General features: G+C 31.9%; 111 protein-coding genes (1 of these 111 cut by a window edge). 46 read left to right on the forward strand and 65 right to left on the reverse strand.

The annotated features are described in order from the left end of the window. The first annotated feature begins 1,234 nt into the window (after positions 1 to 1,234). The 5 genes from HNQ03_RS03535 (at position 1,235) to HNQ03_RS03555 (ending at position 7,775) form a co-directional block, all read left to right on the forward strand. Positions 1,235 to 2,530, forward strand: a complete 1,296-nt coding sequence (locus HNQ03_RS03535; protein ID WP_173778279.1) for a TolC family protein — start codon at positions 1,235 to 1,237, stop codon at positions 2,528 to 2,530. Between the two features lie 131 nt (positions 2,531 to 2,661). Continuing rightward, on the forward strand, positions 2,662 to 3,738 hold the full coding sequence (locus tag HNQ03_RS03540; RefSeq protein WP_173778280.1) for an efflux RND transporter periplasmic adaptor subunit: 1,077 nt from the start codon (positions 2,662 to 2,664) through the stop codon (positions 3,736 to 3,738). A 103-nt stretch (positions 3,739 to 3,841) separates the two neighbouring features. Continuing rightward, the gene (locus HNQ03_RS03545) at positions 3,842 to 7,075 is read left to right on the forward strand and encodes an efflux RND transporter permease subunit (protein ID WP_173778281.1); all 3,234 of its coding nucleotides are present in this window, start codon (positions 3,842 to 3,844) and stop codon (positions 7,073 to 7,075) included. Between the two features lie 56 nt (positions 7,076 to 7,131). Then, the gene (locus tag HNQ03_RS03550) at positions 7,132 to 7,437 is read left to right on the forward strand and encodes a P-II family nitrogen regulator (RefSeq protein WP_173778282.1); all 306 of its coding nucleotides are present in this window, start codon (positions 7,132 to 7,134) and stop codon (positions 7,435 to 7,437) included. Between the two features lie 131 nt (positions 7,438 to 7,568). Beyond that, entirely contained in the window at positions 7,569 to 7,775 is a 207-nt protein-coding gene (locus tag HNQ03_RS03555; protein WP_173778283.1) for a YgaP family membrane protein, read from the forward strand. Positions 7,776 to 8,038: 263 nt separating this feature from the next. Here the strand turns inward: HNQ03_RS03555 and HNQ03_RS03560 are convergent, their stop codons facing one another. After that, the gene (locus HNQ03_RS03560) at positions 8,039 to 8,362 is read right to left on the reverse strand and encodes a GIY-YIG nuclease family protein (protein ID WP_173778284.1); all 324 of its coding nucleotides are present in this window, start codon (positions 8,360 to 8,362) and stop codon (positions 8,039 to 8,041) included. A gap of 342 nt (positions 8,363 to 8,704) precedes the next feature. Then, positions 8,705 to 9,295, reverse strand: coding sequence for a Tll0287-like domain-containing protein (locus HNQ03_RS03565; RefSeq protein ID WP_173778285.1), 591 nt, complete (start codon positions 9,293 to 9,295; stop codon positions 8,705 to 8,707). Between the two features lie 99 nt (positions 9,296 to 9,394). Between HNQ03_RS03565 and pnuC the strand changes: the two genes are divergently transcribed. Beyond that, a complete protein-coding gene (pnuC, locus tag HNQ03_RS03570; protein ID WP_173778286.1) occupies positions 9,395 to 10,069 on the forward strand; it encodes a nicotinamide riboside transporter PnuC in 675 nt (224 codons plus the stop codon). Positions 10,070 to 10,110: 41 nt separating this feature from the next. Here pnuC and HNQ03_RS03575 read toward each other — a convergent pair whose 3' ends face one another. Both HNQ03_RS03575 and HNQ03_RS03580 read right to left on the reverse strand, forming a co-directional pair. Continuing rightward, positions 10,111 to 10,674 (reverse strand): DUF6705 family protein, encoded by a 564-nt coding sequence (locus tag HNQ03_RS03575; RefSeq protein ID WP_173778287.1) that lies wholly within the window; start codon positions 10,672 to 10,674, stop codon positions 10,111 to 10,113. A gap of 40 nt (positions 10,675 to 10,714) precedes the next feature. Next, a complete protein-coding gene (locus HNQ03_RS03580) occupies positions 10,715 to 11,983 on the reverse strand; it encodes a hypothetical protein (protein ID WP_173778288.1) in 1,269 nt (422 codons plus the stop codon). A 127-nt stretch (positions 11,984 to 12,110) separates the two neighbouring features. On the opposite strand from HNQ03_RS03580, the gene HNQ03_RS03585 reads away from it, so the two are divergent. The 5 genes from HNQ03_RS03585 (at position 12,111) to HNQ03_RS03605 (ending at position 17,531) form a co-directional block, all read left to right on the forward strand. After that, the gene (locus HNQ03_RS03585) at positions 12,111 to 12,479 is read left to right on the forward strand and encodes a helix-turn-helix domain-containing protein (protein ID WP_173778289.1); all 369 of its coding nucleotides are present in this window, start codon (positions 12,111 to 12,113) and stop codon (positions 12,477 to 12,479) included. A 99-nt stretch (positions 12,480 to 12,578) separates the two neighbouring features. Further along, entirely contained in the window at positions 12,579 to 13,343 is a 765-nt protein-coding gene (gene dapF, locus HNQ03_RS03590; protein ID WP_173778290.1) for a diaminopimelate epimerase, read from the forward strand. 83 nt (positions 13,344 to 13,426) lie between these two features. Then, positions 13,427 to 14,461: an endolytic transglycosylase MltG gene (mltG, locus tag HNQ03_RS03595; protein ID WP_173778291.1), complete on the forward strand. Its 1,035-nt coding sequence runs from the start codon at positions 13,427 to 13,429 to the stop codon at positions 14,459 to 14,461. Positions 14,462 to 14,581: 120 nt separating this feature from the next. Then, complete coding sequence (locus HNQ03_RS03600; RefSeq protein WP_173778292.1) at positions 14,582 to 17,089, forward strand: TonB-dependent receptor domain-containing protein; 2,508 nt, start codon at positions 14,582 to 14,584, stop codon at positions 17,087 to 17,089. Positions 17,090 to 17,159: 70 nt separating this feature from the next. Further along, positions 17,160 to 17,531 (forward strand): diacylglycerol kinase family protein, encoded by a 372-nt coding sequence (locus HNQ03_RS03605; protein WP_173778293.1) that lies wholly within the window; start codon positions 17,160 to 17,162, stop codon positions 17,529 to 17,531. 276 nt (positions 17,532 to 17,807) lie between these two features. Here the strand turns inward: HNQ03_RS03605 and HNQ03_RS03610 are convergent, their stop codons facing one another. Then, positions 17,808 to 21,497 (reverse strand): phosphoribosylformylglycinamidine synthase, encoded by a 3,690-nt coding sequence (locus HNQ03_RS03610; protein ID WP_173778294.1) that lies wholly within the window; start codon positions 21,495 to 21,497, stop codon positions 17,808 to 17,810. Positions 21,498 to 21,756: 259 nt separating this feature from the next. Continuing rightward, positions 21,757 to 23,184 carry an adenylosuccinate lyase gene (gene purB, locus HNQ03_RS03615; protein WP_173778295.1) on the reverse strand — a complete coding sequence of 476 codons (1,428 nt, stop codon included), beginning with the start codon at positions 23,182 to 23,184 and terminating at the stop codon, positions 21,757 to 21,759. A gap of 250 nt (positions 23,185 to 23,434) precedes the next feature. Here purB and HNQ03_RS03620 point away from each other — a divergent pair, with 250 nt between their 5' ends. The 3 genes from HNQ03_RS03620 (at position 23,435) to HNQ03_RS03630 (ending at position 25,446) form a co-directional block, all read left to right on the forward strand. Then, a complete protein-coding gene (locus HNQ03_RS03620; RefSeq protein ID WP_173778296.1) occupies positions 23,435 to 24,121 on the forward strand; it encodes a DUF4197 family protein in 687 nt (228 codons plus the stop codon). A gap of 22 nt (positions 24,122 to 24,143) precedes the next feature. Continuing rightward, positions 24,144 to 24,470, forward strand: coding sequence for a DUF493 family protein (locus HNQ03_RS03625; RefSeq protein ID WP_173778297.1), 327 nt, complete (start codon positions 24,144 to 24,146; stop codon positions 24,468 to 24,470). Between the two features lie 79 nt (positions 24,471 to 24,549). After that, positions 24,550 to 25,446, forward strand: coding sequence for a TIGR01777 family oxidoreductase (locus HNQ03_RS03630; RefSeq protein WP_173778298.1), 897 nt, complete (start codon positions 24,550 to 24,552; stop codon positions 25,444 to 25,446). A gap of 4 nt (positions 25,447 to 25,450) precedes the next feature. Here the strand turns inward: HNQ03_RS03630 and HNQ03_RS03635 are convergent, their stop codons facing one another. From HNQ03_RS03635 to HNQ03_RS03650, 4 genes are all read right to left on the reverse strand, one after another. Beyond that, positions 25,451 to 25,795, reverse strand: coding sequence for an ArsC/Spx/MgsR family protein (locus tag HNQ03_RS03635; RefSeq protein ID WP_173778299.1), 345 nt, complete (start codon positions 25,793 to 25,795; stop codon positions 25,451 to 25,453). Positions 25,796 to 25,899: 104 nt separating this feature from the next. Further along, a complete protein-coding gene (locus HNQ03_RS03640; RefSeq protein ID WP_173778300.1) occupies positions 25,900 to 26,514 on the reverse strand; it encodes a deoxynucleoside kinase in 615 nt (204 codons plus the stop codon). A 3-nt stretch (positions 26,515 to 26,517) separates the two neighbouring features. Next, entirely contained in the window at positions 26,518 to 27,222 is a 705-nt protein-coding gene (locus HNQ03_RS03645; protein ID WP_317170343.1) for a hypothetical protein, read from the reverse strand. Positions 27,223 to 27,312: 90 nt separating this feature from the next. Beyond that, complete coding sequence (locus HNQ03_RS03650) at positions 27,313 to 28,335, reverse strand: glutaminyl-peptide cyclotransferase (protein WP_173778302.1); 1,023 nt, start codon at positions 28,333 to 28,335, stop codon at positions 27,313 to 27,315. A 149-nt stretch (positions 28,336 to 28,484) separates the two neighbouring features. On the opposite strand from HNQ03_RS03650, the gene HNQ03_RS03655 reads away from it, so the two are divergent. The 8 genes from HNQ03_RS03655 to HNQ03_RS03690 all read left to right on the forward strand — a co-directional run bounded on the left by HNQ03_RS03655 (position 28,485) and on the right by HNQ03_RS03690 (position 36,614). Continuing rightward, the gene (locus HNQ03_RS03655) at positions 28,485 to 29,075 is read left to right on the forward strand and encodes a Crp/Fnr family transcriptional regulator (RefSeq protein ID WP_173778303.1); all 591 of its coding nucleotides are present in this window, start codon (positions 28,485 to 28,487) and stop codon (positions 29,073 to 29,075) included. An 80-nt stretch (positions 29,076 to 29,155) separates the two neighbouring features. Continuing rightward, positions 29,156 to 29,770 carry a hypothetical protein gene (locus HNQ03_RS03660; RefSeq protein WP_194305152.1) on the forward strand — a complete coding sequence of 205 codons (615 nt, stop codon included), beginning with the start codon at positions 29,156 to 29,158 and terminating at the stop codon, positions 29,768 to 29,770. 81 nt (positions 29,771 to 29,851) lie between these two features. Continuing rightward, positions 29,852 to 30,409 carry a DUF6252 family protein gene (locus tag HNQ03_RS03665; RefSeq protein ID WP_173778304.1) on the forward strand — a complete coding sequence of 186 codons (558 nt, stop codon included), beginning with the start codon at positions 29,852 to 29,854 and terminating at the stop codon, positions 30,407 to 30,409. A gap of 208 nt (positions 30,410 to 30,617) precedes the next feature. After that, positions 30,618 to 31,277 carry a hypothetical protein gene (locus HNQ03_RS03670; RefSeq protein WP_173778305.1) on the forward strand — a complete coding sequence of 220 codons (660 nt, stop codon included), beginning with the start codon at positions 30,618 to 30,620 and terminating at the stop codon, positions 31,275 to 31,277. A 163-nt stretch (positions 31,278 to 31,440) separates the two neighbouring features. After that, a complete protein-coding gene (locus tag HNQ03_RS03675) occupies positions 31,441 to 32,118 on the forward strand; it encodes a hypothetical protein (protein ID WP_173778306.1) in 678 nt (225 codons plus the stop codon). Between the two features lie 90 nt (positions 32,119 to 32,208). Beyond that, positions 32,209 to 32,949 carry a hypothetical protein gene (locus HNQ03_RS03680; protein WP_173778307.1) on the forward strand — a complete coding sequence of 247 codons (741 nt, stop codon included), beginning with the start codon at positions 32,209 to 32,211 and terminating at the stop codon, positions 32,947 to 32,949. Next, positions 32,928 to 35,252 carry an esterase/lipase family protein gene (locus tag HNQ03_RS03685; RefSeq protein ID WP_173778308.1) on the forward strand — a complete coding sequence of 775 codons (2,325 nt, stop codon included), beginning with the start codon at positions 32,928 to 32,930 and terminating at the stop codon, positions 35,250 to 35,252. Before HNQ03_RS03680 ends, HNQ03_RS03685 begins: the two co-directional genes overlap by 22 nt. Positions 35,253 to 35,399: 147 nt before the next feature. After that, a complete protein-coding gene (locus tag HNQ03_RS03690) occupies positions 35,400 to 36,614 on the forward strand; it encodes an acetyl-CoA C-acyltransferase (RefSeq protein WP_173778309.1) in 1,215 nt (404 codons plus the stop codon). 82 nt (positions 36,615 to 36,696) lie between these two features. Here HNQ03_RS03690 and HNQ03_RS03695 read toward each other — a convergent pair whose 3' ends face one another. From HNQ03_RS03695 to HNQ03_RS03740, 10 genes are all read right to left on the reverse strand, one after another. Further along, a complete protein-coding gene (locus HNQ03_RS03695) occupies positions 36,697 to 37,371 on the reverse strand; it encodes a porin family protein (protein WP_173778310.1) in 675 nt (224 codons plus the stop codon). A gap of 13 nt (positions 37,372 to 37,384) precedes the next feature. After that, complete coding sequence (gene sucD / locus HNQ03_RS03700) at positions 37,385 to 38,257, reverse strand: succinate--CoA ligase subunit alpha (protein WP_173778311.1); 873 nt, start codon at positions 38,255 to 38,257, stop codon at positions 37,385 to 37,387. A gap of 195 nt (positions 38,258 to 38,452) precedes the next feature. Beyond that, the gene (locus tag HNQ03_RS03705; RefSeq protein WP_173778312.1) at positions 38,453 to 39,211 is read right to left on the reverse strand and encodes a GLPGLI family protein; all 759 of its coding nucleotides are present in this window, start codon (positions 39,209 to 39,211) and stop codon (positions 38,453 to 38,455) included. A gap of 156 nt (positions 39,212 to 39,367) precedes the next feature. Further along, complete coding sequence (locus HNQ03_RS03710; RefSeq protein WP_173778313.1) at positions 39,368 to 40,039, reverse strand: DUF6624 domain-containing protein; 672 nt, start codon at positions 40,037 to 40,039, stop codon at positions 39,368 to 39,370. A gap of 12 nt (positions 40,040 to 40,051) precedes the next feature. Further along, a complete protein-coding gene (locus tag HNQ03_RS03715) occupies positions 40,052 to 40,960 on the reverse strand; it encodes a UDP-3-O-(3-hydroxymyristoyl)glucosamine N-acyltransferase (protein WP_173778314.1) in 909 nt (302 codons plus the stop codon). Between the two features lie 70 nt (positions 40,961 to 41,030). Beyond that, positions 41,031 to 41,594, reverse strand: coding sequence for an elongation factor P (efp, locus tag HNQ03_RS03720; protein WP_173778315.1), 564 nt, complete (start codon positions 41,592 to 41,594; stop codon positions 41,031 to 41,033). A 48-nt stretch (positions 41,595 to 41,642) separates the two neighbouring features. Beyond that, positions 41,643 to 42,431, reverse strand: a complete 789-nt coding sequence (gene lpxA / locus HNQ03_RS03725; protein WP_173778316.1) for an acyl-ACP--UDP-N-acetylglucosamine O-acyltransferase — start codon at positions 42,429 to 42,431, stop codon at positions 41,643 to 41,645. Beyond that, positions 42,428 to 43,828 (reverse strand): bifunctional UDP-3-O-[3-hydroxymyristoyl] N-acetylglucosamine deacetylase/3-hydroxyacyl-ACP dehydratase, encoded by a 1,401-nt coding sequence (locus HNQ03_RS03730; RefSeq protein WP_173778317.1) that lies wholly within the window; start codon positions 43,826 to 43,828, stop codon positions 42,428 to 42,430. Before HNQ03_RS03730 ends, lpxA begins: the two co-directional genes overlap by 4 nt. Further along, positions 43,821 to 44,852, reverse strand: coding sequence for a UDP-3-O-(3-hydroxymyristoyl)glucosamine N-acyltransferase (lpxD, locus tag HNQ03_RS03735; RefSeq protein WP_173778418.1), 1,032 nt, complete (start codon positions 44,850 to 44,852; stop codon positions 43,821 to 43,823). The genes HNQ03_RS03730 and lpxD overlap by 8 nt, the downstream gene beginning before the upstream one ends. A 57-nt stretch (positions 44,853 to 44,909) precedes the next feature. Continuing rightward, on the reverse strand, positions 44,910 to 46,121 hold the full coding sequence (locus tag HNQ03_RS03740) for an HD domain-containing protein (protein WP_173778318.1): 1,212 nt from the start codon (positions 46,119 to 46,121) through the stop codon (positions 44,910 to 44,912). Positions 46,122 to 46,349: 228 nt separating this feature from the next. Between HNQ03_RS03740 and porX the strand changes: the two genes are divergently transcribed. Then, positions 46,350 to 47,897, forward strand: coding sequence for a T9SS response regulator signal transducer PorX (gene porX / locus HNQ03_RS03745; RefSeq protein WP_173778319.1), 1,548 nt, complete (start codon positions 46,350 to 46,352; stop codon positions 47,895 to 47,897). Between the two features lie 122 nt (positions 47,898 to 48,019). Here the strand turns inward: porX and HNQ03_RS16160 are convergent, their stop codons facing one another. Both HNQ03_RS16160 and HNQ03_RS03750 read right to left on the reverse strand, forming a co-directional pair. Then, positions 48,020 to 48,142, reverse strand: a complete 123-nt coding sequence (locus tag HNQ03_RS16160; RefSeq protein WP_262888540.1) for a hypothetical protein — start codon at positions 48,140 to 48,142, stop codon at positions 48,020 to 48,022. 120 nt (positions 48,143 to 48,262) lie between these two features. After that, complete coding sequence (locus tag HNQ03_RS03750) at positions 48,263 to 48,571, reverse strand: hypothetical protein (RefSeq protein WP_173778320.1); 309 nt, start codon at positions 48,569 to 48,571, stop codon at positions 48,263 to 48,265. Positions 48,572 to 48,699: 128 nt separating this feature from the next. Between HNQ03_RS03750 and HNQ03_RS03755 the strand changes: the two genes are divergently transcribed. Next, positions 48,700 to 49,464 (forward strand): exodeoxyribonuclease III, encoded by a 765-nt coding sequence (locus tag HNQ03_RS03755; protein WP_173778321.1) that lies wholly within the window; start codon positions 48,700 to 48,702, stop codon positions 49,462 to 49,464. A 238-nt stretch (positions 49,465 to 49,702) separates the two neighbouring features. On the opposite strand, the gene HNQ03_RS03760 is transcribed toward HNQ03_RS03755, so the two are convergent. The 28 genes from HNQ03_RS03760 to queG form a co-directional block, all read right to left on the reverse strand. Further along, a complete protein-coding gene (locus tag HNQ03_RS03760) occupies positions 49,703 to 50,071 on the reverse strand; it encodes a septal ring lytic transglycosylase RlpA family protein (protein ID WP_173778322.1) in 369 nt (122 codons plus the stop codon). A gap of 228 nt (positions 50,072 to 50,299) precedes the next feature. Further along, complete coding sequence (gene rimO, locus HNQ03_RS03765) at positions 50,300 to 51,607, reverse strand: 30S ribosomal protein S12 methylthiotransferase RimO (protein ID WP_173778323.1); 1,308 nt, start codon at positions 51,605 to 51,607, stop codon at positions 50,300 to 50,302. A gap of 43 nt (positions 51,608 to 51,650) precedes the next feature. After that, entirely contained in the window at positions 51,651 to 52,877 is a 1,227-nt protein-coding gene (locus HNQ03_RS03770) for a cation:proton antiporter (protein WP_173778324.1), read from the reverse strand. A gap of 49 nt (positions 52,878 to 52,926) precedes the next feature. Further along, positions 52,927 to 53,475: a dTDP-4-dehydrorhamnose 3,5-epimerase gene (gene rfbC, locus HNQ03_RS03775; RefSeq protein WP_173778325.1), complete on the reverse strand. Its 549-nt coding sequence runs from the start codon at positions 53,473 to 53,475 to the stop codon at positions 52,927 to 52,929. 29 nt (positions 53,476 to 53,504) lie between these two features. After that, on the reverse strand, positions 53,505 to 54,638 hold the full coding sequence (locus tag HNQ03_RS03780; protein WP_173778326.1) for a DegT/DnrJ/EryC1/StrS family aminotransferase: 1,134 nt from the start codon (positions 54,636 to 54,638) through the stop codon (positions 53,505 to 53,507). Next, complete coding sequence (locus HNQ03_RS03785; RefSeq protein WP_173778327.1) at positions 54,625 to 55,605, reverse strand: MraY family glycosyltransferase; 981 nt, start codon at positions 55,603 to 55,605, stop codon at positions 54,625 to 54,627. Before HNQ03_RS03785 ends, HNQ03_RS03780 begins: the two co-directional genes overlap by 14 nt. A gap of 2 nt (positions 55,606 to 55,607) precedes the next feature. Then, a complete protein-coding gene (locus HNQ03_RS03790) occupies positions 55,608 to 56,504 on the reverse strand; it encodes an NAD-dependent epimerase/dehydratase family protein (RefSeq protein ID WP_173778328.1) in 897 nt (298 codons plus the stop codon). Continuing rightward, positions 56,504 to 57,700, reverse strand: a complete 1,197-nt coding sequence (locus tag HNQ03_RS03795) for a glycosyltransferase family 4 protein (protein ID WP_226927423.1) — start codon at positions 57,698 to 57,700, stop codon at positions 56,504 to 56,506. Before HNQ03_RS03795 ends, HNQ03_RS03790 begins: the two co-directional genes overlap by 1 nt. A 2-nt stretch (positions 57,701 to 57,702) precedes the next feature. Beyond that, entirely contained in the window at positions 57,703 to 58,839 is a 1,137-nt protein-coding gene (gene wecB / locus HNQ03_RS03800; protein ID WP_173778330.1) for a non-hydrolyzing UDP-N-acetylglucosamine 2-epimerase, read from the reverse strand. Next, positions 58,787 to 60,016, reverse strand: a complete 1,230-nt coding sequence (locus HNQ03_RS03805; RefSeq protein ID WP_173778331.1) for an O-antigen ligase family protein — start codon at positions 60,014 to 60,016, stop codon at positions 58,787 to 58,789. Before HNQ03_RS03805 ends, wecB begins: the two co-directional genes overlap by 53 nt. Next, positions 60,017 to 61,135: a polysaccharide biosynthesis C-terminal domain-containing protein gene (locus HNQ03_RS03810; RefSeq protein WP_173778332.1), complete on the reverse strand. Its 1,119-nt coding sequence runs from the start codon at positions 61,133 to 61,135 to the stop codon at positions 60,017 to 60,019. A 15-nt stretch (positions 61,136 to 61,150) separates the two neighbouring features. After that, positions 61,151 to 61,567, reverse strand: a complete 417-nt coding sequence (locus HNQ03_RS03815) for a WxcM-like domain-containing protein (RefSeq protein WP_173778333.1) — start codon at positions 61,565 to 61,567, stop codon at positions 61,151 to 61,153. A gap of 77 nt (positions 61,568 to 61,644) precedes the next feature. Next, on the reverse strand, positions 61,645 to 62,679 hold the full coding sequence (locus HNQ03_RS03820) for a polysaccharide biosynthesis protein (protein WP_173778334.1): 1,035 nt from the start codon (positions 62,677 to 62,679) through the stop codon (positions 61,645 to 61,647). A 2-nt stretch (positions 62,680 to 62,681) separates the two neighbouring features. Beyond that, positions 62,682 to 64,502 (reverse strand): asparagine synthase (glutamine-hydrolyzing), encoded by a 1,821-nt coding sequence (gene asnB, locus HNQ03_RS03825; RefSeq protein ID WP_173778335.1) that lies wholly within the window; start codon positions 64,500 to 64,502, stop codon positions 62,682 to 62,684. A gap of 3 nt (positions 64,503 to 64,505) precedes the next feature. Then, the gene (locus tag HNQ03_RS03830) at positions 64,506 to 65,270 is read right to left on the reverse strand and encodes an AglZ/HisF2 family acetamidino modification protein (RefSeq protein WP_173778336.1); all 765 of its coding nucleotides are present in this window, start codon (positions 65,268 to 65,270) and stop codon (positions 64,506 to 64,508) included. Next, positions 65,264 to 65,881, reverse strand: a complete 618-nt coding sequence (hisH, locus tag HNQ03_RS03835; RefSeq protein ID WP_173778337.1) for an imidazole glycerol phosphate synthase subunit HisH — start codon at positions 65,879 to 65,881, stop codon at positions 65,264 to 65,266. Before hisH ends, HNQ03_RS03830 begins: the two co-directional genes overlap by 7 nt. Further along, positions 65,881 to 67,029 (reverse strand): N-acetyl sugar amidotransferase, encoded by a 1,149-nt coding sequence (locus tag HNQ03_RS03840; protein ID WP_173778338.1) that lies wholly within the window; start codon positions 67,027 to 67,029, stop codon positions 65,881 to 65,883. Before HNQ03_RS03840 ends, hisH begins: the two co-directional genes overlap by 1 nt. A gap of 83 nt (positions 67,030 to 67,112) precedes the next feature. Beyond that, on the reverse strand, positions 67,113 to 68,555 hold the full coding sequence (locus HNQ03_RS03845; RefSeq protein WP_173778339.1) for a right-handed parallel beta-helix repeat-containing protein: 1,443 nt from the start codon (positions 68,553 to 68,555) through the stop codon (positions 67,113 to 67,115). A gap of 45 nt (positions 68,556 to 68,600) precedes the next feature. Beyond that, a complete protein-coding gene (locus tag HNQ03_RS03850; RefSeq protein WP_173778340.1) occupies positions 68,601 to 69,812 on the reverse strand; it encodes a glycosyltransferase in 1,212 nt (403 codons plus the stop codon). A gap of 45 nt (positions 69,813 to 69,857) precedes the next feature. Then, entirely contained in the window at positions 69,858 to 70,469 is a 612-nt protein-coding gene (locus HNQ03_RS03855; RefSeq protein WP_226927424.1) for an FkbM family methyltransferase, read from the reverse strand. A gap of 126 nt (positions 70,470 to 70,595) precedes the next feature. Further along, entirely contained in the window at positions 70,596 to 71,768 is a 1,173-nt protein-coding gene (locus HNQ03_RS03860; RefSeq protein ID WP_173778342.1) for a glycosyltransferase family 4 protein, read from the reverse strand. A gap of 154 nt (positions 71,769 to 71,922) precedes the next feature. Continuing rightward, positions 71,923 to 73,236, reverse strand: a complete 1,314-nt coding sequence (locus HNQ03_RS03865) for a hypothetical protein (protein ID WP_173778343.1) — start codon at positions 73,234 to 73,236, stop codon at positions 71,923 to 71,925. Next, positions 73,229 to 74,494, reverse strand: a complete 1,266-nt coding sequence (locus HNQ03_RS03870) for a lipopolysaccharide biosynthesis protein (protein WP_173778344.1) — start codon at positions 74,492 to 74,494, stop codon at positions 73,229 to 73,231. The genes HNQ03_RS03865 and HNQ03_RS03870 overlap by 8 nt, the downstream gene beginning before the upstream one ends. Next, entirely contained in the window at positions 74,495 to 75,427 is a 933-nt protein-coding gene (locus tag HNQ03_RS03875) for a UDP-3-O-(3-hydroxymyristoyl)glucosamine N-acyltransferase (protein WP_173778345.1), read from the reverse strand. A gap of 3 nt (positions 75,428 to 75,430) precedes the next feature. Further along, positions 75,431 to 76,066 carry a PIG-L deacetylase family protein gene (locus HNQ03_RS03880; RefSeq protein ID WP_173778346.1) on the reverse strand — a complete coding sequence of 212 codons (636 nt, stop codon included), beginning with the start codon at positions 76,064 to 76,066 and terminating at the stop codon, positions 75,431 to 75,433. Next, positions 76,056 to 77,084, reverse strand: coding sequence for a Gfo/Idh/MocA family protein (locus HNQ03_RS03885; RefSeq protein WP_173778347.1), 1,029 nt, complete (start codon positions 77,082 to 77,084; stop codon positions 76,056 to 76,058). Before HNQ03_RS03885 ends, HNQ03_RS03880 begins: the two co-directional genes overlap by 11 nt. After that, a complete protein-coding gene (locus HNQ03_RS03890; RefSeq protein WP_173778348.1) occupies positions 77,084 to 77,659 on the reverse strand; it encodes an acyltransferase in 576 nt (191 codons plus the stop codon). The genes HNQ03_RS03885 and HNQ03_RS03890 overlap by 1 nt, the downstream gene beginning before the upstream one ends. Positions 77,660 to 77,794: 135 nt before the next feature. After that, a complete protein-coding gene (queG, locus tag HNQ03_RS03895) occupies positions 77,795 to 78,718 on the reverse strand; it encodes a tRNA epoxyqueuosine(34) reductase QueG (protein WP_382404987.1) in 924 nt (307 codons plus the stop codon). A gap of 210 nt (positions 78,719 to 78,928) precedes the next feature. Here queG and HNQ03_RS03900 point away from each other — a divergent pair, with 210 nt between their 5' ends. The 4 genes from HNQ03_RS03900 (at position 78,929) to HNQ03_RS03915 (ending at position 81,321) form a co-directional block, all read left to right on the forward strand. Next, the gene (locus HNQ03_RS03900) at positions 78,929 to 79,222 is read left to right on the forward strand and encodes a rhodanese-like domain-containing protein (RefSeq protein WP_173778350.1); all 294 of its coding nucleotides are present in this window, start codon (positions 78,929 to 78,931) and stop codon (positions 79,220 to 79,222) included. Between the two features lies 1 nt (position 79,223). Next, a complete protein-coding gene (locus HNQ03_RS03905; protein ID WP_173778351.1) occupies positions 79,224 to 79,739 on the forward strand; it encodes a methyltransferase family protein in 516 nt (171 codons plus the stop codon). 108 nt (positions 79,740 to 79,847) lie between these two features. Continuing rightward, positions 79,848 to 80,483, forward strand: coding sequence for a hypothetical protein (locus HNQ03_RS03910; protein ID WP_173778352.1), 636 nt, complete (start codon positions 79,848 to 79,850; stop codon positions 80,481 to 80,483). Positions 80,484 to 80,532: 49 nt separating this feature from the next. Further along, entirely contained in the window at positions 80,533 to 81,321 is a 789-nt protein-coding gene (locus tag HNQ03_RS03915; protein WP_173778353.1) for a tryptophan-rich sensory protein, read from the forward strand. Positions 81,322 to 81,749: 428 nt separating this feature from the next. Here HNQ03_RS03915 and HNQ03_RS03920 read toward each other — a convergent pair whose 3' ends face one another. From HNQ03_RS03920 to mutY, 5 genes are all read right to left on the reverse strand, one after another. Continuing rightward, positions 81,750 to 82,736, reverse strand: coding sequence for an NAD(P)H-dependent flavin oxidoreductase (locus HNQ03_RS03920; RefSeq protein ID WP_173778354.1), 987 nt, complete (start codon positions 82,734 to 82,736; stop codon positions 81,750 to 81,752). Between the two features lie 101 nt (positions 82,737 to 82,837). Continuing rightward, entirely contained in the window at positions 82,838 to 84,184 is a 1,347-nt protein-coding gene (locus HNQ03_RS03925) for a peptidylprolyl isomerase (RefSeq protein WP_173778355.1), read from the reverse strand. A 92-nt stretch (positions 84,185 to 84,276) separates the two neighbouring features. Continuing rightward, positions 84,277 to 85,197, reverse strand: a complete 921-nt coding sequence (locus HNQ03_RS03930) for a PfkB family carbohydrate kinase (protein WP_173778356.1) — start codon at positions 85,195 to 85,197, stop codon at positions 84,277 to 84,279. A gap of 24 nt (positions 85,198 to 85,221) precedes the next feature. After that, entirely contained in the window at positions 85,222 to 85,794 is a 573-nt protein-coding gene (gldD, locus tag HNQ03_RS03935) for a gliding motility lipoprotein GldD (protein ID WP_173778357.1), read from the reverse strand. Positions 85,795 to 85,840: 46 nt separating this feature from the next. After that, entirely contained in the window at positions 85,841 to 86,869 is a 1,029-nt protein-coding gene (mutY, locus tag HNQ03_RS03940) for an A/G-specific adenine glycosylase (protein ID WP_173778358.1), read from the reverse strand. Between the two features lie 46 nt (positions 86,870 to 86,915). Between mutY and HNQ03_RS03945 the strand changes: the two genes are divergently transcribed. The 10 genes from HNQ03_RS03945 to HNQ03_RS03990 all read left to right on the forward strand — a co-directional run bounded on the left by HNQ03_RS03945 (position 86,916) and on the right by HNQ03_RS03990 (position 96,039). Then, positions 86,916 to 87,203, forward strand: a complete 288-nt coding sequence (locus HNQ03_RS03945) for an HU family DNA-binding protein (RefSeq protein ID WP_173778359.1) — start codon at positions 86,916 to 86,918, stop codon at positions 87,201 to 87,203. 220 nt (positions 87,204 to 87,423) lie between these two features. Next, on the forward strand, positions 87,424 to 88,980 hold the full coding sequence (locus HNQ03_RS03950) for an Rne/Rng family ribonuclease (RefSeq protein WP_173778360.1): 1,557 nt from the start codon (positions 87,424 to 87,426) through the stop codon (positions 88,978 to 88,980). 164 nt (positions 88,981 to 89,144) lie between these two features. Further along, positions 89,145 to 89,774, forward strand: a complete 630-nt coding sequence (locus HNQ03_RS03955; protein ID WP_173778361.1) for an NUDIX hydrolase — start codon at positions 89,145 to 89,147, stop codon at positions 89,772 to 89,774. A gap of 26 nt (positions 89,775 to 89,800) precedes the next feature. Further along, on the forward strand, positions 89,801 to 90,601 hold the full coding sequence (locus HNQ03_RS03960; RefSeq protein WP_173778362.1) for a lysophospholipid acyltransferase family protein: 801 nt from the start codon (positions 89,801 to 89,803) through the stop codon (positions 90,599 to 90,601). 12 nt (positions 90,602 to 90,613) lie between these two features. Next, positions 90,614 to 91,153: a hypothetical protein gene (locus tag HNQ03_RS03965; protein ID WP_173778363.1), complete on the forward strand. Its 540-nt coding sequence runs from the start codon at positions 90,614 to 90,616 to the stop codon at positions 91,151 to 91,153. 192 nt (positions 91,154 to 91,345) lie between these two features. Beyond that, complete coding sequence (locus HNQ03_RS03970) at positions 91,346 to 92,533, forward strand: homogentisate 1,2-dioxygenase (RefSeq protein ID WP_173778364.1); 1,188 nt, start codon at positions 91,346 to 91,348, stop codon at positions 92,531 to 92,533. Positions 92,534 to 92,760: 227 nt separating this feature from the next. Continuing rightward, positions 92,761 to 93,345 (forward strand): Crp/Fnr family transcriptional regulator, encoded by a 585-nt coding sequence (locus tag HNQ03_RS03975; RefSeq protein WP_173778365.1) that lies wholly within the window; start codon positions 92,761 to 92,763, stop codon positions 93,343 to 93,345. Between the two features lie 55 nt (positions 93,346 to 93,400). After that, the gene (locus tag HNQ03_RS03980; protein ID WP_173778366.1) at positions 93,401 to 94,090 is read left to right on the forward strand and encodes a hypothetical protein; all 690 of its coding nucleotides are present in this window, start codon (positions 93,401 to 93,403) and stop codon (positions 94,088 to 94,090) included. A gap of 156 nt (positions 94,091 to 94,246) precedes the next feature. Continuing rightward, a complete protein-coding gene (locus HNQ03_RS03985; RefSeq protein WP_173778367.1) occupies positions 94,247 to 94,648 on the forward strand; it encodes a hypothetical protein in 402 nt (133 codons plus the stop codon). A 110-nt stretch (positions 94,649 to 94,758) separates the two neighbouring features. Beyond that, a complete protein-coding gene (locus HNQ03_RS03990) occupies positions 94,759 to 96,039 on the forward strand; it encodes an acetyl-CoA hydrolase/transferase family protein (protein WP_173778368.1) in 1,281 nt (426 codons plus the stop codon). Positions 96,040 to 96,358: 319 nt separating this feature from the next. On the opposite strand, the gene HNQ03_RS03995 is transcribed toward HNQ03_RS03990, so the two are convergent. Further along, positions 96,359 to 96,856, reverse strand: a complete 498-nt coding sequence (locus HNQ03_RS03995) for a DUF4920 domain-containing protein (protein WP_173778369.1) — start codon at positions 96,854 to 96,856, stop codon at positions 96,359 to 96,361. 123 nt (positions 96,857 to 96,979) lie between these two features. Here HNQ03_RS03995 and hppD point away from each other — a divergent pair, with 123 nt between their 5' ends. From hppD to HNQ03_RS04025, 6 genes are all read left to right on the forward strand, one after another. Next, entirely contained in the window at positions 96,980 to 98,110 is a 1,131-nt protein-coding gene (gene hppD, locus HNQ03_RS04000) for a 4-hydroxyphenylpyruvate dioxygenase (protein ID WP_173778370.1), read from the forward strand. Between the two features lie 145 nt (positions 98,111 to 98,255). After that, a complete protein-coding gene (locus tag HNQ03_RS04005; protein ID WP_173778371.1) occupies positions 98,256 to 98,735 on the forward strand; it encodes a hypothetical protein in 480 nt (159 codons plus the stop codon). Positions 98,736 to 98,918: 183 nt separating this feature from the next. Further along, positions 98,919 to 100,169 (forward strand): fumarylacetoacetase, encoded by a 1,251-nt coding sequence (gene fahA / locus HNQ03_RS04010; protein WP_173778372.1) that lies wholly within the window; start codon positions 98,919 to 98,921, stop codon positions 100,167 to 100,169. A 126-nt stretch (positions 100,170 to 100,295) separates the two neighbouring features. Further along, complete coding sequence (locus HNQ03_RS04015) at positions 100,296 to 100,733, forward strand: GxxExxY protein (RefSeq protein WP_173778373.1); 438 nt, start codon at positions 100,296 to 100,298, stop codon at positions 100,731 to 100,733. A 105-nt stretch (positions 100,734 to 100,838) separates the two neighbouring features. Next, entirely contained in the window at positions 100,839 to 101,666 is an 828-nt protein-coding gene (locus HNQ03_RS04020) for a flavin reductase family protein (RefSeq protein WP_173778374.1), read from the forward strand. Then, on the forward strand, positions 101,666 to 102,319 hold the full coding sequence (locus tag HNQ03_RS04025) for a hypothetical protein (RefSeq protein WP_173778375.1): 654 nt from the start codon (positions 101,666 to 101,668) through the stop codon (positions 102,317 to 102,319). The genes HNQ03_RS04020 and HNQ03_RS04025 overlap by 1 nt, the downstream gene beginning before the upstream one ends. Before the next feature lie 64 nt (positions 102,320 to 102,383). Here HNQ03_RS04025 and HNQ03_RS04030 read toward each other — a convergent pair whose 3' ends face one another. From HNQ03_RS04030 to HNQ03_RS04040, 3 genes are all read right to left on the reverse strand, one after another. Next, positions 102,384 to 103,220: an alpha/beta hydrolase family protein gene (locus tag HNQ03_RS04030; protein ID WP_173778376.1), complete on the reverse strand. Its 837-nt coding sequence runs from the start codon at positions 103,218 to 103,220 to the stop codon at positions 102,384 to 102,386. Positions 103,221 to 103,338: 118 nt separating this feature from the next. Continuing rightward, positions 103,339 to 105,441: a M13 family metallopeptidase gene (locus HNQ03_RS04035; protein ID WP_173778377.1), complete on the reverse strand. Its 2,103-nt coding sequence runs from the start codon at positions 105,439 to 105,441 to the stop codon at positions 103,339 to 103,341. A gap of 163 nt (positions 105,442 to 105,604) precedes the next feature. Next, positions 105,605 to 106,855, reverse strand: coding sequence for a CinA family nicotinamide mononucleotide deamidase-related protein (locus HNQ03_RS04040; RefSeq protein WP_173778378.1), 1,251 nt, complete (start codon positions 106,853 to 106,855; stop codon positions 105,605 to 105,607). Between the two features lie 147 nt (positions 106,856 to 107,002). On the opposite strand from HNQ03_RS04040, the gene HNQ03_RS04045 reads away from it, so the two are divergent. Beyond that, positions 107,003 to 107,224, forward strand: a complete 222-nt coding sequence (locus tag HNQ03_RS04045) for a hypothetical protein (RefSeq protein WP_173778379.1) — start codon at positions 107,003 to 107,005, stop codon at positions 107,222 to 107,224. A 74-nt stretch (positions 107,225 to 107,298) separates the two neighbouring features. On the opposite strand, the gene HNQ03_RS04050 is transcribed toward HNQ03_RS04045, so the two are convergent. Genes HNQ03_RS04050 through HNQ03_RS04075 form a run of 6 tightly spaced genes read right to left on the reverse strand, consistent with a single transcriptional unit; the run spans position 107,299 to position 114,755 of the window. Continuing rightward, positions 107,299 to 107,838, reverse strand: coding sequence for a lipocalin family protein (locus HNQ03_RS04050; protein ID WP_173778380.1), 540 nt, complete (start codon positions 107,836 to 107,838; stop codon positions 107,299 to 107,301). A gap of 10 nt (positions 107,839 to 107,848) precedes the next feature. Further along, on the reverse strand, positions 107,849 to 108,490 hold the full coding sequence (pdeM, locus tag HNQ03_RS04055; RefSeq protein WP_173778381.1) for a ligase-associated DNA damage response endonuclease PdeM: 642 nt from the start codon (positions 108,488 to 108,490) through the stop codon (positions 107,849 to 107,851). Continuing rightward, positions 108,487 to 110,949, reverse strand: a complete 2,463-nt coding sequence (locus HNQ03_RS04060; RefSeq protein ID WP_173778382.1) for a ligase-associated DNA damage response DEXH box helicase — start codon at positions 110,947 to 110,949, stop codon at positions 108,487 to 108,489. Before HNQ03_RS04060 ends, pdeM begins: the two co-directional genes overlap by 4 nt. Beyond that, the gene (locus HNQ03_RS04065; protein WP_173778383.1) at positions 110,950 to 112,530 is read right to left on the reverse strand and encodes an ATP-dependent DNA ligase; all 1,581 of its coding nucleotides are present in this window, start codon (positions 112,528 to 112,530) and stop codon (positions 110,950 to 110,952) included. Beyond that, positions 112,527 to 113,546, reverse strand: a complete 1,020-nt coding sequence (locus tag HNQ03_RS04070; protein ID WP_173778384.1) for a ligase-associated DNA damage response exonuclease — start codon at positions 113,544 to 113,546, stop codon at positions 112,527 to 112,529. Before HNQ03_RS04070 ends, HNQ03_RS04065 begins: the two co-directional genes overlap by 4 nt. Positions 113,547 to 113,549: 3 nt before the next feature. Further along, on the reverse strand, positions 113,550 to 114,755 hold the full coding sequence (locus HNQ03_RS04075) for an NAD(P)/FAD-dependent oxidoreductase (RefSeq protein ID WP_173778385.1): 1,206 nt from the start codon (positions 114,753 to 114,755) through the stop codon (positions 113,550 to 113,552). Positions 114,756 to 114,922: 167 nt separating this feature from the next. Between HNQ03_RS04075 and HNQ03_RS04080 the strand changes: the two genes are divergently transcribed. After that, on the forward strand, positions 114,923 to 115,343 hold the 5' portion of the coding sequence (locus HNQ03_RS04080; RefSeq protein WP_173778386.1) for a pyridoxamine 5'-phosphate oxidase family protein. 89 nt of this gene lie beyond the right edge of the window; 421 of the gene's 510 nt are visible here — the first part of the coding sequence; it begins with the start codon at positions 114,923 to 114,925; its stop codon lies off the right edge, out of view.

Here is a 115,343-nt window from a genome sequence, read left to right on the forward strand (position 1 = left end):
CTCGGATTTTTCGGGGGTTTGTTTTTTGCACAAACATTTTCCACTTTTTTAAGCTCACGGATTTCACAGATTTACACAGATTTTCTTGTCCGTAAATATGTTCATTCTAAAATTAAAGACTTATCCGTGAAAATCTGTGAAATCTGTGTGCAACAATTGAATGCTAATTTTTACTAAAGCCTCGGATTTTTTCGCGGTTTTGTATTTAGCACATATATTTTCCACTTTTTTTAACTCACGCATTTCACAGATTTACACACATTTTCTTGTCGGAAAAAAGGTTCATTCTAAAATTAAAAACTCATCCGTGAAAATCTGTGTAATCTGTGTGCAACAATTCAATGCTAATTTTTACTAAAGCCTCGGATTTTTTCGCGGTTTTGTATTTAGCACAAACATTTTCCACTTTTTTAAGCTCACGGATTTCACAGATTTACACAGATTTTCTTGTCCGTAAAAATGTTCATTCTAAAATTAAAGACTCATCCGTGAAAATCTGTGAAATCTGTGTGCAACAATTCATTGCTAATTTTTACTAAAGCCTGAAATTCTTTCGGGGTTTGTTTTTTGCACAAACATTTTCCACTTTTTTAAGCTCATGGATTTCACAGATTTACACAGATTTTCTTGTCCGTGAAAATGTTCATTATAAAATTAAAGACTCATCCGTGAAAATCTGTGAAATCTGTGTGCAACAATTCATTGCTAATTTTTACTAAAGCCTCAAATTCTTTCGGGGTTTGTTTTTTGCACAAACATTTTCCACTTTTTTAAGCTCATGGATTTCACAGATTTACACAGATTTTCTTGTCCGTAAAAATGTTCATTCTAAAATTAAAAACTCATCCGTGAAAATCTGTGAAATCCGTGTGCAAAAATTCAATGCTAATTTATACTAAAGCCTAGAATTTTTTCGGGGTTTTATTTTTTGCACAAACATTTTCCACTTTTTTAAGCTCATGGATTTCACAGATTTACACAGATTTTCTTGTCCGTAAAAATGTTCATCATAAAATTAAAAACTCATCCGTGAAAATCTGTGAAATCTGTGTGCAACAATTCCTTGTTAATTTCCAATATTAGTAGACTGTGTGATATTTGTTACTGTACAAGATTTCTTACCACCCTATTTTTGTCATCAAATTAAGAACTATGAAATCGCACGAAAGAGATTTGTTTTAAAACCAAATTGATAGCGATTGCAAGTGACCATTAAAAATATAAAAAATCACACATGAAAAAGATATTATTTCTACTCTTTATTTCTGCTAAATTTTTCGCTCAAGATACCATTCAAATTTCTAAAAAAGATTTAGAAACCAGAATTGAAGATCAAAACCTTTCTGTGAAATTAGCCAATGATGAAATAAATTCTGCACAAGCTGGTTTGCTTCAAACTCGCGCAATGTATTTGCCAAACGTAACTGCTTCTTACACAGGAACAACTACAAACAGTCCGTTAATGGCATTCGGAACAAAACTCAACCAATCTCGCATTACGATGATGGATTTTGATCCTTCAAGTTTAAATAATCCCGATAATATTTTCAATTTCGCCACAAAATTAGAAGTGCAGCAACCTATTTTTAATAAAGATGCTATTTATCAGAAAAAAGCAGGCGAAGTGAAAGTGGATGTTTTGAAAATTAAAGCAGAACGTACCAAAGAGTATCTTCAGTTTGATTTAAACAAAGCATATCTGCAATTACAAATGGCGTATAAAGTGGTAAAAGTTTTGGAAGAAGCAAAAAATACGACACTTGCCAACAAAAAAGTAATCGATAATTATTACAAAAACGGAATGATTCAAAAATCTGAAGTTTTGTACATGCAAGTGCGCGTTTCTGAAATTGAAAGTCAGATTCAATATGCAAAATCCAATGTGAGAAATGCTTCAGACTATGTTTATTTTTTACTAAATGAAGATTCTGCCAACAAAGTTTTCAAACCGATGGATGAATTTTCTTATCAGGAAAATTTTTTAGAGCAAAATCCAACTTTGAACGTCAACAGAAAAGATTTGCAAGCGTATGAAAAATCTTTAGACGCTTATGATTATATGATAAAATCTGCCGATGCGAAGTTTTTACCAAAATTAAATGCTTTCGGAAGTTTTGAATTAAATGATAATAAAGTCTATCAATTTGGTGGAAATGGCTATTTGGTTGGTGTTCAATTATCTTGGAATGTGTTTGATGGTTATAAAGCCAAAAGTGAAAAGGAAGTTTACAAAGCAGATTTATCAAAAGCGCAAACCGAAATTCAGCAATATCAAAAACAAAATCAGTTAGAACTCAACAAATCTTACCGACAAGTTTTAGATGCAGACAACAAAGTTTCTTTAACCAAATTATCTTGGGATCAAAGTGCAGAAGCGTACCGAATCCGAAAAAACAGATACGATCAAGGTTTGGAAAAATCATCAGATTTGCTTTCCGCAGAAACTCAAATGTCGCAAAAAGAATTAGAATACCAACAAGCGATTTTCGAATACAATTCTGCGTTGGAATACTTGAAATTTCTGAAATAAATGAGACAGGAGATTAAGAGATGTGAGAAAAGAGACAACACATAAATCTCTAAATCTCATAATCTGAAATCTCTAAGTCTCATGTCTCTAAGTCTCATGTCTCTTAATCTCAAATCTCAAAAATAATAATTATGAAAATATTAGTTTACTCTGTCCTTTTATTAGGATTATCCATGAGTTGTTCGTCTGAAGAAAAAGACGCAACGCTTTCTCAAAAACCGATTCAAGTAACAGTAAGTCAATCTGGTGCAAGTTCTGAAGGTGCTTACGCAAGTGCAAGTGGAAAATTGGTGGCGAAAAACACCGTAAATGTGAGCACAAGAATGATGGGCTACATCACAGGAATGAAAGCCGAAGTTGGACAAAACGTCAATGCTGGTCAATTGTTGGTAAGCATCAATTCTACCGATATTCAAGCAAAAGGTGGACAAGCAAATGCGCAAATTTCCCAAGCTCAAGCGAATTACAATATTTCTAAAAAAGATTACGATCGTTTCTCTAATTTATATAAAAGTCAAAGTGCTTCCCAAAAAGAATTGGATGATATGAGAGCGCGTTACGAAATGGCAAAAGCCGGTTTAGACGCAGCAAATGCAATGAAAAGCGAAGTAAATGCACAATATCGATACACCAATGTTACGGCACCAATTTCTGGAGTAATCACTGCAAAATATGCTGAACAAGGCGATATGGCAAGTCCAGGAATGCCACTTTTGACGATAGAATCACCTTCTTCTTTGCAAGCACAAGTTTTGATTTCCGAGCAAAATATTACCCAAATCACACAAGGAATGTCGGTGAAAATTACTTTGAAATCTACCAACCAAGAAGTTCCAGGAACGGTTGCAGAAATCAGTAAATCTTCTACAAATACTGGTGGACAATACATGGTGAAAGTAAATGTTGCAGGTAGCCAAAATTTATTACCGGGAATGTTTGTGAATATTCAATTTCCGTTTAAAAATGCTGGTAAAGTAAACCAGGATTTCCAGGAAGGCGTGATGATTCCTAAATCTGCTTTGGTAGAAAAAGGTCAATTGACTGGCGTTTATACCATCAGTTCAAACAATACAGCGATTCTAAGGTGGGTGAAAATTGGGAAAGATTTTGGCGACCAAGTTGAGATTTTATCTGGACTTACAGCAAAAGAAGCTTACATCGTTTCCGCAAACGGAAAACTTTTTAACGGAGCAAAAGTATCAAAATAATAAATTAATGTAACAGTGTAATAATTTAACAATATAGCAATCAAAAAGTACCAAAATTGGTAAACTGTTACATTGATAAATTGTTCCATTAAATAAAAATATTATGGAAAAAGGAATAGCAGGACGCATCGCCGAAGTCTTCATCAATTCAAAACTATCAATTCTATTGATGGTTGCGTTGATGGCGATTGGGATGTACAGTTCCACATTAATACCGAGAGAAGAAGAACCACAGATTATTGTTCCAATGGCCGATGTAATGGTGGGTTATCCCGGTGCAAATCCTACGGAAGTAGAAAATCGTGTGGTGAAACCTTTAGAAAAAATAATTTCAAACATCAAAGGTGTAGAGCACGTTCACAGTATGGCGATGAACGGAAAAGCGATGATTATCGTGCAATTTTTCGTTGGCGAAGATACCGAACGTTCTTACGTAAAACTCTACGATGAGTTGATGAAGAATAAAAATATTTTTCCCAAAGGCGTTTATGAACCTTTAGTTAAAACCCGATCAATAGACGATGTTCCGATGTTAGGTTTAACATTATGGAGCGATAAATACAGCGATTTTCAATTAAGACAAATCACCGAAGAACTTTCTTCGGAAGTCAAAAAAATTAAAGACGTTTCCCTAACCAACGTGATTGGCGGAAGAAGTAGACAATTAAAAGTGATTGTTGATAAAGATAAAATGGCAGAATCTAATGTAGATGCATTGGGAATTATGCAAATGATACAAGCCAGTAATGGAAGTTCTCAATCTGGAACTTTTGTAAGCAATGATGCCGAGTATTTGGTAACAACTGGTGAATTTTTGAGCACAGGAGAAGATGTTGGAAATCTAGTAATCGGCACTTCTCAAAATATGCCGGTTTATTTAAAACAAGTGGCAAAAATTGAAGATGGAGCCGCTACATCAACCAATTATTTGAATTTCGGATACGGAAATGCAACGGAAAAAGGCAAAAGCTTTTTATCAGAATATCCTGCGGTTACACTTTCTGTTTCTAAAGTAAAAGGTGCAGATGCAATGCATATTTCCGAAGAAATTTTAAATAAAGTGGAAGATTTAAAGAAAACTTTAATTCCAAATGATGTGCATGTAGAAGTGACAAGAAATTACGGTGAAACAGCTTCTCGTAAAGTTTCAGAATTGATGGGACATTTGGGAATTGCAATTATTGCGGTAACTATTTTGGTGATGCTTGCAATGGGATGGAGAGGCGGATTAGTCGTTTTCTTTTCCGTACCATTAACGTTTGCATTAACGCTTTTTGCGTATTATATGTTGGGTTATACTTTGAATAGAATTACGCTTTTCGCCCTGGTTTTCGTGGTGGGAATTGTCGTAGATGATAGTATTATTATTGCAGAAAATATGCATAGGCATTTCCACATGAAGAAGTTGCCGTTTAAGCAAGCCGCAATTTTCGCTATTAATGAAGTTGGAAATCCAACAATTTTGGCAACATTTACGGTAATTGCAGCAATTTTACCAATGGCATTTGTATCTGGAATGATGGGACCATATATGTCGCCAATGCCGATTGGTGCTTCAATTGCGATGTTACTTTCTCTTTTTGTGGCTTTAACGATTACGCCTTATTTGGGTTTCCATTTATTAAAGGTAAAAGACAGTGAGGAACATAAAGAAGTACAAGGTTTAGAAACTGGCTTCATTTATAAAATTTACAAAAAAGTTGAACAACCATTATTAGATAGCGGTAAAAAAAGATGGACAATGCTCGGAATTACGGGTGTTTTGTTAATGATTTCTATGTTTGCATTTGCAGCAAAATGGGTGGCCGTAAAAATGCTTCCATTTGATAATAAAAATGAAGTGCAAGTGGTGATTGATATGCCTGAAGGAACGACTTTAGAAAGAACTTCCGCCGTTACACAAGACATTGCACAATATCTGAAAACCGTTCCAGAAGTGGTGAATTATCAATCTTATGTTGGTTCTGCGTCGCCAATTACCTTTAATGGTTTGGTTCGTCATTACGATATGCGTGGAAGCAGCAATACTGCAGATATTCAGGTAAATCTTTTGCATAAAGAAGATCGAGATAGACAAAGTCATGATGTGGCAAAAGCGATGCGACCAGAAATTCACAAGATTGCAAAAAAATACGGTGCAAATGTAAAAATTGTGGAAGTTCCACCTGGACCACCAGTTTTATCAACCATTGTTGCCGAAGTTTATGGACCAGATTATGAAGAGCAAGTTCGGATTGCCGATGAAGTGCAGAAAATCCTCATCAATACAGATGATGTTGTAGATGTAGATTGGATGGTAGAATCGCCACAAACAGAATTTAAAATCGTAGCCGATAAAGAAAAAGCAATGTTGAACGGAGTTGCACCTCAACAAATTGTAGGAAACCTTACCTATTTATTGGGAGAACATTCTGTTGGGAATTTATTAGATCCAAAATCAAATGATGCAGTTGACATCGTTATGAAATTAAATAATGGTGAAAAAACCAGCATTTCTGATCTTACCGATTTAAAAGTGAAAGGACAAGCCGGAATGGTTCCAGTCGCTGATATTGTAAAAGTGCAACGAGAAACTTTAGAAAAATCTATTTACCGAAAAGACCAAAAACGAGTGGTTTACATTCTTGCAGATATGGCGGGAGGATTAGAAAGTCCGGCTTATGCAATTCTTGGAATGGATGAAAAATTGAAAAAAATAAAACTTCCTGCAGGATATAAATTAAACGAATTATACATGAATTCGCCAAAAGACGAATCCGATTACACCGTGAAATGGGACGGAGAATGGCAAATTACTTTGGAAGTTTTCCGAGATTTAGGAGTCGCATTTTTAGTGGTAATTCTTATTATTTATATGTTGATTGTAGGTTGGTTTCAAAACTTCAAAACGCCAATTATGATGATGATTCCGATACCACTTTCTTTGGTGGGAATTGTACTAGGACACTGGCTTTTAGGCGCTTTCTTCACCGCAACATCGTTTATCGGAATGATTGCTTTAGCCGGAATTATGGTGAGGAACTCGATACTTTTAATAGATTTTATAGAAATTCGATTAAAAGAAGGAGCACCCATAAAACGAGCAATCATCGAAGCTGGAGCAGTTAGAACCACACCAATTTTATTAACTACAGGAGCAGTTGTAATAGGTGCGATTGTAATTTTATTTGATCCTATTTTCCAAGGTTTGGCAATTTCACTGGTATTTGGAGCGATTGTTTCTACGCTTTTAACATTGATTGTAATTCCATTAATTTATTATATGTCTGAAAAAAATAATTGGTTACAAAACGAACCTGTAGAACCAGTTGTTATTGAAGAAAATCTTCAGGATTAATTAACTCATTTCTCTGCTGAAAAGTTTTTCGGCAGAGAATTTTAAAACATCACATTATGAAGTTATTACTTATCACCGCAATAAACGAATTTGAAAAAGAAGTGAAAGACATTCTTATAAAATCGGGAGCAAAATCTTTTACTTATGGAGATGTAAAAGGTTATAAAAACGGAACCGAAAATAATGTTGCAGATAATTGGTTTGCATCTTCTTACACAGAAATAGATTCACTCTTATTTACTGTTTTTTTACCAGCAGAAAATTTGGAAAACATCTTAAAAAAAATTGAAGAATTTAATACAGAACAAGAAACGCTCTCTAAAATTCATGTAGCAGTGCTTAATTTAGAACAGCAATTTTAGATTATAAAAAAAGAAAAATATGAAATCGCCATTAGCAAGTTTATCAAACTAACACCGATAAAGATCAGGAGATACCATGACTTGTCTCGGCAGTATGACGAGATGACCCTTAAAACAATAAACATATACATATGAAAACAAGAATAATACACGCATTTGCAGGAACCATGATTTTGGCAAGCATCTTATTAACCATTTACGTCAGCCAAAATTGGCTATGGCTAACTGGTTTTGTTGGTGTTAATTTACTACAATCCTCCATCACAAATTGGTGTTTGTTGGATACAATTTTAGTAAAAATGGGAGTTTCCAATGAAGGAAATTCTTGTGGAGTTTAAATTTTTACAAACTTTTGTAAAACCTTGTCAAGGTTATTAGTAGAAAATCCCTGCAATTAATTTTGCGGGGATTTTTTTTGCAACTTTTGTCACATCGTTTGTCATTCTGAAAGAATCTCAACGCAAAGACGTTTCCAGCGTGACAAACTGTGTGGTTATATACTGTTGCTATATCCGATTGACAAGCATTTTCGTCAATTTTTTTTGTCACATCCTTTTGTCATTCCGGAGGAATCTCTGCATTATTTTTTCACATCCTTTTGTCATTCTGAAACAATTTCAAAATGCCCATTCAAGAATTGAAAATCAGGATTAAAATTTTTAATTAATTCCAATTTCAATTCTCTTCGCAAATCTTTAATTTCTCTCTCTCTCTCAATAGCAAGTTGAATCCATCCAAAATGCTCGTAGTACACTAAAAATTCCACATTATAACGAGCCGTAAAACTTTTTGGATTCTTTTCTTCTCGATGTTCTTTCAACCTTCGCCTTATATCATTGGTAACACCAGTATATAAAACCGTTTTGTTTTTATTGGTTAAAATATAAACGTAAAAATCATAAATACCTTCTGTAAACTCAATCATAAAAGTATGTTTTCACGAAATTAACTAAATATGCGTGAAATAACAAGCATTTTTCAACTCTCTTCTTTTAAACACACTTTTTGTCATTCCGGTGGAATCTCTACATTATTTTTTCAAGTCCTTTTGTCATTCTGAAAGAATCTCAACGCAAAGACGCTTCCAGCGTGACAAACTGTGTGGTTGAATGTGTTTTGTCATGCGTATTTATTATTCAGTTTTTACGCATCATTTTGTCATTCTGAAAGAATCTCTATGCAAAGACGCTTCCAGCGTGACAAACTGTGTGTAAAAAAATAAACCGCCACAAAAATGCGACGGTCTATCCTAACAACTATAAATAAACTACTTCGTTTTAATGCTAATCAAACCACGGACTTCATTATCTTTGTAACCCGTTGCTAGATCTTTTGGATAAAGTTGAGCAATTTCCGCAACCACTTTTGGTTGAATGTTTTTCCCTGGTTCACCATGACATTGCAAACACATCGCATTCGTAAGCAATGGTTCGTAATAATGAGTTTCGGTACGAATTGGTTTTAAAATTTCACCTGCCAACAATTGTTTTTTGTAATTTTTAATCAATTTCAATTCTTCTGCATTGGCAATATTTTTCGGATTTCTCATCTTATCAGAAACTCTGGAAATGAATAAACCATGTTTATCCGACATTGATTTTGTTAATGGCATTGCTTCAATATTACAAAATTCTTCAGAAGACTCTACTCCACCTTTTGCAATTTGTGCAGTAATATTTTTTACTAAAAGTTTCTTCGTTTCTCCAGCAAAAATTTTCAAAGAATCTGTGCTTATTTCCTCCGATTTTTCTAAATTTTCGACTGCAATTTTATCGGTTGAAACTTCTGTTTTTACATCCGATTTTGAACATTGAATAGCAAATAATGCAATTGTGGCTATTAAAAAATTTTTCTTCATCGGTATTTATTTAATTCAAAAATACTTCATTTTTTCATTTTAGTTTGTGATTACAGTTACACAACGATTTTATTTCCCGAAAACCTTATCTTTACCCTCATGAATTTCTATGATCTCTTCCTAAAACCTTACGAATCTTACCAAACGTATCAGATAATTCTAGAAATTATCGCTTCTGCATTTGGAATTGCAAGTGTTTATTTTTCTGTCAAAAAAAATATTTGGGTATATCCTACAGGAATTATTTCCACAGTTTTATACGTTTATATTCTCTTTGCTTTTGGACTTTTGGGAGATATGATGATCAATTTTTATTATACCGTAATGAGTATTTATGGTTGGATTTTATGGTCCAAAAGTTCCGAAGATCACATTCATGTAGAAGTTTCTTGGACGAATAAAAAAGAATGGGCAATTGCTGGAATTTTATTTCTGATAAGTTTAATTTTGGTTACGATAGTTTATTATTTCAAACCATTCATAGACAATCAATTTTCTATGATCAATGTGGAATTGGGTTTATATCATTTAGATTGGGCAAATTGGCTGGATGTTTTCACCACCGCCATTTTTTTGGTCGGAATGTGGCTCATGGCAAAACGCAAAATAGAAAACTGGATTTTTTGGATTGTTGGAGATTTAATTGTAATACCGATGATGATTTACAAAGGTCTAGGCATCACATCTATTCAATTTTTTATATTCACAGCAATGGCCATTGTAGGATATCTGGAATGGAAACAGAGTTACGAGAAACCAAAGTTAAGAATTTAATATAAAATAAAATTCCCACTATTTCTAATGGGAATTTAATTTTATTGTTTTGTTAATACTAAATTAGTAGGTAACGCTTGTGGTATAGGAAGATTATTTACAACATAAGGACAATCAAGAGATAAGATATCATTATCTGGTGAATACTTCCATTGCAATTGGGTATTTGTTGAATTAACAATATTTATATAAATGTCGCCTGTGGTACATATATTTTGATCAATATACATCATAGCATATTGAGTAATAGGAACACTAAAAAATCGTAGACCCTCAATTTTCGTATTGTTATCAGGAAGATTTGTATTATCAAAAAGTACAGCAGTTTCGTCAGCATTTAAAACCTTAAATCTACCAATCAATATATCTTTGAAATAAATATGATTAATATTGTAACTTCTCTGTTTTTTAAAACGTTCTAAATAGATGTAAATAACTTTATTATCCCATGTTCCTTTCCACGTGCCAACATAGGGTAATAAATCATTATTAAGATCTTTTACATATCCATTATTCGGAACATCAGTATTTTTGGTAATAGGATAAATCTGAGCGCAGTTTAGAACTGCAAATAGCATCATAGATATTATTAATATTTTTTTCATTTTTTTATTTTAAAAATTAATTATTTTAGAAAATTATAAATTATTGACAAGGTATTGGTGTATTTAAATTATTATTTGCATCTAAACTTAATTTTTTAGTATCACCACTATTTTTATCTACACTATACAATTCTATCCCATCTATTCCAACCCTCTCTTTTAAAAATTTTAAAAAAGCTTTCTCTACTTTATCTTGATCAAAAGATTTATCTGCATTCTGAATTGCTCTCATTTCGTCTTTATACCATTTGTTCCACCATTCCATTGTTCCTGGTCCGGGATTTGTCCAACTTGCCGTTCCATTATACTTGATTATATAATTTCCTTGTGAAGTTACTACCATAGCATAAGCTTCTGCTAATTTAACCCTTATTATATGCATTGTAGCACACAAACTCAAAAATGTATCTAAATCTGCTGGTGAAAACATCTTTATGGTAGGATTTCCATCTGAATCAAAATTTTGATGTGTGTGAATAAAACCAAAAAAAAGACTTCCAGAAGGTGGGATGAGTTTTGTTGTACCAGAATAATTTGACATTGAGGTATAATGAGTTGATCCATTTTGAAAGAAAGCAGCATGTCCCATCTCGTGATTTAAACCAAATACATCAGGCTTATCCAAATTTGCTAGTTTGAGCGAGAAATCATAATCGGTTAACAATTCGTTAATTTTTACGCAAGGATTTGAATCGGGTGGATTTAATGAAAAATCACCTCCACTTCCACCGCAAATATTGAAAATTTCACAATTTCCGGTCGGTGGTAGTTCTATCTCAACTAAAGCTGCTGGCTCTTTTTCTTTTGGTGGCACAATAATTAAAACTTCCTCTATATTAGAATCTGGTCCAGAATAAGTACCCGTTTTATCCTTTTTCATTTTCTTAGAAAAAGTGTCAATAACACTTTTTACATCGTCATTTTTCACTAGAACGTGAAATCCTACTTCAGATAATTCTTTATTCACACTCGCCATTACAACTTCTACAACATTTTCATTTAGAACAACTGGAAACAGTACATAAACTTTACCATCATCATCAATAATTTCTTGCGATGCGAAACGAAAATCTACTTGCAAAATATTTTTATTAGAAAAATCCGGTGCATTTTCGGGATGTGCATCAAGATAAGAATAATATAAAGTCCTAAAAGCTTCTTGATAATGATTTCCCTTTCTAGATGTGTTGCTATTTGGATTATTAAAAATGCTGAAATAGCTTTGCTCTCCTTTTTCTTGCTCATAGATGGTATTATCTGTTCGGCAACTTTGGAATATCATTGTGGAGAACAAGCACAATAATAACATTTTAAAATAATTTTTTCTAATACACTAAATTTTGTTTAATTAATTTTGTAAATTAAATGTAAATAAAAAAGCAGACCTATTCGAATAAAGAATATTTTTAGTATATTTACGACTAAATATTACTTTTATGACTGATTTAGTAAGCGATAACATACGCACAAAAAGAGAAGAAATAGGATATAGCCAAGAAGATATGGCGCACAAATTGGATATAAACCAAGCTACCTATTCAAAATTAGAAAGAAATTCTACAAAATTAACTGTAGATAGATTGTTTCATATTGCAAAACTATTAAACACAGAAGTTGCAGATTTATTAGGATTAAAAACACAAACCATTTTTAACCAAAAAGAAAATGAAAATGCTTTTGGACAAATAGAACATTACTATCAAGAAAATAAAGAAATAACTGCAAAACTTGAAGAATCTTACGAAACTAGATTAAAAGAAAAAGATATAGAAATTGCTTTTTTAAAATCAATTATTAAAAAATAGAATTTATTTCAACACTTTTTAGCAAATCCTTAACATCAATTCACTGCCAAAATCATTATTTTTGCATTTCAAAAAAATTTAATTTTTAAATTATTTTTAATGGAATTTTACAAATACCAAGGAACAGGAAACGATTTTGTGATGATAGACAATCGTAATCTGCAATTCCCAAAAGATAAAAGCATCATAGAAAAATGTTGTGATAGACGTTTTGGAGTTGGTGGGGACGGTTTGATCTTACTAGAAAACCACGAAACTTTGGACTTCAAAATGGTTTACTATAATTCCGACGGTAGAGAAAGCAGCATGTGCGGAAATGGGGGACGTTGCATCATCGCGTTTGCTAATTTTTTAGAAATATTTGCCAATAAAACAAAATTTGAAGCCATCGATGGTTTGCACGAAGGCGAAATAAAAAACGGAATTGTCCGCTTGAAAATGTCTGACGTTTCTGAAATAAAAAACGTTGAAAATGATTTTGAACTAAATACAGGTTCACCACATTACATCCAACAAGTTTTAAATCTAGCAAATTTTGAAGTTTACAAAGAAGGAAATGCAATCAGAAATTCTGAATTGTATGAAAAAGAAGGCATCAATGTAAATTTTGTGGAGAAAATTTCTGAAAATGAAATCTTTGTAAGAACCTACGAACGTGGTGTAGAAGATGAAACTTTCAGTTGCGGAACTGGCGTTACAGCTGCAGCTTTGGTTCATTTTAATAAAGAAAATACAAGCTCTGTGAAGGTGAAAACTTTGGGAGGGAATTTGAAAATTTCTGCAGAAAAGCATGAAGATTCTTTTAAAAACATTTGGCTGGAAGGTCCGGCTGTACAAGTTTTTAAGGGAAAAATAAAATTGTAAAAAGTTTTAAATCGGAAGTTGGAAGAAAAACTTCGCACATCGCAATCCGGATATCAAATTTTGGATTTTTTAAATAATTATTTATGAAAAAAGGTTGCTCAATTGCTATTATCGTCATCGTATTATTTGCTATAATTGGCGGATTTTTTGGGTATAAATATTACAATACCTATTACCAAAACAATGTTGCGAAAGATGGTTTTGTCTTAATTCCGTCTGATGCTAAATTTTCACAAATTTTGGATTCCATAAGACCTTACGTGAAAGATGTAAGCTCGTTTGAAAAAGTGGCGATTGATAAAAATATGAACACTTTTTTTAAAGCGGGAAGATATAAATTTGCCAGAGGAACAGGTAATAAAGATCTTGTGAACATGATAAAAGCTGGAAATCAAACAGAAAATAGTTTCCGCATTGGCGATTTTTTTGATGTCTATCAAATGGTTGGTAAAGTAGCTTTGAAAACGGAAGCAGATTCTGTGAAGTTTGCAAAAGATTTGGATAGAATCGCAATTGGTAAAGGTTTTAAAAATGCAGAAGATCTAAAAAAATATTTTTTTATAGATACCTATAATTTCTTTTGGACGGTGACACCTGCAGAATTCTTCAAAAAATTTGAAGATCAATACAATGATTTTTGGACGGCGGATAGAATTGCTCTACAAAAAGAAAAAGGACTTTCTAGAGATCAAGTGCATGCTTTGGCATCGATAGTTTACAAAGAATCTGGCGGAAAACCAGACGAAATGAAAACCATTGCGGGTTTATACATGAATCGTTACAAAAAAGGTATGAAATTGCAAAGTGATCCTACAGTTATCTATGCCGTAAACAAGGCAAGCAATTTCACCACACCTATAAAAAGAGTGCTTTACAAACATTTGAGAGAACAATCCCCATATAATACGTATGCAAATTCAGGAATTCCTCCTGGTCCAATCTGCGTAACGGACAAAAATTCTGTAGATGCGGTTTTAAACTATGAAAGCAATGACTATATTTTCATGTGCGCCAACCCAAAAAAATTCGGCTTTCATAAGTTCACAAACTCTGCAGTAGAACATGAAAAAAATGCGAAAGAATATCAAGATTGGTTGAATTCTAAAAATATTAAATAAGACATTTTACTAATTTTTTAAAATAAGTTTAACATTTTACCATTTTCTGCGACATATAGATTTAACTTTTAGATAATATTTTAATCTAAATTTTTTATACAAAATTTAACTACTTCTTTTATGAATTCTCACATTATCCAAAAAAGTATTAAGAAACCTGCTGTTATTGCATTTCTACTTTTAGCATCATCTTTAGCATTCTCGCAAGAAAAATTACCTATTACCACAAAAATAGTAGATTCCCAAAATTTACCCGTTGCTTATGCTTCAATTTCTTTTAGTAATAGCGAAAGTATTACAAACAGTGATGCAGCTTTGAGTGATGAAGAAGGAAATATTACTTTATCCTTAATGCCTGGAAAATATACTATTACTATAGAAGCTTTTGATTTCAAAAAAGCTGTATTTACCAGAACCATTGAAAAACCTGGGGAAATAGAAAATTTTAAAATAGAATTCGCTAAATCTGAAAATTTAACACCAACTCAAAATATAGAAGGTGTTGTGATACAAGCTCAAAGTACAAAACCATATCGTGTAGAATTAGACAAAAAAGTCTACGATCCAAGTTCGGATTTAATTTCAAAAGGTGGAAATTTACAGGATGTTTTGGCAAATGTACCCTCCATTGCGGTAGATACAGATGGCACAGTTTCTATGCGTGGCAACTCCAATATAAGATTTTTGATAAACGGAAAACCTTCTGCTCTTCTTGGTATAGATAGTGGTGCAGATGCTTTACGTTCTATTCCTGCAGACCAGATAGATAGAATTGAAGTAATCACCAATCCTTCTTCTAAGTTTGAAGCAAGTGGATCTGCTGGTATTCTAAATATTATTTTAAAGAAAACGAAAGGTAGAGGTTTCAATGGAACAGTAACTGGAAATCTTGGTTACCTTCCACAAACATCTTTAAACGCAAACTTAAGTTGGAAAGTTAATAATTGGAATTATTTCGTCAATGGTGGTGGTGGTTACAACGAAAGAGAAAGCAAAAATACCAATGATGCTAAATATTTTGATAGCAACAATTCAATCACTGGATACACGGAACAGGACAGTAAAAATACAAATAAAAACGATTCTTATAATGTTAATACTGGTTTTAATGTAGACATTACAGATAAGACTTCCATCAATGCAAGTGGTTTGCTGCGTACTTTTGAAAGTGAAAGTTTTTCCAATGTGAATTACAAAACATTAGATGCTTCCAAAAACTTACTCGATAATTCTAGAAGATATACTGTAGGAAATGGAGACAATTTCACGTGGCAAGTAGATGCTGGTTTGGATCATAAATTTGATGACAAAGGGCAAATTCTTACTGCATCCATCAGTTTACAGCAAAGTGATAATAAAAACAACTCTTTGGTAGAAGAATCTTCGAATAATATTTTTATTTTAAATAATAATATCAATCAAAATACCATCAATAAAACTTTGGTTGGTAAAGTAGATTATGAACTTCCAATTGGAGAAAAATCTAAAGTAGAAGCTGGCTATAGAATAGATCAAAATACGAATGATTATGATTATAAGGTTACAGAATCTTTTGATCAAGTTAATTTTAATGTATTAAATGATTTCACCAGCAAAACTATTTACAAAGAAAGAACACAAGCAGCTTATGCTCAATTTAAAAGTAAAACAGGGAAAGTTGGGTATCAACTTGGTTTGCGTGCAGAAAATTCTAATATCACTGTAGATTTTAATAATTTAAGTGGTACCAATTCAGACATTAAGAAAAATTACACAGGATTATTTCCAAGTGTATTTTTGAGTTATGATGTTGGTGAAAATGATGACAATCAACTATTGTTAAATTATTCCAGACGTATCAACAGACCAAGATCTTATTTCTTAATTCCATTTTCTTCATTTAGTGATAATAGAAATCAGTTTTTTGGAAATCCTGATTTAAATCCAGAATATACCAACTCTTTTGAACTTGGATATGCTATACAAAAGAAAAAATTCACCATCAACCCTACTTTATACTACAAAAGAACAGTGGGCGAAACACAATTTGTCGTAACAAGGGAAAATCTTACGTCAGATAATTTTGTAACAAGACCGTACAATATTGGCGCAGAAACGCAATATGGGTTAGATTTAAACTTCACCGCAGATATTTTGCCTTGGTACAAAGTATTGGGTAGCATGGAATTGTTTGGCTACAAGGTAGAAGGTATGTTTGATGATCCCGCATTGGTTTCTACACCAATAGATTTCTCTGGAGATGGTTTTTCTTCAAGATTAAGGTTGACAAATACTTTCAAAATAGATAAAACTTTCAACATGCAGTTGCAAGGTTTCTATAGTGGTGGCGAAAAAACGGCTTTCCAAGATAGAAAAGGTTTGTACACAATTAATTTTGGAGCAAGCAAAACGGTTTTGAATGGAGATGGTACCATTACTTTCAACATCCAAGATATCTTCAATACTAGAGCTAGAACCGTCACATCCTTTGGAGATGGCTTTGAAAGAGAATCTTACAACCAATGGAATCCGCGCCAAGTTTCTTTAGGTTTCAGTTATAGATTTAAACAAGGTGAAAAAGTAACACAGAAAAAAGCTAAAAGAGATATCAATAATAATGGTGGTGGAGATGAAGAACCACCAATGTAAAATTTAAAATGCCAAAAGTTTTGAACAAAAAAACTTAAATTTGTAATAGATTCTATTTTAAAATCTTAAAATGAAAAATTTACAGAAACAAAATTTTTTTAAAACTTTTGAAAATGCATTTACAGGTATATTTTTAGTAATAAAAAAAGAGCGAAATTTTCAGATTGAAATTTTCGCTCTTTTTGTAAATATATTTCTCATTTACTATTTTGAATTAAATGCTGCAGAAACTTCAATTATATTGATAGTTTGCTTCGTAGTTTTGGTAGCAGAAATGCTAAATACCGCCCTAGAAAAAATGGCAGATTTTGTAGAACCCAATTTCAACTCAAAAATTGGAATTATAAAAGATATTGCAGCAGGAGCAGTTTTGATGGCTGCGATTGGTGCGGTAATAATTGGAATAATTATTTATCAACATTATATTATGGAATTCTTCTAATTTTAAGATGAATTTCGCAGATTTTAAAAAAATAATAAATTTATATCTATGTCCGTTTTTGGTAATATCGTTACTAAATTAACACATTATTGTCATTCCGTAGGAATCTCAACGCTTTATTTAAACGGACGCTAGATTCCTACGGAATGACAAAAAACTGCATAAAAAGTTTTTTAAAATAAATTACGGGTATACATTTAGATCTATTTTTAATAGAAAAATATGCTCAATCTGCAAAATCTGCAAGAGATATATTAATTAAGACTTCAAAAAAATCTATTTAAAGTACTCCACTCCATTTTTGAAAATATTGTGGTAATTCGCATCAGGAATATTTTTAAATAAACCTTCTGCAAACCTTTCTGGATGAGACATTCTTCCGAAAATTTTTCCACTTTCACTGGTAATTCCTTCAATTCCAAACAAAGACTGATTTGGATTAAATGGCATTCCATGAGCAATATTTCCCTCAAAATCTACATATTGAGTAGCAATTTGTCCTTTATTTAATAAATCTTGCAACACCGATATTTCAGCAACAAATCTGCCTTCTCCATGAGAAATTGGAACGGTAAAAGTTTGTCCTTTCGTACCTTTCAACCAAGGACTGTCATCGTTTAGAACTTTCACATTTACCATTTGAGAAATGTGTCTTCCGACGGAATTGTGTGCTAAAGTTGGTGCATTTTCATTTAAATCCATGATTTTTCCAAAAGGCAACAAACCAGATTTTACCAAAGCTTGAAATCCGTTGCAAATACCGAGAATCATTCCATCTTTTTCTAAAAATTGATGAACAGCTTCTTTCATTTTTGCATTTTTCAACACGTTTACAATAAATTTTGCAGAACCATCTGGTTCATCTCCCGCAGAAAATCCACCAGAAAAAACGAGTATTTGAGATTGGTTAATTTCAGAAACCCAAGCATCAATACTTTCATTCATTGCAGAATTATCTATATTAATGAAGGGCAAACTTTTCACCAAAGCTCCTTCTTTTCGGAAAGCGTTTTGTGTTTCGTATTCACAATTTGTCCCTGGAAAAATAGGCGCAAAAACCTTTGCTTGCGCAATTTTATGAGATTTTATCTGAATATTTTTATTAGAAAATAAATTTTCATTTTGCTCCAATTCTACCACTACTTTTTCTGGTTCTATGGTTGGAAATAAATTTTCAAACGTTTGAATATTGGCATTTAATAATTCTTCAATATCAAATTTTTGATCTATGATTGTTAAGGATTTTTCTTCCGTAGTTTTACCTATATATCTTAATAATTCAAAATCTAATTTTTCTGAAGATTCTATTAGCAAACTTCCCACTTCTTTAGCAAAAACATCTGCTCTATCAATGCAAACTTCCGCTCCAACTCTATTACCAAAAGTCATTTTTGCGAGTGCAATTGCAACACCACCTTCTTTTATAGTTTTAGCAGAAATGATTTTTTTTGTTTGAATATTTTCATGAATGAAATCGAAAACTGAAATTAATCGATCAAAATTTGGCAATCCATTCTCGGAAATTTCATTTTTAAAATGATAAATAAAGTTGCCAGCTTTTTTAAATTCTGGGGAAATTACATTAGATTTTTCGCCGTTTGCACAAGCAAAAGAAATTAAAGTTGGCGGCACATTGATGTCTAAATATGTTCCACTCATAGAATCTTTTCCGCCAATTGCGGCCAAACCAAGCTTTATTTGCGCATCATAAGCTCCTAAAAGTGCAGCCAAAGGTTTACCCCATTTTTGCGGATTATCACCCAATTTTTCAAAATACTCTTGAAAACTCAAACGTATATTTCTAAAGTTTCCACCCATTGCTACAATTTTGGCAACGCTTTCTACAACTGCTAAATTGGCTCCAATCATTGGATTTTGTTCAGAAATTTCGGCATCAAAACCCCAAGATGCAAAACTTGCAGTTTCTATTTTTTCGGCATTTAAAATTGGCAATGTTTGCACAGAACCTTCCATCAAAGTTTGTTGGTATTTCCCGCCAAAAGGCATTGCAACGGTAGTTCCACCAACAGATGCATCAAACATTTCTACCAAACCTTTTTGAGAAGCTACATTTTTTGAAGCTAAAATTTCCAGAAAATTTTCTTTATTAAATTCTACATTTTCTAAGCTAATTTTTGCTAAATCATCTACAATTACGTCTTGCGTTTTTTTGCAACCATTGGTTTCCAAAAAGGCTCTGCTTAAATCTACTATTTTATCGCCTTTCCAGAAAATTTGCATTCTTCCAGAGTCTGTAACTTTTGCAATCTGCACGGCTACAATATTTTCTTCCTGGCAAAACTGAATAAATTTTTCTTTATCTTTTGCTTCTATCACAACAGCCATTCGCTCTTGAGATTCAGAAATAGCGAGTTCGGTTCCGTTTAATCCTTCATATTTCTTTGGTAAAACATCCAAATTTATTTCTAAAGAATCTGCAATTTCTCCAATCGCTACAGAAACTCCACCTGCGCCAAAATCGTTGGATTTTTTAATTAATCTCGTAACTTCTGGATTTCTAAATAGTCGTTGAATTTTTCTTTCCTCAACTGCATTTCCTTTTTGAACTTCTGTAGAAAGCGTTTCTATAGAGGTTTCGTCTTGTTCTTTGGAACTTCCAGTTGCACCTCCTACTCCATCTCTTCCGGTTGCGCCACCCAAAATGATCACGACATCTCCATTTTCTGGTTGCTCTCTTTTCACCCAAGATTTTGGAACTGCACCTGCAACAAAACCAACTTCCATGCGTTTTGCTTTGTAACCTTCATGGTAAATTTCGCTGACCATTGTTGTCGCCAAACCAATTTGATTTCCATAAGATGAAAATCCGTTTGCAGCTTGTTTTGTAATCGTTTTTTGCGGTAATTTTCCGGGTAAAGTTTCAGAAATATTTTCTAAAACATTGGCTGCTCCAGATAAACGCATCGCTTGAAATACAAAAGCACGACCAGACAAAGGATCTCGAATTGCGCCACCCAAACACGTGGAAGCGCCACCAAAAGGTTCTATTTCTGTAGGATGATTGTGGGTTTCATTTTTAAACAATAAATAATACGGTTCTTTTTTACCGTCAAATTCTGCTTCTATTTCGATAGTACAAGCGTTGATTTCATCGGAAATTACCAAATTATCCAACTTACCAGTTTTGTGGAAATATTTTGCAGCAACGGTAGCAAGATCCATCAAAGAAATTGGCTTTTCCGTTCTACCAAGGAATTTTCTTTTTTCTAAATAATCATTGAAAAGGGTTTCTAAAGTTTCTTTAAATTGACCATCAAATTGAATATCAGTTAGTTCCGTTTCAAAAGTGGTGTGTCTGCAATGATCGCTCCAATAGGTATCGAGAACTTTTAATTCTGTTTCGGTAGGATTTCTATTTTCTGTTTTAAAATAACTTTGAATAAATTCTAAATCGTCTAAACCAAAAGAAAAACCGTGATTCAAATAAAATTTCTCTAATTCACTCGAATTTAGCGAATTAAAATCTTCATAAACAATGACAGGTTTCGGTTGATTTTCATTTGGAATTTCTAAAACATCAAGATTTTTAACCTGACTTTCTACTTTATTAATTAAAATCTTCTTGATTTCTCCAATCTGATTTTCGGTTGCATTTTCTATCTCAATTAATTTTCCACTGCGCACTTTTGCGTCGCTTTTTCCAGTAAGTAAAGCAATGCATTGTTCTGCAGAATCTGCTCTTTGATCAAACTGACCTGGCAAAAATTCCATAGCAAAATGAGATTTTTGAGTAGGATTTGCCTCATGCACAATATCTACCACCGGATCTGCGAAAGTATTTTTTACAACTTCTTCAAAGTGATTTTCATCCAGATTGAAAACATCGTAAATATTAAATACTTTCACAGATTTCAATTCAGGAAATAATTCTTGAATTTGCTTTAAAACTTTAGCACTTTCTACATCAAATAGTGCTTTTTTCTCTACGAAAATTCTTTTGTTCATCGTTTATTTTTAATAAACTTTGTCAAAGATTTTAACTTTGACAAAGTGGAAATACATATATTATTACTCAAATTGGAAAAAAGCGAAACTTTGCAGCCCGACTTGAGTGAAGCTCTTTTTTATTGGTGGCTGAGCTTGTCGAAGTCAACAATAAAAAAAGCGGGAACGGAAGGCGGAAATGTCTGCCGTAAAAAATAAAATTTACATTCAACGAAGTTAAATGTCTGCCCAAATTATTCAAATTTTTAAAATAATAATTTTAAACCTTCAAATCAGATTTCAAACCCAGCAAATCTTTGTATTTATCCAAAATTGGTTGCACTTCATCTCTCAAAAATTCTTTAGTTTGAATTGGTGCAAAACCGATGAAGTTTTTAGGATTTAGTACTTCTTTCAATTTAGATTTATCTAATTTTAAAGTATCATCACTCATTATTCTTTCTAATAAATCGTTTTCTTTGCCTTCCATTTTCACCTTTTTACTGGCTTCCATAGAATGTACACGAATAATTTCATGGATTTCCTGACGATCTCCACCAGCTTTCACTTCTTCCATGATGATGTATTCTGTTGCCATAAAAGGCAATTCTTCCATGATGTGTTTGTGAATTCTGTTTTCATAGACCACCAAACCAGACATTACATTATCCCAAATAAGCAAAATTGCATCAACTGCCAAAAAACTTTGTGGAATAGCCAATCTTTTGTTGGCAGAATCGTCTAAAGTACGCTCAAACCATTGTGTAGCAGCAACTAGCGCGGAACTTGAAGAAAGCGACATCACAAATTTGGATAAGGCACCAATTCTTTCGCTTCGCATTGGATTTCTTTTATAAGCCATTGCAGAAGATCCGATTTGAGATTTTTCAAAAGGTTCTTCTATTTCTTTTAAATTTTGAAGAAGGCGAATATCATTAGAAAATTTGTGAGCAGATTGGGCAATATTGGATAAAAGTGCCATTACTTTTGCATCTATTTTCCGATCATACGTTTGTCCAGAAACGCCGAAAACTTTATCAAAACCAAATCTTTTAGAAAGTTCTTTATCTAAAGTTTTTACTTTACTGTAATCTCCATCAAATAATTCTAGGAAACTTGCTGCAGTTCCTGTAGTTCCTTTCACACCGCGAAAACGCAGCGTTTCTAGGAAAAAATCTAATTCTTCTATATCTAAAACCAAAGATTGCAACCAAAGTGTGGCGCGTTTTCCTACGGTTGTAAGTTGTGCTGGTTGATAATGCGTGAAACCAAGCGTTGGTAGATCTTTGTATTCATTGGCGAAATCTGATAATTTTTGAATAACATTCACCAGTTTTGCTCTCAAAATTTCCAGACCATCGCGTATTTGGATTAAATCTGTATTATCACCAACAAATGCGGAAGTTGCACCCAAATGAATGATGGATTTTGCGTCTGGCGCTACATCTCCGTATGCATGAACATGTGCCATAACATCATGACGGAATTTTTTTTCGTATTCGGCGGCTTTTTCGTAATCTATGTTTTCTGCTTGCTCTTTTAGTTGAGCAATTTGCGCTTCTGTAATATTTAAACCCAAATCTTTTTGAATTTCTGCGAGAGCAATCCATAATTTTCGCCAATTTCTAAATTTATGATCTGGCGAAAAATTGTAGAGCATTTCTTTACTAGAATAGCGCTCTTCTAAAGGATTTTTGTAAGTATTCATATAGAAAATTCAATAATTTGATACAAAAATAAGGCTTTTAAACGTAAATTGAAAGTTGCATGAGGAGAAGATTTTAATATAAAAGAAAGTAATTAATTTTATTAAAAATCTACGCAGAAAATACCAAAGTTACCGGCAAAAATTCCTAAATTGTACTCCTTGTTTTTTAATTTAGAAAAAACAATTTTATTTGGCTTAATATTTGAAAACTTGCTAAAGTTTTGTAAATTAAAAACATAAAAATCTACTTATGAAAAAATATATTATTTCTGCAGCTATCATCTTAAGTTCTGGTGCATTTGTACTTTCTACAACACAGTCTTGTACTGCATTGGCAACATCAAGTGTTGGTATTTCAATTATTAAAAATGTTCTCTTGGGTGGCATCAATAAAGCCACAAATATCTATGGTGACAAAAATGCTTTTCTAGGAAATGATCTAATAGAACAAGCAATGCCCTCTCAGTTGAGAGAAATTAATACTATTTTAGCTAAAATTTCGCCAAGTTTATTGGCCAAAGAGAAAGATTTTCTTGCCGAAGCTGCCGCTTATACGGTTAATACTTCTTCGCCAATTTTGCAAAATGCTGTAAATTCTTTAAACGCAGATGATGTAACAAGAATTATGCAAGGTGAAAAAGGTATGGGAACTCAAATATTGAGAGAGAAAAGCTATGACGCACTCGTTGCCGCTATAAAACCGAAAGTTGATGAAAAGCTTAATCAATTTGGTATCGTAAATTCTATAAATACTGCTTTGCAAGGAAGTAATTTGCTTGGGAGTTTGCTGGGAAATTCTGGTACAAAAAGTGTAGCAAGCAATGATTTAAGTACACTTGCAGCCGAACAATTGGTGACTGGCCTTTTTAGAATTGTTCAAAAACACGAAGTAGACAATTATGATAGTATCTATAAAATGATACCTACAAGTAAATAATTTAATTTTTAAAGTAATAAAAATGATAGAAGAATTTGAGGATGATTGCATCAACGAAAAATCTGAAGAACAAACGCAGAAAGATTTTTATGCATCTTTGGAAGAAAAACTGACTACAAATCATAATTTCCCGGAAGATTATCTTTTTAAATTTATATTCCCAAACAACCAGAAAAAAATGATGCAATTGTTTCAGGTTTTTGATGACTTGAAATATACCATAAGCACTAGAGAAAGCAAAAATGGGAAATATATTTCTGCAAGTATTCTAGCTTTTGTATTGGATGCCAACCAAATAACAGACATCTACAAAAAATCTGGTGTGATTGAAGGTATTATTATGCTTTAGATATTTACCAACACAAAAAGAAAAATTTTAAATTTAATAATTGTCATTTTCTTGGCTAAATGCTTAAAACAAACCTGAAATGAATATTTTAATAACTGGCGGAACTGGATTGATAGGATCAGCATTAGTGAAAAAACTTCGTGCGGAAAAACATGAGGTTCGTGTAGTATCTAGAAACAAAACCAGTGACAAAAATTCTTTTGTTTGGAACATAGAAAAAAATGAAATTGACGAAAAAGCTTTCGAGAATTTAGATGGAATCATCCATCTTGCTGGTGCATCCATTGGTGAAAACTGGACAGAAGATTACAAAAAAATATTATACAGCAGTAGAATTGATAGCGCAAATCTATTATTGAAAACTTGCAAAAATTTAAATACGAAACTAAATTTTTTCATTTCTGCTTCTGGCGTCAATTATTATGGAACATTCACTTCTGATCAAATATTAACGGAAAACGATGGTATTATTCACCAAGATTTTCTTGCGAAGTTGAGCGAAGATTGGGAAAACGCGGCCTACGAATTTTCTAATGTTGCAGATAGAATTGTTTGCGTGAGAACGGCAATGGTTCTTGCAAAAAATGGTGGCAGCTTCCCAATGCTGAAAAAAGTGGTGGATTTTAATATTGGATCTGCAGTTGGTAGCGGAAAACAATGGATGAACTGGATACATATAGATGATCTTGTAAATATGTATGCTTATTTTGTAGAAAATTCTGCTGCAAATGGGAATTATAACGCTGTTGCAGATGAGATTGAAACAAATAAAGCTTTTATGAGAACTTTGGCAAAAAAATCTAATAAATTCTTTTTGCCCATCGCCGCACCAGGTTTTGTGTTAAAAATAGTTTTTGGAGAAATGTCTTCCATTATTTTGGAAGGAACAAGAGCATCCAACGAAAAAATAAAATCTGAAGGTTTTAAATTTAGATTTCCAAAATTGGAAAGTGCGTTACAAGAATTATTGAAATAATAATTTAATCTATAAAAAAACGTACATTTTCTACAGGTCTGCAAACCATTGCCAAATTGCCTTTTACCAATATTGGCCGCTGCATTAATTGTGGATTATGCAGTATAACATCAAAGACTTCTTCCTCAGTTTGCTCAGAATATTTGTATTTTGTGCTGTATTCAGGGTCGAAATACCTTACAATTTCTTTAGCAGTCTTGCCCAATTTTTTAAGAATGGTTTTTAATTCTACCTCAGAAAGTGGATTTTTGATGATGTCTAGAATTTCGAATTGCACGCCATTTTCATCCAAATATTCTAAGATAGCTCTCGATTTTGAACAAGTATCATTATGTAAGACTTTAATCATTAGAAATAAAATTGATGATTGATAGTTGACGATTGATTTTAAAAATCTTAGGTAAATCTACTTTAAAAAACAAAGATAAAATTATATCTTTTCTTAGAAAATTTCTAAAATAATCCGTTTAATTCGGCATCAATTTTTTCTAAAATTAAACCAAAATCTTCGGGTTTGTCTACAAAATCCAAATTATCAACTTCAATGATCAGCAGTTTACCTTCTTGATAATTTTCTATCCATTTTTCGTATTTTTCGTTCAATTTAGAAAGATAATCTATAGAAATACTGGCTTCGTAATCTCGGCCTCTTTTGTAAATTTTCTTTACTAAGTTGGGAACGTCAGATTTTAAATAAATAAGTAAATCTGGTGCAGAAACGAAGTCTTTCATCAAATTGAAAACGGAAAGATAATTATTGTAATCTCTTTCTGTAAGAAGATTCATATCGTTTAAGTTTTCTGCAAATATGTGGGCATCTTCATAAATGGTTCTATCTTGAATCACATTTTTTCCACTTTCACGAATTTCTTTTACTTGTCTAAATCTACTTCCTAAAAAATAAATTTGCAAAGCAAAACTCCATTTGTTCATATCTGAATAAAAATCTTCTAGATAAGGATTGTGATCCACATCTTCGAACTGTGCTTCCCAATTGTAATGCTTGGATAGCATTGTAGTAAGTGTTGTTTTTCCGGCTCCAATATTTCCTGTGATGGCAATGTGCATACTTTAATCTGTAATAATTTCGGTTTCTTTTAGAATGGGGTAAAGATAAATTTTATTGCCATTCACTTCAAAATATGTGCTATTGTTTTTATCCACAATTCTAGCATTTTCTTTATCAAAAATAATTTTATCCCTAAATTCTGCATTAAATTTTATAATGGATTTTGTACCAATCAACAGAATTTCGTCATTTTCTCTGCGTAATCTCACACCGTTGTCTGTTGGAAAAGCATTCAGTTTTTCACCCTTAAAATTGTATACTGTAAATGCTTTATTGGATAAGATATAGATTTTTTCTTTGTAGACAATCATATCTTTCACATTTTCTACATCAAAATACATTTGATACGCTTGCAAAATATTGTCTTGTCGGAATCTGTATTGCAGCAAGCGTTTTGTACTTTCATCCAGCAACCAAATTTGCTGTTGATCTTCTACGTATGCCATTTTTATGAAACCAAACCTTCTTAAATCTACGCTTTGAATTTCTACTAAATTGGCATCTACTAATTTTATTTCTTGCGCATTTTCAGAAAAAAGTATAATATTTAATGGGTTTTGGATATCTTGAATTTTAAAAGGCAAAGTCAATCTCATTTGTCCCAATTGCTTGCCAAGAGAATCGTATTTTGAAAAATTAAAATCTTTATTTTTATACAAATACAGATTCCCATAATCGTCTGCGAAGAAATTTTTTGCTTCTTTCACTTTTAAACTATCGAAAACTAATATTTTCTGCGCAGAAATTGTACAGATAAAAAAAGTGAAAATTAGGGTTAAAAACTTCAAATTTTCTGGTTAATTTATTTTTACTTCATAAATTTTTGACCAAAGTTTGCCCGTAACAAGCATATTATCTCCTTTGAATGCGATACCATTCAGCACATCGTTTGTAGCATCTTTGGTATTTTTACTAGCCAAATCTGTAAAATCGAATTTGCCAACAACTTCTCCATTTTTAGGATTTATTTTTAAGATAATTGGTTTTTGCCAAACGTTTGCATAGATGAAACCATCGTGAAATTCTAGTTCGTTCAATTGATCGTAAGCCGAAGAATTTCCTGCTACAGAAATATATCTTATCAATTTTGATGGATCTTTCGTATCTAAGAAATACAGATTTTTAGTACCATCAGAAAGGATTAAATCTTTTCCGTTATACGTTAAACCCCAACCTTCACCTATCATATTGTTGTAAGGAAATTCGCTTAAAAGTTTTAAGGAATTTTTGTCATAAATAAATCCTTTTTTATTTCTCCAGGTTAATTGATAAATTTTATCTCCCACTATTGCAGCTCCTTCCGAAAAAATATCATCTGCTTGCTTACTTTCTGCTATAGGATTTGTAGTACCAAGATTGTATTTTATCAATCTAGATTCGCCAGTTTGGCCATCACTTTCGTAGATGGTGTTTCCTTCTAATTGAAAACCTTGCACAAAATTTTTCGGATCATGTGGATATTCTGCTACGATTTCAAATTTAAGATCTGCTTCGGGATTTTTTGCAAAAACATTGATGGTTGCATCTTGATTTAGCGTCGTTCCATCTTTTTTCTTGATGATAAATGTAACTGCATTATCTCCAAGAGTATAGAATTCATCGTCTATTTTTAATGATGATGTTTCTTTGTCTCCAAAGCTAACGCTGATAGATTCTGCATTTTTCGTAACATCTTCGGGTATTTTCAGTTCATCACCGAAATGATAACCTGTAGATTCCATTTCTGTATTGTAGGAATTGAGGCTGTTCAAAATTTCTTTGTCTTTATTACAAGAAATCATCAAAACAGAAAATAGGAATAACAAAACTAACTTTTTCATCAATAAAAATTTTGTCAAATTTACTGAAAAAAGAAATAGTACATTTGAAAATCATTTTTAAATTTTTGATAAAAAACATTGATATGCAAAACGAACTTTTTTCTTTTCAAAGGTATTTTGATAAAAGAAAAAATAATAAATATTAAATCATGAGTATTGATAAAATTTTCAAGAAGGTTGCGATTGAATTGCCCCAAAGTGATAAAAATCTAATACAAAAATATTTTACATTTTCTAAATACCGTAGAAATGATATTTTAATTAATGATAAGGAAGATTGCAGCAAAATGTACTTCATATATAAAGGTGCACTCAGGATTTTCTATTTTACTATAAATGGTTTAGAATGCACAAGAAAATTTGGACTGGAAGGCGAATTTTGTACAAATCTTATTTCGTTTACAAGGCAAAATAAGAATGTAGAAAATATAGAATGTTTAGAAGATTGCCTACTTTATTACATTACAAGAGAAAATTTTTATTTAATACTTTCTCAATCGCCCAATCTCACGCATTTATATTCTAAAATTTTAGAGAAAACAGTGAAATTTAATATTGATCGGTTTCAATTTATGACGACATTAAATGAAAAGCAACGCGTAATAAAATGCCTACAAGAATTTTCTGAAATAAATAGGCGTGTAAAAGATAAAACCATCGCAACCTACTTAAATGTAACGCCGCAATACTTTTCTAAAATTAAGGCTGAATATTTTAAAAATAAAAAAACTTCTCCATAGAAGTTTTTTTTGGTTCATTTCTTAATCATAATTAAGTTTTTTACGTAAAGTCTTATCTATTTTTACAAAAAAGTAAAATTATGAGAAAGTATTTTGTTCTATTTTTAGTTTTGAATGCAAGTTTAATTTTTTCGCAACAAAACAAAACACCAATTATCTATGCTGAGTCTATTTTTGGATACGGCGGAAAAATAGGAGGAGATTCTGGTTTTCTTATTGGTGGTGAAGCAAATTATCAAAACAAAAACAATCTTTTTTCTGCAAGATACATCAATAATGCACAAATAAATATTGGTCTTGTGCAATTAGCGTTGATAATTCCTTTTCCTGTAACAAAAGAAAAAAATAATATGCAAGAATATGCTTTATTATATGGAAAACGTTGGGTTGTAAACGGACATTCTTTTAGCGTTTTAGGTGGTATTTCAATCGTACAAAATCAGCAAATCATTTTTTTAGAACAAAACCAAAAAATTGACAATAAAGAAAACTTCATAGGTTTCCCTTTCGAAGCAAATTTTAGTTTATTTAAAAGTAAAAAAGCACCTTTTAGAGTGCTTTATGGCTTAATTCCAATTGGCAAACCCACCACTTTTGGCAGAAGTTTTGGGATAAAACTTGTTGGCAATATTTCTAAAAAATCATACGTAGGTTTAGGTTTCGTGTATGGTTTGGGTATTCACAAAGAATATTAAACAGTCTTCATTTCTTAATCATGATTAAGTTTTTATCCAAAAACTACAGGTAATGTTACTGAATAATTAAAACAAAATATTATGAAAAATCTAATCACATTAATTTTCTGTGCTTTTTTAACCTTAAACTGCAGCAGAAACTCTGGAACAGATGATACTGGACAACAAGACCAACTACCTGCTGCTACGCAAATTGGTGCAAATACTGCTGGTTGCTTAGTAAATGGAAAAGTACTTTTGCCAAGAGGACAAAAAATACAAAGTGGACCTGTATTGGCATCGCAATATCAATTTTTAAATGGTGGATTTCATTTCGGATTAAATATTCAAGATAATTCCAATAATATTTTAAAAAGTGTAGGAATTGGGTCGGATAATCTAAATTTTGAAGTAGGTAAAACATATGTTTTAGAAGAAAATTTAAATAATAATACTCAAATAAAAGCATATGCACATTATGTTAACTACGATATTGGATATTACAAAACTTCAAATAATGTTTTAGGGGAAATTAAAATCACAAATTTAAACACAAATAATAACATTATTTCTGGAACTTTTTGGTATGATGCAGTTAATGCAAACGGTGAAAAAGTAGAAATAAGAGAGGGTAGATTTGATGTACACTATGCACCTTAAATTAATATTATTATGCTATACAATTCCTATTACTAAAAGGAAGACGATTGGCGTCGCCTTCCCAAATAATTCAAAAGCAAACAACTCTAATTATTTAACTTTTAAAAATTCAAATTTATGAAAAATTTCAACAAAATACTTTTTTGCTGCTGTCTATTTTTTTTTAAAAACCACGTATTACATTTATCTACCATTTAAACAAAATATTATGAAACTACAAAACCCAAAATTCTTTGATTTTAAATTTAAATTGATGAATAAAAATGTACTCCTTATTCTTTTCTTTGTAACGGTTCTTGTGCAATGCGCACGAAGTTCCGAAGATAGCACCCAAGATGCGTACAATCCACAATTACCTGCAATTACAACAACGGGTGCGAACACATTTGGTTGCAAAATTAATGGTGTTGTGATGGTGCCAAGAAACTCTATTGGTTATATTCCACCGGGAAGTAATCATTATCCTATAATTGTTGCAGGTAGTTCTAATAATGAATATCTTTATATTCAAGCCGCCGATAAAAGAGAAACTAAACGAGGTGGAGTATTTATTTATTTGCAAAATTTATCTGCAAACAACTATTTTCAAACTGGCGAATATGAGATTTATGACGGAATTTCACCAAGTTTTTTAAATGACAATTATAATAATTATATATATATCACTGCTTTTAAAGATGGAGTTGTTAATAATTACAAATCTATTGCTGGAACTGGAAAAATAGTACTGCTTAAAAATGATAATGCCATTCTTTCCGGAACTTTTTTTTGCAAAGCAAGAAATGTTCAGAACCCAAATGATATCATAGATATAACAGATGGGAGGTTTGATTTTGGAAACACTATAAATAGTACAAACTTTCCTTAAAATAAAAGGACCAACTGCAATTGCTCCCAAATTAAATAGCAATCTAATCAAAAATTTAAACCATTTAATATTACAAAATTATGAAAATAATCTCTTTTTCTTTTAATGAATGTTTTTACCAAAAATACATTATACTTTTATCTAACTTTTAACCAAAAATATTATGAAACTACAAACCCCAAAATTCTTTGATTTTAAATTTAAATTGATGAATAAAAATCTACTGCTACTTCTTTTATGTGTAACGGTTCTTGTGCAATGCGCACGAAGTTCCGAAGAAAGCACCCAAGATGTGTACAACCCGCAATTACCTGCAATTACAACAACGGGTGCGAATACCTTTGGTTGCAAAATAAATGGTGTTGTGATGGTGCCTAGAAACTCTATTGGTTATATTCCACCGGGAAGTAATCATTATCCATGCCATTATGCAAATGAAAATAATAACTATCCATTTGAAATTCTTTCTGCTTATGATTTAAGAGAATCTAAAAGAGGTGGAGCATATATTTATTTGCAAGGAGTACCAAATTATAATACTCCCATTCCAATAGGAGATTATCCTATTTTTAATGGAATAATTCCTCAAAATCCAGATTTCAATGATAATTATAAAACATACATTCTTTTCGTCTTCTATGATGCACAGGGAATAGGTCATAATTATGTTTCAATAGAAAATACTGGATACATAAATGTCATAAAAAGCGACGCCCAAATTCTTTCAGCAACATTTAGTTGCAAAGCAAAAAATGTTAGCAATGCTAACGAAATTATTACAATTACTGACGGAAGATTTGATATTAATAAAAATACAATTGGGATTACAAATTTTAATTAATTTCCCTTAAAATAAAAGGAGCAACTGTAATTGCTCCCAAATTAAATAGCAATCTAATCAAAAATTTAAACCATTTAATATTACAAAATTATGAAAAATTATGTTTCTATTCTTATGCTATTTTGTGCACCATTCTTATTTGCACAAAATTTCAATTGGGACACTGCGTTATCCCAAATCTACGTTCCAACCTCTGGCTTTTCTCCACAAAAAGTTTTGCTAGATAAGGCGCCAATGTTTGCAGATCTGTATAATTTTAATTATCCGGAACACAACATCAGCAACGCAGATCATTTTCAACAATCGCTATCAGAATTGTATACTGCATCAAGCAACCAATATTTTGCAAACCCTACTACGTTGCCCAAATTCGAGCAAGTGATTGGTACTGCAACAGAAATACCCATAGGTATTTTATCTACGAAAACTAGTTATTTAAACTATGATGACGAAAATAACAATAATGGAAATTTAAGACTTGTAAATGGTGTATTTTCCGCAATTAATAATATAAATCCAAAATTTATAGAGAAAGATCTGTTGGTAGTATCAACGCTATTTCCTGCTTTTACTAGCGGTACCAACAATTTTACTTTCAAAATAGATACAAATCAATTTTATCAATATGGAAATACCATCCAAAAATTGGAAGCGAATTTTGGAGATGGTGTTTGGCATTTATTGGTGAATAATTACGTTGTACAGCCAGCAGTTTCTGTAAATTTGAATATTACCAGTGTAGAAAAAAAAACAATTAATTATAGGGCTGTTTTGCAAAATGGCAGTACAATAAATACTCCTCTACCATTTTGCTTTCCAAGAAAATTGTAGATATAGGTTCAACTACTAAAGGTGGCGTATGTGGGATATCTCCATTACGCAAACACCGCTCTACGATAGCAGATGCAACTGGAATATATGGAGAAGTAGAATACAAAATATTCTATGGCAATCAAAATACTTCTTGTAGTGCTAGAAAGCCAATAATAATAGTAGATGGCTTTGATCCGGACGATAGTAGACGTATTTCCTTCGCAGATTGTCAGAATGATGCGAGATGTGTCGATGCAAATCCAAATTTAACAGAGGGTAATTATTTATCAATTGAAAGACTAATGAGATACAATAATGGAACAACTAACCAACCTTCTTTAATTGAAGATTTAAACCAAGAAAATTTCGATGTCATTTTAGTAAACTTTCCGTATTATAATAAAATTGAAAACAATCCAAATTCTGAACAAATATGCGCTGGAGCAGATGATATTTTTAGAAATGGTAAAACATTCGCTTCCTTCATTCAAAAAATAAATACAGATCTGCAATCTGTAGGAAGTACAGAAAAATTGGTAGTTGTAGGTCCGAGTATGGGTGGTCTTATTACAAGATATGCTTTGTCTTATTTAGAAAAGCAAGGTATAAATCATAATACAAAACTGTGGGTTTCTATGGATAGTCCGCACAAAGGTGCCAATATACCACTTGCTGTGCAGCAAGATATCTGGTTCTTTGGTAAAAAACTAAAACAGTTGAAAGCAAATCTGCAATTCGATAATACATTGCATTCGAAAGCCGCCGAACAGATGTTGATTGATATTATAGATTTTAATGGGTCGCCAACCAAAAATGTTAAAAACGATGCATTTCAAAGTGAAATGAACGCTAATGGTGTTTCTGGTTCCTCTGGCTTTCCTGTATCGTTTGGTATAAAAAATATAGCAATAGCAAATGGCTCACTTGCAGGAATATTGAATGTACAACCAAAAGAAAACTTTTTACATATTGCTGCAAGTGCTAAAATAAGACTTTTCGGAATAAGAGTTGGTAGAAAGAGAATTTTTAATTTAAATAATTTTTACATGCCAAATTTTGGAAGTAGCACTGTTTTAACTCAACTTCAAGGCAGAAACCCAGATGAAAATGTGGGTGATACATCTTATAGCACTACAATAAATTCATGGTGGAATGCAAATGGCAGTATGGATGCTGTTCCTGGTGGATCAACGAATTCTTCCAATGATTTAAAAGATATAGTGAATGGAAGTTTAAATAATCAAAATGCATTTACATTTCCTATTCCTGGTATCTATTGGTTAACAACTGATAGTAATTTAATAATAGATAATATAGTTCCTACTAATCAAACTTCTATTTTAAGTCCGCAATCGTTTATACCAACCCATTCTTCTTTAAGTACAACTGGTTTTTCAAATTGGTATCAGCCAATAAATAAAAACATTGTTTGTTCTGGACAAACACCATTTAATAGTTTTTTTGGTGAAGGAGTAAATATGGAACATGTAACATTTTCTAATAATATGGTGACATGGTTGAAAAATAATATTGTGAATGGTTTGCAATCTCCTTGGTTTCCAATTGAAGATTCTGCACTATCTGGCGCCGATATAATTTGTGAAAATTCTACAAGCACCTACAGTTTTTCAGATATTTGTAAACTTCCAAGTGGTGCAAATTGGACATTGAATAATAATTTTGCTCAAATTGTTTCATCCACTGCTTCAAGTGTAACACTTAAAGGTCTTTTAAATGGTGGTATTACACTGACGGCTACATTTCAAAACGGACAAACATTAACAAAAAAAATCTGGATTGGTAAACCAAAAGTATATGTAAGTCAGGATCTTGTAGATTACGTGCATGCAACCTTAAAAAGTGAAGACCCAAATGTAACCTTGGCAGAACAAGGTGTAAATCCTACTGATGTAATTTGGAGAAGATTGTCTAATAATCTAACACAAATAGGTTACAAATATTTCTTCCCTACATTTACCAATCCCATTCCTGTAGAAGTGAAGGCTACCAATCTTTGTGGTACTACTACCTTGCAATATACAATAGAATACGAATCTCCTTGTGGAGAGTATAAAATAGCGAAATATACTGGAGAAGCTACTTATAAATTTGTAGATCCTTGCCCACCAGAACAGAATAGAATATCGAATGATGGTGGAAGTGAAAATAAAATCATTGAAATATCGGATATTTATGGCAGAGTAGTATTAAGAACAAATAAAGATATTTTTGATATTTCTAAACAACCAATTGGTACGTACTACGTAAGAGTAATCAAAAATGGAAAAATAATACATACCCAAACATTACTAAAGAATTAAATAAATGAAAAAATAATGCATAAACATAACCAATAAATAGGCTATAATTCATAAACGAGTAGAAATTTCTACTCGTTTATTATGAAAACTAAATTTTAAAAAATTAAATAAAAATTAAATTCGTATTTTTGATTCATAAGAAAATTTATGAAAGAAGCATTTATAATAGACGGAACCAGATCTGCAATCGGGAATTTTAAAGGGAGTTTGGCTGCCGTGAGAACAGATGATTTGATGGCAAGCGTTATTAAAAATTTAATAAAGAAAAATCCAGAATTACCTTTAAATAAAATAGATGATGTCATCATTGGTTGTGCCAATCAAGCAGGAGAAGACAATAGAAACGTGGCAAGAATGGCTTCGCTTTTGGCTGGTTTGCCATGGGAAGTTCCAGGAGAAACGGTGAACAGACTTTGTGCATCTGGAATGTCGGCAATTGTGCAAGCATACAGAGCAATAAAATCTGGTGAAGGAGATTTATTTATTTCTGGCGGTGTAGAAGGTATGAGCAGAGCGCCTTATGTAATTTCTAAAACCTCATCGGCTTTTGGTACAGATTCTAAAATGTATGATAGCAGTTTTGGGTGGAGATTCATCAACCCAGAAATGGCAAAATTATACGGAACAGAAGCCATGGGAAATACGGCAGAAAATTTGGCTCAATTGTATAAAATTAGCAGAGAAGAACAAGATGAATTTGCTTATCAATCTCAAATGAAAGCTAGCGCTGCACAAAATAGGGGAAGATTTGCGGAAGAAATTTCTGAAATTTCCATTCCTCAAAGAAAAAAAGATGATTTAATAATTAAAATAGACGAATTTATAAGACCAGAGACCACACTAGAAGTTTTGGCAAAATTGCGTCCCGCTTTTTTAAAGGAAAATGGAAGCGTAACCGCCGGAAATTCTTCTGGATTGAATGATGGTGCAGCTGCAGTTTTGATAGCTTCTAATGATGGCTTGAAAAATTATAATTTGAAACCATTGGTAAGAATTGTCAGTTCTGCAGTGGTAGGTGTAGAACCAAGAATAATGGGAATTGGTCCTGTAGAAGCTAGTCAATTAGCTTTAAAAAGAGCCGGACTTTCTTGGAATGATATAGATGTGATAGAATTGAATGAAGCTTTTGCCGCGCAAAGTATTGCTTGTTTGAAGGAATTAAAAATAGAAAATAATGATCCTCGGGTAAACATCAATGGCGGTGCAATTGCTCTTGGACATCCACTGGGAATGTCTGGTACAAGAATTACGTATTCTGCAGCTTTAGAACTTCAAAGAACTGGAAAAAGATATGCGTTGGCAACGATGTGTATTGGAGTTGGACAAGGCTACGCGATTATTTTGGAGAATATGAATTTCTAAAATTTTCACCTCATATTTAATTATTAAAACAAGAAAAAGCGGTAAAAATTTTACCGCTTATTTCTATATAATTACAAAAAATTTATTCAAAGATGTAAGCAAGACCTATGCTTACTACATGTTCTGTTTTCTTTTTGCTGATATTTGGATCTGTTCCTGGTTCGTTTCTAAGACCTTTGTAGATGTCAGAAAGTCCCATATCGTATTTTAAAGCTAATTCTAATTGTCTTTTGTAGCTATAACCTAATCCAAATCCGAGCGCGAAATTAAAACTACTTGCTTTTCCGTTCACGTTTCCTGTACCTGGAATATCCAAACCTTCTTCTGTGTAGTAAGGTTTAGATGGATCTGTAACTTTTTGATCAATTAAAAAATTAAATCTTGGTCCTGCCATTGCAAAAAATTCTGATTCTGCTTCAGAAAAATATCCTTTGAAATAAACTGGAACACTAACGTAAGAATTAGAATAAATTGCATCGTAACCAGGAGTTCCTTTTGCGTCTTTATCTTTTCCCGTTTCTCCAGCTCCATAAAAAACAACCTCTGGTTGTATATAGAATTGGTTATTTTTATCTACAGGAATTAATGCTAAACCACCCGCTTGAAATCCGTAAATAGGACCAGATGGATTGTGTGCATTTCTTACTCTAGAATAGTTACCACCAATGGTTACACCATATCTTGTGCTGCTTAAATCTACTTGCGCAAAAGAAAATGTGGAAACCAGAACTAAACTTGCTAATATAAATTTTTTCATCGTATGTGTTTTTTTATGCTAAAATTTTGGCAACAGTAACGCCAATATCTGCAGGAGAATCTACTACATGTATTCCGTTTTCTCTCATGATTGCCATTTTTGCTTGTGCCGTATCTTCATCTCCACCTACAATTGCACCTGCATGTCCCATTGTTCTACCTTTTGGCGCGGTTTGTCCTGCGATAAAACCAACAACTGGTTTAGTAGATCCAGATTCTTTGTACCATCTTGCAGCTTCTGCTTCTAGATTTCCGCCGATTTCTCCGATCATTACTACTGCTTCCGTTTCTGGATCGTTGATGAATAATTCTAATGCTTCTTTGGTAGTGGTTCCGATGATAGGATCTCCACCAATACCGATAGCTGTAGAAACTCCAAAACCAGCTTTCACAACTTGATCAGCAGCTTCATAAGTTAAAGTTCCAGATTTTGAAACAATACCGATTTTTCCTTTTTTGAAAACGAAACCTGGCATGATACCAATTTTTGCTTCGTCTGAAGTGATGATTCCTGGACAGTTTGGCCCAATCAATCTGCTTTTTCTTGTCGCTAAGTATGCTTTTACTTTTACCATATCAGCAACTGGAATTCCTTCTGTAATACAAACGATAACTGCAATTCCTGCTTCTGCAGCTTCCATTATTGCATCTGCAGCAAAAGCTGGTGGTACAAAAATAATACTTACATTGGCACCTGCTTTTTCTACAGATTCTGCCACTGTATTAAAAACTGGTTTACCCAAATGCTCAGAACCACCTTTTCCTGGGGTAACACCACCAATTACTTGTGTTCCGTACTCAATCATTTGTCCTGCGTGAAAGGTACCTTCGTTTCCGGTAAAACCTTGTACTACTACTTTAGAATCTTTGTTTACTAATACTGACATGTAATTTATTTTTTTTAAATGAATTTTTACAAATTTACAAATTTTGTTTTTAATATGCTCCTTTTGCAAAATTAAAAAACGACCAATATTTGATCGTCTTTATCTTTTTTCGAAAGTCTATAAAAAATTTAATTGTAGCAAAAGTATTATACTAAATTAAATAATAAATATTTTATGAATTTATAATTTGTATATTCACTCCCATTCATATTTTGTCTCTACTCCAAATCTATTACTGGGCACTATAGATGTTCTAGTAGAACCCATCGGTGTAACTTTTTGAAGCTTCTTTTGAAATTTTGCACCATCTTCATCTTTCAAATTCACGAAATCTTTCATTTGGATTTTATTGTATTGATTTAGCTTTGGTTTAAAATTTATCTGCTCTTTATTATCTAAATCTACTGATTCTACTTTCCATAAATCATAATCTTTGCCTTCAACTCTTACATCTAAAATTAAACCTGGCAGTCCAAAAAATTTATATGGTCCAGAAGAATATGGAATTTCTTTTGAAAAATATGCAATTATCTTAGAACCTCTAAAAACAGCTTCAGCTTTATAACATAAAAAACCAGCAAATGTTTTTGAATTTTTATAATCAATTTTCCAGTTTGGTCGTGGCACGTTTTGATCATAAACAAAATAAGTATTTTCACCGATAATATCAAGATAAACAAAATCCTTTTGAGTTATAATATTTAAATCTGATATAAAATACAATGCTTTTGATTCTAAATTTGCAGATCCATTAGGATTTAAATTATTAGAATTTCTAGAATTAGAAATTAAAGAATCTTGAATTGAAATGACGTTCCCTTTTTTATTTATATATAAATTTTCGTAAATAGTAACAATTGGTGATCTTACATATTTATATTTAACTTTTATCTGCTGTGCATTTAAAATAATTGAAGAGAAAATAAAAATTATAAAAGCTAATATTAATTTCATATTAATTTAATTTAAAAACTGAAAGTAATTCAGCTAAGAATTCCTTTCAGTGTTACAAAAATAGTTATATTAAAATAAAATTTACCATTTGAAATGGTAAATTAGTTAATCTTCATAAATGAATTTGGTTTTTTTTAAAAAAAGTAATGAAAAATCTTATTCAAACACTTTTGGTTCTGTAATTCCTTGTTTTATAAAAAATTCTTTATTCATTTCAAAATGTCGTATTGTCATCTCATTATGATACTCTTTAAAAGTTGGCAAACCATATTCTAACCTCAATTTGTCGATATTCAAACTATCTGACAATCCAATTTTAGGAATAGCTTGACCACTTTCATTATACGTGAGTTGAGTGCCAAACCTTTGTTTTTTGTTTTTATTAGTAGCTACCCTATCTTCCAACAAGGCATAATGACTTTTTTCAGCGTTATTTTTCTTAATTTCTTTTTCTAAAACTTTCAAAATTTTCTTTTGAAATGGTACGTCATTATCAGCATGTTGAATACTTATCCAAAATTTATACGAATTTTCTTCTCCAACTTGTTCAAAACCTAGATAACCATATTTATTATAAAGATTTTTTACTCGTATCTGGTTATCTAAACCAACACTATCTCTTTTATCTTCAAATAATTTCCAAGCTTCATCAGAACCATATTTTGCAATCCAATCTTTTGGTGGGATTCCAGCATATTTTTGATCAATCGCTTCAATGTAATTTAATTCTGAAATTATATTTTTCCTATCCGAATTTGAAATTTTATGTACTGAATTGCAACTAGATATAAATAAATATAGAAAAATTAAAAGATAATATTTATTCATTGCTAAATTTGCTTAGTCTTTTAACAATCTTCTAATTTTGGCTTCTTTTTTCAAATATTCTTTGAATTCTTCAGCTAAAAGTCCGAAATAAGTTCCCTTTTTTAGATCTTTATTCACACCGGTTTTGCCCAAAAGTACAGTTCCTTTTTCTACACGAACTCCAGAAGCCATCCCAACTTGTCCCCAAACGGTAACCTCATCTTCGATGATACAACATCCTGCGATACCAACGAGGGAAGCAATCAAAACTTTTTTACCGATGATGGTATCATGACCGATTTGTATTTGATTATCCAAAATAGAACCTTGGCCGATAATGGTAGAATCTGTAACACCACGATCGATCGTGCAATTACAACCTATTTCTACATTATTCTCGATGATCACATTTCCGACAGATTTTAGTTTGTCGAAGTTTCCATCTAATTTTCTGTAATAAAATGCATCGCCGCCGAGAACAGTTCCGCTTTGGATAAGCACATTATCACCGATTACTGTTTTATCACCAATGACAACATTAGGCAAAATCTGACAGTTTTTTCCAATTACCACATCATTTCCCACAACTACACTTGGATGAATAAAGGTGTTCTCCCCTACTTCTACATTGTGCAATTCTTTGGTGAAATTCCAAATTTTCGTGAAATGCGTATTGATAAAATTAAAATCCCGAAAAGGATCGTCTGAAATTAAAAGTGCTTTTCCCTCTGGGCAATCTACTTTTTTGTCTATTAAAATAATAGTTGCGTCAGAATTTAGGGCTTTGTCGTAATATTTTGGGTGATTTACGAAAACAATTTCTCCAGCTTTTACGCGGTGAATTTCGTTGGTTCCTAGAACTTCAAAATTTTCTGCACCAACCATTTCTGCGTTGATTAATTTTGAAATAGCCTGAAGCGTTTGTGGTTGGTTGAAGGTCATATTTTTGTTTGTTAGTTGATGGTTGTCGGTTGATAGTTTGCACCGATAACCATCAACTAGAAACTGATAACTACTTTACTCTTTCCAAGTAACTTCCGTCTTCTGTGTTTACTTTTATTTTGTCTCCAGCTTCGATGAACAATGGAACATTTACAATTGCGCCAGTTTCCAAAGTAGCTCTTTTCAAAGCATTTGTAGCAGTGTTTCCTTTTACGCCTGGATCTGCTTCTATTATTTCTAGATAAACTGTTGGTGGAATTTCTGCAGAAAGTGGAGATTCATCTTCTTCTTTTAAAATGATCGTTACTTCTTCTCCTGCTTTCATAAATTGAGAATTTTCAATCATTTCCTTACCAATGTAAAGTTGAGAGAAATCGTCGTTATTCATAAAGTGGAAACCATTTTCATCATCATATAAATATTGAAATTTACGGGTGATTACTTTTACTTCGTCTATTTTGTTACCTGCAGAAAAGGTGTTTTCTAGAACTTTTCCGTTGGTTACACTTCTTAATTTTGTACGTACAAATGCAGGACCTTTACCTGGTTTTACGTGCATAAATTCTATTACTTTGAAAATATCGTTGTTAAATTCAATACAAAGTCCTTTTTTAATATCTCCGCTTGTTGCCATTTTTATTTTTTATAATTGATGATTGATTATGTTTGATTGATTCTAAATTTATTCCTTTCCAGTTCCGTAACCTTTTACGATTCCGCGTGGCGAATTTTTTATAAATTCTAATATTTCGTCTCTTTCCGCAGTTGGAAGCATTTCTCTCTCAATATAAATTGAAGCTTGGGAAACGTTCATTTTCATTTGAAAAATAGCGCGATAGATTTTTTGAATTTCGAATATTTTTTCACTACTAAATCCTCTTCTTCTTAATCCTACAGAATTGATACCTGCGTAAGAAATAGGCGCTCTACCTACTTTTACGTAGGGTGGAATATCTTTTCTAATGAGTGATCCTCCAGAAATCATGGCGTGTTTTCCTATTTTTCCAAATTGTTGAATGGCAGAAAGTCCTCCCATTATCGCGTAATCACCAATTTCTACGTGACCAGCAATTCCACAACCATTTGCGATGATTACATTATTACCAATCGTACAATCATGTGCAATATGAGAAGTTGCCATTATCAAACATTCTGACCCAACTTTTGTAAAGCCAAGTGCTTTTGTTCCACGATTCACGGTTACACATTCTCTTAAAGTGGTACCATCTCCGATGATGGTTTGCGTATCTTCTCCATCAAATTTAAGATCTTGAGGCACGGCAGAAATAACAGTCCCTGGAAAAACTCTACAATTTTTGCCGATTCTGGCTCCATCCATGATGGTTACGTTTGGTCCAATCCAAGTTCCTGTTCCTATTTCTACATCACCAGCAATTGTGGTGAAGGGTTCGATAATCACATTTTTACCAATTTTGGCACGTTTGTCTACTGCAGCTAATTGGTGTATCATTCCGCAGTTTTTCTCTTTGCAACTTGTGCCATTAATTCTGCTTCCACTACCACACTATCTCCTACAAAACCATAACCTTGCATGTGTACAATTCCTCTACGGATCGGTTGGAGAAGATCAATTTTAAATATTAAAGTATCTCCAGGAATTACCTTTTGTTTGAATTTAACCTTATCTATTTTTATAAAATAAGTAGAATAATTTTCTGGATCTGGAACACTTGCCAAAACCAAAATTCCTGCAGCTTGTGCCATAGATTCTATTTGTAAAACCCCAGGCATTACAGGTTCTAATGGAAAATGACCCACGAAAAATGGCTCGTTCATAGATACATTCTTCAATCCAACTACATGACTATCAGATAATTCTAAAATTTTATCTATTAATAAAAATGGTGGACGATGTGGAAGTAATCTCATTATACCATTGATGTCGAAAACGGGTTCTTTCGTTAGATCAAAATCTGGTACATTCTTCTTTTTTTGCAGTTTCCAGTGGCGGTTCAATTTTTTTGCAAATTGTGTATTTACAAGATGGCCTGGTTTATTTGCAATTACTTTACCTTTTAATTTTACACCAACTAAAGCTAAATCTCCAATCACATCTAAAAGTTTGTGACGAGCAGCTTCATTAGGAAAATTTAAAGTTAAATTATCCAAAATACCATTTGGACGGATAGAAAGATCGTCTTTGCCAAATGCTTTTTTAAGTTTTTCAACTGTTTCTGGCGTTAAATCTTTGTCTACATAAACGATTGCATTAGAAATATCTCCGCCTTTTATCAACCCTGCATCTAGCAGCATTTCCAACTCATGTAAGAAACTGAATGTTCTAGCTGAAGCGATTTCTTCCTTAAAATCTGACAAACATTTTAATGTAGCATTTTGAGTTCCCAATACTTTTGTACCGAAATCTACCATTGTTGTAACTTCGTAGGTATCTGAAGGTATAATGGTTATCTCTGAACCTGTTGCAGGATCTGAATAGCTCAAAACATCTTTTATAACCAAATATTCTATTGGTTTATCTTGTTCTTCTATACCTGCTTTTTCTATTGCTTCTACAAAAAATTTAGAAGAACCATCTAATATTGGTGGTTCCGCATTATTCATTTCTATATAAGCGTTATCTATACCGCAACCAACTAAGGCAGCAAGTAAATGCTCGCATGTATGAATTTTTACCCCTAGTTTTTCTAGTGTAGTTCCTCTATCTGTGGTTGTTACGTAATTAACATCTGCCTCTACTTGCGGATGCCCTTCTAGATCTGTACGCACAAAAACGAAACCGGTTCCAGTTTTTGCAGGTTTTAATGTTACGTGCACTTCTCGTCCTGTGTGCAAACCAATGCCAGAAAGTGAAACTTCCTCTTTTATTGTTTTTTGAAGATCAGACATCTGTATTGTTTTTATTATTTTTTTCTATTGCGCTCAATCTTTTCACAATTTGTGTAAGATTTCTAAAATGCACATAATTTCTTCTAAAGTCTCCTGCACTTATTGCGGGAGATCCATATAGTATTTCTTTATCTGCCACATCACGGATGATGCCACTTTGTGCTTGTACCATTACTTTATTGCCAATATTAATGTGGCCCACAATTCCAACTTGTCCGCCAATCATATTCCAGTCTCCCAATGTAGTAGAACCTGCAATACCAGCTTGCGCAGCTATCACATTGTTTTGTCCCAATTTTACGTTGTGTGCAATCTGTATTAAATTGTCTATTTTAGTACCTTTTCCAATTATTGTAGAACCTAAAGTTCCCCTATCAATGGTACAATTAGAACCAATTTCTACATCATCTTCTATGATAACATTTCCCAATTGTGGAATTTTTTGGTATCCATCTTTTGTAGGTTGAAATCCAAAACCATCACTACCAATCACAGAATTTGCATGTATGATGCAATTATCGCCTATTATGCAGTAATCGTAAATTTTAACCCCACTATTGATGATGCAATTTTTACCAATTTTTACATTTTTGCCAATGTAAGCTTGTGGATAGATTTGAGAATCGTCCCCAATTTTACAATTTTCAGAAATATAAGAAAATGCTCCTAAATAGATATTTTCTCCAAGATCTGAGGTTTCATGGCTGAAAGATGGTTGTTCTATTCCCGTTTTTTTGCTTTGCAATTTTTCATACAAATTCATCAAAACTTGGAAAGAGAGATATGCATCTTCAACAACAATAATTGTAGATTTATAAGATTCTTCAGTAATTAATTTTTTGGATACGATTAATACAGAACAATCTGAACTTTGCAGATATTCTGAAAACCTATCTTGGGCAATAAAGGAAAGAAATCCTTTTTGTCCACTTTCTATTGGCGAAACTCCAGTGATGGTGGCGTCTGGATTTCCAAGTATTTCGCCGTCGATAAACCCTGAAATTTGGGAAGCAGTAAATTCCATATAATGCAAAGATAAAAAAATCCACAAAATGTGGCGTTTTATTACGATAAATATAATCTAAATTTCTCTAGAAAATGATAAAATGTATTTTTTATTGCTGGTAGAAATCCCAGAAGATACTATTTGATTGGTAGATAAATGTAAAAAAACAATGCTTCCATCCTTATGCAAAAGCTTTATAGGTTGAATATCCTTGCTATAAGGCAACAATTCTCTAGAAATTTCATTCACTAAAATTTCGCCATTATCTATTTTAAAATATTTGTTTGTAGATTCTATTTTTTCTTGAATAAAATCTGCATTAAATGGCTCTGATGAAATAATGGTCTTCGGAAATTTACGTTGAATAATGCATTTACAATAATATGATAGCGCCAAATCTTCGCTCTTTTGCCATAATTTTATTGCTTGCAAAATATCATTATCATCCATTTCTGTAAATCTGGCAATATCTTCTGCACTTGCTTTTGTAGAATTATTCGGGTATAGAAAATATTTTAAATTTTCTGAACACGGCAAATTTTCTCCACCTAAAACCAATTCTTTGGCTCTTTCTAAAATTTTTATTAATAGAAATTCTGCAATGGCTGCCGTTTTGTGATAATATACTTGCCAATACATGAACATCCTTGCGGTGAGGTAATTTTCTATGGAATAAATGCCTTTTGCATCTATCACCAATTCATCTTCTGCAACATTCATCATGGATATAATTCTTTGCGTATTCACATTACCTTCCGAAACTCCTGTGTAGAAGCTATCGCGTTTTAGATAATCCAAACGATCTACATCCAATTGACTAGAAATTAATTGATTAAAGAATTTCCGATGGTAATTTCCCTGAAACATTTCTATTGCAACAGTCAATTCTCCTTGAAATTCTTCATTCAATTGATTCATTAATAATAAGGATAGCTTTTCGTGGTGCCAATCTTCCATCAGCATATTTTCCAAAGCGTGGGAAAATGGACCATGCCCAATATCGTGAAGCAAAATTGCCAAAAGAGCAGATTTTTCTTCTACTTTAGAAATTTCTACTCCTTTCAATTTTAAAGTTTCTAGCGCTGTGAACATCAAATGCATCGCGCCCAAAGCATGATGAAAGCGCGTATGTGTTGCCCCAGGAAATATTAAATTCAATAAGCCTGTTTGTGAAATTCTCCTCAATCTCTGAAAATAAGGATGCTCTATCACATCAAACAAAATTTCGTAGGGAATTTTTATAAAACCGTGAACAGGATCATTGATGATTTTTAGTTTGTTTTGCATCTATTATATATTGATTGGCAAATTTAATTAAATAATAATTCAGAGATCATTTCAAATTTTCGATATTGTTATATAATTTAATTTTTATTTTATGATGTTTGAGTATTTATCATTTAAATAAAAGGTTTTAACTAACATTTAACTTTAAAATAGGACTTATTGGGAATTTAAAACCAAGAAATGGTTGTATTTTTGATAACATATTTAAATAATAATTAATATAAAACTATGGCTAGAAAAATTTTATGGATAGATGATGAAGTAGATTTGCTGAAGCCGCATATCGTTTTTCTAGAGAACAAAGGATATTCTGTAAAACCAATTAACAATGTAAATGAAGCATTGGAAATTTTGGATTATGAAAAGTTTGAATTGGTGCTTTTAGATGAAAATATGCCCGGAATTTCCGGATTGGAGGCCATTCCAATGATTAAAGATAAAGATAGTTCTTTAAAAATAGTGATGGTAACCAAAAGTGAGGAAGAAAGCATCATGGAGGAAGCCATTGGTTCCCAGATTAGCGATTATATACTAAAACCTGTAAATCCAAATCAAATTTTACTTTCTTTAAAAAAGAACCTGCAAGAAGATGATCTTGTGGAAGCAAAAACAATACAAGGCTATCAATCGGATTTTAGAAACCTTTCTTTAGAGCTTTCTTACCTTCGAACTTATGAAGATTGGGCAGAATATTATAAGAAAATACTGAATTGGGAAATAAAATTTGACAAAGTTTTTGACAATGAATTTTCGGATCTTTTGCAATCTCAAAAAGAAGAAGCAAATATTCAATTTGCAAAATTTATAGAAAAAAATTACGAAGATTGGTTGAATGGAAACGCTGAGAAACCAATGATGAGCCACACACTCTTCAAAGATGTGGTGAAAAAAGAGGTGGAAAATGAAAAAGTTTTGCTTCTGATGGTAGATAATTTGCGCTATGACCAATGGAAAGTGATAGAACCACTGTTTACCAAATATTACAATAAAGTTTCTGAAGACTATTACTACAGTATACTTCCAACTGCAACGCAATATGCAAGAAATTCATTTTTTGCTGGACTTTTGCCTTCAGAAATTGAGAAAAGATTTCCCGACAAGTGGCATAATGATAATGAAGAAGGCAACAAAAATGAGCACGAAGGTTTCTTTTTAGCAGATCAAATGCAGCGTCTAGGTTTGTCTGATAAGACTATCAAATATTTGAAAATTCTAAATTCTGATTATGAAAAGAAGATTCTGGATGAATTTAATCAATATAAAAACATCGATCTTTTGGTGATTGTTTACAATTTTATAGATATTCTTTCCCATGCGAAAACGGATAATAACATCGTTAATCAATTGATCAGAGACGATAAAACCTTTAGATCTTTAACTTCTAATTGGTTTGAGAATTCTTCTTTAATAAAGATTATAAAATTGGCGGCAGAAAATGGATTTAAATTAGTTTTAACCACAGATCACGGAACTATTTATGTAAAAAAACCGAGCAAAGTGATTGGAGATAGAGAAACATCTACCAACATTCGCTACAAGACGGGAAAAAGTTTGACGTATGAAGATAAAGATGTTTGGGCGATTGATAAACCTGAAAAAATCTATTTACCAAAATCCAATTTGAGTAGCAAGTATATTTTCGCAAAGAATAATACCTTCCTTGCATATCCAAAAAATTACAATCATTATGTTAATTATTATAAAGAAACCTACCAACATGGAGGAATTTCTTTAGAAGAATGCATCATCCCAATTTGTGTTTTAGAACCCAAATAATTTTTTTTATAGTTTATTTATTTTTTGGGTTCATTGCGGAAGTAATTTTTATTACTTCCGTTTTTTTATATAAAAAACCCTCCAAAAATGTTTTTGAAGGGTTATAAATTATAAAAATTGCTTTATTTTATAAGTAACGACTCTTTCTTTTGTAAAAGAGGTACGATCAATCTTGTGATCATCGGTTTATCGTCTTTCAAATCGGGATCATCTTTGCTATCATTCCAGTTGGTTACTAATTGCACTTCGCCTTTTTGGTTAAGGACAATGTATTTAGACATGTCATCAATATTTTGGAATTTTGAAGGAGTAATATTTTTTAGAAAATCTTTATATTTTTTAGATTTTCCTCCCTTATCTAAATCCTAAATAACTAAAATTTTTGCATCTGGAAAGGTTTCCAAAACCATGTCTCTCGCTTCTTCTGTAAATCGATGATTTTCTTTATCAACCAACAACACATAATGATCAACATTATAATATTTCTTAATTAAAAAAAAATTTGGTATATGATAGATACAAGGTACACACCAACTAGCAAATGTAAATAAAATTGTATTAGGCTGTTCAGAATTTTTGGCAAGACATTTAACATCTTCAGATGTTACAGAATATATTCCATCGTAGAAAGATTTATTTATTTTGCACTTTTCTATAGGAGTTTGTGAATGCATTTTTGCAAAGCAAAATATACATACTAGAATAAAAAATGGAAATTTTTTTATATTATTTTTACTTGAAGAACAGCTACTTTAAATTTAAAATAACTATTTTTAATCTTGTAAATATAATAAAATAAACAATGAAAATCATCACCTACAACGTCAACGGAATTCGTGCCGCATTTACCAAAGATTTTCTCGGTTGGCTGCAAGTGGCAAATCCAGATGTGATCTGCATACAGGAAAGCAAAGCTGGGACAGATCAAATAGATATAGAAAGTTTAGAAAAATTGGGCTATTTCAGCACATGGCATTCTGCACAGAAAAAGGGATACAGCGGAGTTGGTATTGCTTCTAAAATTGCCCCAAAACACATAGAAATTGGTTGTGGCATAGAAAGATATGATTTTGAAGGCAGAATAATGCGTGCAGATTTTGAAAATTTTTCTGTGCTATCTGTCTATGTTCCGTCTGCTTCTAATATAGATAGGCTAGAATTTAAAATGGAATTTTGCGAAGATTTTTTGCTCTACATTCAAAATTTAAAAGAGAAAATACCCAATTTAATTATCTGCGGAGATTTTAATATTTGCCACGAAGAAATTGACATTCACAATCCGAAAATGAAAAACGTTTCTGGTTTTTTACCGATGGAAAGAGATTGGATGACGAGATTTTTAGGAGAATGCAAGCTGACAGACACATTTCGATATTTGCACCCAGAAAAACAGCAATTTTCTTGGTGGAGTTACAGAGCAGGAAGCCGAGCGAAAAATTTAGGTTGGAGATTAGATTATCATTTTGTGACAGAAGCTATCAAAAATAAAATGACGAGAACTGTAATTCTAAATGAAGCTGTGCATTCCGATCATTGTCCTGTGATGATGGAATTTGAGAATGATTGATAAGTGAATATTTATCTTTGAAAAATGATGTTTCAACTTTTTTACAGTAATTGAGCTGTTTCTTTGCTCTATTTTCTAGTATCAGAGTTTTACTACAATTAATAAATTTCTATAGCAATAGATGCTAATTTTATTTAAAGTTGAGATAAGATTCTTTACCAAAATCCTATTTGCACCATAAAAAAACCGTCCTGATTTTACATCAGGACGGTTTTAATTTTAATTTTAAATTTTGTGCTTAGTTCAAAATTTGATATTCAATAGGCATTGTTCCTCTGTCTAAATTTCCTATTTCATCAAAGGCTGCTTTTGTAAGGTCTAACGCTCTTGAAGAATGAAAAGGTCCTCTATCATTAATTTCTACTATTACGCTTTTATCGTTTCTTAAATTAGTAACGCGAACTCTTGTTCCAAAAGGTAAAGATCTATGTGCGGCAGTTAAATCTGAATTATTAAAAATTTCGCCGCTTGCTGTTTTTCTTCCATTAAATTTGTCATGGTAATAAGATGCTATCGTTGTTAAAGTTTCGTTTTCACTATTTGCAAATGAAGAAATACCTAAAGTGGAAATCAACATTATTAAAATTAGCGTACATTTTTTTATCATATCTATAATTTTTTGACGGGGCAAATGTATTACGATATTGAATTATACACTATTGAATTAGTTAAATACTGTTAAATTACTGTTAACAAAATATTAATTCTTTTCGAATGCGCCTATTCAAAGGCTTTTCAAGATAGTGTTAAAGTGTGTTAAAAAAAGTTTACTAACGTTAATTTTATTAACTTTAAAATTGTTAATTAATCAGAAAACGCCTTTCTACAAAGGTTTTTAAGCATTTACAAGTTCTCCAAATAAATCAAACTCTTCTGCGGAAGTAATCAAAACATCTGCAAATTCACCAATAGAGATATAGGTATTTTCTGCGGGAACCAAAACGGTATTGTCAACATCTGGAGAATCAAACTCTGTTCTACCAACAAAATAATTGCCTTCTTTTCTATCAAATATACATTTGAAAGTCTTTCCTATCTTTTCTTGGTTTTTTTCCCAAGATATTTGAGATTGCAATTCCATTATTTCTTCTACTCTCGCTTCTTTCACTTCTTGCGGCACATCATCTTCTAAAACATAGGCAGTAGTATTCTCTTCATGAGAATAAGTGAAACAACCCAATCTATCAAATCTTTGCGTACGAACCCATTCTTTCATTTCTTGAAATTTCTCTTCAGTTTCTCCTGGAAATCCGCAAATAAGCGTAGTTCTAATCGCCATATCTGGCACTTTTATGCGAAATTTATCTAAAAGTGCATTCGTTTTCTCGAAAGTTGTACCACGTTTCATGGCTTTCAATAGTTCTGTATTGATGTGTTGAAGTGGAATATCTATATAGTTACAGATTTTTGGTTCGGTGCGAATAATATCCAAAACATCTTCTGGAAAACCACTTGGGAAAGCATAATGCAAACGAATCCATTCTATGCCCTCAATTTTCACTAAAGCTAAAAGCAATTCTCCAAGTGCTCTCTTTTTGTATAAATCTAAACCGTAGTAAGTAAGATCTTGTGCAATTAATATCAACTCTTTTGTACCTTTTGCGGCCAATTTTTGAGCTTCTATTATTAAATTTTCTATAGGTGTAGAAATATTTTTACCACGCATCAAAGGTATTGCACAAAAGGAACAAGGTCTATCACAACCTTCTGCAATTTTTAAATAAGCATAATGTTTTGGTGTGGTGATCATTCTTTCACCTACCAACTCGTGCTTATAATCTGCACCAAGATGTTTTAATAATAAAGGAAGATCTCTTGTCCCAAAATATTGATCTACATCTGGAATTTCTCGCAACAAATCTGGTTTGTATCTCTCAGAAAGACAACCAGTAACGAAAACTTTCTCTACTTCACCTCTATTTTTTGCTTCTACAAATTCTAGAATCGTATTGATGGATTCTTCTTTAGCATTATCTATAAATCCGCAGGTATTGATCACGACGATATCTCCTTTATCTTCGTGTACTACTTCCTTTCCGTTGGCTTGCAATTGCCCCATTAATACTTCAGAATCGTATACATTTTTGGAGCAACCTAATGTAACGATGTTTATTTTTTTATTTCCAGTGGATTTTGTACGCATATCTTTTTTTCAGACTGCAAATTTAGTGAGAATATATTGGAAACTATGCTTCCGCTATTTCTTTGTTTACTTTTTCGTTTTTCGATGGCTTATCTCCTTCGTTTTTTTTGTCTTTTTTGGTAAACATAAGCCCAAACATCATGATTAATGTAGTCATTAAAATAACTTGCAAAAGTATGGTTTGGTTGAAAATTGGTAATAACTGATCAGAAGTAATGCTGAGATACAAAAGGATGGTTATCAATCCGCGTGGTGCAATGTAGAGAAAAGTTTTTATATCTAATTTCATCAATTTCAAGAATGCAATTCTTATTACAAAAATTGTGAGTACTATTGCTCCAGACCAGATGAGATAATCTGTGTTGAAGATTTCTGCAGTATCCATCACGTATCCAAAAAGCAGGAAAAACAGCGATCGAATAACGAATGTTGCTTCTATCACCACCTCTTTAAAATGAAAGACCTCCCGATTCATTTTCGTGAATTTTATATTTTTGAAATATTTAAAATTCCGGAATTCATCTATATTTCCTAAAATTAAACCAAATAATAAAATGAAAATCAGCGATGGAAGATGATAAACTTTTGCAATCTCATAGATTAAAATACAAATAATAATGATGGGACCATACTTTATATGATGATCTATTTTACCTAAAAGCAGTGCCAAAAGTAAGGATGCAATTAATGAAATAACGATCATCAAGAGCAATTGCCAAAGAAACGTGAGACCGCCGCCAAAAGTAATGACGGTACCAAAAGTGGCGAAATTAAATAAAATAACCCCAAAAATATCTGAAAAACTACTTTCGTAGGTTACAAATTCTTTTTTACTCGCAGAAAGATTGATGGCACTTGGTATTGCAATTGCGCTAGAAATAACGGCAAATGGCACCACATTGATAAGACTTTCTTTAAAATTAAATCCCCATTCATATTTTAAATAGAGGGCAAAACCTACTGCCATTATAAGCAAAGGAGCAAAAGCCATCAACGAAGATTTGCGTACAATTCTCATCTTAGATTTATTGAGTTCTAATTCTAAAGCACCTTCTAAGACGATTAAAATCAGCCCAATTGTCCCTAAAAGTGGCAAAATTGGAAATAAATCTGGTATGACAAAATCAAACAAACCACTTACTTGTTGCACAACCCAACCTACTGCCAATAATAAAATTACGGAAGGGATTTTGGTGAAATTTGTAGTGATATCAAAAAAGTAAGAAATCAATAACAGCACACAAATGCTTATTATAACGGCTGCAACCATATTACAAATATATTGATTTTAAATTTAGCATCAAAAATGCAGAAATATCTTAGCTATATTTGTTTTCTTTGAAGAAAGGAAGTATTTGATCTTTATCAGAAACAATGATTTTATCTTCTGGTAATTTCCAATCTATTTTCAGATCTTCATCATTATACATAATCCCAGATTCTGATGCTTTGTTGTAATAATTATCACATTTATAAGCGAAAATTGCAGTTTCTGAAATCACAGAAAAGCCATGTCCAAAACCTCGTGGAACGTACAATTGCAATTTATTTTCGGCGGTTAATTCTATCCCGAACCATTTGCCAAAGCTTGGAGAATCTTTCCTTAAATCCACAGCAACATCCCAAACTTTGCCTTCTAAACAAGAAACCAATTTGGCTTGTGCATTATCACCTTTTTGCAAATGAATTCCACGCAAAACGCCATAGCTGGATTTTGAAATATTATCTTGCACGAAATGTCCTTGAATTCCAGTAATCTCCTCAAATTTTTGTTGATTGTATTTTTCGTAGAAATACCCGCGTTCGTCTTCAAAAACGGTAGGTTCTATGATGTAGCAATCTTTAAGCGGCGTTTTTTGTAATTTCATAATATGAACAATCTTTCTTTTGCGATTTTTTATTTTCTTAAATTATCAACAACTTTCTTTATTCTATCTAAATCTTCTATTGATAAATTGGAACCAGATGGCAAACAAAGTCCATTTTCGAATAAATTTTCTGCAACATCTGTTCCGTAGTAAGGTGCGTCTGCAAAAACGGGTTGTATGTGCATTGGTTTCCACAATGGTCGCGATTCTATATTATCTTCCAAAAATTTTAATCTTAAATCTTCTCGAGAAAATCCAGCAACACTTTCATCTACTAAAATTGCAGAAAGCCAATGATTAGAATAGAAATTTTCGTTTGGCTCGGAAAAAACAGAAATCCCTGCAAAATCTTTAAATAAATCCACATAAAAGTCGTGATTGGCTCTTCTTTGCAGGATTCTTTGTGGCAAAACTTCCATTTGTCCACAACCAATACCCGCAGAAATATTGCTCATTCTGTAGTTATAGCCTATCTCGGAATGTTGATAGTGAGGTGCATCATCTCTAGCTTGTGTAGCAAGAAATATTGCTTTTTCTTTCTGTTTATTATTCTTACAAACCAAAGCACCGCCACCAGAAGTGGTAATAATTTTATTTCCGTTGAAACTTAAGATACCAAAATCTCCAAATGTTCCACATTTTTTATTTTTGTAGGTACTTCCGAGAGCATCCGCTGCATCTTCTATCAATGGAATTTCAAATTTCTGTGCTATTTTTTGAATTTCATCTATGTCGCAAGGCATACCATAACCATGAACTGTGATGATGGCTTTTGGTTTTTTGCCTAATTTTATTCTGTCTAAGATTGCATTTTCTAAAAATACAGGACACATATTCCAAGTATCTTTTTCGCTATCTACAAAAATAGGAATTGCTCCTAAATATTTAATAACATTTGCGCTCGCCACGAAAGTGAAAGTTTGGCAAATAACCTCATCTCCAGCTTTTACACCACTCAATATTAAGCTCAAGTGCAAAGCAGCAGTACCAGAATTTAAGGCGCAAATATTTTGATGATTTATAAATTTTTCAATTTCCTGCTCAAAATATTCCGTGTTTTTTCCACCAGGTGCAATACAATTATCAGAAATAGCTTTTTCAATATAAGATAATTCTGAGCCTTGAAGATGAGGAGAAGAAAGAAATATTTTAGGAAGTTTCAATTTGCTTTTTAATTTTAAGTTTTAAAAATAGGTAAAAAAAAGAACTTGCAGGAACAATTAGCATTAAAGTGTAAAAATCATTCAAGTTCATTGCAATTATGGCAAAACTGATGATAATTTGACATATTGAATATCCCAAACTTACCAAACGATGATCTACTTTTAAATCATTTGCAAACAGTTGATATAAATGATGACGATGAGCTTCAAAAATATTTTCTTTTAGCTTTAATCTTTGGATAATGGTGAAAATAACTTCTATACCATAAACTGTCAAAAACAAAATCCATTTTATCTCCCTTGTTTCTAGCATTAACAAACCTAATAATGCCAAAACCCAAAATGCAATTGCCATACTTCCAATATCTCCAAGGAAGCATTTTGCTTTTTTCCGAAAATTAAAAAAAAGAAATACCAAAGCCGCAAGCATTGGATAAATAATGAAATCTACATCAGTAAACATTATAACATATTGATTTACATACCAAAGTGACCCTAAAACCACCAAAGTATAAATACCAGACATTCCATTAATGCCATCCATGAAATTGTAAGCATTTAGGGTTCCGATAATCATTATATAGCAAATAGGAATTGCCCAAAATGGTAAAAGTTGAAAAATATTTAGAAAATACAGCAACAATGAAACGGAAATAAAATGAAAAATCAATCTTATTTTGCTCGATAAATCCATCATATCATCAATAAAACTGATGGTACAGATAGTAAGCAAACCAATCCCAAAAATGAAATAGTTTTCTACATCCATTAATAATTCAGCATGATAAATTTGAAATCCTAAAAACATTAAAAAAGCAATCGGGAAGATAATACCGCCACCACGCAAAGTAATTTCCGTATGCGCACTTCTATGGTTTGGTTTGTCAATGATATTGTATTTGTCGGCTATTTTGAAATAGACGAGCATTGCAATAAAAAGTACAACCGTGGTTATAATATAAATCATTATTAAATTTCTAAATTTTGTAAAACATGAGTAGGCTGAAAATTTAATTCATCTCTAATTTTTTTATTTGAAAAAGTAAGTGACGTGGTTATTTTTAATAACTTAGTTGAATTGATAGGAAACCAAGAACCGAGTATATCACCGACATTAGCGACTATTTGTATGAAAAATAAAGGAATATTAATAGGTGTTTTCTTTCCCAGTTTTGAAGATATAGTTTTAGAAATCTCATAAAAATCTGGATTTTCATCCGCAGAAACATTAAAAATTCCGCCATTTTTGCCAATTCCTTTTTCAATAATCTGCACGAAATCTGCAGCTAAAATTATACTTTTTTTTGCTTTTCCTCCTGCAATATTTGCATATCTACCATTTTTTATAGCCTTAGTCATATCACCCAAATTTCCTGGTGCATTTTTACCAGCAATAAGAGAAGGCCTTAAAATGTAAAGCACGACATTATGTTTTTGGCACCACTTTATCAAAAATTCTTCTGCCAAAATCTTACTTTTTGCATAGGGAGTATTACCCTTTAGTTGTTCATTTTCTGCAAGTAAATCTCCAGTCTCTGCTCCGTAAACAGCAACGGTACTGATGAAAAAGAAGTATTTTGGGAGTATCATTTTTTCAATTGCCTCGCAGATATTTTTTGTTCCTTGCAAATTGACGGCAAAAAAATCTTCATTTTCCTGCTGATTGCTGGGTATAATATGTGCTTTTCCTGCAGCGTGAAAAATTATATCAAACGATCTTTGAAAATTTGGAATTTCTGTACCTATATTCAAATTGTAATCGCAATCTTTTTGACCCAAAGTGCTTACTTCAAAATTTCTGCTTTGCAGAATTGGAATGGTGTTTCTACCCAAAAAGCCTTTTGCTCCTGTAAATAATAAAGTCATTAAATTGCAATTAAAAATTTATTGATAATAAGATTTTCAGAAAAATTGGCAGAAGCTAAATTTCTCGCATTTTTGCTTTTTATAGTAAGATTTTCTATAAATTCTTCACCAATTTGATTGAAAAATTGAATTATTTCACCTGAATTATATGGCTCAAAATGATATCCAATATCATATTCCTTTATTAACAAAGCTATCTCACTATTAGAATCTCCGAAATAGAGGATAGGTTTACCAGCTGCAAGCAAATTGTATAACTTTGATGGAACTCCCAGACCAAACATTCCATCTGCTAAAGTAATAATAGCAACATCTGCGCTGTTTAGAATTTCATTTTGCTCTTGCCTTTGATAAGAATCTGCAAAAAATATATTCTTCATTTTTTGCTTTGTTACAAAAGCCATCATTTCATTTTTTACTGCGCCATCACCTACAAATTGAAAGACAATCTTATTATTATTTACTTGCATCACATTCTCCAACAATCCCATTAAACCTTGGACTCTGCCAATATTTCCTGCATATTGGAATGCAACCTTATGTAAAAGTGGTGCATCTGATTGCAAAACAGATTCTTTATTTTTAGGAAATATATTTTCAGTATCTCCCCAATTTTCTATAATTGTTATTTGTGTTTTACTTTTCCATTTGTTAATTTTTCCCTGCATAACAGCCTTCATATCTCGTCCTAATACAATCAATTGGTCGGATGAAGCATAAGACCAATCAAAGAAATATTTAATTAGTTTATATGTAAATGCATCTTTAGATGGGAAAATTTTTGCTGGGATTCCGTTTTCTGGAAAAACATCATGTACCAAGATTACAAAATCAAATTTCTTAATCTTTTTAGCAACAGCAACCATAAAAATAAGAAATACAGGATTTGTTACTATAAATACTTTATCGGTGCTCTTACAATTAAAAAGAAGTTTGAAAAATATTTTAAAACTAAACCAAATTGAGACTAGCGCTCTTTTTTTTAAATTGGCTTTGCTATTTTCTCCAGATATTAGCCTTTCCACTTGTACTCTTCCATCCAACACAAAATAATTCTGCTCTGCAGCTAGTGCAGTTGCACAAAGCACTTTTGTTTCATACTTATCGCATAATTTATTTGCAATTTTTGTCAATATAAACGATGTGGAAGTTTCATCCGGATAAAAAAGTTCCGTGGCAATCCAAAGTTTTTTCATCATTAAAATTTACTCCAAACTACTCTGTTCACATAATCTGTATAACTCAAGATTATTCTCACCACTTTTTCCGAAACATTGGGCATAGAATAATCTGCAACTTGACGATAATTTCTTTCTGCACCAATTTTTTGTTGCTGCAGCTGCGCTAATCCTTGCAAGATTCTTTCTGGTGAAAGTCCTACCATCATTACACTTGCTTCTTCCATTGCTTCTGGTCTTTCATGTGCTTGTCTTATATTCAAAGCGCGGAAATTTAAGATAGAAGATTCTTCGGATATAGTTCCAGAATCTGAAAGTACTGCATAACTTCGCATTTGCAAAGCATTGTAATCATGAAAACCGAGAGGTTTTAAGAGTTGAATATTTTCATGCAGTTTCACATTCATTTTCTCCATCATATTTCTAGTTCTTGGATGCGTAGAAATGATGACAGGAAACTGATATTCTTCGGCAATGGTGTTCAAACTTTCCATCAAGCCTAAAAAATTCTTTTCAGAACTGATGTTTTCTTCGCGGTGTGCAGAAACTATAAAGTATTTTCCTTCCTCTAAATTTAATCTTGAAAGTACGTCAGATTTTTTGATTTGAGGTAAATAATGATTTAAAACTTCAAACATTGGCGAACCAGTTTTGATGATTCTATCTGCAGGCAGACCTTCTCTTAAGAGATATTCTCTCGCGATATCGCTGTAAGTAAGATTTACATCTGAAGTATGATCTACTATTTTTCGGTTGGTTTCTTCGGGAACTCGCTGATCAAAACATCTGTTTCCTGCTTCCATGTGGAAAATTGGGATTTGTCTTTTTTTCGCCGGAATTGCACAAAGGCAAGAATTGGTATCTCCTAACACTAAAAAAGCATCGGGTTGCAACTCTTCCAAAAGTGGATCTATTTTAATTAAAATAGTACCGATGGTTTCCGTAGCAGTTTTGCCAGCTGCTTCTAGAAAATAGTCTGGTTTTCGCAATCCTAAATCTTCAAAAAATATTTGATTCAGTTCGTAATCGTAATTTTGCCCAGTGTGAACAATGATATGTTCGATGGATTTTGATGCATCTAGCGCATCTAAAACACGGGATAATCTAATTATTTCTGGACGGGTTCCTACTACCGTCATTACTTTCATTTTCTTCATTTGCATTGCTTATACTAATACCAATTATGATGCTGCTAAAGTACAAAAATTCTGGCACGGAATAAAGCGTAAAAGAGGTACAAACCAAAACAAAATATTGAAGAAAAAGTGTAAAAAATAAAATGTAATACAGATTTGTATTTTTTCTGGAGTAAATTTTCAAATTTCGTACAACAGGAATAAATTTTATGCAATATAAAACAAAACCAAAAATTCCGGTAGCCATCAAAAGCTCTAATACAATGTTATGCGGATACATACCATCCTCAAAATGAGTTCTACCACCAAGTATTGGATTGGATTTGAAAATACCAATCGCAGTTTCAAATAGCGGTGTGCGCAAACTATTATCTCCTTCGAATAGCCAAAGATAAGTTCTATCAATAAACATTAAATGAAAATCATCACTTTTTCCAAATATGTAAATTATAATAACGGAAAGTAATAATAAAATTAAAAATAAAGCAATCAGTTTATAATTTTTTTTAAGAATTAATAAATATGGAATTACAACCATTATTGCTAAAAATGGACTTCTAGCACCTGCAATCATAATAGTAACGATACCTAAAATCAAACCAAAATATAACAAGTAAGTAGAAATTTCTTTAGGTTTGAAAAATAGAAAAAATATAGATAGCAAAGCCAAAGTAGTTCCTAGATGACCGTAAGAAATATAATACATACTGAAAATATACCTTATTTGAATCCCATAAGGTGTAACCGCGGCATAAATTAAGTTTAGCATCAACATCGTAGTTAAGACATAGAAAAAACCTTTCGCTACCAGAGAAAAATTTATTTTTTTGTAATCAATAAATAATAAAGCAACCGAAGGAACCAATGCAATAACAATAATTCTAATATAAATTTCCGATATTTGAAGATGAAAAACCTCATCATACAAGTCATTTGTGAAGCTGATATAGCTCTTCAATAAATAGAAAAGCCAGAAAAATACAACTGATAAAACTGCAATGTTTTTAAATTTACTGATCGAAAAATTCTTGTAAATAATAAAAATTGAAAATCCGAAAATTAAAAATCTAAAGGGAACAGAAAAGATTCTACTCTCTTCTATTTGAAATGGTATCGCAAATGCACTAAAAAAAGTGTATCCTACTACAATTAATAGGATAAACCACTCTTCTATATTTAATTTTCTAATTATCTCCATCTATACAACTTCAAAATAGGTATCAGGATTTGCAGCGTCGAAAGGCTCATTGATCCAAAAGTGGGTTAAAAGTTCTTCTTCGCCAATGTTTTTAATATTATGGGTAAACCATATCGGCATATCTACATACGAAGGTTCATCTCCGTTTAGTTCGAAATTAAAAATTTCTTTTGTTCCAATTTTTCTTAATTGAATGAGTGCTTTCCCTTTAATTACGGTAAATCTTTCAATTTTTCTGGTATGATAATGATTTCCTCTCGTAATTCCTGGTACTGTGGTAGAAAAGGATGCTTGTCCGCCAATTCCCAGTCGTATTATTTCCACAAATGCTCCCCTTTCATCTATATTTTTTACCAATTGTACAGGATAATGCTTTTCAAAATCAAAATAACAGCGAAAAGTATTGAATAACTGATAATCAAAACTGGATTTCAATTCTGGAATTTCACCATTATCAAAATATAAATTTTTAAAATTTTCTAATTTATTTAAAACTTCAGATACTTTTGTAGATGTTGTGGATGGAACAAAATATTGCTCCTGGGTTTCCCCGATTTTTATTTGATGGATGATTTCCGCCACTAATTCTCCAACGTATATAAGATTTACATCTCCATCATTATCAATAGTTGGAATTTCGCCGTGTGTTAATTTATAACAGAAAGTAGCGATAAAAGAATTATAATTTGGTTTGCCAAATGGCCCGAAAACATTCGGTATAACTAATCCTGTGAAAGTTCCGTTGTTATTTTTTGCCCAATTGGCCAGTAATTCTCTGCCATCTTTTTTAGATTTTCCGTAGAGATTGTCTTTTCCCTCTTGTGAAGAAGAAGAGAATAAAACGTGCGCTTTGGATTTTGTTCTTTCTAAGGATGCAACTAAATCTTTAACCAAATTGATATTCTGGTCATAAATTTCTTGCGGATCTGGATTTCTATTTACGGCTGCAAGATGCACTATTACGTCGCAATTTTTTACGAAATTATCTAAGGATTCTTTACCTTCAAAAAAATGATTTTCAAAATCTACACGTTGAAATTCTTCCGGATTTAATCCTAATGTATTGTATAAATGTTTCCCCACGAAACCATTTTGCCCCGTTATTCCTATATTTATCATTTCTTTTTCTCTTTTTTATCCAACAAAATAATCATTGGCAAATCTATATTCATCTTCAATTTCATTCAATTCAAAATTTGAGAAAAGCAATAATTTAGATTTCTCTTCCAATGCTTGTATTGAAGATATAAAACCTTGAGGAACATGTAAAATATCAAAAGTGTGTGAACTTAGAATAAATTCAATTGGCTTTAAATCTTTACTCGGTGTCTCCCAATGATCTATTTCTATTAATTTAATTTTAAAACTTCCCTCAATTGCAGAAAACCATCTTTGCTCAATTTTATGACCTTGCCATGCACGAACAAAATTTACAGAATTATTTTCGATAGTATAAACTCTCTTAATTTCAGACATATTAAAGTCATTATTAAAAGTCAATGTACCACGAGAATCTGTGTGATTGCTTCCTGCTATTATTTTTGGCTGCACTGGTTTTTATTTTATCTGAAATTTTCTACATTTGAAATCATCGAAATTATGAATTTTTATTTTCTATGTCCTAACTTTTATATTAAATATTCTTGAACGTCTTCTCCAAGAATTTCTTTTCTTATCAAGGGTAAAGTTGAAATTAACTTTTTCAAACCTTCTATACCTTCTTGATCAGCATTGTGAGAATGGTAATCTTCAATTTTAGAAATATCTTTTTCTCCTTCAGAAAAATATTTCGCGTAATTCAAATCTCTATTATCTGCGGCAACTCTATAGAAATCTCCCATATCTTCGGCATTCAGCATTTCTTCGCGGGTGCAAAGCGTTTCATATAATTTTTCGCCGTGTCTGGTTCCTATTATTTTTATAGGCACTTCTTTGTTAGAAAGTTCCATCAAGGCTTTTGCTAAATCGCCAATTGTACCTGCAGGTGCTTTGTTCACAAATAAATCTCCAGGATTTCCGTTTTCAAAAGCAAACAATACCAAATCTACAGCATCGTCTAAAGACATAAAAAAGCGGGACATATTGGGATCTGTAATCGTGATTTCTTCCCCTTTTTTAATTTGGTTTAGAAATAATGGAATTACAGAACCTCTAGAAGCCATTACATTACCGTATCTGGTAAGACAAACGGTGGTTTCTGATAAATTTCTAGATTCTGCAACGGCAACTTTTTCCATCATCGCTTTAGAAATTCCCATTGCGTTGATAGGATATGCTGCTTTGTCTGTGCTGAGGCAAATTACTTTTTGCACTTTATTGTAAGCTGCAGCACGAATTACGTTTTGCGTACCTTCTACATTCGTTTTCACGGCTTGCATTGGGAAAAATTCACAAGAAGGAACTTGTTTCAAAGCAGCGGCATGAAAAACATAATCCACACCTCTAGTTGCAGGTTCTACGCTTGTAAAATCTCGCACATCACCGATGTAATATTTAATTTTATTGTCTCTATAGAGATTTCGCATATCGTCTTGCTTCTTCTCATCACGAGAAAAAATACGAATTTCTTTAAAATGATCTGTTTTCAGAAATCTGTTTAAAACTGCAGTTCCGAAAGAACCAGTTCCGCCAGTGATTAAAAGTACTTTATCTTTAATTTTCATAATTAATTTGTGTCTGTTTTTGAAATTTTCATTTCAAATATTTCTTCCCAGATGGCAATATTATATAATTTCCACTGCATTTCTCTATTTTTAATATTGCTTATTTTTTTTGAAAATAATTCTTGTATGATTTTTGAATCATTGATTTTTTCATATATTTTTTCCGAAATTGGCCACCATTCATCTGTTGGAGCTTCAAATCCAATTTTTCTTTTTCTCCATGTGATTTCATCTGGAAGTTTACCTACCATGTTTTTACGCAGAATAAATTTAGACCAACCTTCTTTTATTTTAAAATTATTATTAATAGATAAACAGGTTTCTACAAATTTATAATCTAAAAATGGCAATCTTGTTTCTATACCATAAGCCATGGCATTTTTGTCTTCAAAACGGAGCAATTCTGGTATTTGCGCGCTAAATACTTCTAATTTTTGCATTTTGAAAATTTTCGAATAAGAATTTGTCAATTTTTTCATTAAAGAAAAATCGATTAACTTTCTATATTTAGGTTTCAAAATTCTTCCTCTAAATTTGATGCGTAATTTTCTTACCAAAAATACACTAAAATATAGATATGTAAGCAGGCCTTCTACAAAAGAAATCCCATAATGGCTCTTAATTTTTGATAAAAATTTAATATTTTTAAAAAGAGAATGATTTCTTAAATAAGCTGCAGTATATCTACTATATCCAAGTAATATTTCATCTGCACCTTGACCATCTAATAATACTTTTACTCCAGTTTTTTTTGTTTCGCTCATCAAAAAATTCTGCATATATATGGAAAGACCACCAAATGGTTCTTCTTGCGAAATAATTACTTTTAAAATATTGTTTTCAAACTCTTCCGTTGTAGGATAAATAATGTGATTGGTTAAATCTAGATGACTGGAAACTAATTTGCAGTAGTAACTTTCATCGTTATTTTTATTTTTTGATCCAACTGAAATTACCTCAAATTTACTTTTTTCTTCTTCTCCAAGAATTTCTGAAGCTAGAGTGGCAATATAAGAACTATCTAAACCACCGCTTAAAGCAGAACCATTTTTGACGTCAGATCTTAATCGAAGTTCTACAGATCTTTCCATTTCTTTCTGGAATAGAGCGGAAGATTCTTCAAAATTTAATTTAGAAATAACTGCATTGAATTCTATATCGTAATATCTTACAATTTTGAAGGTGTTATTAGACAGATCATAAATTAAATTATGAGAGCCGAGAAGTTTTTTTATCCCATCAAAAAAAGTCTCGTCCGTTTGTTCGGTAAGATTTACAGTGATGAATTGAAGTATCACTTGCACATTGAGCTCTGTAACTTTTTCAATTTCTAATATTGGCTTTATTTCTGACGCGAATACAAATTTTGTAGCATCAGAATAGTAGTAAAAAGGTTTGATCCCGAAGCGATCTCGAGAACAGAATATACAATTTTTTATCTCATCGTGGATTGCAAAAGCCCACATTCCATTAAATTTCTCAACGCATTTCTCACCCCAATAATCGTAAGCAGCCAATAAAACTTCGGTGTCTGAAGTAGTGGTAAATTGATACCCTGCATTTTCTAATTCAAATTTTATTTCTATATAATTATAGATAGCGCCATTAAAAGTGAGTACTTTATTTCTGTAATGAAAAGGTTGATTGGAAGCATCACTCAAATCTAAAATCGACAATCTCCTATGCCCAAAACCCACATTATCTTTTACGAAAAATCCTTCTGCATCGGGACCTCTGTGTGACATTTTATCTGTCATTTTTTTCAGAAATTCCTGCTGAACGAGATCGTTATTTTTATAAATAATACCAGCAATTCCACACATAGGCTACTTTTGTCTCAATTCTTCTTTTTCCGAAAAGCCAGGATAATTAATTAAAACACCCTTTAGTTTCCCTTTATATACGAAAAGACTTCCTGCAGCTGCTCCGATGATACCAAATTTAGAAATTAGATCTTTTACATCTTGCAAAGTACCTGCTCCTCCACTTGCTGTTAGTGGTAATGTAGTAGAATTTCTAGCTTTTTCCATCAATGCAAGATCATAACCTTTCATTTCGCCATCTGCATCAATATTGTTGATTACAATTTCGCCTGCTCCTAAATCTTGAAATTGTTTTATCAGGTCAAAAGGATTTTTACCAGTACTTTTCTTACCATTATGGGTGTAAACTTCATAGCCACCAAATAATTTTTTCTTTACGTCTAATACAATTACAACACTTTGACTACCCACCATATCAGAAATTTCTTTCACTACGGATGGATTATTAATCGCTCCAAAACTTAAGGCAATTTTTTCTACACCCAAAGAAAATATTTCTTGAGCTTGCTTTGCAGTGGTAATTCCACCTCCATAGCAAAGCGGCATTCTGCATTCTTCTGCCCAGTTTTTTATCATTTTAAGATCTGGAACTCTGCCTTCTGCAGTTGCGTCTATATCCAAAATCATTAATTCGTCTGCTTCTTTCTCGTTAAAAATACGGACCGCATTCATTGGATCGCCAAGATAACGGCTTTCTTTAAATTTGGTAGTTTTCACCAAACCTTTTCCTCTTACCAACAAACACGGAATTAATCTTGGCCTTAACATAATTCTGCGAAATTTTTTAGTAATTGAATTCCAAAATGGTGGCTTTTTTCTGGATGAAATTGTGCGCCATAAATATTATTTTTATTCACCGCACATGTAAATTCTAAACCATAATCTGCTTTTGCGATGATATTTGTTTCATCATGACATTTAAAATAATAACTGTGTAGAAAATAGAAACGTGCTTCGTTGGAAAGATCTTTCAAAAGTGGATTTTCTTTGCTCGTGTAAACATCATTCCAGCCCATGTGTGGAAGTGGCAATAAGGCAGAACTTTGTTTTTGATCAAATTTTATTACGTCTGCATCAATCCAACCAAGACCTTTTAATGAGCCTTCATCGCTTTTGGCAGCCATCATTTGCATTCCAACACAAACTCCTAAAACGGGAATTTTTTCGTTTATTACTAAATTATTTACTGCGTCTCGCATTCCAGAATCTGAAAAACGTTGCATTGCATAATCAAAATGACCAACTCCTGGAAGTATCAATTTTTTTGCACCAGCAAGTTCTGCTTCCGTAGTTGCAGTATTTGCTTCAATATTTAGTTGATTAAAAATATTGAGAAAAGCGCTGATGTTTCCTACACCATAATCTATAATCGTCACCATTATTTAAATGCTCTTTTTTCCAGTCCTAAAAGTTGCATCACTTTTGTGCCCAATTGGATCAGATTATTATTGTTTTTATAATCGTTGAAAGTTTTATTTTCTCCCTCAAAATATGTTTGAAGTTCTTCTGGTGTGAAATCTAATTTTTTTGCCACATATACGAATTCTTTTTTCAATTCATCTTCTGGAAGTTCTGGTGTAGAAACTCTTTCCAAAGCATCTTCTCTGGTCATTTGTCCGGTAAGAACTAAACTTGAAAGGTGGTTTTTTCTTTTATCAAAACCAAATTTTCTTGGCAACCAATACGCTTCATACCATCTTGTGAAACGAGATTCATGATGTTTGTGCTTGTATCTTTGCCATCCATAGGTATTTTCTAAAATCTGTTGAGATTCTTCTTTCAAAAATTTTACGTGATCTAATGGTTTTACCACACGAACACCATTTAATAATCTGTATTGAATTTTATACTTGAAGATATCACAAGTTGGAAAAGTTTTTAGCTTGATTTCTCCAAATTTTTTGTGAATATCGTTTACATATTTCATATCGGTTTGATAATATGCTCCCCAATGTAGTGGTTCTCTTACACATTCTGTGGAAAAATTGCCACCTGTAAGGATGTACTTTATTTTATTTCTCGCGCAATAATTATACAGTGAAGAGAAGAAAACTAAATCTTGTGGTGTATCTATATCTGGAACTTGAGATTTGATAAAAGATCTTTGCAGATCTTTCATTTCTTCCCAATTGATGACGTCTGTATAAAGATCAAGATCTAAACCATCTACCAAAGACATGATGTTGCTGGTAGAAACATCTGAATTCCAACCTGCATCTACATGGTACAAAAGTGGACGTAAACCCCATTTGGTAACGGCAAGATGCACGAGATAAGAACTATCTAAACCACCGGAAATACCAATTATACAATCATGATCTTTGCCTTTACCTTCGGCTTTTATCTTGTCTATTGTTTTCTGCATTTCTTTTTCGCCTTCTTCATTTGGATGCCAATTTGGCAATATATTATCATAGTAATTTGCACAGTAATCACAAACACCATTTTCGTCGAATACGATGGTTTTATCTGTAGAATCCATGATGCAGTTTTTGCAAACTTGCACAGGATTGGTTGCATTTGTCATTTATATAAATTTTTGCAAAGGTATTAATTTATAAAGAAAAATGAGTAGTAAAATATTAACAGTTTCAGCTTTTAAAAATGATTTTATCTTAAAGTTCTATTGGATTTAACTTTTAAATTTCTTCCCAAACCACCTCGAAAATTGACTAATTCTTGTATAGGTTTTGTATTACCAGAAACCTCATTGTTTGTAAAGGTTATATTTTTCATTATGTTTCCTTTGTAGTTTTTAGACTTGTCTGGTGAAGTGCTATTAAAATACAAGATTTCTTGATTTGAATTTATTTTGTTGTTTGTAATGCTGATGTTATTTCCTGTGTCTATGTTTTTGTATTTCTCATCTCTCAATTGTTCTTTAATGTAAGCTAAAGAAGAATTTTCAAAATATCCTCGGAAAACAACGCCACCAATATTAGAAAAAGTATTATTATATACTTCTACATCATTTACATTTATTAAATATAAACCTGATCTTCTAGTATTAAAGATTTCATTATTATAAAATTTTGAGCCAAAACTATAATCGCTTACAATACCATACATGTAGGAACCATTGATTACATTGTCATAAACTTTTGCTCCGGGAGATAAACTGAGTGAAATCGCACCTGCTCCTAGAGTTTCAGATTCATTGTTATTCCTTAATACATTTGAAACTTTATTTCCACTTACTTGTGCGTTTGTAGCCGTCATCAGATAAATTCCCATGCCACGAACCGTTTTAATCGCATTTATCTCGCCTACGTTTTTGATTGTATTATCTATTACTTTTAAGCTATCTAGTGTATTTCCCACCACTTTGCTTTCATAAGCCAAAATACCGTAAGACAAAACATTAGAAATAGTGTTATTCCGAATAATATTATGATTACCATGACCTAAAATAGCGATACCAATATTCAATTGATTGTTTCCGTCAATGATATTATTTTCTATAATATTATTATCATGGCTATAATTTTCTCCAGAATAGCCCAACATAATGGCAGACTGATCTCCTCCTAATGTATTTGGAGAAGCAGGTTTTGAGAAATTGTTATTTGAAATCAAATTGTTACTGCTAGATTTTCCATTTGAAGTTGGATAAAGTAGAATATTGTTGCCGCCTAATTCTTGAAAAGTATTATTAATTATTTTAGCATAACTCGCACCATTTAGTAATATTCCATATCCGTTGTAGAAATCTGCAGAAGGTTTACCATTTCCTTTTATGGTTGCGTTTTTTATAGTAAAATAATCATGTGCTACAATAATACCAGATTTTCCATTATCTGTAAAGTTGAGAACTGCTCCTTTTTCAAAGTTTAAAAATGTATTATTTCTGCTCGTAAATAGTCTTTCGTTCAATAAATAATTGCCTTTATTTACAGTTATTTTTAAAACACTGCCTTTTTTTTCATTTAATGCTTGTTGAAAAATCTGTAGAAAATTTGCGTTGGATTTTGGAAAAATATTGACTCTTATTGTGTCTTGTGCGTTTGAAAAATTAGATAATATTACGAATAATAAAAGATAAAAGTATTTCATAAATTTTTGCTTTGTTTACTGATAAAAACAAAAGTTGTTCCATTACTATTTTTTTAAAATGGTTTCGTAAAGTTTTATATATTCTTTAAACTTCAGCTTTTTATCAAAATATTTTTCTGCTCTATTTCTGCAGTTTTTGGTGTAAGATTCTTTCGTATTATGATTTATTATCATAACGCTTTCAATTATACCATCTAAACTTCCTTTTTCTACTACACAACCTGTGCTTTCATTTATAGCTTCTGGAGAACCTCCAGTTCTAAATGTAATAACAGGAGTTCCGCAAGCCAGAGCTTCAAGATTTGTAGTTGGAAATGTATCTTCTAATGTAGGATTTAAGAAAACATCTGCTGCTGAATATAATTCCGCCAATTCTTGCACATTGGAAGTTCTTTCTAAACCTATAATATTTTTTGGTAATTTAATAATTTGATCTTTATCTAAACCTACCAATAAAATTTGATAATCATCAGAAATTTTTTCAGATAAATCTATAAAATAGTTTAATCCCTTTCTTTTGTCCCATGGATTTGCAACTCCTAAAATAACAAATTTATTCTGTAAATTATACTTTTCTTTTGTAGAAGTAGTATTTTGAATGCTAAATTGCTCAATATCAATTCCGTTTTGTATAACTTCTATTTTATTATTTTTAAGAAAAGATTTCTCTACTTCACATCCAAGCCATTTAGAAACGGGAACAATTGTCAAATTTTCTACAGAATTAAATAGTCTTTTTTTATCATTAAAATTTTTAAAGGAATTGTCTTTTCCAAAACTTTTTGGATATTCATTTATTTGTGGACATTTTTCACATTGAGTTTGCCATTTTTGGCAATCTACCAAATCGTAATAGGCACAATGTCCTGTAAAAGACCAGCAATCATGAAAAGTCCAGACTACTGGAATTTTTGATTTTGATAAATACTTAAAAAGAATTTCTATATTAATATAGTATCCATGCAAATGCTGTAATTGAATAATATCTGGCTTAATTTCTTTTATTTTTTCTACCAATTTTGCTGTTGCATTTTTGGACGCAAAACCATGACGATCTGCAAATCTTGAATATAAAACATGCTTAATCAATTCAAACTTATTACTTATTTGAATTGTTTTAGATTTACTTGGCAAATTTTCTCTACCAAATGCAATATAACTTTCCCAACCTCTCTCGATTATCTGTTCGCCAATTTGTTCTGCAATTCTACCAACTGAACCAATATTGACCTCACTACTAATTTGAAAAATTTTCATTAATTTTTTTTTCAATTCATTTATTAGATTTATCTATCAACAAATTTATTTTTTTATATCAATCTTTATAAAAGACAATTCCTCATAACTTTTTGAGATTGCAAATAACTCATATCCATATTTTTTTAATTTTAATATCAGATCCTCTGTTTTCTTTTTGCCATCCTCAAAAAATCTTTCGTGAATTTCTACACAGATCTGATGTATGTTCACCGGTGCATTCAGAATGCTATCCAAAATAGAATATTCTGAACCTTCTATATCCATTTTCAAAATTTCAATTTTTTTATGTCCTAATTCTGTAGCAATATCTGCTAAAGTTTTCATATTAACTTCTACTGTTTTCTGCTCATCTACATTCATTTGATTGATGGCGCTTCCCGAAACATAAGCATCATTTTTTGGTAGTAGAAAATTTACTTTTCCTGTAACTTTATCAATTCCGAAAGGTGCAAATTTGAATTCTTCGGGATTCGTTCTACCATTAACCCATTTTATTGATTTTGGAGTGGGATCAAAAGCGAAAACTTGGCAGCCAAATTCTGAAATGAGACCCTCGTCGAAAGTGATGTCTTCACCAACTCCAAAAGAATAGATGATAGAATCTTTATTTACAAATTCATGTGCAACAAAGAAACCACCATATTCGTTACCCAACCACTTATGGTTTTGCTTTTTATTAATTTTTAATTTATATATTTTACCGAAAAATATGTTATACTTTATTTTTAAATTTTGAATCAATTTTCTTACCATTTAGTTTTTCTATTTTAATGTAAATTTTCAAATATCATTTGACAAAACTTGTAGTGTTCTTTCACAAATTATTTTGTAATCTAAATGTTTTGCAGCACTATTTTTTGCACCTTCTTTCATCTTTGATAATAATACAGGGTCATTTTTCAAAGTTAAAATATGCTTTCCAAAGTTTTCTTCCAAAATATCTTCGGTTTTAATAGTGATCATATTTTCATAAAAATTTAAATATTCTGGTTGTTGACCACCTAAATCGCCAACTATTAGCGGTAAATGCATTCCAATCGCTTGTTGCCATAGAACAGATTGGCTTGCAGGAAATATCGCAACATCTGCAATGGTCATGTATTCCAATGCACGATCATTATCAATCCATCCAAGAAAATGAACATTGGATTTTTTTACAATATTAAAAAGTTCTTCTTCATAATCTTTAAATTGCTCAGCTGCTTTACCAAATACGATCAAATGTATATTTGTATCATTTATTTTTTCTACAGCCTTTATTAAAATTTCCGTTTTTTTAATCGGATCAAATTTTCCTCCAGTAATAATTACAAAATCGTTTTCATGAATTTTTAGGGAATTTTTAAGAGCTTCTGTATCTGTATTTTTTTGAATTTCAAGACATTTTTCGTAGTCACAACCAAGTGGAAGCATTTTCATTTTAGATAATGGCACATTATATACCTCATGCAAAAAAACTGTACTTGCAGGAACTACAGGAAATATCTCAGAAATGTATTTTTTATACCAATTAAAAAATGGCTTTCTAATAAGTTTATGCAAAATATTTAAAGAAATCCAATTTTTTGCAGAATTTGTGTAGTCTGCATGGTAATCCATTATTATCTTGCAGTTTCTATTTATTTTTACATATTGAACTGCTTCTTTTAAATTTAAATGGATATCATGAATATATATTAAATCTGGTCTTTCTTTTTCTAAAATTTCAAAAACTCCTGCATGTTTTTTTAATTTATGCAAAATATTTATGCTATAAGGTAACTTATAAATTTTTGCACCAAATTCATATACTACAGATTTTAATTTTTTTGAATCATTATTATCTTGTACATAATCAAAAACAGAGTCGTATGTAGAGGCAATCACAATTACTTTGTGCCCTAATTTTCTATAATATTTTGTAAGAAGATTCTCTTGATAGGTTTCATCTAACCCATAAAAATCTTGTAACATTATTATTTTTTTACTTCCCATTTAAAATATAATTTATTTAAAAAAACAAATGATATTAAGCCTCAAAATTGAATTTAATATTACTATTTTGAATTTTATCTGTTTTTATTGTATAATTAACTATGAAAAAAAATTAATTAAATACTAAATTTTCTCACAAATTATCTGTATTATTCTCATTAATCATAATATATTTATTATTTTGTGTTGAATTTAACATTAAAAAACCGAAAACTAAAAAACCACCTCCTGTAACAAGTGAAGAAAATAGGGAAGCATTAAGCAAAGCTAAACTGTACGGAATTAATATTAATATTAAAAATAATTTATTGTAATTAACTGTAATTGTATTAAAAATTACAAATAAGAAAAATAATAAAACTGAAGAAAATAATATTCCAAAATCTCCTAAAGCGGCAATTCCGTCCGTTGCCCAAAAATTAGCATTGGTATTTGCATCATTCCAGTAAAAATTTCCCACGACCTCTCCTAAAGTTTTATCATACGGATATCCATTAGTGATAGCGTTTACAACATTAATATGAGTATAATAAGTTATGGGATTTGTTTCGAAAAAGTCATGATAAAATTTTGTAAGATAGCCCCCATTTCCTACAGTTCGCATCCAGAGCAACGATGTAAATTCACTAAAACCAGTAAATAAGGTCGTCACTAAAACTACACTTAACACAATGCCAATGCTTAAAAATGCATAATTAAGTGACCGTTTTTTTAAAAACCAAAAAATTGCTAAAAATATAAGTGGAAATAATAAAACACTTTTCGCCGCGGTTGCCATATAAATTATAATAGCAGAAATTGTAGCAACAATAAAATATAATTTCTTTTTAGCAAATAAAGAATAACTCAAACAAATTGGTATTAATACATTGTGAAGCCAAACCGACAAATACCCTGTAAATACATCTGCACCTAATTGTTCATTAGAAGATCGGTGCTCATAAACATGATCAAACCCAACAAATTCTAAATTATCTCTGTAAACAAATGCTACATAAAGTGTTAAAAAACCACAAGCAAAAAGTACAAATTTAAAAACATCAAAGTCTCCTGGTAATCTGAATTTAATTTTAAGAACAAATTTATCTGCTTTGAAAAGTATAATCATACTTAATACAAACAAAAATTGTAGATAAGATACATATAAAGCAGAACCTTCTAGATTGAAAAAGAATGTAAGTATAATGGGAACATAAAGCAGATAGTATATAAAAATACTTAAAAAAGACGATATTCTATTGAAACCATTGTAAAATAACAAGGGTAATATGCAAAAGAAAAAAGACAATATAAAAAATGGCAAGTTTTCTCTTCTTCCTTCAATAATAAGGAAACCTGCATAATCAAACCATCCATTTAAAAATTCTATATATCCGTTATAAAAAACCGCAGAATAGACTAATCCGATTAGTAAAAAAAGAATTTTATGTTTGTACTTTCTATACATGTTCGGAATATTTAAAAGAAAAATACAAAAATATTAAATTGAAAATAATAGAAAATCCTGTGAAAAACATTAGTGATACAATCGCGCTATTCCAAAAATAAAAACCGCAATACAAACCTAGTGCCCCAAATATAGCATTTAAAAATTGAAGTCTCGCAAATTGTTTTTTCTTCTCTCGTATATAAAATACAGAATTTAAGGGAGATGCCACAAATTCAAAAAATAATAGAATAGATAGTATTCTTGCATATACTCCTGCTGTAAACCATTCTTCGCCAAAGAAAAATGAAAAAAGCATGGGCGAAAGTAAAAAAACAAGCAAATAAATAGGAAAAGACATCAAAATCAACTTTTTAAAAGTAGATTTATATAAATCTTTGCAATTTCCTTTACTTCTAATTTCATCAATTGCGTCATTTCTAAAAACATTACCAATAGCATTAGTTATAACAATATTGGGAATTCTTATCATTCTACTTGCCATAGAATAAAACCCTAAAACGGTTGTACTAAAAAAATGTTCAAAAGATATTGGGATTATTTGTTGACTCGCTGTTAAGGATAAATCTGAAACCGTCATGTATTTAGGAAAGGAAATAAATTCTCTCCCAATTTCCTTAACTTGTTGTAAAGAAAAAATTTGGTTTTCTTTTACGTACTCCTTTAAAAAATAGAAAATAGAAAATAAAATACCTAAAATTAAAGATAAAATTAAACCTGATTCTATTTTTAAAAAACCAAAAACGATACTGCAAACTGCTGTAATGATCACTTGAAAAGCATTAACAAGTGTTATCTTCTTATAATTTTTCTTCCTTTGATACCAATATCCAAGTCCGGAATAGAGTGCTATAAAAAATATGTAAAGTGGCGCAAGATAAATCCACCAATGATTGAGCAATTCAAAATGGGTTTGAAGTTGCAGAATTTCTTTAGAAATGAAAATTAAAATAAAATAAGCAATTGCAGAAATAAAACCGATGCCAAATATAAGTTGAATGATTTTTCTTCCATCTACATCTTTTGTTGGTAATGGTACTGCAAGTTCATATCTTCCAGTAGAAATAACGGCAAATATAACTACATAACTTGTGAATAAAGATAACAAACCAAAAGATTCTACAGTATAAAGTCTAGTTAGCAAAGGAGAGGATGCTATTACAACCAATTGACTTATAATAGTTCCACTTGCCAAAGTAGCTACATTTTTAAAAAAAACATTGGTTTTGGCTCTCTCAAAAATATTAAATAAAGACAATTACTTAAACAATTTTTCGTTCATTATTTTCTTTTTGCCCAATGCAATAGAAATTTCTTCTGCTGGACTTCCTATTACGGTTTCGCCATCGTTAACATCTTTTACAACTACTGCTGATAATCCAATGGTAACATTATTTCCAATCTTTTTTTGATTAAGGATGGAAGCAGAAGGTGCAACCCAAGTATTTTCGCCAATTTTTACACTACCTGCAACCATTGCATTGGCAATGATCAAACTATTTTTGCCAATTTCTACACCATGTGCAATGTGCACCAGATTATCTATTTTGGCGTTTTCTTTGATGATGGTATTTCCCATCACAGCTCTATCAATGCAGGTATTGTTGCCAATTTCTACAAAATCTTCTATAATGATGTTGCCAATATGTGGAATAAAAACGAATTGTCCTGTTTCGTCTTTTTCATATCCAAAACCTACTCCTCCAATGGTACAATTGCAACCAATGCTTACATTTTTTCCAATTTTAATATGAGCTTTGATTATTGTATTGTGATCTATTACGGTATCGTCTCCAATTGTGCAGTTTTCTTCTATCACTACATTATTCCCAATAAAAACATTGTTCCCAATAGAGCAATTTTTTTCAATAATAGCACTTGCAGAAATTCCAGTTTTTCTTTTTGGCATAAAAAACTCGGTAAGAATTTTCTGAAATGCCAAACGTGGTTGAGAAGTGATTAAATAGGTACAATTTTCATTAATTAAATTTTCTTCTATAGCTTCGCAAACAATGACGCCATGCTGTACATCTTTCAGTTTTTCTTTGTATTTGGCGGAAACCCACATCAATACATCATCTCTTTCATTTTCAGTAGAAAGCTGAATAGCATTGATTATTTGTCGGTTTTTATTGCCGATAATTTCATCAATTTCTAAAAATTTAATTATGTTTTGTACCTCTATCATCATCAATTATTTTATTGCATATCGCACAACTTCAAAAGTTTCTGCGTATTTTACTCCAAATTGAACTCCTCTTGCAATTGCTAATGATTTGATAAATTCTGCACTTAAATAATCTCTGAAACCTTGCGATTTATACTCTTTTAAAGCATCAATTTTTTTGTTGATGTGTTTTTCTTCCAAAGAAATATAAGCTTGAGTATCAAAAGAGAGATTGTTCCAAATCAATTCATAACTTAAGATAGATTTCGTTTTGAAAGCACGAACTCCTTCCATTGCAATGGTAGAATGATCTTGATGAATGTCTTTTAAACTTGGAATTAAAACCAAATCTATATCATTATTTAATCTTTTAAAACGGATTAATTCTTCTAATATTTCTTGTCTTACATAATTCAATTTTCTTACTTGATAATTGAAAATAAGCACATTTTCTTCTTTTACTCCTAATACTTTTGTAGCAGCTACAACTTCCGTTTTCAAAATATCTTTCGGAAATCCTTCTGGTACAGATTCTTCTGCAGTAGAAAATGCCATGTAAAATACTTCTGCTCCTTCTTCAATCAATTTTGAAATGAAACCTCCTGCTCCCAATTCGCCATCATCTGTATGTGGTGCAAGTACTAAAACTTTTTTATAAGTCATTTTGTTTTATTTTCAATTCATAAATCCTCTCAATAATATCCACAACTTTCAAACCTTCTAAAGCGTTTGTGGTGATGGAATCTCGTCCTTTTATTACATCTACCACATTTTCTATGATGTAATGATGATTGGCTGCGGAACCTTTGTAAGCTCCATAATCGTTTCCAGGATTTGTTTCTGCTAATTCTGGCATTTCGTAGTCTTTGATGTGGCAATACTCTACCTCATTCATATATTGTCCACCAACTTTTACCGAACCATTTTCTGCAATTACGGTGATGCTGCTTTCTAAATTTTTGTCCCAAACGGAGGTAGAATAGTTTAAACTTCCCATTCCGCCATTCACAAAATCAAAACTTACGAAACCTGAATCTTCAAAATCTGTAAGTTCCGCATGATTGAAATCTGCAAATTTTGCTTGTATATTTTTTACATCGCCAAAATACCAATACATCAAATCTAAAAAATGAGAGAACTGCGTAAACAATGTTCCTCCATCTAAATCTGATTTTCCATGCCAAGATTCTGGCTTGTAGTAGCGGTTGTCTCTATTCCAATAGCAATTAATTTGCACCATGAAAATTTTGCCCAAAGTTCCTTTGTCCAAAAGATCCTTTAACCAAACACTTGGTGGCGAATATCTATTTTGCATCACACAAAAAACTTGTTTGTGCTTTTGCAATCCTTTAAAAATTAATTTTTCGGAGTCCGTTTTGGTAAGAGACATTGGTTTTTCTATTACCAAATGTCTACCAGATTCCAAAATTTGCATTCCTTGGTCTGCATGAAAACCATTGGGAGAAGCTACATTAATCACATCAATTTCCAAATCTGATTGCAATAATTCTTCCAAAGTATTAAAAACTGGCACCGCAAAATGATCGATGTTTAAAGTAGATGCATCTTTCACATCTACCAAAGCTACCAGTTCGCACTCTTCGTTTCTAGCGATCATTTCGGCGTGTCTTTTCCCGATATGACCACAACCAACTACAGCAAATTTTATTTTTTTCTCCATTAAATAAGTTTTGTAACTTTATTATTTTCTAATTTGTATTTTTCTTTACTTTCTTCACAAGTTGCATATCCTTCTGCATCAAAATTTAATCGCTGTCCAAATTCGCTCATCCAACCAATTTGTTTTGCAGGATTTCCCACTACCAAAGCAAAATCCAAAACCTCTTTCGTGATTACTGCTCCTGCTCCAATGAAGGCATATTCGCCAATATCATGTCCACAAACAATAGTTGCGTTTGCACCAATTGTTGCGCCTTTTTTTACAATGGTCTCTAAATATTCATTTTTTCTATTGACTGCACTTCTGGGATTTATCACATTCGTAAAAACCATTGATGGTCCTAAGAAAACATCATCTTCACAAGTAACTCCTTCATATATGGATACATTATTCTGAACTTTTACATTATTTCCTAAAATTACATTTGGAGAAATAACCACGTTTTGCCCAATATTACAATTTTTACCCAATTTGCAATTTTGCATGAGGTGTGAGAAATGCCAAATTTTTGTACCCTCTCCTATTTCACAAGGCGAATCTACGATGGCAGTTTCATGTGCGAAAAATTTATCCATATTTTGCATTTTTGAAAGTGCAAATTTACGAAAATTTATGACTTATGGACTTTTAAAATAAAATGATTATCATCTTAAATTTTAAAATTATTGATGTTGATTAAAAGGAAAACTAAACCTCAAAATTTCTCTTATTTACGATTCTAAAAATTCTATATTTCTTTTCAAACCAGAAAATTTCGCTCTTTTTATCGGCGATTTTTGAAAAATTTCTGAAAATAAATCTTGAGATAATTCCTGCCAATCATTTTTTTTAAAATTTTGTAAAGATAAATTTGGATTGAATTTTGGCTGATTGTGCGGCTTAGAAAAGCGATTCCATGGACAAACATCTTGGCAAATATCACAGCCGAACATCCAATCTTCCATTTTATTCTTGAAGCTTTCGGGAATTTCATTTTTTAATTCTATAGTCGCATAAGAAATGCATTTGCTGCCATCAATTATTTTATCATTTACGATCGCATCCGTCGGACAAGCATCTATGCATTTGGTGCAAGTTCCGCAATGATCGCTTGTTGCAAAGTCTGTTTCAAGTTCAAAATCGCAAATAATTTCTGCTAAAAAATAGAAAGAACCGCTTTGTTTGGTGATTAGATTCGCGTTTTTGCCAACCCAACCAATTCCAGATTTTCTTGCCCAACTTCTTTCTAAGACTGGTGCAGAATCTACAAAGATTCTGAAACTAAAATCACCAATTTCCTCTTGAAGTTCCCGAACCATATCTTTCAAAATATCTTTGATCACTTCATGATAATCTTTTCCATAAGCATATTTCGAGATTTTATAATTATCTAAACTTGAAATTTCTTGTTCTGGAAAATAATTATAGGCAAGAGAAATCACAGATTTTGCACCTTCAACCAATAATCTTGGATCCAATCTTTTATCAAAATAATTTTCCATGTATTGCATTTCGCCGTGGTAATTATTTTTGAGCCAATTTTCTAATGGCAATGCATCTTCTTCCAAAAAATCTGCTTTAGAAATACCACAAGATTGAAAGCCAAATTTTTTGGCTTTCTGCTTGATGAGTAGCGCATTTTTTTCTAATTTCAAACGAGACATTTCAAGACAAAAATAAATTTAATTAATAGATTTTTAGATAGAAGACAAGCTAATAAACCACAAAAGTAACAAAAGTGACAATAGATTAAGTTTTTTAAAAGGTAAAAAAAGCAATACTTGAAATGCATGCTTATTTTACCTTTTGCTAATCTGATTTTTTCCATTATCTTTTGTTACTTTTGTAGTAGAAAAATAAATATTATGAATTTAGTAGACATCTTAAAAGAGAAAAAATACCATTTGATAGACGTTCGCGAAGAAATGGAATTAGAAATCGATGGCAGCATTCCAGAAGCAGCTCATATTCCTTTGGGAGAAATTGAGGATAGAAAACAAGAAATCGTGAACCTTGCAGGACCAAAAATTTTCTTTTGCAGAAGCGGAAACAGAAGTGGAAAAGCGATGGAATATTTCAAAGCTGAAGGTTTGACAGAGGTTTATAATGGCGGAGCTTATGCAGATTTACAAGCCACTTTGGATGAAATAAATTCCTAAAATGCCTTCCCTATTTATTTGGATTTGCGGTATTTGGTTTATTAGTGAGATTGCTTTGAATAGATTGATGCAATCTAAAAATTCTGGCACCGAAAAGAAAGATAAAAACTCTTTACTCTACATTTGGATTGCAATATTTGCTGGAATATTTACGGCAATAGTAATTTCGGCAAATACTTCTACCCTGATTTGGAAAGATGCGATGGTGATCAATGTTGGTTTATTATTAATTGTTTTCGGAATAGTATTGAGGGCAATTATAATCTATACTTTGGGCGCATTTTTCACGGTTGATGTGAATATTAGTGAGAAACATGAATTAAAAACAGATGGATTCTACAGTTTTGTACGGCATCCTTCTTATTCTGCTTCATTGATCTCTTTTATAGGATTAAGTTTGGCTTTAAATAATTGGCTTTCATTAGTTTGCATTTTGCTTTTTGTAGGTGGATCTTTTTTATACAGAATTTCTGTAGAAGAAAAGGCTTTGGAAGGTTTTTTTGGAGAGCATATTTGAAATATAAAAGCAGGACTAGGAAGTTGGTGCCGTTTGTTTATTAAATTTTCAATATTTTATTCAAGTAAATATTCACTCGAAAAATCACAATATTGAAAAAAATATATCATGATTTTAAATAAAAAAAACATTAAAATTCTTGAAAATATAGGTCTTGAAATATCTGCTGAATCTTCATGTATATATATTTGGCAAAAGGAATTAGATAAAATAGATGGTAATTACGAAAAAAATTGGATGGAATATCCACGATTGGATTTGAAAAGAGATGGAGAAAACTATCTTCTAAAAAAATGGGATTTCACACCTGGACCAGGACCGGGTGATTTTAATTTAACTTTTAAAAATGAAGTTGAAGTTGTAGATTTTATTAAAAGTTACTTTTTGGGAAGCAATCCTTATCGTGAGAAATTAAAAATGTACATTGATTCAAAAAGAAAATCCTATTCAATAGATGATTTAGAAAGTGTTTTTAAAAACGTTATTGATTCAGCATTCAAAAAATTTGCCGAAAAAGAAATACCAATTTTTGATCGTGGAACTTACAATAAAATACCTATTGAAAAATGGAGTATTGTGCACCAAGAACCAGAAAATCCAACTATAAGTACAAATTGGGGATATTTAAATTATGAGTTGAGTGATTTGCGTATGAAAATTAATAATTATGAAGAGTTTAATTCTGAAGATTTACAGAAAGTTGCAAGCCTAATTATGGATTTAAGTATAAATCTAAAGAACTAAATCTAGTATTTATTTCCCTTCTAAATTTATATTTTTAAAATTTTAAACAATGAAAAAACCCCTACAAATAGCCAACGGAATTGCTTTCGTTTCTACCATTATCATCAATTATCTTTCTAATTCTGGGAAAATAAACGGCGTAACTATTGGTGAAAGATCAAACGGAATTGCTTCGCTTTTTACGCCAGCTGGTTATGCTTTTTCTATTTGGGGACTCATTTACTTGATGCTTTTTATCTTTGTAATTTTTCAAGGGAGAAGTCTTTTTAATAAAGAAAGACAAGACGATTTTGTAGAGAAAGTGGGGATTTGGTTTGTAATTTCTTGCGTCGGAAATTCTGTATGGGTAATTCTTTGGTCGTATAGTTTGACGGGACCTTCTTGCATTGCCATGGCTGTGATTTTATTTTCTTTAATAAAAATAATCCTAAACAACAGAATGGAAATCTGGGATGCTCCTGCAAAAATAATCGCTTTTCTTTGGTGGCCTTTTGTTCTTTATTTAGGTTGGATTTCTGTAGCATCTATCGCAAATGTTGCTACTTTTTTGATTGAAATAAACTGGGGAAGATTTGGTTTGACCGCAGAAACTTGGACCTTTATTATGATCTTTGTTGCCACAATTCTGAATGCTTTCGTCATTTTTAACAGAGCGATGCGAGAATTTGCTTTGGTAGGAATTTGGGCATTGATTGCGATTGCGGTAAGAAATTGGGGTGTAGAAAATTTAATTTCTTATGTCGCAGTTTTTTGTGCAGCGAATCTTTTTGTGCTAGTTTCTTATCATGGTTTTAAAAATATGAAAACCAATCCTTTTTATTTAATGATGAAGAAGTGATAAATTCTTTTTACCACAAAGTGACAAAAGTGACAAAAGATTTCGTTGGCATAAGTAGTACAAAAGTTTGAAAAAGCGTTCCTCACAATGAAAATATTGAATTTATTGCATAAATTTTGTCAAGTTGAGTATATCTAAACTTTTTGCGCAATTTACGTCCAACATTGCTGGTTGAGATTTCTTCATTTTGTTTGTAATATAAACGTCATGATCTGAAATGTAATCAAAATCTTTATTTCAAAGCGAAACTTTGCAGCCCGACTTGAGTGGAAATCCTTTTTTTGCAAAAAAAAGATTGATTCAAATCTTTTATTATTTTTATTTGAATCATCGAAACTCGTTCCTCGTTTTGGGAACGGAAGGCGGATTATGCTGCCCAAAAAGATTGCTACTCATGATAATTATCGGGATCGCAATGACACTTCGTATTAAAAACTTCTCGTGATTTCTGCAGCTTCGTATTCTTTCAGCAAATTTTCAAAAACTTTTTCTACGGAAAGAATTTCATTGATCAAGGCAGAAACTTGCCCTATTTCTAGCTCGCCTTCTTCTAAATCTCCTTCAAACATACCCAATTTTGCTCTAGCTCTTCCCAATTTTGCAGCAAGAACTGTGGCATCTTTCGTGGTTTTATAAATTTCTTCTAGCTCGCCGAAAAATTTATTTTTCACCATTCTCACAGGTGCGAGTTCTTTTAATGTTAATTGTGTATCGCCTTCTTTTAGATCTGTAATATTTTTTTTCCAATTTTCGTGGGAGCTCGCTTCCGTGGTTGCGGCAAATCTGGAGCCTATTTGCACTCCATCTGCACCTAAAATCATGGCAGCTTTCATTTGAGAACCAAGCGCAATTCCGCCAGCTGCAATCAATGGTTTGGAAATGTAATTTTTTACATTTGGAATAAGGCAAAACGTGGTGGTTTCGTCTCTACCGTTATGTCCGCCCGCTTCAAAACCTTCGGCAACTATTGCATCTACTCCTGCATCTTCACATTTTACTGCAAATTTTGTAGAAGAAACTACGTGCGCAACTTTGATGCCTTCTTTCTGCAATAGCTCGGTATAGGTTTTTGGATTTCCAGCAGAAGTAAAAACAATCTTAATTTTTTCTTCCAAAATAATTTGAATAATTTCTTCTAAATTTGGATACAACATCGGGATATTTACGCCGAATGGTTTGTCTGTTGCAGCTTTGCATTTTTGTATATTTTCTCGCAAAATATCTGGGTACATACTTCCGGCACCAATTAATCCTAAACCACCAGAGTTTGATACTGCGGAAGCCAATTTCCAACCAGAATGCCAAATCATACCACCTTGAATGATGGGATATTTAATCTGAAAAAGTTGGGTAATTCTGTTTTTAGTTTCGTTATGAAATCTTTTTGCTACGCCAAAATCTATAAAGTTGCTCATTTGGTAAAATTATTTTAAAGTTTTGAAAATTCAAAATTATTATATAAAAAAATCCTCCGAAAGTTTTCAGAGGATTACAATTTAGTTCAATATTACAAAATTTATTTTGCAAATTTAGATTTCAAGTTGCAATTATCATAGCGATTGTCAATTGAAATAAAAATTTCTGGCAATTTTTCTTTTACGAATTTATCCAGCATTTCATTTTTCTTTTTGTTCAAAGCCATTTGCTTTACTTTGTCATAGTCAGATTCTAGAGAAAGCGTGTGTCTTGGAAATTCACCTTCGACTTTAATTATTTTCACGGCTTTTCTTCTATTCAACTCATCTTCAAATGCTTCTGTAATATCGCCTTTGTTTACACCTGCAATTTGATAGGCAGCATTTGCTTCCAATGTTTCTTTTTCTATTCTACTAGATCCATCTTGCGCTTGGATGATTCCTGCGTTGAATTTCGTTGCTTTATCATCAGAAAATTTGAAAGCTGCATCTTTAAAAGTAAATTTACCAGTTTCTATCAAACCTTTTATGCTATCTAGTTTTGCTTTTGCCGTAGAAATTTCTGCTTCTGTAGGTACCGCCATTATTAATATATGACTTGCATCGTAAATTTTACCAGCTTTTCTATCTAATTTTATCAAGTGATATCCGAATTCAGATTCTACGGGATCAGATATTTCTCCTTCTTGCAAATTTAAAGCAGAAGCTTCAAAAGGTTTTACCATTTGCCCTTTTGTTATATTTTTCATGGCACCACCTTTCGCAGCAGAACCAGGATCTTCACTATAAATTCTTGCTTGACTTTCAAAACTTTCGCCTGCGATAATATCTGCTTTTATTTTCAACAATCTATCGATAATTTCCTTTTTGTGAGCATCTGTAAGCACTGGATATTGTACGATCTGTGCAAGAGTAAGTTCATCTTTAACTTCCGGAAACTTCAATTCGTTTTCTTTGTAAAAATCTGTAACCATATTTGGAGTTACATCTGCTTTGTCCGTAATTCTTTGAAATTTTTGTTGAGAATAGTATTGATCAATATCTGCCTTTTCTATTACATTTTGCATTTCATATTTTGTACGAAAACTGTATTGCTTTAGCATAGTTTTTTCATCCGGAAAATTACTAAGCAATTGATTGTATTTTTGGGCAGAATTTTCTTTGATGGCAGCTGTTCTATTTTCTATCAACGTATCTTTTTTTGCTTCATAAATAAGCAATTTATTACTTAAGATACCTTCTAAAAATTCGCACTTATTGCCAACTTCTCCTCCTTGCTCTTTTGCGTATGCCATTTGTTCTGAAATATCAGAATCTAGAATGATCTCGTTTCCCACCACAACAGCGATACCGTCTATCATTTGTCCTTTTGAAATTTGTGCAAAAGAAAAGATAGAACTGAATGAGAAAATTAAAATAAGAAATGAATGGATATATATTCTTTTCATAATGATTTTTACCGATTTTGTATAATATGCAAATTTATGATTCTAAATGAATCTTACTTCACAATTTTTATTAAATATTTCTTAAAAAAAGTTTAAACTTCTACTTGAAAAGTAGTTAAAGTTTTGAATTCTTCAATTCTTTTTTTCAAATCTGCTTCAGAAACTTCGCTCAATCTTTCTATACCGAATTTTTCTACGGTGAAAGAAGCCAATGCAGAACCTACGATTAATGCAGACTTCATGGTTTCAAAATCAAATTTTCCTTGCTTTACTAAATAAGATGCGAAACCTCCGGCAAAAGTATCTCCTGCTCCAGTAGGATCAAAAACATCTTCCAAGGGCATTGCTGGTATAGCAAAAATTCTATCGTCGTGGAAAAGCAATGCTCCGTGCTCACCTTTTTTGATAATAACATAAGCTGGTCCCATTTTGTGGATCGCTTTTGCTGCTTTCACTAGAGAATATTCGCCAGAAAGTTGTCTTGCTTCTTCATCATTAATGGTAATTACGTCTGTTTTTGCGATCATTTCTTTTAAGATATCCAATGCAGAATCCATCCAAAAATTCATCGTATCTAAAATAACCAATTTTGGTTTATTTTTCATTTTATCTAGTACAGAAAGTTGTACACCAGGATGAAGATTCCCAAGCATCAAAACTTCCGCATCTTCCATAGAAGTAGGGATTTGAGGATCAAAATCGCCAAGCACATTTATTTCTGTAATCAATGTATCTCTAGAATTCAAATCATTATGATATTTTCCACTCCAGAAGAAAGTCTTACCATCTTTCACGATTTCTATACCATCAATATTGATTTTTCTAGAAGTCATCATATCCAAATATTCTTGTGGAAAATCGCCACCAACCACGGAAACAATTCCAGATTGCACATCCATAATAGATGCTGCCAAACCAATATATGTAGCCGCACCACCTAAAATTTTATCTGTTTTCCCGAATGGAGTTTCTATCGCATCAAATGCTACACTTCCTACTACTAATAATTTCATATTTATCTATTTACTTTTAACTTTTTATTTATTTTTTCCATTCTTCCACTGGAAAGTATCTATCATATGCATCAAATCCTTTTTCACATAATCTATAGATGGCGCCAAAGAATCTGGCATTGGTCTAGAATTATAATTGAGATTTCCCGTCACAAAATGTCTTGTACTATCCGTTACAAAAAACTGAATATTAGAAGCAGTTTGGCCTTTTAATTCATAAAACATTCCATAAACTTTTTTCTCTGGATATTCGAAGAATTTTGCATCTATAGAACTCGCTCTGATAGTATGTTTGTACACCATTTTTTCTGCCTCCGTCACTTGCGCCCGAAAATCATTGTTGATAGGGAAATAGGTCAAAATCACCTTGGCTTTCATTTTAGGGTAAGTAAGATAAAACCAACACGGTTTGTTTCCAGCAGCAACGAGATTTGCAAATTTTGAGTACTCAAAACTGTAGTTACAGTCTGAATTCCATTGCTGATAAGCAGCTTTCGGATACTCTAAACGAAGTTCACCAGTTGGTTTTGGCAAAGGATCTTTACCACAAGAAACTAGAAATAGAACCAAAAAAATGTAGAATGCGTTTTTTAACATCGTGCAAAAATACTTATTTTTAATGAAAATATACGATTTGTATCATTTACAAACCATCAATATAATTTTCTAGCGGTTTTGGAAAAGATTTTTGCTGAGAATTATCTTTATTAATAATGCTAAATCCATTATCAAAAGCAAATTTATCCAACTGAGATTTAGAACTGAGCACCACTCTATTTATATTAATTACTAAATTTTTGTGGGTTAGTTTATGTTTAACTATTTTTTCATTAATACTAAATTCTCTAAAGTCGTCCGGAATATCGGTAGGAAATTCGAATAATTTCTTCCAAATAAAATCATCTCCTCTCTGTTTAATCAAAAATTCTTCTTGGAAACCAACGAAATAATATTGCAATTCTAGACTTTCGACTTTCACTTTTTTAGTTTTTACAGGAAATTCCGATATTTTACCCGTTTGAAAAGCAATACAATTTTCTTGAACTGGACACTCTGAACATAAAGGATTTCTTGGTTTGCAAACCTCCGATCCAAGATCCATCATTGCCTGATTAAAATCTCCCGCAGCATTGCTCGGAATCATTTCTAGAGCAAGATTTTCGTAATATTTATAAGCTTGTGAACTAGAAATATCGAAATCATCAGCATAAATTCTGCTTAAAACTCTATAAAAATTACCATCAATAGCAGGAATTTGCTTTCCAAAACAAATACTTGAAACTGCGGCGGCTGTATATTTCCCAATACCTTTTAGATATAGAATATCTTCATACTTTTCTGGAAATACACCTCCAAAATCGTTCATTATTTGATGCGAAGCTTTGTGAATATTCAAAGCTCTAGAATAATATCCAAGACCTTTCCAATAGAGCAAAACCTCGTCTGAATGAGCGTTTGCAAGGGTTTTCACATCTGGAAAACGCGCTACAAAATTTTCATAATGTTGCATGCCTTGTGCAATTCTGGTTTGCTGAAATATTATTTCGCAGATCCAAATATTATAGGGGTTTTTGGTATTTCGAAAGGGTAACTCTCTGGCATTTTGGCCATACCATTTGAGTATTTGATTTCCTATCAGAATAAAGTGCGGGTTTTGTTTGTGATTTTTCAAAAAATAGTTTTATATTTGCACACCAAAAATAAAAATAAAATTAGGAATGACAAAGGCAGAATTGGTAAATACCATCTCGGATAAATTGGGAACAGAAAAAGGTGAGACTCAAAAGGTTGTAGAAGCATTTATGCATGAGATTAGAAGTTCATTATATCAAGGAGATAATGTTTACTTAAGAGGTTTTGGATCTTTCATCGTGAAGACCAGAGCAGCTAAAACAGGAAGAAATATTTCTAAAAACATTGCAATAGAGATTCCAGCACACAACATTCCTGCATTCAAACCTGCAAAATCTTTTGTAGAAAAAGTGAAAACTAAAATAACAGTATAATATAAGAATAACATTAACTAGAATTAAAATTTAAAAATATGCCAAGCGGAAAGAAAAGAAAAAGACATAAGGTAGCTACACACAAAAGAAAAAAAAGAAGAAGAGCTAACAGACATAAGAAGAAATAATCTTCTCTTCCTTTAAATATATAAATATAGTTGGTGTTTTTATTTTTAATAATACACATCAACTATATTTTCTTTTATAAAAACTACAAGCTATGAAGAAAGAATTAATCGTTTCGCATGAAGATGAGCTTACCAAAATTGCACTATTGGAAGATGGTCGCCTCTTTGAACTTCATGAAGAAGAAGATAAAACAGATTTTGTAGTTGGAGATTTATTTGTAGGAAAAGTACGCAAACTTGCCCCAAACTTGAATGCAGCTTTCGTGAATATTGGTTACGATAAAGATGCATTTCTTCATTATCAAGATCTAGGACCAGAATATCTCACCTACAAAAAATTTTTGACGGAAGTAAATTCTAAAAAGCATGAATCTTCTAGCTTAAAGAATTTTGAAATTCAAACAGAACTCAACAAAAACGGACTGATAGATAAAGTATTATCTAAAGATGATCTCGTTTTATTACAAATTACCAAAGAACCAATATCTACTAAAGGACCAAGAGTTTCTACTCAAATTTCTTTAACAGGAAGATTTTTGGTCTTAATTCCTTTTGATAATAAAGTCTCTGCCAGTAAAAAAATTATAGATTATCCTGAAAAAACCCGCCTAAAAACATTGATAGAAAGCATAAAACCAGAAGGTTTTGGCGTTATCATTAGAACTGTAGCCGAAGGAAAAAAAGTAGCAGAACTTCATAATGATATGAATGAGCTTATTAAAAAGTGGGATGCACTCTTTAATAATATAAAAAATCTAAAAGGCACAGGGAAAGTTTTAAGCGAAGATGATAAAGCATCTTCTATCATAAGAGATAATTTTAATGCAGATTTTGTAAGCATTATTTGTGATGATGCGCAAATGGTAGCAGATATGCAGAATTATCTAGAAGTAATAGCGCCCGAAAGAAAAAACATAGTTCAGTATTTTGATAATCATATTCCGCTGATGGAGTATTATAATGTTGAAAAACAACTGAAACAAAGTTTTGGAAAACATGTAAATATTGCGGGATCCAAAGGAGCCTATCTCGTGATTGAACATACGGAAGCTTTGCACGTGATAGACGTAAATTCTGGACCAAACATCTCTTCAAATTCTACAAACAGAACCCATGCTTTGACCGTAAATAAAGCTGCTGCAACAGAAATTGCACGCCAATTACGTTTGCGAGATATGGGAGGTATTATTGTGGTAGATTTTATAGATATGGGTGATGCAAAACACCGCCAAGAATTGTTTGATCACATGAAAGAAGAAATGAGCCGAGATAAATCTCGTCATAAAATTTTGCCGCCAAGTAAATTTGGGCTAGTGCAAATTACAAGACAAAGAATACGCGGTGAAAAACAAATAAAAACACAAGAAGACAACCCAAATACTGGCGGAGAAATTCTTGCACCAATCGTGGTGGTAGAAAGGATGGGAGAAGCAATAAGAACCATAATCTCTACAGAAAAAGGTAAGGTCTATTTGCATGTACATCCTTTCGTAGAAGCATTTCTGACCAAAGGATTGAGCAGTATACAAATAAAATGGTTCTTGAAATACAAAAAATGGGTAACCATTATTCCAAGAGATTCGTTTAAATATTTAGAATTTAGATTATACAATTCTAACAAAGAGGAACTGATGTCTTATTCCAACTAAAAAATTTAAACCGCAAATATTTGCGGTTTTTTTTATGAAAAAATCTTTACTAATCCTTAGTCCAATCGATCGATTTTCAAATTGTAAAAGTTATCTAGAAAAAATTTAAAATTTCTTAGTGGCTTAATTGTAAAAAAGTTCATTCATTTTTGTAATTTTACATTATGAAAATCATTGGTAGAGATCTTTTAGATAAAATAAAAAAAGCAGATTTAGACGGTGAAAAAGCGCATTCCATCTATTCGCCGCCATATAGAGACTTATTCACTTACGAGCAGATTTTAGAAAAAAATCCGAGATTTGCCGCTACAAATATTGTATTTTATTTAAAAAATAATGAATGGCATTTCCCATTAATAGTAAGAACAACAAATAAAAAAGACAAACATAGCGGACAAATTTCTTTTCCGGGTGGAAGCAGAGATGAAAGTGACCTCAACTTTGCAAATACGGCCATCCGAGAAACGTCTGAAGAAATAGGAATTCCAGAATATTACATCAAAATCATACGTGCATTAACGCCTATTTATATACCGCCGAGCAATTTTTATGTGCATCCTTTTATTTCTTATACCAAAAGAAATCCAGATTTTATTTTAGAAAAAAACGAAGTGGTAGAAATAATAGAATTCCCTATCACATCTCTGCTAAACCTTGATAATCAGCCACAATTCAAAACTTTGGAAAGCAGTAGAGGAAAAGAAGTTCCTGTTATAGATTTTCAAGGCTATCATATTTGGGGTGCAACCTCAATGATTCTTTCAGAATTGAGCCAGTTGCTGAAAAAAATGTAAATTTGCAAACTATGTTTTTATAAAAAATGGCGAAGAAAAATATTTTTGTTGATGCTTTTGGCACCCCTTATTTTTTGAAGAGAGCAATCATATTTACTCTTGGAATGATATCTTACAGAAGATTCAATGGTTTTAATAAACTTAAAATCACTGGTACAGAGAATCTTTTGGATTTACCAGATTCCAATGTCTTATTTGTTTCCAATCATCAGACCTACTTCGCAGATGTTGCAGCAATGTACCATGTAAGTTGCGCTGTAAATAATGGCTATCTAAATACCATAAAAAATCCAATTTATTTACTAAATCCTAAAGTAGATTTCTATTATGTAGCTGCAGAAGAAACCATGAATAAGGGAATTCTCGCAAGAATTTTCAAAATTGCAGGTGCAGTTACCGTAAAACGAACTTGGCGAGCAAAGGGTGAAAATGTACAAAGAAATGTAGATTTAAAAGAAGTAGATAATATTTTGAAAGCTTTGGACAATGGTTGGGTAATTACCTTTCCACAAGGGACAACCACAGCATTTGCACAAGGCAGAAAAGGAACAGCAACTTTGGTGAAAAATCAGAAACCTATTGTAATTCCTATTAAAATAAATGGATTTCGAAGAGCTTTTGATAAGAAAGGACTATTGATAAAAAAAACTGGTGTTGAGCCAAGCATGGAATTTAAAAAACCATTAGACATCAACTACGAAACCGAATCTTCCCAACAAATTTTGACAAAAATAATGAATGCGATTGAGCAATCGCAAGAATTTAATGTTTTGTATGATTATGATGAAGAACAAAAAATCATCAAAGAAGAGAAAAAGAAAATCTAAAAAGTAAATTTCATGAATTTTCAAGAAGCAGTTTCAAATGCAAAAAATTCCACTAGAATCGCAGTTTTCGCTCCCAAAATTTTCGCAGATTGTTTGCAACATTGCTTAAATTTTCATCAGGTAACTTTCAGTTTTTTTAGCGATGAAAATCAAAACGTCTTTGCTACAGATTTTCAGATTTTCCATACAGAAAATCCCGAAGAATTTAATTTAATAAAGCCAAATATTGCCTTAATCATTCCACAATCTGAAGCTGAATTTGCAAAATTAAATTTGGGCGAAATCATCAATGGTGGAGTTTTAATTTATAATGAAGATCTTGAACATCAGATTTCTGAAACGCCAGGCTTTTTCCGCAAATTATCTTTTCAAATAGCAGAAACAACCACAGATAATTTTCAAAATTTTCTAGAAACAGATTTTAGCCAAATTCCATTGCAAATTTCTGATAGAACTTTAATAGAAAACATTTTTGGTCTAAAAATTCTTTGCCAGCAAACGCAAATCATGGAAGAAGATTTTTATGAGGCCTTGATGGAGTTTCGAGCATAATTAAATCTGAAAGGTGCAAATTTGAAATGAAAGTCCATTACCTTATTTTAACTTTAATCAGGATTAATTAAACTTCTACTTTTTTAAGTTTTGTTCCTATAGTTCCTTTTGTGGTTTAAAAATTATAATGTCAGATTATCTTTTACTTTAAATTATTTTTTCACTAATTTTACCTAAAAGCATTTTGAAGTTATGAGATATCAAAAATCTGGAAAAATTCCACCAAAAAGACACACCGTATTTAAATCTGAAGAAGGAAAATTCTACTACGAACAACTTTTCGGGACAGAAGGATTTCATGGCATCGCTTCTTTATTATATCATGTTCATCGTCCAACGCAAATTATAAAAATTGGCGAACCAAAAGATGTAACCCCAAAAATTGCCGTTGCAAAAAATGTAACACCAAGAATGTTCAAAGGGATGAATGTTACGCCAGAAGACGATTTTTTGGAAAGTAGAAAAGTTCTTTTGATCAACAACGACCTAAAAATGGGTCTTGCAAAACCTAGAAAATCGACAGAATATTTCTACAAAAATGCCGAATGTGATGAAATGCTTTATATCCATAATGGAAGCGGAACTTTAAAAACTTTCGTTGGAAATTTAGAATTTTCTTTTGGAGATTATCTCATTATTCCACGCGGAACTATTTATCAGATCCATTTTGATACCGAAGAAACCGTTATTTTATTCATAGAAAGCCACTCACCTATTTACACGCCAAAACGATACAGAAATGAATTTGGCCAATTATTAGAGCATTCTCCGTTTTGCGAACGAGATATAGAAACGCCAGTTTTTCAAAAACCAATCGATGAAAAAGGTGAATTCATCATCAAAGTAAAAAAAGAAAATCAGATTACAGATTTCGTTTACGCCACGCATCCTTTTGATTTAGTAGGTTGGGACGGCTATTTCTATCCTTTTAAATTCAATATCAAAAATTTTGAGCCAATTACCGGTAGAATTCATCAACCACCGCCAGTTCATCAAACTTTTGAAGGGCACAATTTTGTAATTTGTTCGTTCTGCGCTAGAATGTTTGATTATCATCCAGACGCAATTCCCGCACCATACAATCATTCCAACATAGATTCCGACGAGGTATTATTCTACACAGAAGGAGATTTTATGAGTAGAAATCACATAGATTTGATGGATTTCACGCTTCATCCTGGTGGAATTGTTCACGGTCCACATCCAGGAGCGATGGAACGCAGCATTGGCAAAAAATTCACAGAAGAATATGCGGTGATGGTAGATCCTTTTCGTCCGTTTCAAATTACGGAGGAGGCCATGAAAGTAGAAGACGATTCCTACAAAACCTCGTGGTTAGAAAACGAAGATCATACTATTAAAGATCGATTGCAAGAATAATTTTAAAATTTTTAGAAGCAGAAAGATTTTTGCTTTTTCGAAAAACAGTGCCGGCTATCCGTTATATCTTTTGCTTCGCAAAAGGATGCCACTTCTATCCGGGCTAAAAGAAAGATTTTCGCTTTTTTCAAACGATTCATTTTGGGGTTAAATTGATTTTTAAAAATCGAATTTTTAGTTTTATAAAATGTTTTTGAATTTTGGTTTTAAATAAGTAGAACATATTTATGAATAATGATATTGAAGATATTTTTTCGTTTTTGAAAATAAATCATGGCTTCAAAACTGAAGATGAAGTACTGTTCAAAAAGTATTTTCAGCAAGAAGTATTTGAAAAAAACGATTTTGTATTAAGAGCAGGAGAAGTTTGCCACAAATTATATTTTGTAAAAAAAGGACTTTTAAGAACATTTCATACCAACCAAAATGGCATAGAATTTACCAGATTATTTGCAAGTGAAAATGAATTTTGCACCATTCTTTTAAGTTTTTCGGCAGCAATAAAAAGTGTTGCAAACATACAAGCATTAGAAAAAACAGAACTTTACAGCATTACTTTTGCACATTTCAAAGAATTTTTAGACCAATCTGAAAAAGCAAAAAATATTTACACCATTATTTTAGAGAATTTTCAAAATTTCCAGATCAAACGCTTAGAATTTTTAACCTCTTACTCATCATTAGAGAAAGTGGAATTATTTTTAAATGAAAATAAAGATTTAGAACAAAGAATTTCAGATAGAGTTATATCTACCTATCTACAAATAACCCCAGAAACTTATTCCCGTTGCAAAAAATTATTGATTTCTTGATTTGAATCAATGTTTTTTAAAATTTTTGATTTTAATTTTACAGAAATTTAAAATTATGAAAAAAATTTTTCCTATCCTTTTGTCATTATTTTTATTTACAAATATTACATGTTCGAGAGTAGTGGACGAACCTTTGGGCATTAAAAGCACTTTGAGTGGAAATGTTATAAATGAAATTACAAGTAAACCCGTAGAAGGTTATAAAATAAAGTTTGTAAAATCAAAATCTGGTTGTATAAATTGGGGATGCGGAATTTCTACTATAGAAGAAAAAATTGCTTACACTGATGAAAATGGTAATTATTCGATTGACTTTATGTACTATTTAGAATCCGATGAAACTTATGGTTTGGAAAATGATTATGATTTTCAATACGTATCTGTTTATCAACAATCGAATGGAATTAAACCAGGTAACTCAAAGATTAATATTATTGTTTGGCAACCCATAAAATTAATTATAAACACAACTGTAAAAAACAACAATTTACCTCCCGTTACATTAGGAAATAAGTTGAATGGCACTAATGATTCCTATTTTTTTGGCACTGAAAATTTCTATGAAAATAATATCACAAAAACTGTGACTTTATATACTAAACCGAATAATACTATTGATTTGGACTATTGGTACTACGAGAATTATAATTCGGGAAATCCGATAAGGCATTTAAAATCACAAACTTTAACTACAGGAATTTCTGATATAAATCTTAATCTTGAAATTGATTGTGCTACTTTTTAAAGTTCTAAAATTCTAAAACAGTTTCCAGCAAAATAATATCAACCTATCTTCAAATAACCATAGAAACTTATTCCCGTTGCAAAAAATTATTGATTTCTTGATTTGAATCAATGTTTTTAAAAATATTAGAATTTAATTTTACAGAAATTAAAAATTATGAAAACTTTAATATTCATTGTGATATTATTATTGCCAACCTTTATTTTCTCACAACAAAATAATAATTCAGAAGCAGAAAATTATTTAAAAAAATCCAACTCGAAAAGAAAAACAGCAAATATCTTAGCAATATCTGGAGGCGGATTGTTATTGACAGGAATTGTAGTATCCGCATCTAATCAACATAATCAGGAATTTCTACCAACAAATTTAGTTGTCGGTGGTTCTTTGATTACGTTGGGAGTGCTATCTGCACTTACTTCTATCCCATTTTACATTTCTTCAAATCACAACACAAAAAAGTATTTAAAAATTGTTCCATCAGCGAAATTAATCCCAAAAAATGAATTAAATCATAATACAAATTATGCAGTAATTGGTATAAATCTAAATTTTTGATTAAAGTTGACAGTTTATCCTGCTTATCGAAATTGACTTTTATCATCAATGAAAATTGGCTTTCAAAATCCTGATTTTGTACTTTTACGATCGTTTAAAAATCAAGGTAAATGATTAATTATATAAGTGCAGAAGAAGCCATTTCATTAGTAAAAAGTGGCGATAGAATTTTTTCACACGGAAGTGCATGCACACCCAATTTTTTGATAGACGAATTGGCAAGACAATCTTCTCGCTTGAAAGATGTAGAATTTGTATCCATCACGCAACAAGGCAATGTAGAAGTAGCAAAACCGCAATACAAAGATTCATTTTTCATCAATTCACTCTTCGTTTCTACACCAGTTCGTGATGCTGTTGATAGCGAACGTGGCGATTTTGTTCCCGTATTTTTAAGCGAAATCCCTATTCTTTTTAAAAATGGAATTTTAAAAATAGATGTTGCACTTATTACGGTTTCTCCACCCGATGTCCACGGATATTGCACATTAGGAACATCCGTAGATGTTGCAAGGTCTGCAGTTGATACTGCAAAAATTGTGATAGCACAAGTAAATCCCAAAATGCCAAGAACGCACGGAAATGGCATGATACATATTGATCGCATTACAAAATTGGTATTTCATGAGGAAGAACTATTGACAATTGATTATGGTGCAAAAGTTACCGATTGCGAGATGACAATTGGTAAAAATATCGCAGAATTAATTGATGATAGAAGTACGCTTCAAATGGGAATTGGCACAATTCCAGATGCAGTTTTGAGATGTTTAAACAATCATAAAGATTTAGGAATACACACCGAAATGATCAGCGATGGTATTATTGATTTAGTTGCGAATGATATTATTAATAATAGATACAAAGGAACACACCTAAACAGAACAATTACTTCTTTTGCCTTTGGTACTAAAAAATTGTATAATTATATAGACGACAATCCAAGTTTTGCTTTTATGGATGTACAACATGTGAACTACCCTATCAATATTATGAAAAATAAAAAGATGGTTGCCATCAATTCTGCTATTGAAATAGATTTAACAGGACAAGTTTGTGCAGATTCTATTGGCACATATCAATTTAGTGGTATTGGCGGACAAATGGATTTCATGCGTGGTGCAGCACTTTCCGAAGGTGGCAAACCCATCATCGCTATTTCATCCAGAACAAAAAAAGGAGTACCGAGAATTGTGCCATTTCTAAAACAAGGTGCAGGAGTTGTAACAACTCGCGGTCACATACATTACGTAGTTACAGAATTTGGTGTGGCTTATCTCTACGGAAAAAATTTGCTGCAAAGAGCAAAAGCTTTGATAGAAATTTCCCATCCAGATGATAGAGAAATGCTGGAAAAAGCGACTTTTGAGCGTTTCCGATTAGGAATGTAAGAAGCAATTTTATTTCATCAGTGTTACTCTTAAATTTACAATTCTTAAAGATTTTGATAAATTAAAAAGTTGATAAATTTGTTACGTTTCTTTACAATTTAATCTCGATTACCAGGTTTAAATTTGGTAAAATATTCAAAAATCGCAATCTAATATGAGATAGAAAAACTTTAGTTTAAAAATGAAATTACGATTTTAACCTCTGTAAAAAGTCTCTTTTGATATTTCCCAGTTGATAGTTTGAATCTACACTATGAATTTATAAAAAAAATCCGTTGCAAGACTGCAACGGATTTAATTTTTAAATCTTGAAAATTATTTATTTAATAACTTTAATTCCAGTTGCCGTAAAAGATAATTCTTTTTTTGGTTCAGTGATCATTGCAATCTCATCTTTAGATTTCTTTGCATCTTCAGCAAAATGTTTTAAATCTTCTACGGAAGTCATTTTCATTTCTGCATCTCCTTCCAAAACAACATTTTTACCTCTTAAAGCAACAGGCACGAAGAAAGAATAATCTTTCATCTTTACCATGAAGTTTTCTTTACTATTTGTTTTTACCGTCAACCAACATCCTTTTTTCTCGCAAACTTCTGTAACCGTACCCAAAACGGCAACGTTTTCGATCTTATTGGTTTTCTTCAATTTTTTCTCTAATTGTTTTGCCGTAAAAGCAGTTTTTAGAACTTCTGGAGAGACTTCTCCACCGTAAAATTCTCCTACTTTTGCTTCACCTTCTGGCGGTCCAGATTTTTGTGCGTTCACAAAACTTAATGTACTAATAGAAAGTACCAATGCAAATATTATTTTTTTCATTTTATTTTTTTGTAAAAATAGGTATTTTTTTTAAAATGAAATTTCCATAATTAAAAGTTAGCATTTTATATTTCATCACTCATTCAAATTTTTGTAAATTGGCGTTATTAAAAATAAACAATAATGTCTACACAAACATTCGCAGAAAAAATAGCGCAAGCAGAGAATTTTTTACCTATAAATGGTACAGATTATCTAGAATTTTATGTCGGAAATGCAAAGCAAGCAGCCCATTTTTACAAAACCGCTTTTGGTTTTCAATCTTTGGCTTATGCAGGTCCGGAAACTGGCGTGAGAGATCGTGCTTCTTACGTTTTGCAACAAGGCAAAATAAGATTGGTACTTACTTCTGGTTTAAATTCTGATTCGCCAATTTGCGAGCATCAAAAAAAACATGGAGACGGTGTGAAAATTCTTGCACTTTGGGTAGATGATGCCTATTCTGCGTTCGAAGAAACTACAAAACGCGGTGGAAAACCTTATCTGGAACCAATGACTATTACCGATGAACATGGTGAAGTGAGAATGTCTGGAATTTATACATATGGCGAAACCGTTCACATGTTTATCGAAAGAAAAAATTACACCGGAGCATTTATGCCAGGCTACGAAAAATGGGAAAGCGTATATAATCCTGAAGAAGTTGGTTTGCTTTATGTAGATCACTGCGTAGGAAATGTAGGTTGGGATAGAATGCTACCAACTGTAGAATGGTATGAAAAAGTGATGGGATTTGTAAATATTTTAAGTTTTGATGACAAGCAAATCAACACAGAATATTCTGCTTTGATGAGCAAAGTAATGAGCAATGGAAATGGTTTTGCAAAATTCCCAATCAACGAACCTGCAGAAGGAGCAAAAAAATCTCAAATTGAGGAATATTTAGATTTTTATGAGGGAGAAGGTGTTCAGCATATTGCAGTTGCAACAAAAGATATTATTCATACTGTAAAAACTTTAAAAGCAAGAGGGATAGAATTTTTGAGCGCACCACCAGAAGCGTACTACGAAATGATCCCGGAAAGAGTGGGAACTATTGGCGAAGACATCAAACAATTGATGGAATTGGGAATATTAGTAGATCATGATGAAGAAGGGTATTTATTGCAAATCTTCACAAAACCGATTGAAGATAGACCTACTCTATTCTTTGAAATAATAGAAAGACATGGCGCGCAAAGTTTTGGCGCTGGAAATTTCAAAGCGTTATTTGAAGCCTTGGAAAGAGAGCAAGAGAAACGTGGAAACTTGTAGTTTTCTCTTTATCATTAAATTTTTTGAAGAATTAAGGTCATTATGACTTAATGACAAAATATAACCTAAATAAACAAAGTTTATTTAGGTTAATAAAATTTAGGCTAAAGAAGTTTGGCATGATTAGAATTAAATAATACACATAATGAAAAAAATAATTTTAAGTTTCGTATTGATTTCATTTTCAATTTTAATGAATGCACAATATGGAAGTTTAGATGCAATTTTGACGAAATTGGAACAGCGGAAAGGAATTAATCAGCCGCTTGTGAAACAAGATATTTCTCGCAAAAAATTTATTTTAATAGAAGAATTTCCAGATCATACGGAAAGAAGTTTTGTAATCATCAATGGAAAAAATTTGACTTATGTAGAAATTTTTGATGATAAAAAAGATGGAACAAGTGTTTCCAATGTATTTTCTGGAGATGTACTTCAGACTAGAAAGAATATAGTTTCCATCCGCGCCAATCTTTTGGAAGGCAAAAAAATTGCAATCCCAATTACAAAAACTTTTTTTGCGACCAACCAAGACGAAATTATCTATTTGGTAGATATCAACACGAAAAAAAGGTGGATAGATGAGGCTTTCATCAATCAAACCATGAAGAAAAAAAAGAAATAGGCGACTTTTAAAACTTTTAAAACTTTTAAATAAATCTTATTTTATTACAAATCTTGCTCTCGTCCTAAAAAAAGCGATGAGTGGATTCCGATGTAAAAGCGGAAGGAACAAAAGGTATCGTCTTGAAGACGAGACTGCCCAAAAAATTAGTATCAATTTTCTCAAATACTTTAAATATTTAATATGAAATCATTTGTAAATTATACGGAAGAATCTGACTTTTCTATACACAACGTTCCATTCGGAGTTGCAGTTTTTAATCAAGAATATATTGCTTGTGCCACGAGAATTGGCGATATGGTTTTGGATCTTGCCACATTATACGATTACGGATTTTTAGAAAACATTGATGGTTTGAATGAAAATGTGTTTGAAGCCTACACTTTAAATGAATTCATAGAACTCGGAAAACCTGTAACGAATGCTGTTCGCGAGAAAATTCAGCAATTATTACTAGAAGGTTCTTTGCTTTCTAAAGATGAAAAAAGCATAGAAGATTGCTTCTTTGATTTGGATCAGGTGAAAATGATGATGCCCGTTCATGTTCCCAATTATACAGATTTCTATAGCAGTATAGAACATGCAACCAACGTGGGATCTATGTTTCGCGATCCTGCAAATGCACTTTTACCAAACTGGAAACACATTCCGGTTGGATATCATGGCAGAGCTTCTTCCATCGTTATTTCTGGGACAGATTTGCATAGACCAAAAGGACAAACGAAACCAGCAGACATGGATAAACCAATTTTTGGACCCTCTAAACAACTAGATTTCGAATTGGAAATGGGCTTCATCATCAATCAAAATACCGAAATGGGAACTTCTATTTCTGTAGGAGATGCAGAAGATTCTATTTTTGGAATGGTTTTGTTTAATGATTGGTCTGCAAGAGATATACAAGCTTGGGAATACGTTCCACTTGGACCATTTTTAGCAAAAAATTTCGGGTCTACAGTTTCACCTTGGGTGGTGACTTTAGAAGCATTAGCACCATTTAGAGCTTCTTCACCGAAACAAGATCCTGAAGTTTTGGATTATCTAAAATTTGAGGGAAACAAAAATTTTGACATCAATCTTGAAGTATTTTTACAACCAGAAAACGGTGAAGAAAACCTCATCGCACAAAGCAATTTCAAATACATGTATTGGAATATGGCGCAACAATTAGCACATCACACCATAAATGGTTGCAACGTGGAAGTTGGAGATTTGTATGCATCGGGAACCATTTCTGGTAAAGAAAAAGATTCTTACGGATCTATGCTAGAATTAACGTGGAGAGGTACAAATCCTATTCAATTAAAAGATGGAAGCGAGAGAAAATTTATTGATGATAACGATACGATTATCATGAGAGGTTTCGCGGAAAAAGATGGATTGAGAGTTGGTTTTGGGGAAGTTTCTGGGAAGATATTGGCTGCTAAACCATAGTTTATTTTTACCACATTCTTTAACTGTACTTTTTTAACCACATTAGTTTCTTTTTTTTTAGCGTTTTATTTTAGTTAGCATTAGTTCACATAAGTTTTAAAATCAGAGATTTTTATATATGAAATTATGGAAATTACACAGAAATTTATTAACGAACTAACATATAAAATAACGGGAGCATGTATTGAAGTTCATAAAATACTTGGTCCCGGTCTTTTAGAGAATGTCTATCATCAGTGTTTGAAGAAGGAATTCTCACTTCTAAATTTAAGAACTAAATCCGAATTAGAAATACCATTAGATTACAAAGGTGAAATTGTAGATTACAAAGGTGAAATTGTAGATTGCAAAGTAAAATGCGATTTCTTAATTGAAGATTTGATTATTCTCGAATTAAAATCTGTTGTAGAATTTCACGATATTCATCGAGCGCAAACTTTGAATTACATGAATTTACTAAAAGTACCTAAAGGAATTCTTATAAACTTCAATGTCAACAATCTATATCACGAGGGACATGAAACTTTTGTTAATAAATACTTTTCTAATTTGCCTAAAAATTGAAATCTAAATTAAAAATCTTTGATTTTGAAAACTAATGTGAAACTAAATATCCTCAAGATAAATAACTAAAAACTTATGTGACTAATGCTTCAAAAAAATTCCAATATGAAATCCATCAATATAAAAGACCTTAATAATTTTGAATTGCAAACACTTTTGCAGACAGCTGTTGCACCACGTCCGATTGCTCTTGCATCTACCATTGATAAAGATGGAAATGTAAATCTATCGCCGTTTAGTTTTTTTAATCTTTTTAGCAGTAATCCTCCGGTTTTGATATTTTCTCCAGCAAGAAGAGTCCGAGATAATACCACCAAACACACGTTAGAGAATGTGTTGGAAGTTCCAGAAGTCGTTATTGGTAACGTGAACTTTGAAATGGTGCAGCAAGTTTCTCTGTCTTCTACGGAATATGAAGATGGCGTGAATGAATTTGTGAAAACAGGACTAACCATGAAACCTGCAGATTTGATAAAACCACCTTTAATTGTAGAAAGTCCAGTAAACATGGAATGCAAAGTTCTGGAAGTGAAATCTTTAGGACCTAATGGTGGTGCTGGAAATTTGGTAATTTGTGAAGTTGTAAAAATTCATGTGCGAGAAGAATTTTTAAATGAAAATGGAAATTTAGATCAAACAAAACTGAATTTAGTTTCTAGATTGGGTAGTAGTTGGTATGGAAAAACCTCGGTAGACACACTATTTGAAGTCCCAAAACCATTGCAAAAGAAAGGAATTGGCTATGATCAACTACCGCAATCGATAAAAAATTCTAAAGTTTTTACCGGTAATGATTTGGGAATGCTCGCCAATGTGGAGGAATTGCTGAAAGGCAACTTTTCTGCTGATGAGAAAATCCATTTTGAAGCCCAAAAACTTTTACTAGAAAGTAAAACTGCCGAAGCTTGGAAAATTTTGAATTCGAATAATTAATGAATAGAAAATTCCATTTTTTATTAATACTTGTCATTTTTCAAAGCTGTTTTGTTCCTGTACGGCGAGATTATCTTGGTTTTAGTCCGGCACTGGCATTTAATAATGAAAAAAAATGGTTGATCAATGATCTTTTTTCAGATCTTACATCTGTGCAAAGAGAACATTTAGATCGTAAAATTTTGGCAGAATTTAATTATTTAAGCGGCGGAAAGGCTTTTTCTGTGGCTGAGGCAAAAAGTAAAAATTTATTGCCTTCTAACATATCTTATACACCAAATGAGACGGAATTAGAAAATTTAAGAACCAATACTGATTTTGATTTTTTGGTAAATGTAAGAACCGTACAATTAAGAGATGAAGTATCTACTTTTGAGCTAAATAAACCACTTCAGTACAGTAAAAATTCTGCTTTTGCCTTGCTAGAAGTTTACGATTTAAAAACTGGCAAAAAGATATATTATCAAAAAGCATTTTCTGAAATGGACTTAGATCGGCAGCAAAACTATCCTGAAATATCTACAGAAAACGCGAACCGGAACCTACAAGAAAATAGAAATAAAGGTCCGTTTTTCACGTATTCTGCTTCGTCTTTATCAATTAAAAATTTAAAGAAAATTTTGAAAGATATTGATAAAAAAGCCGTTAAATAAAATCAATTTTTCAAAGAAATAAAAATTTTACAAAGCATTGTTAGAACTTTAAGCTCTAGCTACGCTATTTTTTATCAAAAAAATCTATTGCAGATTTTACAGCCAAATTCATAGCAACAGGAAGTTTAAAATCCTTCCAAGGTTCCTTAGAATTGAAGGTGTGTCCAGTATTTTCTATCAGTAATAATTTAGAATTTGCAATCCATTTTGATAGATTTTCCGCAGCAGAAACATCTACACTTTCATCTTGGCTTCCATGAATGATCAATGTAGGAATTTTTATATTTTTTGCAGCCTTTTGAATATTGAACCTTTCTTTATTTTCTAAATAATCATTTAAAAATTGAATTTTGTGCGGCATTTGTTGCTTCGTTCGGCTGTTGTAGGTTTCATAAACGCCTGTAGCTTTCCAATCTTCTAGCTTCTCACCAGTCACAAATCTATCCATAGAATCTACACTTCCCATCGTAATTAATGAAGATATTCTGGAATCTTCACCCGCTTTTAAAATACAAATTCCTCCGCCTCGACTATGTCCGATTAAAGAAATTTTATCTTGATTTACATTTTCAAATTTTGAAAAATAATCAATCACCACTTCCAAATCTTCTAATTCTTGGCTATAATTATTCTCCGAAAAAGCTTCAATATCAGTAAATTCGGATGTATTTTCTGTGCCAATTCCGTTCATAGAAAAATTGAAATTAACGAACAGAAAACCTGCTTTTGCAAATTTTTCTGCCATTAAATTCCATGCTCCCCAATCTTTGAAACCTTTGTAGCCATGAGCAAAAATGACTAAAGGTAATTTTCCATCTATTTCTGGAATATAGAAATCTGCAAGAAATTTTCTGCCTTGTTTATTTTCTAAAATGATGTTTTTTTCTGTTTTAAATTTCATCTGAATTTATTTTCAAGTTTAAATTTACGCAATAATATATAAGTTTGAAACTAATCGATATAAATCATAAAAAAACCCTTTCAAAAGTTGAAAGGGTTTGTTTGTATTGAAAAAGTAATTACCAGATTTTCACTCTATCTTCTGGTTTTTTGTACAATTTATCACCTGGTTTTACACCAAAAGCTTCATAAAAAGCATCGGCATTTACCAATGGACCAAAACTTCTGAAATATCCTGGAGAATGCGGATCTGTTTTCACTTGGTTTAGTTTGTTTTGCTCAGTTGCCAAAGTTCTCCAAACCGTACCCCAACTCAAAAAGAATCTTTGATTTTGTGTATAACCACTTATTTCACCTGGATTTCCGTGATCTTTCAAATACATTTGCAAAGCATCATAAGCGATATTTACACCACCCAAATCTGCAATATTTTCACCATTCGTGAAAGTTCCATTGATGAAAGTTCCTTTCACAGGTTCGTAAGTATCGTATTGAGAAGCTAAAGCTGTAGTTACTTTTGTGAAATTTGTATTATCTTCTGGTGTCCACCAATCTTTTAGGTTTCCATCTCCGTCAAATTGTGCACCAGAATCATCAAAACCATGGGTAATTTCATGACCGATAACCGCGCCAATTCCGCCAAAATTTACAGCAGCATCTGCTTCAAAATTAAAAAATGGTGGCTGCAAAATAGCTGCAGGAAATACAATTTCGTTGTTTACGGGATTGTAGTATGCATTCACAGTTTGTGGCGTCATTCCCCATTCTGCTTTATCTACTGGCTTCCCTATTTTATCTAATTGCCTTTGATATTGCCATTCTCCCACATTTTGAAGATTTTTATAAAGCGTACCACCTTCGTTTGTACCTGCAATATTTAATTTAGAATAATCTTTCCAAGTATCTGGATATGCTACTTTTACGGTGAATTTATTCAACTTATCCAAAGCTTTTACTTTGGTTGTAGAAGACATCCATTGAAGATTGTTGATGTGGCTTGCGAAACTTTTCTTTAAATATCCTATTAATTCTACCATTTCGGTTTTTGCTGCTGCAGGAAAATATTTATCTACATACAATTTCCCAAATGCTTCTCCCAAAACGCCACCAATCATTTGGTAACCTCTCTTGTTCATAGCTCTTTGCTCTTTTTGACCGTTCAAATATTTGCTATAGAAATCAAATTCAATATCATCTAATTTCTGAGAAAGCACGCTTGCTCCTCCAGAAATCTTCTTATATTTCATGAAATCTTTTAGCAATGGTAAATTTTTAGCATTTAAAAATTTATCAAGATTTTGATAATATTTTAATTCGCCAATGATGGCAATATCTGTATTTACTCCCGCATCTTTCAAATATTTTGGTAGGTCAATATTCTTCACCAATTTTGTAAGCTCTGCGTTGCTTTTCGGGTTATATTGCAAAGTATTATCTCTAGCTTCTTCATTTGTCAATAAAGATTGCGCTGTCAATTTTTCAAAATCTACAATACTTTTTGCCGTTGCAGAAGAATTTTTGTAACCCAATTGATCCAACATTGTTGCAACATATTTGGTATATTCTCCAATTACTTCTGTATTTTTTTCGTTGGTTTTTTGGTAATAATCTCTTCCTAAGCCTAAAGAAATATCTCCAAGATAAACAGCATTCATCGTAGAATTCTTCAAATCTGCATAAACTCCCCAACTATAAAAAGGATTGTCTCCTTCTTTTGTAGCTTCTACCAAATAATTTTGAAAATCCGTCATGTTTTTAATGGCGTCTATTTTCGCAAGATCTGCTTTTAATGGTGCAATCCCATCAGCATTTCTTTTATTCATATCCATATAAGTGGCATACAAATCTTGAATTTTCTTGCCTTCACTTCCGGCTGCAAATTTATCACTCAAAAGTGAGTTCAAAATTGTCATAGAATTATTATCCGTATCTTCTCTCAATTTATTGAAAGATCCCCAACTGCTTTTATCAGAAGGAATTACGGCAGTTTTCATCCAATTCCCATTCACAAAATCGTAAAAATTATCTTGTGGGCGAACAGAAGTATCAAAATCTTTGAGCATTAAACCTTTTTCTTGCGTTGCCATTTTTTCTTGCATTGGTGGCGACATTTCCATAGAAGATTCTTTGGTTGGCTCTGGTGTTACAGCCATTTTAGTTTTGCAAGATTCTACAGCAAGCAAGCCTGCTACAGCAATAATTGCCAATATTGATTTTTTCATAAAATATCGATTATTAATAAATTAAAATTATAAAATATAAGTAGTAAAAATACGGAAATAGTTACCGATTGTAACTTTTTTTTAAGAAAATTTACCGCTTTTAATATTTTATAAAGTAGATTATTTTGTAAAGAATGCTTCTATTTACAAATTGTAAAACATTCTAAGCAGTTTTAACTAAAATTGCAATCAAATCTTGCAAAACTTTTTGTGACACAAAACTCATAAAATCTTTTCGTTCTAAATGTGGCAAAAATAATCTGAAGGTTTGCTCAAAATCTTTTACTCTAATGGAATAAAAAACAGTTCCAATTTCACTATTAAATTCATCAGAATTTGGACCGGCAACTCCAGTGGTAGAAAGTGCGATATCAGTTTGAAATAAATTCATCAAACCGAAACTCATTTCTTGTGCTACTTCTTCAGAAACAACGGTTTTAGATTTTATCGTTTCTGCCAAAACGCCCAGAATCTTAATTTTTTGTTGATAATCGTAAGGAATAATACTTGCCACGAAATATTGCGAAGCACCAGAAACAGAAGATATTAATTGAGATAATGCGCCTCCTGTACAAGATTCTGCCACAGAAAGGCTGAGATTTTTTTCTATTAATAAATCATGCAATATATCTTCTATGCCTTCATAATTGGTAGCAATTACTTTTCCTTTGATGATGGGTAAAACTTTATCAACTTCAATTTGTAGTTCATTTTTAATTTTAGCTAAATCAAAACCTACGTTTGTTAATTTCAATTTTACTCTGTTTGCTATCGGCAAGTAAGAAAGCGTAATTGGTTTTGGCAATTGATCTTCCCAAGATGAAATATCTTTAGCCAACAAACTTTCCGGATATTCTACTACAGAAATAATGCGTGTCTCTATAAATGGTAAATCAAATTTCTCCTGCAGAAAAGGAATTATTTGATTTTTCATGAAGGGCTTTACTTCAAATGGAACGCCAGGTAGACAAATCGCTATTTTACCATTCTCCTCCACCATTTGGCAAGGCGCGGTGCCATTAAAATTTTGAAGAATGGTCGCTTTAGATAAAACTACAGCTTGGTCTTTATTTAAATCTACTAATGATTCCCGGTTTCTTTTGGTTAAAAGTTGCTTCAAATGCTCAAAAGTTACCTCATCTAAAACCAGTTCATCATTAAAAAATTCCTTAAAAGCGATTTTTGTTTTATCATCTCTTGTTGGTCCAAGTCCGCCAGTTGTAATTACTAGATCTGCAACTTCAAAAGCAGATTTCATGGTCTTTTTTATAGTTTCGATCTCGTCAGAAATTGTAAAAATCTGCACGGTTTTAATTCCAATATTCTTTAGTTTTTCTGCGATGTAGGTAGAATTGGTATCTACTGTATTTCCGGAAAGGATTTCGTCTCCGATGGTGATTAGCGCTGCTTGCATTTAAGTAAAATATTTTGGCAAAGGTATTTAGAATATTATCATTAAAAAATCTGCTTTAGAAAAAGTTATCAATTAAGTATGAATAAATTTTTCTGTTTAAAATTATCGTATATTTACTTTCATTCGAATTTAAAAAATAATATTATTATGAAGTTTGAAATTAATCAAGAGGTAATGGAATTAAAGTCTGGTAAAAGATGTATTATTCTCGCAACCAAAGATCAAAAAGGAAAGAAAAATAGAGAAGCTTTGGACAATAGCGAAGTTTTTCCGGACGATCATAAAGATTATATGATTGCTATCAAGGTTTCTGAAAAAGAACTCGGCCAAGAAATGCATGTGGATGAGCACCAATTGTTTGCATTGTAAAGAGATTTGAAATCATTATAAAACAGAGCTCGTAATATTATATTGTGAGCTCTGTTATTTTAAAAAGGATATATTTACTTCTGCTCCACCCAAATTAAATTCTCAATCTCAAAACCCAAAGATTTCGCTTTCGATAGGAATCTTTGTTTATAACTTTCGGGTAAAGTTTTTTCTCGAGATAAAATCCACATATAATCTTTGTTGTTTCCTACTACCAAAGCATATTTATAATCTTCATCGATATCAATTACGTTGTACGATGCCCAAATTGGTTTAAAGAAAGAAACTTTTAATTCTGCAATATTTGGATTTTTTACAAATTTTGCTTCACCAATAGATTCTTTCCATTCATTCTTTACATAATCGTAACCTCGGTTTTCAACTTTTATATTTCCATTTTCTTTTTTAGAATAAGTTGCAGTGACTTGATTCAGATTCTTTTCAAAACGGAAATCGAAGCGGGCAATTTCATACCATTTGCCTAGATATTTGTTCGAGTCAAAATTTGAAACAGCTGTTGCACCTTTTGGAAGACCTGTAGCGCAGGAATTTAAAATTAATAAGAAGGAAACGCTTAATCCTAATGCTAAAGATATTTTATTTAAATTTTTCATATCATCTCTTTTAAATTTCAAAAATATGTTGCTTTGTGAAAGCAATTGATTTATAATTTTTTTGTAAAGTTTTGGTATCTAAACCTGTAAATTCACTAAATGCAGGTAATATTAACTGATTTTTAGAATAAGCAAAACATGGCAATTTCAATTTTTCTTTATGCGTTCCAAAAACCACACCTGGATGAATATGTCCTGAAATAGAATAATAATTTTGATCTACATTTGGCTCGTGGATAAATACAAATGAACCCATCACTAATTCTTTTTCTACCAAATCTATACAGTGTTCTTCGTAAAAAGCTTTCTTAATTCTATCGTGATTTCCTTTAATTAATGTTAATTTTAAATCACAAAATTTCTTTCGCCACTCACAAAATATATCTAAATCGCCGTTTTTTCCGGCATGAAACAAATCGCCAACTATCAATAGGTGCTGAACATCAAAATGTGCTATTAATTTTTCTAAATTTTTTAAATCTTTTTCTAAAATTCCACCCGGAATTGCAATTCCATTTTTTCTAAAATGTGCAGATTTTCCAACATGTAAATCACTAAAAATTAAAGTTTGTTCTTTCTCCCAATAAATGGCGCGCAAATTTGTGAATATTAGCTTTTCACCGTGAATTTCTTTTTCTAAAACCTGAATCATTTATTATTTTTCTTAAACTTCTTCTTCATACTCGCTTCTTGTAATCTTCTTATTCTATCTCCCAAGTCTTCATTACTCATAGATTGTCGTAAACTATCTACTTTGATGGGAAAACTTAAAGGCGTGAATGCGTTTGCAAATTTGAGGATTAATTTTGACTTTTCTATCCTGGAAAATGCTTCCCACAATCTCGCCTCATCTATCTGCTGATTAAACACCTCAGAATAAGCTTGTTTAAATAATAAATTTTCCGAATCATATTCTTCTAAAACATTAAATATTAAAGCTGCAGACGATTGCAAACTGCGATTGCTTTTCTGTTTGCCTGGATAACTTTGGATCACCATACCAGAAATTACAGCAATATCCCGAAATTTTCGGCGCGCCATTTCTGTAGCATTTATGGAACTTTCTATATCTCGCAATAAATTATCTTTACTTAATATATCTGCTAAAATACCATCATCAATAGGAATTTGCGTAGCGCTGAATAATTCAAAACCATAATCATTCATCGCCATAGAAAAAGATAACTGCTCGTATTTACTTAACCGGAAAGCCATCAATGCAGCCATCACTTCATGCACCAATCTGCCTTCAAATGGATAGAAAAATAAATGGTAACCCTCTCGCGTGTGAATTAGTTCCACCAAAAATTCATCTTCTTTCGGAATAACAGATCGCTCTTCTTGATTAGCTAATAAAGGATGAAGAAATGTCAATTCCTTTTCTGAAGTTTTAGCTTGAAGTGCATCAGAAAGTTTCATTCTCAAAAATCTGCCAAGATGGGAACTCATTGGTAATCTGCCACCTACATAACTTGGAACTCGTGCTTTTCCTTTTCCGCCACGCACAAAGACTGTCATTTCTTTTATGTGAACTACGTCTAAAACGCGACCAGCCAAAATAAATTTATCGTCTTTATTCAATTTTGTAATGAAATATTCTTCCACCATTCCGATATAACCTCCACTTATAAATTTCACTTTTAGCATGGCATCGCTCACAATTACACCAATATTCATCCTATGGTGCATCGCAATTCTGCGGTTAGTCACTTTATAAATTCCGTCTTCAATAATAACTTTATGAAACTCTTCATAATTTTTGAAAGCGCCACCACCAATCGTTATAAATTGCAAAATTGAAGTCCATTCTGCTTCTGTAATTAAACTAAAAGCAAAGGTTTTTTTTATTTGAGGAAAAGTTTCAATCGGATCAAAACCTTCGCCAATTGCTAATGTAACCAGATATTGAACCAAAACATCAAACGTCATCACCATCGGAACTCTCGGTTCTATCACATTTTGTTTTACGGCTTCTTTTAAAGCGGCAACTTCTATTAATTCTAAAGAATGCGTGGGAACAAAATAGATTTTCGAGGTTTCAAAAGGTGAATGTCCACTTCTTCCTGCCCGTTGTAAAAACCTAGCAACACCTTTGCTAGAGCCAATTTGAATAACTGTATCCACAGGTTTGAAATCTACACCCAAATCTAAAGACGAAGTAGAAACAACAGCTTTTAAATAACCAGAACTTAAATTTTCTTCGATCCAAATTCGTAAATCTTTATCAATAGAACTATGGTGAATGGCAATTTGTCCGGCGAAATCTGGATGATGGCTCAACAATAATTGATACCACATTTCTGCCTGACTTCTGGTATTGGTAAATACAATGGTCGTTTTACTTTCGAGAATTATCGGTGTTACTTTATCTACCAATTTTCCACCCAAATGTCCTGCCCAAGGTAAAATTTCTACCTCATCTGGAAAAACAGATTGTATTTCTATTTTCTTTTTTTCTTTGGCGACAACTTTTGTTTTCTTTAAATCATATGGAATTAAAACTTCCAAGGCTTCATCTAAATTACCGATGGTCGCCGTAATTCCCCAGATTTTTAATTTCTTTTGATAACTTAATAATCTGCTTAAACTTAACTCTACTAAAACCCCACGTTTACTTCCTAAAAGTTCGTGCCATTCATCTATGGCAACACATTTTAAATTTTTGAAAAATCGTTGGTGATTTTTTTGCCCTAAAAGTAAATGCACTGTTTCTGGCGTTACCAAAAGTATGTCTGGCATTTTTCTCAATTGTTTTGCCTTTTCGGAAACGGGTGTATCGCCATTTCGTACACCAACCGTCCAATCAAGACCAATTTCTGCGATGGCTTCTGCCATAGCTTTGGCAATATCTTTAGCTAAAGCACGAAGCGGCGTAATCCACAATAATTTTAAGCCGTCTTTGTATTGTGTGGGATTATTTAAAAAATCTGCAATTACTGCAATAAAAACTGAATACGTTTTTCCAAAACCTGTTGGTGCAATCACCATTCCGCTGTAACCACGGCTGTACTTTTCCCAAGTTTTCAATTGAAATTCAAATGGCGAGAACGTTTTTTCCGCCAACCAATTGTGGATGATTTTGTAACCCTCGGAATTTTGAAAATCTGCCATTTAAGTAATTAATTTTTTTACTTCTTCAATATCGTCTATTTCGTCCACTTTTTTATCTCGTCGCCATCTTTTTATTCTTGGAAAACGCAAGGCTACTCCACTTTTGTGACGTTTGCTAAATCCTATTCCTTCAAAGGCAATTTCGAAAACCAATTCGGCTTTTACAGTTCGTACCGGTCCAAATTTTTCTAAAGAATTTTTGGTTACAAATCGGCTAACTTCCATTATTTCCTTATCCGTTAATCCAGAATAAGCCTTTGCAATGGTTACCAATTTATCTTCTTGTTTCACGGCAAAAGTGTAATCTGTGTAAAATCCGCTTCTTCTACCACTACCTTTTTGGGCATAAATTAAAACTGCGTCAATCGTTAATGGATCCACTTTCCATTTCCACCAATCGCCTTTTTTTCTGCCAGAATGGTATTTAGAAGTTTTTTGTTTTAGCATTAAACCTTCGGAATTATTATCTCTTGATGATTCTCTAGCTTCGGCTAATTCTTCCCAATTTTTTGCGATAACTATTGGCGGAATTTTAATATTATCAACCGGATTTTTCTCTATTAAATTTTCCAAATGAAGTCTTCTTTCTTCTAAATCTGCTTCCCGCAAATCCTTCCCATCCAATTCTAAAATATCATACACAAAAGTTTGAATAGGAATTTCCTGCATCATTTTTTTTGTAATGGTTTTCCTGTTTAAACGCTGCTGCAAAACACTAAAATTTAAAACTTGATCATCCAAAACTGCTAAAATTTCGCCGTCTAAAACAAAATCTCCTGGCATTTTTCCGAAAGCTTCAACTAATTCTGGAAATTGCGCATTCACTAATTCTTCTCCGCGAGACCAAATAAAAACCTCATCATTTCTTTTAATAAATTGTCCGCGAATTCCGTCCCATTTGTATTCCGCTTGCCAATCTTGAACATCGCCTAATTCTTCTGGCGTTTTTTCTAAAGGATAAGCGAGGCAAAACGGATAGGGTTTAGAATTGTCTGCATTGATGTTTTCACCCGAAATTAATTCCGAAAAATTTGTTTCAGAAACTTCCCATTTTCCCATTATACTGTGCATCAATGCACTAGATTCTTGTCCAGAATATTTTGCAATAGCATTTATAAGTATTTTTTTAGAAACTCCAATACGAAAACTTCCGCCAATTAATTTATTAAAAATAAAGCGTTCTGTGTTTTCTAATCCGTTCCAACTTTCTAAAACGTATCCTTTTTTTTCTCCTTCAGAAGCATTTTTTAATGCCAATAATTCATCCAACCACTGATTGAGAGATTTTTCAATTTTATGTTCTGGTACAGGTAAAATTAAAGATAAAGTTTCGCCTAAATCTCCAACTGCAGAATAACTTTCTAAGAAAAGCCATTCTGGTAAACCTGTGATTTCATATGCCCAATCTTTTAATAAATTAGAATTTACGGGTCTTTTCGGACGTTTTCCGGTGAATAAAGCAAGAAACCACAATTTATCTTTATCGTCTGCAATCTCTAAATAATGTACGATTGCATCTATTTTTGCAGTCGTTTTGTTGCTACTTTCTACAGCGGAAATGAGCTCGGCAAAGTGTTTCATAGCTCTTCAGTTTTTTCAGTTTCTTTAGAAGCTTCTTCTTCATCACCAAATTTGGTATTCACCTCGAAAGCATTGATGCCAATTTCATTCAAATATTTTGTAAAAACCGCAATTTGTCCGTGCGTTACATGTACTTTTTCTGCGCCCGTTGCTTTTATGGTATCCAAAAGTCCGTTCCAATCTGCATGATCAGAAATGGCAAAACCTGCATCGGCAGATTTCCAACGGCGAGAACCGCGAATTTGCATCCAGCCAGAACAAAAAGCTGTAGCGCGATTTGGAATTTTTCGTATCATATTTGAATCTGACAAAGCTGGCGGAACGATTACAATTTCTCCTTTTACTTTTTTCACATCTTCGTGAAAGTCTAAGACCTCATAATCTGGCAAATCTATTCCCACACTTTCTATAGCTTCGTTTAACCTACCGATTGAAGAATGTACATACACTTTCCCTGCACCTTCTACAGATTTTAAAATCCGCTGTGCTTTTCCTAAAGAGTAGCCAATGAAAACCGAAGTTTTGTCTTGACTTTTATTTAAAGCAATCCAGTTTTGCATCTGTTCAGAATATTGTTGCGGTGTCAACCAATTATAAATGGGCAAACCGAAAGTAGATTCAGTGATAAATTCATGGCATTTTACCAATTCAAAAGGGGTAGAAATTCCATCGTCTTGAACTTTATAATCGCCCGTAAAAACGGTGACATAACCTTTGTATTCCATTCGGATTTGAGAAGAACCCACGATATGACCCGCAGGATGAAAACTGACTTTTACACCATTAATCATCAGAGGTTCGTTGTATCCCACACTTTGACACTCAATATCTTCACCAATTCTAATCTTTAAAATCGGTTTTGTAAAATGATGGCAAAGGTATTTTTTCATGCCCCATTTCGCATGATCTCCGTGACCATGAGTAATTACAGCTAAATCTACTGGTCTCCACGGATCTAAATAAAATTTTCCCGGGATGCAATAGATGCCTTTAGTTGTGAATTTAATTAAATTCATAATTTATCTTCCAAATTTGAAATATTCTGTGAGTGCATGTTTTTTATTTTTTAAAAATGCGGATGCCATATCCATTCCAGTTACAGAAAATGTGATTCCATTTCCACCAAAACCTAGAACAAAATAGGAATTAGGATATTTTTCATGAGTTCCTATATAGGGCAAACCATCTTTAGTTTCGCCAAATGTTCCTGCCCACGTAAAGTCTGTGTAAAATTTAAAATCAGGCTGCAATTTTTTTAAAATCTTTAAAATTTCCTTCTCTTTTTTTTCTAACAATCGATCTCTTTTGGCAGGATCTCTAAAATCTTCGTCTCCACCGCCAATTAAAAGCCTGTTATCATCGGTAGTTCTCATATAAATATACGGACTATCTGTATTCCAGAAAAGTGTATTTTCAAAATGATGCAATTTTTCTGGATTCACTTCACTGCTTATTGCAAAAGTGCTCATCAGATTTACGAATTTTTCTTTAATCAAATTCGTGCTTTCATAACCTACACAATAGATAATTTTCTTTGCTTTGATTTTATAATTTTCTGTAGTCGTAAGAATATTGAAACCTTTTTTATGTTGAACAGATTTCATTTCTGTTTTATCATAAATTTTCAAGCCTTTCTTCTGGCTAAATTCTAAAAGTTCATGCGCCAATTTAAAAGCATCAACACTCGCTCCTTGCTTTGAAAGAATGCCCCCAAAAGTATTTTTTAAATTATATTTTTTAAGAATTTGGTCTGCTTCTAGCCATTTCACGGCAAAACCTGCATTTTTGCGAGCTTCAAATTCTGTTTTCAGCCAAGAAACATCTTCCTTTTTTGAGGCAAAAAATAGCGACTCTTTTCTGGTAAAACCAGCTTCGGATTTTAGATTTTTACAAATTTTTTCTAGTTCATCTATAGAATCGGAACAAGCTTTGTAGGCCAAAACTGCGCCTTCTTTTCCAATTTGCTCTTCTAGTTCATACAATGGAACATCAATTTCATATTGCAGCATAGAAGTAGTTGCGGAAGTGCTTCCGTTGCAAATTTCTCTTTTATCTATCAAAATTGTTTTATGACCTTCATTTATCATTTGATATGCCAACAAACTACCCGTAATTCCACCACCAACGATAAGAATTTCGCATTCTGCATCTTCTTTTAATGATGGATAAGAATTGATAATTCCATTTTTTACCAGCCAAAAAGGTTCGTTTGATTTTAAATCCATTTTTTAAAATTTTTAACGAATTTAGATAAATAATTAATCCAAAAATTAAAATTAATAAATTTTATAAAAATCAAAATTAATGTTGTAAACAGAGAAAATTTATAACTACTACTTTTGTTAGTGTAAGATAATCACCCAATTATTAATTAAATTTTTAAACAAAAGATATGTCCAAAGAAAATTTAGATAAAGAAAAAGCGATAGCAAAACTGAAAGAACTATCTGAAAAAGCAAAAATTTGTATGTTTTGTAGTGAACTGAATCAGATTCCACAGAATTCTAGACCAATGAGCATCCAGGAATGTGATGAACAAGGAAATCTTTGGTTTTTGAGCAATTCTACAAGCAACAAAAATTTCGAAATTCAAGAAGATAATCGTGTTCAATTATACTTTATGAGTAATGACGATTACGAATATCTTTCCATTTTCGGAAAAGCATACATATATAAGGATAAGGAAACTATCGAAGAGCAATGGTCACAAATGGCTAATGCTTGGTTTGATGGAAAAGATGATCCAGAAGTTTCTGTAATCCGTGTAACTCCAGAAGAAAACTATTATTGGGATACCAAAGCGGGCAAATTTG

Origin of the sequence: Frigoriflavimonas asaccharolytica, from assembly GCF_013294015.1 — a bacterium.
Lineage (GTDB): Bacteria > Bacteroidota > Bacteroidia > Flavobacteriales > Weeksellaceae > Frigoriflavimonas > Frigoriflavimonas asaccharolytica.

Excerpts from the sequence above, each read along its gene's own strand:
- HNQ03_RS03550 (WP_173778282.1), top strand. The coding sequence starts at position 7,132 with ATGAAGTTATTACTTATCACCGCAATAAACGAATTTGAAAAAGAAGTG.
- HNQ03_RS03695 (WP_173778310.1), bottom strand. The coding sequence starts at position 37,371 with ATGAAAAAATTTATATTAGCAAGTTTAGTTCTGGTTTCCACATTTTCT.
- HNQ03_RS03785 (WP_173778327.1), bottom strand. The coding sequence starts at position 55,605 with ATGATTTATATTATAACCACGGTTGTACTTTTTATTGCAATGCTCGTC.
- HNQ03_RS03880 (WP_173778346.1), bottom strand. The coding sequence starts at position 76,066 with ATGACTTATAAAAAAGTTTTAGTACTTGCACCACATACAGATGATGGC.
- HNQ03_RS03675 (WP_173778306.1), top strand. The coding sequence starts at position 31,441 with ATGAAACTACAAACCCCAAAATTCTTTGATTTTAAATTTAAATTGATG.
- HNQ03_RS03755 (WP_173778321.1), top strand. The coding sequence starts at position 48,700 with ATGAAAATCATCACCTACAACGTCAACGGAATTCGTGCCGCATTTACC.
- HNQ03_RS03905 (WP_173778351.1), top strand. The coding sequence starts at position 79,224 with ATGCCTTCCCTATTTATTTGGATTTGCGGTATTTGGTTTATTAGTGAG.
- HNQ03_RS03830 (WP_173778336.1), bottom strand. The coding sequence starts at position 65,270 with ATGTTAAGGCCAAGATTAATTCCGTGTTTGTTGGTAAGAGGAAAAGGT.
- pdeM (WP_173778381.1), bottom strand. The coding sequence starts at position 108,490 with ATGATTCAGGTTTTAGAAAAAGAAATTCACGGTGAAAAGCTAATATTC.
- HNQ03_RS03605 (WP_173778293.1), top strand. The coding sequence starts at position 17,160 with ATGAAAAATTTACAGAAACAAAATTTTTTTAAAACTTTTGAAAATGCA.
- HNQ03_RS03680 (WP_173778307.1), top strand. The coding sequence starts at position 32,209 with ATGAAAAATTATGTTTCTATTCTTATGCTATTTTGTGCACCATTCTTA.
- hppD (WP_173778370.1), top strand. The coding sequence starts at position 96,980 with ATGTCTACACAAACATTCGCAGAAAAAATAGCGCAAGCAGAGAATTTT.
- HNQ03_RS03545 (WP_173778281.1), top strand. The coding sequence starts at position 3,842 with ATGGAAAAAGGAATAGCAGGACGCATCGCCGAAGTCTTCATCAATTCA.
- HNQ03_RS03850 (WP_173778340.1), bottom strand. The coding sequence starts at position 69,812 with ATGAAAATTTTTCAAATTAGTAGTGAGGTCAATATTGGTTCAGTTGGT.
- HNQ03_RS03705 (WP_173778312.1), bottom strand. The coding sequence starts at position 39,211 with ATGAAATTAATATTAGCTTTTATAATTTTTATTTTCTCTTCAATTATT.
- HNQ03_RS03660 (WP_194305152.1), top strand. The coding sequence starts at position 29,156 with ATGAGAAAGTATTTTGTTCTATTTTTAGTTTTGAATGCAAGTTTAATT.
- hisH (WP_173778337.1), bottom strand. The coding sequence starts at position 65,881 with ATGGTGACGATTATAGATTATGGTGTAGGAAACATCAGCGCTTTTCTC.
- HNQ03_RS03565 (WP_173778285.1), bottom strand. The coding sequence starts at position 9,295 with ATGAAGAAAAATTTTTTAATAGCCACAATTGCATTATTTGCTATTCAA.
- HNQ03_RS03580 (WP_173778288.1), bottom strand. The coding sequence starts at position 11,983 with ATGTTATTATTGTGCTTGTTCTCCACAATGATATTCCAAAGTTGCCGA.
- HNQ03_RS03650 (WP_173778302.1), bottom strand. The coding sequence starts at position 28,335 with ATGAAAAAGTTAGTTTTGTTATTCCTATTTTCTGTTTTGATGATTTCT.
- rimO (WP_173778323.1), bottom strand. The coding sequence starts at position 51,607 with ATGCGTACAAAATCCACTGGAAATAAAAAAATAAACATCGTTACATTA.
- HNQ03_RS03885 (WP_173778347.1), bottom strand. The coding sequence starts at position 77,084 with ATGGAGAAAAAAATAAAATTTGCTGTAGTTGGTTGTGGTCATATCGGG.
- HNQ03_RS03730 (WP_173778317.1), bottom strand. The coding sequence starts at position 43,828 with ATGTCTGATCTTCAAAAAACAATAAAAGAGGAAGTTTCACTTTCTGGC.
- HNQ03_RS03760 (WP_173778322.1), bottom strand. The coding sequence starts at position 50,071 with ATGATAAAAAAATGTACGCTAATTTTAATAATGTTGATTTCCACTTTA.
- pnuC (WP_173778286.1), top strand. The coding sequence starts at position 9,395 with ATGAATTTCTATGATCTCTTCCTAAAACCTTACGAATCTTACCAAACG.
- HNQ03_RS03805 (WP_173778331.1), bottom strand. The coding sequence starts at position 60,016 with ATGGAGATAATTAGAAAATTAAATATAGAAGAGTGGTTTATCCTATTA.
- HNQ03_RS03555 (WP_173778283.1), top strand. The coding sequence starts at position 7,569 with ATGAAAACAAGAATAATACACGCATTTGCAGGAACCATGATTTTGGCA.
- HNQ03_RS03975 (WP_173778365.1), top strand. The coding sequence starts at position 92,761 with ATGAATAATGATATTGAAGATATTTTTTCGTTTTTGAAAATAAATCAT.
- HNQ03_RS03980 (WP_173778366.1), top strand. The coding sequence starts at position 93,401 with ATGAAAAAAATTTTTCCTATCCTTTTGTCATTATTTTTATTTACAAAT.
- HNQ03_RS03910 (WP_173778352.1), top strand. The coding sequence starts at position 79,848 with ATGATTTTAAATAAAAAAAACATTAAAATTCTTGAAAATATAGGTCTT.
- HNQ03_RS04005 (WP_173778371.1), top strand. The coding sequence starts at position 98,256 with ATGAAAAAAATAATTTTAAGTTTCGTATTGATTTCATTTTCAATTTTA.
- HNQ03_RS04020 (WP_173778374.1), top strand. The coding sequence starts at position 100,839 with ATGAAATCCATCAATATAAAAGACCTTAATAATTTTGAATTGCAAACA.
- HNQ03_RS03925 (WP_173778355.1), bottom strand. The coding sequence starts at position 84,184 with ATGAAAAGAATATATATCCATTCATTTCTTATTTTAATTTTCTCATTC.
- HNQ03_RS03995 (WP_173778369.1), bottom strand. The coding sequence starts at position 96,856 with ATGAAAAAAATAATATTTGCATTGGTACTTTCTATTAGTACATTAAGT.
- HNQ03_RS03930 (WP_173778356.1), bottom strand. The coding sequence starts at position 85,197 with ATGAAATTATTAGTAGTAGGAAGTGTAGCATTTGATGCGATAGAAACT.
- HNQ03_RS03960 (WP_173778362.1), top strand. The coding sequence starts at position 89,801 with ATGGCGAAGAAAAATATTTTTGTTGATGCTTTTGGCACCCCTTATTTT.
- fahA (WP_173778372.1), top strand. The coding sequence starts at position 98,919 with ATGAAATCATTTGTAAATTATACGGAAGAATCTGACTTTTCTATACAC.
- HNQ03_RS03635 (WP_173778299.1), bottom strand. The coding sequence starts at position 25,795 with ATGATTAAAGTCTTACATAATGATACTTGTTCAAAATCGAGAGCTATC.
- HNQ03_RS03600 (WP_173778292.1), top strand. The coding sequence starts at position 14,582 with ATGAATTCTCACATTATCCAAAAAAGTATTAAGAAACCTGCTGTTATT.
- HNQ03_RS03900 (WP_173778350.1), top strand. The coding sequence starts at position 78,929 with ATGAATTTAGTAGACATCTTAAAAGAGAAAAAATACCATTTGATAGAC.
- HNQ03_RS03875 (WP_173778345.1), bottom strand. The coding sequence starts at position 75,427 with ATGATGATAGAGGTACAAAACATAATTAAATTTTTAGAAATTGATGAA.
- HNQ03_RS03560 (WP_173778284.1), bottom strand. The coding sequence starts at position 8,362 with ATGATTGAGTTTACAGAAGGTATTTATGATTTTTACGTTTATATTTTA.
- HNQ03_RS03655 (WP_173778303.1), top strand. The coding sequence starts at position 28,485 with ATGAGTATTGATAAAATTTTCAAGAAGGTTGCGATTGAATTGCCCCAA.
- HNQ03_RS04050 (WP_173778380.1), bottom strand. The coding sequence starts at position 107,838 with ATGAAAAATTTAAATAAAATATCTTTAGCATTAGGATTAAGCGTTTCC.
- HNQ03_RS03540 (WP_173778280.1), top strand. The coding sequence starts at position 2,662 with ATGAAAATATTAGTTTACTCTGTCCTTTTATTAGGATTATCCATGAGT.
- HNQ03_RS03770 (WP_173778324.1), bottom strand. The coding sequence starts at position 52,877 with ATGGTTGCAGCCGTTATAATAAGCATTTGTGTGCTGTTATTGATTTCT.
- porX (WP_173778319.1), top strand. The coding sequence starts at position 46,350 with ATGGCTAGAAAAATTTTATGGATAGATGATGAAGTAGATTTGCTGAAG.
- HNQ03_RS04035 (WP_173778377.1), bottom strand. The coding sequence starts at position 105,441 with ATGAAAAAATCAATATTGGCAATTATTGCTGTAGCAGGCTTGCTTGCT.
- HNQ03_RS04070 (WP_173778384.1), bottom strand. The coding sequence starts at position 113,546 with ATGAATTTAATTAAATTCACAACTAAAGGCATCTATTGCATCCCGGGA.
- HNQ03_RS03795 (WP_226927423.1), bottom strand. The coding sequence starts at position 57,700 with ATGAAAAAACTTTGGATTGCCACGGAACTTTTTTATCCGGATGAAACT.
- HNQ03_RS03715 (WP_173778314.1), bottom strand. The coding sequence starts at position 40,960 with ATGACCTTCAACCAACCACAAACGCTTCAGGCTATTTCAAAATTAATC.
- HNQ03_RS03620 (WP_173778296.1), top strand. The coding sequence starts at position 23,435 with ATGAAAAAATATATTATTTCTGCAGCTATCATCTTAAGTTCTGGTGCA.
- HNQ03_RS04065 (WP_173778383.1), bottom strand. The coding sequence starts at position 112,530 with ATGAAACACTTTGCCGAGCTCATTTCCGCTGTAGAAAGTAGCAACAAA.
- HNQ03_RS03820 (WP_173778334.1), bottom strand. The coding sequence starts at position 62,679 with ATGAAAATTAAAGATAAAGTACTTTTAATCACTGGCGGAACTGGTTCT.
- HNQ03_RS03945 (WP_173778359.1), top strand. The coding sequence starts at position 86,916 with ATGACAAAGGCAGAATTGGTAAATACCATCTCGGATAAATTGGGAACA.
- HNQ03_RS03665 (WP_173778304.1), top strand. The coding sequence starts at position 29,852 with ATGAAAAATCTAATCACATTAATTTTCTGTGCTTTTTTAACCTTAAAC.
- HNQ03_RS04075 (WP_173778385.1), bottom strand. The coding sequence starts at position 114,755 with ATGGATTTAAAATCAAACGAACCTTTTTGGCTGGTAAAAAATGGAATT.
- HNQ03_RS04060 (WP_173778382.1), bottom strand. The coding sequence starts at position 110,949 with ATGGCAGATTTTCAAAATTCCGAGGGTTACAAAATCATCCACAATTGG.
- HNQ03_RS03690 (WP_173778309.1), top strand. The coding sequence starts at position 35,400 with ATGAAAGAAGCATTTATAATAGACGGAACCAGATCTGCAATCGGGAAT.
- HNQ03_RS03790 (WP_173778328.1), bottom strand. The coding sequence starts at position 56,504 with ATGACTTTATTATTTACAGGAGCAAAAGGCTTTTTGGGTAGAAACACC.
- purB (WP_173778295.1), bottom strand. The coding sequence starts at position 23,184 with ATGAATACTTACAAAAATCCTTTAGAAGAGCGCTATTCTAGTAAAGAA.
- HNQ03_RS04015 (WP_173778373.1), top strand. The coding sequence starts at position 100,296 with ATGGAAATTACACAGAAATTTATTAACGAACTAACATATAAAATAACG.
- HNQ03_RS03950 (WP_173778360.1), top strand. The coding sequence starts at position 87,424 with ATGAAGAAAGAATTAATCGTTTCGCATGAAGATGAGCTTACCAAAATT.
- HNQ03_RS03740 (WP_173778318.1), bottom strand. The coding sequence starts at position 46,121 with ATGCAAAACAAACTAAAAATCATCAATGATCCTGTTCACGGTTTTATA.
- sucD (WP_173778311.1), bottom strand. The coding sequence starts at position 38,257 with ATGTCAGTATTAGTAAACAAAGATTCTAAAGTAGTAGTACAAGGTTTT.
- HNQ03_RS03810 (WP_173778332.1), bottom strand. The coding sequence starts at position 61,135 with ATGATAAATATAGGAATAACGGGGCAAAATGGTTTCGTGGGGAAACAT.
- HNQ03_RS03955 (WP_173778361.1), top strand. The coding sequence starts at position 89,145 with ATGAAAATCATTGGTAGAGATCTTTTAGATAAAATAAAAAAAGCAGAT.
- HNQ03_RS03890 (WP_173778348.1), bottom strand. The coding sequence starts at position 77,659 with ATGGATAAATTTTTCGCACATGAAACTGCCATCGTAGATTCGCCTTGT.
- rfbC (WP_173778325.1), bottom strand. The coding sequence starts at position 53,475 with ATGAAATTACAAAAAACGCCGCTTAAAGATTGCTACATCATAGAACCT.
- lpxD (WP_173778418.1), bottom strand. The coding sequence starts at position 44,852 with ATGGAATTTACTGCTTCCCAAATTTCAGGGTTTATCGACGGCGAAATA.
- HNQ03_RS03840 (WP_173778338.1), bottom strand. The coding sequence starts at position 67,029 with ATGACAAATGCAACCAATCCTGTGCAAGTTTGCAAAAACTGCATCATG.
- HNQ03_RS03630 (WP_173778298.1), top strand. The coding sequence starts at position 24,550 with ATGAATATTTTAATAACTGGCGGAACTGGATTGATAGGATCAGCATTA.
- HNQ03_RS03970 (WP_173778364.1), top strand. The coding sequence starts at position 91,346 with ATGAGATATCAAAAATCTGGAAAAATTCCACCAAAAAGACACACCGTA.
- HNQ03_RS03625 (WP_173778297.1), top strand. The coding sequence starts at position 24,144 with ATGATAGAAGAATTTGAGGATGATTGCATCAACGAAAAATCTGAAGAA.
- HNQ03_RS03965 (WP_173778363.1), top strand. The coding sequence starts at position 90,614 with ATGAATTTTCAAGAAGCAGTTTCAAATGCAAAAAATTCCACTAGAATC.
- HNQ03_RS04045 (WP_173778379.1), top strand. The coding sequence starts at position 107,003 with ATGAAGTTTGAAATTAATCAAGAGGTAATGGAATTAAAGTCTGGTAAA.
- dapF (WP_173778290.1), top strand. The coding sequence starts at position 12,579 with ATGGAATTTTACAAATACCAAGGAACAGGAAACGATTTTGTGATGATA.
- HNQ03_RS03670 (WP_173778305.1), top strand. The coding sequence starts at position 30,618 with ATGAAACTACAAAACCCAAAATTCTTTGATTTTAAATTTAAATTGATG.
- efp (WP_173778315.1), bottom strand. The coding sequence starts at position 41,594 with ATGGCAACAAGCGGAGATATTAAAAAAGGACTTTGTATTGAATTTAAC.
- HNQ03_RS03585 (WP_173778289.1), top strand. The coding sequence starts at position 12,111 with ATGACTGATTTAGTAAGCGATAACATACGCACAAAAAGAGAAGAAATA.
- HNQ03_RS03865 (WP_173778343.1), bottom strand. The coding sequence starts at position 73,236 with ATGTATAGAAAGTACAAACATAAAATTCTTTTTTTACTAATCGGATTA.
- HNQ03_RS03610 (WP_173778294.1), bottom strand. The coding sequence starts at position 21,497 with ATGAACAAAAGAATTTTCGTAGAGAAAAAAGCACTATTTGATGTAGAA.
- HNQ03_RS03710 (WP_173778313.1), bottom strand. The coding sequence starts at position 40,039 with ATGAATAAATATTATCTTTTAATTTTTCTATATTTATTTATATCTAGT.
- gldD (WP_173778357.1), bottom strand. The coding sequence starts at position 85,794 with ATGTTAAAAAACGCATTCTACATTTTTTTGGTTCTATTTCTAGTTTCT.
- HNQ03_RS03535 (WP_173778279.1), top strand. The coding sequence starts at position 1,235 with ATGAAAAAGATATTATTTCTACTCTTTATTTCTGCTAAATTTTTCGCT.
- HNQ03_RS03915 (WP_173778353.1), top strand. The coding sequence starts at position 80,533 with ATGAAAAAACCCCTACAAATAGCCAACGGAATTGCTTTCGTTTCTACC.
- HNQ03_RS03575 (WP_173778287.1), bottom strand. The coding sequence starts at position 10,674 with ATGAAAAAAATATTAATAATATCTATGATGCTATTTGCAGTTCTAAAC.
- HNQ03_RS04025 (WP_173778375.1), top strand. The coding sequence starts at position 101,666 with ATGAATAGAAAATTCCATTTTTTATTAATACTTGTCATTTTTCAAAGC.
- HNQ03_RS03990 (WP_173778368.1), top strand. The coding sequence starts at position 94,759 with ATGATTAATTATATAAGTGCAGAAGAAGCCATTTCATTAGTAAAAAGT.
- HNQ03_RS03920 (WP_173778354.1), bottom strand. The coding sequence starts at position 82,736 with ATGAGCAACTTTATAGATTTTGGCGTAGCAAAAAGATTTCATAACGAA.
- HNQ03_RS03860 (WP_173778342.1), bottom strand. The coding sequence starts at position 71,768 with ATGTTACAAGATTTTTATGGGTTAGATGAAACCTATCAAGAGAATCTT.
- HNQ03_RS03845 (WP_173778339.1), bottom strand. The coding sequence starts at position 68,555 with ATGAAATACTTTTATCTTTTATTATTCGTAATATTATCTAATTTTTCA.
- HNQ03_RS04040 (WP_173778378.1), bottom strand. The coding sequence starts at position 106,855 with ATGCAAGCAGCGCTAATCACCATCGGAGACGAAATCCTTTCCGGAAAT.
- HNQ03_RS03985 (WP_173778367.1), top strand. The coding sequence starts at position 94,247 with ATGAAAACTTTAATATTCATTGTGATATTATTATTGCCAACCTTTATT.
- wecB (WP_173778330.1), bottom strand. The coding sequence starts at position 58,839 with ATGAAGAAAATGAAAGTAATGACGGTAGTAGGAACCCGTCCAGAAATA.
- lpxA (WP_173778316.1), bottom strand. The coding sequence starts at position 42,431 with ATGATACACCAATTAGCTGCAGTAGACAAACGTGCCAAAATTGGTAAA.
- HNQ03_RS03750 (WP_173778320.1), bottom strand. The coding sequence starts at position 48,571 with ATGCATTCACAAACTCCTATAGAAAAGTGCAAAATAAATAAATCTTTC.
- mltG (WP_173778291.1), top strand. The coding sequence starts at position 13,427 with ATGAAAAAAGGTTGCTCAATTGCTATTATCGTCATCGTATTATTTGCT.
- HNQ03_RS04030 (WP_173778376.1), bottom strand. The coding sequence starts at position 103,220 with ATGAAATTTAAAACAGAAAAAAACATCATTTTAGAAAATAAACAAGGC.
- HNQ03_RS03640 (WP_173778300.1), bottom strand. The coding sequence starts at position 26,514 with ATGCACATTGCCATCACAGGAAATATTGGAGCCGGAAAAACAACACTT.
- asnB (WP_173778335.1), bottom strand. The coding sequence starts at position 64,502 with ATGTGTGGAATTGCTGGTATTATTTATAAAAATAACGATCTCGTTCAG.